Here is a 95,451-nt window from a genome sequence, read left to right on the forward strand (position 1 = left end):
CCGTGGTGTACACCGCTTCGGTGTCGGCCCCGGTCACCGGCAGCCCGCTGGTGGTCACGCTGGCCAACGGTCAGAGCATCACCATCGGTGTCGGTGAGTCGTCCGGTTCGGTCAACTTCACCGCGCCGAACAACGTCTACAACACCAACACTCCGCTGACCAACAGCATCAGCAAGGTTGAAGGCGGTAACTACGAGCAGCTCGACACTGCAGGTAATCCGACTACTAGCGTGACCGACGGTCCTGACACCCAGGCCACCACCAACCTGGTGCTGAGTGCCACCGGCGATGTCGCTGAAGGCGGGCAGATCGTCTACACCGCGACCCTGAGCAACCCAGCCGGCACGGCAATGACCGTGACCTTGAGCAACGGCGCGACCATCAACATCGCGGCCGGCCAGACCGCAGGCCAGGTAACGGTCGCCGCACCGGCGGATGACGTCTACAAAGACGCCGGCCAGGTCAAAGTGAGTGTCACCGGCACCACTGGCGGTGACTTCGAGAAGCTCGCGGTCAACCCGGCTGAAGCCGTCACCAACGTGAGCGATACCATCGACACGTCGACCGTGACCCTGACCGCCACTCCAAGCGTGGTCGAGGGCGGTACCGTGGTGTACACCGCTTCCGTCAGCGCCCCGGTCACCGGCAGCCCGCTGGTGGTAACCCTGGCCAACGGCCAGAGCATCACCATCGGCGTCGGCGAGTCGTCCGGTTCGGTCAACTTCACCGCACCGAACAACGTCTACAACACCAACGCCCCGCTGACCAACAGCATCACCAAGGTCGATGGCGGCAACTACGAGCAGCTCGAAACTGCGGGCAACCCGACCACTACCGTCACCGACAGCCCGGACACCCAGGCCACCACCAACCTGGTGCTGAGCGCTACCGGCGATGTCGCCGAAGGCGGGCAGATCGTCTACACCGCCACGCTGAGCAACCCAGCGGGTACGGCGATGACCGTGACCCTGAGCAACGGTTCGACCATCAACATCGCCGCCGGCCAGACCACTGGCCAGGTGACGGTCGCCGCACCGGCCGATGACGTTTACAAAGACGCCGGTCAAGTCAAAGCCACCATTACTGGCACCACTGGCGGTGACTTCGAGAATCTGGCGGTTAATCCAGCCGAAGCTGTGACCAACGTCAGCGATACCATCGATACCAGCACGGTCACGTTGACCGCCAATGCTTCGGTCGTTGAAGGTGGCGTGGTCACCTACACCGCTTCCGTCAGCGCACCGGTCACCGGCAGCCCGCTGGTAGTCACCCTGGCCAACGGCCAGAGCATCACCATCGGCGTCGGCGAGTCGTCCGGCTCGGTCAACTTCACCGCGCCGAACAACGTTTACAACACCAACGCTCCGCTGACCAACAGCATCAGCAAGGTCGAAGGCGGCAATTACGAGCAGCTCGAAACCGCAGGTAACCCGACCACCACCGTCACCGATAGCCCGGACACCCAGGCCACCACTGACCTGGTGCTGAGCGCCACCGGCGATGTCGCCGAAGGCGGGCAGATCGTCTACACCGCCACGCTGAGCAACCCAGCCGGTACGGCGATGACCGTGACCCTGAGCAACGGCTCGACCATCAACATCGCGGCCGGCCAGACCGCAGGCCAGGTAACGGTCGCCGCACCGGCCGATGACGTCTACAAAGACGCCGGTCAGGTCAAAGTAAGTGTCACCGGCACTACCGGCGGCGACTTCGAGAAGCTGGCGGTCAACCCGGCCGAAGCCGTGACCAATGTCAGCGACACCATCGACACGTCGACCGTCACCCTGACCGCCACTCCAAGCGTGGTCGAGGGCGGTACCGTGGTGTACACCGCTTCGGTGTCGGCGCCGGTGACCGGTTCGCCACTGGTCGTGACCCTGGCCAACGGCCAGAGCATCACCATTGGCGTCGGTGAGTCGTCCGGTTCGGTCAACTTCACCGCGCCAAACAACGTCTACAACACCAATGCTCCGCTGACCAACAGCATCAGTGAAGTGTCGGGTGGTAACTACGAGAAGCTTGAAACCGCAGGTAACCCGACCACTACGGTCACCGACAGCCCGGACACCCAGGCCACCACCAACCTGGTGCTGAGCGCTACCGGCGATGTCGCTGAAGGCGGTCAGATCGTCTATACCGCCACGCTGAGCAACCCAGCCGGCACGGCAATGACCGTGACCCTGAGCAACGGCGCGACCATCGCTATCGCTGCCGGCCAGACCACTGGCCAGGTGACCGTCGCGGCGCCAGCCGATGACGTCTACAAAGATGCCGGCCAGGTCAAAGTAAGTGTCACCGGCACCACCGGTGGCGACTTCGAGAAGCTCGCGGTCAACCCGGCTGAAGCTGTCACCAACGTCAGTGACACCATCGACACGTCGACCGTCACCCTGACCGCCACTCCAAGCGTGGTCGAGGGCGGTACCGTGGTGTACACCGCTTCCGTCAGCGCCCCGGTCACCGGCAGCCCGCTGGTGGTAACCCTGGCTAATGGCCAGAGCATCACCATCGGTGTCGGCGAGTCCTCCGGCTCGGTCAACTTCACCGCGCCGAACAACGTCTACAACACCAATGCCCCGCTGACCAACAGCATCAGCAAGGTCGAAGGCGGCAATTACGAGCAGCTCGAAACTGCGGGCACGCCTACCACCACGGTCACCGACAGCCCGGCCACCCAGGCCACCACTGACCTGGTGCTGAGCGCCACTGGCGATGTCGCTGAAGGCGGCCAGATCGTCTACACCGCCACCCTGAGCAACCCAGCCGGCACGGCAATGACCGTGACCTTGAGCAACGGCGCGACCATCAACATCGCCGCCGGTCAAACGAGTGGTCAGGTAACGGTCGCGGCGCCAGCCGATGACGTTTACAAAGACGCCGGTCAAGTCAAGGCCACCATTACTGGCACCACCGGCGGTGACTTCGAGAAGCTGGCCGTTAACCCAGCCGCAGCCGTCACCAATGTCAGCGACACTATCGACACGTCGACAGTAACCCTCACTGCCAATGCTTCGGTCGTGGAAGGTGGCGTGGTCACCTACACCGCCTCCGTCAGTGCCCCAGTCACCGGCAGCCCGCTGGTGGTCACGCTGGCCAACGGTCAGAGCATCACCATCGGCGTCGGCGAGTCGTCCGGCTCGGTCAACTTCGTTGCACCGAACAACGTCTACAACACCAACGCCCCGCTGACCAACAGCATCACCAAGGTCGATGGCGGCAACTACGAGAAGCTGGTTTCTGTTGGCAACACCACAACCAGCGTCACCGACAGCCCAGCGACCCAAGCCACCACCAACCTGGTGCTGAGCGCCACTGGCGATGTCGCCGAAGGCGGCCAGATCGTCTACACCGCCACCTTGAGCAATCCGGCGGGTACGGCAATGACCGTGACCCTGAGCAACGGCGCGACCATCAACATCGCCGCCGGTCAAACGAGTGGCCAGGTAACGGTCGCGGCGCCAGCCGATGACGTCTACAAAGATGCCGGCCAGGTCAAGGCCACCATTACTGGCACCACCGGCGGTGACTTCGAGAAGCTGGCCGTTAACCCAGCCGCAGCCGTCACCAATGTCAGCGACACCATCGACACGTCGACAGTGACCCTCACTGCCAATGCTTCAGTCGTTGAAGGTGGCGTGGTCACCTACACCGCTTCCGTCAGCGCGCCGGTCACCGGCAGCCCGCTGGTCGTGACCCTGGCTAATGGCCAGAGCATTACCATCGGCGTCGGCGAGTCGTCCGGCTCGGTCAACTTCACCGCGCCGAACAACGTCTACAACACCAATGCCCCGCTGACCAACAGCATTACCAAGGTCGATGGCGGCAACTACGAGAAGCTGGTTTCTGTTGGCAACACCACAACCAGCGTCACCGACAGCCCGGCCACTCAAGCCACCACCAATCTGGTGCTGAGCGCCACCGGCGATGTCGCCGAAGGCGGCCAGATCGTCTACACCGCCACGCTGAGCAACCCAGCCGGCACGGCAATGACTGTGACCCTGAGCAACGGTGCGACCATCAACATCGCCGCCGGTCAAACGAGTGGCCAGGTAACGGTCGCGGCGCCAGCCGATGACGTTTACAAGGATGCTGGTCAAGTCAAAGCCACCATCACTGGCACCACCGGCGGTGACTTCGAGAAGCTGGCGGTCAACCCGGCCGAAGCTGTGACCAATGTCAGTGACACCATCGACACCAGCACGGTCACGTTGACCGCCAATGCTTCGGTAGTGGAAGGTGGCGTGGTCACCTACACCGCTTCCGTCAGCGCACCAGTCACCGGCAGCCCGCTGGTGGTCACGCTGGCCAACGGCCAGAGCATCACCATCGGCGTCGGTGAATCGTCTGGTTCGGTCAACTTCACCGCGCCGAACAACGTCTACAACACCAATGCCCCGCTGACCAACAGCATTACCAAGGTCGATGGCGGCAACTACGAGAAGCTGGTTTCTGTTGGCAACACCACAACCAACGTCACCGACAGCCCGGCCACTCAAGCCACCACCAATCTGGTGCTGAGCGCCACCGGCGATGTCGCCGAGGGCGGGCAGATCGTCTATACCGCCACGCTGAGCAACCCAGCGGGCACGGCAATGACTGTGACCTTGAGCAACGGCGCGACCATCAACATCGCCGCCGGTCAAACGAGTGGCCAGGTAACGGTCGCGGCGCCAGCCGATGACGTTTACAAGGATGCTGGTCAAGTCAAAGCCACCATCACCGGCACCACCGGCGGCGACTTCGAGAAGCTGGCGGTCAATCCAGCCGAAGCTGTGACCAACGTCAGTGACACCATCGACACCAGCACGGTCACGTTGACCGCCAATGCTTCGGTCGTGGAAGGTGGCGTGGTCACCTACACCGCTTCCGTCAGCGCGCCGGTCACCGGCAGCCCGCTGGTGGTCACCCTGGCCAACGGCCAGAGCATCACCATTGGCGTGGGTGAGTCCTCCGGCTCGGTCAATTTCGTCGCGCCGAACAACGTCTACAACACCAATGCCCCGCTGACCAACAGCATCACCAAGGTCGATGGCGGCAACTACGAGAAGCTGGTTTCTGTTGGCAACACCACAACCAGCGTCACCGACAGCCCAGCGACCCAAGCCACCACCAATCTGGTGCTGAGCGCCACCGGCGATGTTGCCGAGGGCGGTCAGATTGTCTACACCGCCACCTTGAGCAATCCGGCGGGTACGGCAATGACCGTGACCCTGAGCAACGGCGCGACCATCAACATCGCTGCCGGCCAGTCCTCTGGCCAGGTAACGGTCGCGGCGCCGGCTGATGACGTCTACAAAGATGCCGGCCAGGTCAAAGCCACCATTACAGGCACCACCGGCGGTGACTTCGAGAAGCTGGCGGTCAACCCGGCCGAAGCCGTGACCAACGTCAGCGACACGATCGATACGTCGACAGTGACCCTCACTGCCAATGCTTCGGTCGTGGAAGGCGGCGTGGTCACCTACACCGCTTCCGTCAGTGCCCCAGTCACCGGCAGCCCGCTGGTGGTAACGCTGGCCAACGGCCAGAGCATCACCATCGGCGTCGGCGAGTCGTCCGGTTCGGTCAACTTCACCGCGCCGAACAACGTCTACAACACCAACGCCCCGCTGACCAACAGCATCACCAAGGTCGATGGCGGCAACTACGAGAAGCTTGTCACCACCGGCACCCCGTCAACCACCGTAACGGATGTAGCGGGCACCAAAGACGCCACAAGCCTGGTCCTCAGCGCCACGTCGACGGTCGCCGAAGGCGGCAAGATCACCTATACCGCTACCTTGTCCAACAAGGCCGGGTCGGACATGACCATCAAGTTGAGCAATGGCGAGACCATCTCCATTGCCAAAGGCCAGACTGAAGGCAGCATCACCTTGAACGCACCTGGCGATGATCCCTACATCGATGCAGGGTCGGTTCAGGTCAAGATCGACGGCAGCACTGGCGGCGATTTCGAATTGCTGGCAGTTGACGGCGCTTACGCTGTCACCAAGGTCACCGACACCATCGACACGACCAACTTGACGCTCAGCGCCACGCCGACAGTCGCCGAGGGTGGCCAGATCACCTATACCGCCACGTTGAGCAACCCGGCGGGTACGGCGATGACCGTGACCTTGAGCAATGGCCAGACCATCAACATTGCCGCAGGCAAGACGTCGGGCTCGGTGATCGTCGCCGCACCGGCGGACGATGTATACATCGATGCCGGTGATGTGTCGGCGAAGATCACCGGTACTACCGGCGGCAACTTTGAAAACCTCGCTGTCAGCAACTCGGCTGCCGTCACGACGGTGACCGACACCATCCAGACCACCACCCTGAGCATCGGTGGCACCACGGCCGTAGCCGAAGGCGGTAACGCCAGCTATACCGTGACCCTGAGCAACAATGCACAAACCGATGTAACGGTGAAGCTGACCTATACCGGCACCGCCACCAATGGCGTCGACTTCACGGGCGTTGCCACCGTCACGATCAAGGCCGGTAGCAACTCGGCCAACTTCACCATCCCGACGATCAAGGACAACGTCACCGAGGGCACCGAGCAGTTCACTGTCAAGATCGATTCCGCCACCGGCGGCAACTTCGAGAACCTGGCAATCAGTGGCAGCGCTGGCAGCGTTACCACGCAGATCTTCGAGCCGGCCCCGGTGCTGGACCTGGACGCCAACGACTCGAGCGGCAAGACCGGCGCCGACTACCAGACCACCTTCACCGAAAACCAGCCAGGCAGCGGCGTGTCGATCGGCGATATCGATGTCTCGATCACCGACTTCGACAGCTCGATGCTGACCGGCGCGACCGTGACCCTGACCAACCGTCAGCCAGGCGATGCCCTTAACCTGGGCAACAGCGTCAACGGCATCTCGATCAACGCCAACAGCACCGACGGTAAAGTGGTGCTGACCCTGAGCGGCACCGCTTCGCTGGCCGACTACATCCAGGCGATCAAGAACATCACCTTCATCAACACCAGTGAAGACCCGAGCACCACGCCGCGGGTCATCACGGTCACGGTGACTGATGGCGTCAACACCTCGAACACCGCGACCACCACGGTCAATGTCATCGCCGTCAACGACGCGCCAACCACCACGGGTGGTGCCGTCACCGGTACGGAGGACACCGACCTGGTGCTGGGTTGGAATGATTTCAACGTCAGCGACGTCGACTCGCCGATCAGCAGCCTGGGCGTCACCATCACCAAGCTGCCGGACGCTGGCACCCTGAAGCTGTTCAACGGCACCAGCTGGGTCGATGTGAAAGCCGGCGAGACCATCAGCCAAGCCGACATTACCGCAGGCAAGCTCAAGTTCGTGCCGGTGGCCAACCAGTCCGGTGTGGACGGCTATGGCGGCAACGGCGTGGGCAACAAGCAGGCTGACTATGCGCAGATCAAGTACAAGCCTACCGACGGCAAGGATGCAGGCAGCGAAGCCACGCTGAAGGTCGACATCACGCCGGTCGCCGACAAGCCGGACCTGAGCATTGGCAACAACAACGTCAACTCGCTCGGCCTGACCAAGGAAACCTGGACCAGCCTCAACGGCCTGGGCACGAACGGCAACGGCATCACTGGCGATGCCCTGAAGAATGTGTTCGCCAACTCCGGCAGCGCCAGCAAGAGCGAGCAGGTGACCACGGTCGACACCTCGGCCACCGTCACCCCGGGCACGGGCTCGAAGACGTCCGGCCTGATCTACCTGGAAGCCGGCAAGACCTACACCTTCAGCGGCACCGCCGACGACAGCCTGCAGATCGTCATCGGCGGCAAGAACGTCGCCGGCGCGACCTGGGGCTCGGCAAGCGGCAGCATCTCGGGCAGCTTCACGCCGACCACCAGCGGCTACTACACGCTGGAGATCTACAACGCCAACCAGGCCGGCCCTGGCAGCCTCGATGTCAACATCAAAGTGGGCAACGGTGCGGTCACCGACCTGAACAGCGCCAACATCCCGATGTACCCGAACCTCTCTGCGCTGGCCGGCGCCGGGGTGACGGTGTCCGACCTGCACGGCAGCAATGGCCAGGGTTACTACGACGGCTACAAGCTCAACGAAGGTGGCGAGAACGGCGCACCGGTCAAGCTGGTGAGCATCAGCACCGCACTGACCGACACGGACGGCTCGGAGAGCCTGAGCGTCAAGCTCAGTGGCATCCCGGCAGGCTCGGTGCTGGCTGACAACGCAGGCCATACCTTCACCGTCGGCTCCAGCGCGGTGGATGTCACTGGCTGGAACCTGGGCAGCCTGACCATCAAGCCGCCGGCCTACTACGCCGGCCAGTTCGACGTGAAGGTCACCTCCACCTCCACCGAGAGCGTTGGCGGCAGCACCGCGACCAACGAAGGCAGCATCAAGGTCACGGTCTACCCGCAGAGCTACACCACCAGCAACCTGTCGTCTGACAACGACACGGTCGCGGGCACCGATGGCAACGATATTGTCGTTGCCGATGTCAGCGGTCTGCATGTGGTGCCGGGGCAGGATTACAACATCGCCTTCATTGTCGACACCTCTGGCAGCATGGGCTCGTCGGGCGTGAGTGCGGCGAAGTCTTCGCTGGAGTCGGTGTTCAAGACCCTGGCGGCGAGCGTCAAGGGCTCGCAGTCGGGTACGGTGAACATCCTGCTGGTCGACTTCGCGACCCAGGTAAAGAGCAGCGTATCGGTGACCCTCAACGACGCCGGCCTGCAGACGCTGCTCAATGCGCTGAACGGCCTGAAGTCCAATGGCGGCACCAACTACGAAGATGCCTTCAAGACCACCGCAAACTGGTTCCAGAGCCTCAAGGATGCTGGCAGCACGGGCGGTAACCAGACGTACTTCATTACCGACGGCCAGCCGACCTACTACCAGACTGGCGAGCAGACCAACCCGAAACTGGGCTACAGCAACGTCACGCTGGATACCTACCTGTCGTCGATCAACTACAAGATGGGCGATGTGGTCTACCGTGGCAGTGTGGACAGCAGTACCCGGGTGAACATCGACGCCGATGGCTCCATGGCGGTCCAGTACAAGTACGGAAACAGCTGGTACAACTACAGTTCGTACTCCATCCATGCCCAGGGCGATGGCACCTACGAGCTGTCATCGCTGGCGGGCACCGGCAGCAGCACCAACAACGCGACCTACAACAACTCGGTCGACAGCTTCAAACTGTTGTCGGGCCTGTCCAACGTCGAGGCCATCGGCCTCAACAACGACGTCAACACCAGCGACCTGAAGCCGTTCGACTCCGATGGCAAGCCGCAGACCAACATCGACCCAAGCAAGCTGGCAGACGCGATTCTCGGCCATACCGAGGTCACCAAGCCGGGTGACGACACGGTCAACGGTGGTGACGGCAACGACATCATCTTTGGCGACCTGCTGACCTTCCCATCGGTGGCCGGCACGGGTGTCGAGGCGATCCAGGGCTACGTCGCCAACAAGCTGGGCGTGGAGGCCGGTGATGTGGATGCCCGCGCGATGCACAAGTACATCAGCGAGCACTACACCGAGTTCGATGTTTCGGGCAGCAACGACGGCGCCGACGCGCTGATGGGGGGTGCAGGCAATGACATCATCTTCGGCCAGGGTGGCAACGACACCCTCGACGGCGGCAAAGGCAATGACATCCTGCTGGGCGGCAGTGGCAACGACACGCTGATTGGCGGCCAGGGCAATGACATCCTGATCGGCGGCAGCGGTGCCGATACCTTTGTGTGGAAGGCCGGCGACATCGGCAATGACGTGATCAAGGACTTCAAAGTCAGCGAGGGTGACCGCCTCGACCTGCGCGACCTGCTGCAGGGCGAGAAGGCCAGCACCATCGACAACTTCCTGAAGATCACCACCGTCGATGGCTCCTCGACCTTGCAGGTGAGCACTGAAGGCAAGCTCAATGCCGCCGGTGGCCTGGCCAATGCCGACGTTTCGATCAAGCTGGAAGGGGTCAACTGGTCGAACACCACGATCAACTCGTTGATCAGCGGTGCCGACCCAACCATCAAGGTCGACAACAACTGACCCCTACCCGCGGTGGCCGTAGCAGGCCACCGCGGGGCGGTCTTTTCTCCTACCCTCGCGCAGCGCATACTCACGCGCCGGGCTGTCACGCCTGGTGAACTTTGCCTATGCTGCTGTCTACCAACAAGGAATCATCGTGACGAGGGACGACGCCATGTTCTACGTGCAACGCGACGCCGAGGGCCGTTTGCTGCGGGTAGAACCTGCAGCCTTTGCAGAACACACCGAAATCATTCCGGCCGACAGTGCCGAAATCCAGGAATGGTTTGCCGACGATGTGGTCGAGAACAGCCTCAAGCAGCTCAAGCAGAGCGACCTGGACATGATCCGGGTGCTCGAGGACCTGATCGAGGTCCTCACTGCCAAGGGCGTGTTCAGCATTACCGACCTTCCACCTGGCGCCCAGGCCAAGCTGCTCAACCGCTCCACGGCGCGCAAGGCGCTCGGTAGCTTGAACAACCTGATCGAAGACGAAGAGGAGGGCGGGTTGATCTGAAACCCGCTGCGCGGCCTGGCCAGCACGAAAACAGCGCAATCGCCCCTTCATATCGTTATTCGTTAACGGTATTTAAACTATTTTTCTTATGACTTTATAGTCACCCCCACTGCGTACCCGTCGACCAATCGATGCGCCGCACGACTTGAACCCACACGGGAAAACCCCGTGCGTTTCTGATCGTTGCGCGCCCTGAAGTCGCGCACTGCGTGGGAGTGAAAAATGTCCGCCGCCTCGAACGCCTTGTCGTCCATCGACAGCGCCCAGCCGCAAACCTTCGAAATCCGCCCGTTCTCTGGTGCCGTCGGCGCCGAGATCACCGGCCTGGACCTGGCCAAACCAGTCAACGCCGAGGATTTCCAGCGTATTCATCGCGCTCACCTCGACCACCATGTGCTGGTGTTCCGCGACCAGCGCATCAGCCCTGAACAACAGATCAGCTTCAGCCGCCGCTTTGGCGAACTGCAGATCCATGTGCTCAAGCAGTTCCTGCTCGCCGGCCACCCCGAGATCCTGATCGTTTCCAACATCATCGAGAACGGCCAGAACGTCGGCCTGGGCGATGCTGGCAAGTTCTGGCATTCGGACCTGTCGTACAAGCCGCTCCCCAGCCTCGGTTCCATGCTGCACGCCCAGGAACTGCCCAGCGAAGGCGGCGACACCCTGTTCGCCGACATGCACAAAGCCTGGGACGCGGTACCCGATGCGCTGCGTAAAGTGGTCGAGGGCCGCAATGCCGCGCATTCCTACACCGCCCGTTACGCCGAGACCAAATTTGAAGGTAGCTGGCGCCCGACCCTGACCGCCGAACAGCTGGCGCAGGTGCAGGAAGTCATCCATCCAGTGGTACGCACCCACCCGGAGAATGGCCGCAAGGCGCTGTTTGTCAGCGAAGGTTTCACCACCCGCATCGTCGGCCTGCCAGACGATGAAAGCCGCGACGTGCTGCAGCAGCTGTATGCCCTGAGCGTGCTCGACCAGAACATCTACCGCCACCAATGGCAGCCCCACGACCTTGTGTTCTGGGACAACCGTTCGTTGATCCACCTGGCCACGGGCTGCCCTGCGCACCTGCGGCGCAAACTGTTCCGCACCACCATCCAGGGCGATGCCCCGTTCTGACGACTGAGGAAACCATCATGCGCAAATCCATCAGCCGCCTGGCGGCGAGTATCGGCCTGGGCGCAAGCCTGGTCGTTGGTAGCCTCGCGGCGCCGACCGTGGCCCACGCCGAAGGCGAAATCCGCATCGCCGAGCAGTTCGGCATCGTTTACCTGCTGCTCAACGTGGTGCGGGATCAGCACCTGATCGAGAAGCACGGCAAGGAGCAGGGCATCGACATCAAGGTCGACTGGGCCCAGCTGTCTGGCGGCGCGGCAATCAACGATGCGCTGTTGTCTGGCTCGGTGGACATCGCCGGTGCCGGGGTCGGCCCGCTGCTGACCGTGTGGGACCGTACCAAAGGTCGGCAGAACGTCAAGGCCGTGGCCTCGCTGGGCAACTTCCCGTACTACCTGGTCAGCAGCAACCCCAACGTGAAGACCATCGCCGACATCTCCAACAAGGACCGGATTGCCGTGCCGGCCGTGGGCGTTTCGGTGCAGTCGCGCTTCCTGCAGTACGCCGCGGCCCAGCAGTGGGGCGACAAGGAATTCAACCGCCTCGACAAGTACACCCTGGCCGTGCCACACCCGGATGCCACCGCAGCCTTGCTGGCGGGCGGCACGGAGCTCAACGGGCACTTCTCCAACCCGCCATTCCAGGACCAGGCGCTGGCCAACAAGGACGTGCACGTGGTGCTCAACAGCTATGACCTGCTGGGCCCCAACTCGCCGACCCTGTTGTTCGCCACCGAGAAATTCCGTAACGACAACCCCAAGACCTACAAGGCCTTCGTCGATGCGCTGGCAGAAGCCGCAGACTTTGCCCAGAAGGACAAGGCGGCCGCCGCCGACACCTACATTCGCGTGACCAAGGCCAAGATCGACCGCGACGCGCTGATCAAGCTGATCGACAACCCGCAGTACGAGTTCACCGTCACGCCGAAGAACACCTACAAGCTGGCCGACTTCCTGTACCGGGTAGGCGCCATCAAGCACAAGCCGGAATCGTGGAAGGATTACTTCTTCCAGGATGAACGCCCGTTGCAGGGGAGCTGACCGACCATGACCGCCCCATTGCCAGGCCACACGGCCAGCAACCTGAGCCGTGTCGCAACACCGGCGTTGCTCAAGGTGGACAACCTGAGCCTCGAATACCGCACCGCGCAGCGCGTAGTGCGGGCCACCCACCAGGTCAGCTTCGAAGTCGACCGTGCCGACCGTTTTGTACTGCTGGGCCCCTCGGGCTGTGGCAAATCCACCCTGCTCAAGGCCGTGGCCGGTTTTATCGAGCCACGCGAAGGGCAGATTCTGCTCGAGGGCCAGCCGGTGCGCGGCCCGGGGCCTGACCGCATCGTGGTGTTTCAGGAGTTCGACCAGCTGCCGCCGTGGAAGACGGTGAAGCAGAACGTGATGTTCCCGCTGCTGGTCTCGGGCCAGCTCAAGCGCGCTGAGGCCGAGGAGCGCGCCCTGCACTACCTCGAGAAGGTCGGCCTGGCCGCCTTCGCCGACGCCTACCCGCACACGCTGTCGGGCGGCATGAAGGCCCGCGTGGCCATCGCCCGAGCTTTGGCCACCCAGCCGAAGATCCTGCTGATGGACGAGCCGTTCGCCGCACTCGACGCCCTGACCCGGCGCAAGATGCAGGAAGAACTTCTGCAGTTGTGGGAGGAAGTGCGCTTTACCCTGCTGTTCGTCACCCATTCCATCGAAGAAGCGCTGGTGGTGGGCAACCGCATCCTGCTGCTGTCGCCCCACCCAGGCCGGGTGCGCGCCGAAGTGCATAGCCACCAGTATGACCTCGGCAGCCTCGGCGCCAGTGACTTCCAGGCCAGCGCTCGGCGCATCCATCGCCTGCTGTTCGATGAAGCCGAGGCACCGGAGCAAACCGCTGACCTGGGTTTCAACGATATCCGCATCGCCTACTGACAGGAGCTTGAGCATGACGACGACACCTGCGCGCCAGGAATACGAAGTGCAGCTGCAGCCCCTGCCCGGGGTGCCGCTGGAGCGCGAACTGCCGCTGGCACAGCGGCTGTGGCAACAAGGCTGGCTGCGCAAGGCGCTGATTCTGGTGCTGCTGGCGATCCTCTGGGAGGTGGCCGCGCGGGTTACTGACAACGACCTGCTGCTGCCAAGCTTCCTGCAAACCGCCGTGGCGTTCTGGGACGGCATGATCACGGGCGAGCTGCCGGCCAAGGTCGGGGTTTCGCTGGTGGTGCTGCTCAAGGGCTATGTGCTGGGCATCGTGCTGGCGTTCGGGCTGACCAGCCTGGCCGTCTCGACCCAATTTGGCCGCGACCTGCTCGGCACCCTCACCTCGATGTTCAACCCGTTGCCGGCCATCGCCTTGTTGCCGCTGGCGCTGCTGTGGTTCGGGCTGGGCGACAACAGCCTGATCTTCGTGCTGGTGCATTCGGTGCTGTGGGCGCTGGCGCTGAATACCTACCAAGGGTTCCAGGGCGTGTCCGAAACCCTGCGCATGGCCGGGCGCAACTATGGCCTGCGTGGCCTGCGCCTGGTGCTGCACGTGCTGGTGCCGGCGGCCCTGCCGTCGATCCTGTCGGGGTTGAAGATCGGCTGGGCGTTTGCCTGGCGCACGCTGATCGCTGCCGAGCTGGTGTTCGGCGCCAGCAGCGGCAAGGGCGGGCTGGGCTGGTACATCTTCCAGAACCGCAACGAGCTGTATACCGACAAGGTATTTGCCGGGTTGGCGGTGGTGATCCTGATCGGGCTGCTGGTCGAGGGGTTGGTGTTCAATACCCTGGAGCGGTTGACGGTACGGCGTTGGGGCATGCAGCGGTAAATCCGCAGTGATGGCCTCATCGCCGGCAAGCCGGCCCCCACCTCAACCGTATCGGCTTCAAGCCCTGCGCGGTATCTGTGGGAGCCGGCTTGCCGGCGATAGGGCCGGAACAGGCAACTAATTCTGGTACTGGGCAGCCGCACTGCTCAGGGTCTTGGCGATTTCATCCCGCAGGCCAACCGGCTGCTCCACCTTCACCCCATCCCCCTGGCTCAACACCCACAACCGCAACCCCCAACCATCCTCGACCGTGGCCCGCAGCCGATGGCCGTGCTCCAGCGCGGTCAGCTGCATGTCCACGCTCAAGGGTGTATCGCGCAACTGCTTCGCCACTGGGTCACTGACCCAGGCCTGCAGCTCCAGCCCATCACCTTGCGCCGGCTGTAGCGTGTCACCGCGCAAATACCCCAGCAGATCGAAATTCCCCCGCAAATCCCCCGCACCATTCGCCGACCAATGCCAGCCAAACGGGATGCTCTTGTCATTGCGCTCCAGCGGAAATATCAGCGACAACTCGTTGAGGTCGCGTTCCACCGTGCGTTTGCTGACATTGAAGCCCACATCACGCAGCCGCCACACCAGCTCGGCACTGGTAATGCCTGGCGAGCGGCTAGGTAGCTGGCGCAGTAGTGCCCACTGGCGGCTGAGGGTGGCGCGGGTGGTGGCGAACGGCAAAAGGTAACGTCCTTGTCTAGGCTTGCCGCATCAGGATGGCGGCATGAGCAGGTCATGGCAATTAGCCACGACCCCCTCAGATCAAGGTTCCGCCATTTGGTTGCCTTGCGCCGAATCGTTCGCGACAGGTTTTGACGTGACGTCGCGCAGAATCACGCCTCATCACAGCCGCGGTCGGGGCTGTGGGCCGTTCAATGAGGATGAACATGTCTGCTGTCAGCAATATCCACTCGCTGCTCGCCCGTCTTCTGCCAGAGCAGGTCATCGCCGCGCCGACGCCAGCCGGGAGGCGCCAGCGGCTGTTCGCCGGGGTGGGCCTGCCGAGCCAGCGGTCGCTGCTGGTCAGCCGCCTGGACGAAGCACCGGACCTGCAGGCGGTGTACGTCGACCTGCGGCAGCAGGCGCTGGCCGGCAATGTGGCAGCGCTCAACGACCTCGGCTGGATCTGGCTCAATGGCAAGTACTGGCGCGCCGACACCGTGCTCGCCGGGCATCTGCTGCGCATGGCCGCTTTGCAGGGCAATGCCGCTGCCTGGTTCAACCTGGGGCAGCAGCATTACTTCGGCAAGGGTATCGATACCTCCTACGTGCAGGCTGCGGAATGTTACCGGCAGGCCTTTGACCGCGGCATGCTGCACGCCGCTGCTGCGCTCGGTGATCTGTTCGAGGAAGAAGTCTGCGATGCCGAACTGGGCTGGCAGGTAGACCTGATTCAGGCGTACCAGTGGTTTCGTCGTGGCGCCGAACGGGGCGAGGCGCGGTGCCGGTTCGAGGTGGGTTACCGGCTGTTGCATGGCCTGCATGTGGAGGCGGACACCAAGGCGGCGCTCTACTGGCTGGAACTCGCGGCAGCGACCGGGGTGATGCAGGCAGCCGAGGAACTGGCGGTGCATTTCAGCAGGCGTGATGGCGCACGCTACCTGGACTGGCGCGACCGCGCGGTGCAGATGGGCAGCACCCTGGCGTTGGCAATGAAGCTCGAAGACCAGGTCCAGCCCTGAACTGGCTGTGCCTGAGCCACCCCTATCGCCGGCAAGCCGGCTCACACAGTTACGCCTTACCCTGTGGGAGCCGGCTTGCCGGCGATAGGGCCGGTGCAGACAGCCTCACTCCCATCAAGATGAACAACAATTCATCCACGCTCTCCGTCGCCTCGGGTTGACGACAGGGGGAGGGCGAGGCGTATATTGATAGTTAGCAAACTATGAATATCCTTGGTTCTCTTAGATGACGCTTGATTCCTTGCGCCTGCAAGTCAGCACCGGCATGGTCGTTGCTGCCCGCCACTGGCGGCGTATCTGCCATAGCGCTTTGACCAGCTACGGTATCTCCGAGGCGTGCGCCGCACCCTTGCTGATGATCGTGCGCCTGGGCGATGGCGTGCACCAGGTTGCCGTGGCCCAGGCTGCAGGCCTGGAAAGCCCCTCGCTGGTGCGCCTGCTCGACCAGTTGTGCAAGGCCGGGCTGGTGTGCCGCAGCGAAGACCCACTGGACCGCCGCGCCAAGGCCCTGAGCCTGACCGCCGAAGGCCGCGCCCTGGCCGAAGCCATCGAAGCCGAACTGGTGCGCGTGCGCCACGACGTGCTGCAGGGCATCGACGAGGCCGACCTGCAAGCCGCCTTGCGGGTGCTGCGTGCCTTCGAGGCCGCCGGCCTGGGCACCGCTGGCGGGGTGGCATGAACGGTTTCTTCAGCTCGGTACCGCCTGCCCGCGACTGGTTCTATGGCGTGCGCACCTTTGCCGCGTCGATGATCGCCCTGTACATCGCCCTGCTGATGCAGCTGCCGCGCCCTTACTGGGCGATGGCGACCGTCTACATCGTCTCCAGCCCCTTCGTCGGGCCAACCAGCTCCAAGGCCCTGTATCGAGCCGTGGGCACGCTGCTCGGTGCCGGCGGTGCCATCTTCCTGGTGCCGCCGCTGGTGCAGTCGCCGTTGTTGCTGACGGTGGCCATCGCCTTGTGGACCGGCACCTTGCTGTACCTGTCGCTGAACCTGCGTACGGCCAACAACTACGTGCTGATGCTGGCCGGCTACACGCTGCCGATGATCGCCCTGGCTGTGGTCGACAACCCCTTGGCGGTGTTCGATGTGGCCTCTTCCCGGGCTCAGGAAATCTGTTTAGGGATTGTCTGCGCAGCGGTGGTCGGCGCGATTTTCTGGCCACGCCGCCTCGCGCCTGTGGTGGTCGGCGCCACCGGCAGCTGGTTTACCGAGGCGATCCGCTACAGCGATACCTACCTGGCCCGCGATATTGCGGCCGATAAAGTAGGAGGCATGCGTGGCGCCATGGTTGCCACCTTCAACTCGCTCGAATTGATGATTGGCCAGCTCGGCCATGAGGGCGCAGGCCCGCATACCCTGAAGAACGCTCGCGAACTGCGTGGGCGGATGATCCACCTGTTGCCGGTGATCGACGCCCTGGATGACGCCCTGGTGGCGCTCGAAGGCCGCGCGCCTGCACAATTCAACCAGTTGCAGCCGGTGCTGGCGGCGGCCCGAGAGTGGCTCAAGGGCACTGCTGAAAGCGCCTCGGTAGCACGCTGGGCCGCCCTGCACGAGCAGATCGACCGCCTGCAGCCCGGTGCCGCCGCCCTTGACCAGCGCGCCGAACTGCTGCTGTCCAATGCGCTTTACCGCCTGAGCGAATGGGCCGACCTCTGGCAGGATTGCTGCACCCTGCAGCATGCCTTGCGCGCGGATGACCCCAAGCCGTGGCGCGCGGTGTACCGGCACTGGCGACTGGGCCGCCTGACGCCGTTCTTCGACCGAGGGTTGATGCTGTACTCGGTGTTGTCCACGGTGCTGGCGATCATCGTCGCCTGCGGCCTGTGGATCGGCCTGGGCTGGAACGACGGCGCCAGCGCCGTGATCCTTGCCGCGGTATCGTGCAGCTTCTTCGCGGCCATGGACGACCCGGCGCCGCAGATCTACCGGTTCTTCTTCTGGACGTTGATGTCGGTGATCTTCTCCAGCCTGTACCTGTTCCTGGTGCTGCCCAACCTTCACGACTTCCCGATGCTGGTGCTGGCGTTCGCTGTGCCGTTCATCTGCGTCGGCACCCTTACCGTGCAGCCGCGTTTTTACCTGGGCACCTTGCTGACCATCGTCAACACCTCGACCTTCATCAGCATCCAGGGCGCCTACGACGCCGACTTTTTCAGCTTCCTGAATGCCAACCTCGCGGGCCCGGTGGGTTTGCTGTTTGCCTTCATCTGGACCCTGGTAATGCGCCCGTTCGGTGTGGAGCTGGCAGCCAAGCGCATGACCCGCTTCGCCTGGCGCGACATCGTCGAGATGACCGAGCCGGCCACCCTGGCCGAACATCGCCAGGTCGGCGTGCAGATGCTCGACCGCCTGATGCAGCACTTGCCGCGGCTGTCGCAAACCGGCCAGGACAGCGGCGTGGCCTTGCGCGACCTGCGCGTGGGCCTGAACCTGCTCGACCTGCTGGCCTACCTGCCGCGTGCTGGCAGCCAGGCCCGCGAGCGCCTGCAAACAGTGATCGATGAAGTCGGCGGCCATTACGCGGCCTGCCTGCGCGCCGGCGAACGCCTGCATGCCCCTGCGGCGCTGCTGCGCAACATGGAGCGCGCACGCCTGGCGCTGAACCTCGACGAACTGTACGAACGCGGCGATGCCCGCACCCACCTGCTGCATGCCCTGAGCGGCCTGCGCCTGGCGCTGCTGCCGGGTGTCGAGGTGATGCTCGAGCCAGCCGAACAACCGCAACTGCCCCCCGGCCTGGACGGAGCGCCCCTGTGATCGGTGAACTGGATATCAGCGGGGTGTTCCTGCCCACGCTGCTGGTGATGATGTTTGGCACCTACCTGCTGTTCCTTGGGGTGCACGCCGTGTTGGTGCGTGTGCATTTCTATCGCCTGGTCTGGCACCGGGCGCTGTTCAATGTTGCTTTGTATGCCGTGCTGCTTGGCGCGGTGGACCACTTTTGCCGAAGCCTGATGCTGCCATGAAAAAACCTTTGCTGACCTTGGGCCGTGTGGTCCTGACCTTGCTGGTAGTGACCTTCGCCGCCGTGCTCGTGTGGCAGATGGTGGTGTACTACATGTTCGCCCCCTGGACCCGCGACGGCCATATCCGCGCCGACGTGATACAGATCGCCCCGGATGTGTCCGGGTTGATCCAGAAGGTCGAGGTGCGCGACAACCAGACCATCAAACGCGGCGATGTGCTGTTCACCATCGACCAGGACCGCTTCACCCTGGCGCTGCGCCAGGCCAAGGCGACCCTCGGCGAGCGCCAGGAAACCCTGGCCCAGGCTTCGCGCGAAGCACAGCGCAACCGCAAGCTGGGCAACCTGGTGGCGGCCGAGCAGCTGGAAGAAAGCCAGTCCCGCGAGGCGCGCGCCCGTTCGGCGGTCAGCGAGGCCCAGGTGGCCGTCGACAGCGCCCAGCTCAACCTTGACCGCTCGGTGGTGCGCAGCCCGGTAGACGGCTACCTCAACGACCGCGCCCCGCGTAACCACGAATTCGTTACCGCCGGCCGCCCCGTGCTGTCGGTGGTGGACAGCGCTTCGTACCACGTCGATGGTTACTTCGAAGAGACCAAGCTGGGCGGCATCCACATCGGCGATGCCGTGGACATCCGCGTGATGGGCGACAACACCCGCCTGCGTGGCCATGTGCAAAGCTTTGCCGCCGGTATCGAAGACCGCGACCGCAGCAGCGGTGCCAACCTGCTGCCCAACGTCAACCCGGCGTTCAGCTGGGTACGCCTGGCCCAGCGCATCCCGGTGCGCATCGCCTTCGATGAAGTACCGCAAGACTTCCGCATGATTGCCGGGCGTACCGCCACGGTGTCGATCATCGAGGGTCAGCAGCCATGAAACAGCTGATCCTGGCTGGCTTCTGCCTGTCTTTGGGTGCCTGCATGATGGTCGGCCCGGACTACGAAGTGCCAAAGGACGCCGCGGTGCAGCGCAGCGACCTCAATGGCTCGCTACGCCAGGATGCCGATAGCGTGGTGTCGGCGCCGGTGCCCGAGGACTGGTGGCAGCTGTATCAGGATCAGCGCTTGAACGAACTGGTGCGCCAGGCGCTGAGCGCCAACACCGAACTGCGCGTGGCCGCGGCGAACATCGCCAAGGCCCGTGCGCAGGTCGAAGTGGCCGAGTCGCAGGGCGGCTTCAACGGTGGTATCAAAGCCGGGGCGCAACGCCTGCAAGAGTCGGGTGAAGCCTTCCTGCAGCCGGAGAAGGTACCTGTGGCCAACATCGGCGAGGCAATCATCAGTGCGTCGTACCAATTCGACCTGTGGGGTACTTTCAAGCGCGGTACCGAGGCCGCCAAGGCCAATGCCGATGCCGTGCAGGCGGCTGCCGACACCGCGCGCATCACCCTGGTGGCCGATGTGGTCAAGGCCTACACCCAGGTGTGCTCGGCCAATGAAGAATTCCACATCGCACGCGAGTCGCTCGACCTGCAGCAGCAGAGCGTGCAGCTCAACCAGCGCCTGCGCGATGCTGGCCGGGGCGATGAGACCCAGGTCACCCGCTCGCAGACCCAATTCAAATCGTTGCGCGCCGAGTTGCCGCGTTTCAAGGCCGAGCGCGAAACAGGCCTGTACACCCTGGCCGCGCTGCTGGCCAAGCCGGTGGACAAACTGCCTGCCGGCACCGCCGATTGCGCCGAGCTTCCGCACCTGAACCAGTTGGTTCCGGTCGGTGACGGCGCAGCATTGCTCAAGCGCCGCCCCGACGTGCGCCAGGCCGAGCGCCAGTTAGCGGCGTCTACAGCAACCATCGGTGTGGCCACGGGTGCGCTGTACCCGGACATCAGCATCGGCGCCCAGGTGGGCACCATCGGTATCCTCGAAAACCTCGGCGAGCCTTCGACCAACCGCTGGGGCTTTGGCCCGCAGATCAGCTGGAGCATCCCCACCAACGGCACCCGTGCGCGCATCCGTATGGCCGAGGCTTCTACCCAGGCCGCGCTGGCGCATTTTGATGGGGTGGTGCTGAACGCCATTCGCGAAACCCAGACGCGACTTGCGCAATACAGCGCTTTGCTGGACCGACGCGACGCGCTGGCCGAGGCGGAAAAATCGGCCAAGGAAGCGGCGGATCAAACGCATCGCTATTACCAGGCAGGGCGTGAGTCGTTCCTGGCAGACCTGCAGGCGACCCGCACTTACACCGACATGCGCGCGCAGTTGGCGGCGGCCAACAGCCAGGTGGCGATGGGGCAGATTGGGGTGTTCCTGGCGCTGGGTGGTGGCTGGAAAGATACCGCCAACCCTTGAGGCCCAATCGCCGGCAAGCCGGCTCCCACAGGTTCAGCGGTGCTCTCAGGCTGCAGCTTGGAACTGGCCAACTTTTGGGGGCAGCCCACTCATTGGGGCAGTCCAGGTATCGCAACAAGCCTGAGCCCTGCGCCGAACCGGTGGGAGCTGGCTTGCCGGCGATCGAGGGCAGAGCCCTCGCTTAAGTTCTAGAGCTGTAAGACATTTCCGAACCTGAAACCAAATGCTTCGGTTCTGAATCCCTATGGAATTATCCTACGATCGCTGTCGGACGGCGCTGACTTGGCTGGAATGTGCTCCGGGAATAACGTCCTCAGGTCGCCTTGCAAGGCGATCGGGCGTGAGACACCCGGCTGGTACAGGATGCATCGCTTATGGCGGTCGTGCACGGGCAGACTTTGGTCTGGCCGGGTCTCCTGTACCCCGGGTCTCACCCCGTGTAACGACTGCCACCCAAATTCGTGAGACAAGGCGGAGGGCAGAATTCTTCCATGTACAGGAGTTCGGCCATGAAAAAACTCGTTCCCGATCCGCCCCCATCCGTTCTGCTTCTGCTCGATCCACCCACCATCTCGCTCCCGGACCCACCCACCGCCAGAGAGTGCAGTGCGCTAATCCATGCACTGACCCAGGCCGTGCAGCAGACCACCAGCGTCCTGCTCGACAGCCCGCAAGGGCCGCAGCGGGACGCCATGGGCATGAACATCCGCCTGCTATGCCGGATGATCAATGCGTTGAACGAGCATGTAGGTGCTCAAGGAGCCAGACCGTGAGCAAGCGCCCAAGCGATGCCTCGACGGCAGGCATTGAAACCTTCGACCTGTTCAGCCTGAAACCTGATGTGCCGTTCGACCATGCTTTCTCGCAACTCTCGGTGCTACTCGGCTGCATCCGTCACCTCACCACCGAAGCTGAGATGGAAAACGATCGTGTCGCTGGCAGTGCAGCGCGGATTCTCAGTGAGATGGCCAAGGCATTGATTGATGATCTGGAGCGGGGGATGAGCAAGGCTCTTCAGTGAGCTTGTCTATGGGGCCGCTCCGAGGCCCTATGGCCGGCAACCGGCGTCCGCAGTTACAGCGGCGAGCTCAAGTGGTGCGCTGTACGTGTGGGAGCCGGCTTGCCGGCGATGGGCTGCGAAGCAGACCCAAGCTGTTTTGTAGCAAGATTTTTCATGAAATCCGCCCACAAACCTTGAGGTAAGAAGAGTGGAAGTGAACAATGTTCTCTTTCGCATTCCCTTCGAGACTGGCCATGAAAACCCGTTCCCGTCTGCTCGCCTGGCTTCCAGCATTACTGCTAGGCCCGGTGCTGGCGCTGTGCAGCAGCTTGGCCCACGCCGAAGCCCCCGCCGAGGCCACCAAGGCCTTGCACCTGCTGGACTACATCGGCGCCGACTACCCGCCGACCGTGCGCGAGGGCAAAGTGATCGATAGCGGGGAGTACCGCGAGCAACAGGAATTCAGCGCCGTACTGGCCGACTTGGTCAAAGGCCTGCCGGAAAATGCCGAGCAAGCTGCACTGGAGCAAGGGGTGCAAGCCCTGCGCCAGGCCATCGAGCAACGTCAGGAGGGCACAGCAGTCGCCAAGCAGGCCCGTCAGCTAGGGGCTCGCCTGGCGGTGGCCTACGAGGTCAGCCAGGCGCCGGTGATTACACCTGATCCGGCCCGGGGCGCGTCGCTGTACGCACAGAACTGCTCGATCTGCCACGGTGACACTGGCGCAGGCGACGGCCCGGCTGGCGTCGGCCTGGAGCCGGCACCGGCGAACTTGCGTGATGTCGCACGCCTAGACCAGTTGAGCCTGTTCGACCTCTACAACACCCTGGCGCTTGGCATCGACGGCACCGAAATGCCGTCCTTCGCCGACCAACTCGATGACCGCCAGCGCTGGGACGTCGCCGCCTATATCGCCAGCTTCACCGCCGACCCGCAGGCTGCCAAGGGTGACAAGACCTGGAACCTGGCCGACCTGGCCCGCCAGACCCCGGCGGAAGTGGCCGCTAACGAAGGCGCCGCGTTCGTGGAAGCTTTCCGCGCCCAGCGTGCCCAGCCGCCGCAGGTCAAGCGTGGCCCGGCGCAGTTGCTCGAATATACCGCCAGTACCCTGGACAAGAGCCTGGCAGCCTACCGCGCAGGCGATCACGATCAGGCCTACGACCTGTCGGTAGCGGCCTACCTGGAGGGCTTCGAACTGGTGGAAAGCTCGCTGGACAACATCGACACCCAGGCGCGAAAGGACACCGAAAAAACCCTGATGGCCTACCGGCAGGCGCTGCAGGACGGCCTGCCGGTGGCCCAGGCAGAACAGCGGCTGGCTGAGGCCAAGGCCAAGCTCGATCAAGCGTCCAGGTTGCTGGGCAGTGATGGCCTGAGTTGGTCGCTGAGCTACATTTCCGGCCTGCTGATTCTGCTGCGTGAGGGCCTTGAAGCCATTCTGGTGCTGGCTGCGATCCTGGCCTTCCTGCGCAACACTGGCCAGCAGTCGGCAGTGCGCAGCGTCAATATCGGCTGGGGCCTGGCGCTGATCGCCGGTTTTGCAACCTGGGCCTTGGCAGCTTATGTGATCAACGTCGGCGGCGCCCAGCGTGAACTGCTCGAAGGGTGCACCGCGCTGTTCGCGGCGGTGATGGTGCTGTGGCTTGGCGTGTGGATGCACGACCGCCGCCATGCCGCGGCTTGGCAGGACTACATCAAGAGCAGCCTGGTCAGCGGCGGCGGGCGTTTCGGCTTTGCCGTGCTGGCGTTTTTCTCGGTGTACCGCGAGCTGTTCGAAGTGATCCTGTTTTACGAAACCCTGTGGCTGCAGGCTGGGCCTGCAGGGCACCAAGCTGTACTGGCCGGTGGCGCAACGGCGCTGGTGCTGCTGGTTGGCCTGGCCTGGGTGATCCTGCGCGGTTCGGCCAAACTGCCGCTGTCGCTGTTCTTCAGCATCAACGCCGGGCTGCTGTGTGCGCTGTCGGTGGTGTTTGCCGGGCACGGCGTGAAGGCGTTGCAAGAGGCAGGCGTGCTGGGTACGCGGCCGGTGGCGTTCTTCGAGTTCGATTGGCTGGGGGTTCATGCCGATGCGTACTCGCTGGCGGCACAGGCGCTGGCGTTGCTGGCGATTGTGGTGCTTTATGGGCGCAGTCGCCTGGCCGAGAAGCGCCGGGCTGCGGTTTAGGTATTGATGCTGCTGGCCTCTTCGCGGGCAAGCCCGCTCCTACAGGTACAGCGCAAGCTTTGAGGCGGCGCGAACCTGTAGGAGCGGGCTTGCCCGCGAAGAGGCCGGTACAGCTCTGAAGAGAGAATTGCTACATGCGCATATGGATCGACGCCGACGCCTGCCCCAAGGCAGCCAAGGACCTGATCGTCAAATTCGCCCTCAAGCGCAAGCTCGAGGTCATCATGGTGGCCGGCCAGGCCGTGGCCAAGCCAGCGTTCGCCGTGGTGCGGCTGATCGTCGTGCCGAGCGGCATGGACGCCGCTGATGATTACCTGGTCGAACACGCCGCACCCGGGGAGCTGGTGATCTGCAGCGATGTGCCATTGGCCGACCGCCTGATCAAGAAGGGTGTCGCGGCGTTAGACCCGCGCGGCCGTGAGTTCGACGAGCGCAACATGGGTGATCGGCTGGCAGTGCGCAACCTGTTCACCGAACTGCGTGAGCAGGGCCAAGTCGGGGGCGGGCAGGCGCCTTATGGCGAACGCGAGAAGCAGGCGTTCGCCAATGCGCTGGACCGTATCCTCACGCGCCTGATCAAGGGCTGATCAGTCACCCTCGTGGGTCAGCTCCAGCACGCGATCCACCAGCTTGTAGATCCCGCCAGCCGCCTCGCTGATCGACGTAGCGACCATGTACGCAGGGGTGGTCACCAGCTTGCGCTGGGTGTCTTCGACGATGTCATGCACATCGCATTCTTCATGCGTACCGCCCATCTTGACCACTGCCGCAGCGGTATCTGCGTCCTTACCGATGGTGCAGACCACGCCTGGGCCGTAGATCTTCGCCGCCAGTGCCGGCGAGATGCAGATCAGCCCAACTGGCTTGCAGGCTTCGGCAAAGGCCTCGGCCAAAGCCAGGAGCTCCGGCTGCACCGTGCACTCGGTGCCTTCCACGGCAAAATTGGACAGGTTCTTCGCTGCGCCGAAACCGCCCGGCACGATCAGCGCGTCGAAGTCTTCAACGTTGGCTTCACGGATATCTTTCACCTCGCCCCGGGCAATGCGCGCGGATTCCACCAGCACGTTGCGCGACTCGGGCATCTCCTCACCGGTCAGGTGGTTGATCACGTGCATCTGCGCGATGTTCGGCGCAAAGCACTGCACCTGTGCGCCGCGCTGGTCGAGGCGCAGCAGGGTGATCACGCTTTCATGGATTTCGGCGCCGTCGTAGACGCCACAGCCGGAAAGAATCACCGCTACTTTTTTCGTCATGCTCATTACTCCCGTGTCGAGGCGCTAAATGTCCTCTAGTTTGGCAGATGTGGCCATAGGGATTCCCATGGGTGCATCCTAATCTCTGTGGACACCCTTCGAGGCTGCTGTCCATGGACCTGATATTGCTGGCCGTGCCGTTCTTCTTCGTGTTGATTGCGGTTGAGCTGGTTGCCGACCGTGTCCGCGGCCAGCGCAATTTCACCCTGGCCGACTCGATCAACAGCCTGAGCACCGGCGTGCTGTCCACCAGCACCGGGTTGCTGACCAAAGGGGTAGGGCTGCTGACCTATGCGCTGGCCTGGGAGCACCTGGCGCTGCTGCGTTTGCCACAGGGTGCCTGGTGGGTCTGGCTGCTGGCCTTCGTGCTGTACGACTTCTGCTACTACTGGCTGCACCGCCTGGGCCACGAGCGCAACGTGTTGTGGGCAGCCCATTCGGTGCACCACCAGAGCGAGGAATACAACCTCACCACAGCACTGCGCCAGACCAGCAGCGGCTTCATCTTTTCGTGGGTCTTCTACCTGCCGCTGGCGCTGATCGGCGTGCCGCCACTGGTGTTCATCACCGTGGCATCGCTGAACCTGTTGTACCAGTTCTGGGTGCATACCCGGCACGTTCCCAAGTTGGGCTGGCTCGAATGGGTGCTGATCACGCCGTCCAACCATCGCGTCCACCATGCGCAAAATCCTGTTTACTTGGATCGTAACTACGGCGGTGTGTTCATTTTCTGGGACCGCCTGTTCGGCACCTTCAAGGAAGAAGACCCGGCCGAACCCGTGGTGTTTGGCGTGACCACGCCGCTGGCCAGCTGGAACCCGCTGTGGGCCAACCTGCAGTTTTACGCCCAGCTTTGGGACGACGCCCGGCGCGCCGAGCGCTTCTGGGACAAGCTGCGTATCTGGTTCATGCCCACCGGATGGCGCCCGGCCGATGTGGCCGCGCGTTATCCACAGGCCCAGCAGAACCTGGCCCTGTTCCGCAAATTCGAGATTGCTCTGGGGCGGGCGCAGCAGGTGTATGTGCTGCTGCAATTCGCCGTTTATGTGGCGCTGGGCAGTTACCTGATGGATGCCGCCGAGCGAGTGCCGGCAGCGGCCTTGGTGCTGGGCTGGTCGGTGATGGCGTTTGGGCTGTTCACGCTGGGGGCGGCACTGGAGGACAGGCCGTGGGCAGGGCGCCTGGAACTGGCACGCCTGCTGTCGAATGCGCCGGCCCTGTATCTGGCTGGCGCTTTGGGCTTATGGGCGGTTACGCCGCTGGCCTGGTTCCTGCTCGTGTTTTACAGCGTGCTCAGCCTCTGTGGCCTTGCTCTCTGCCGCCGCCTTGCGCTCCGCGCGCAACGTGCGAAAGCGCCTGCGCAGCCAGAGCAGGGCGCCCAGCAGCAGCAGGCCACCGAGCACCCATAGCTCGTACTTCTTCACGTTGCCCAGCATGCCTTCGAGAATGGCACCGAAGTGGTACGCAGCAGCGCCCAGTGCCAAGGCCCAGACGGCCGCGCCGATGCCATTGAGCAGCAAGTAGCGGCGTGGTGGGTAGCCAGACAGGCCGATGGCCACGGGCATGACCGTGCGCAGGCCGTAGACGAAGCGGAAGCTCAGCACCCAGATATCGGGGTGGCGGCGAATATGCTCCAGCGCGCGATCGCCCATGGCCTGCCAGCGCGGCTTGCGTGCCAAAATCTTGCGCCCGTGGCGGCGGCCCATGAAGTACCACAGCTGGTCGCCGGCATAGCTGCCGAAGAACGCCACGATCACCACCAGGCTGATGTCCATGTACCCGCGGAACGCAAGAAATCCTGCAAGCACCAGGATGGTCTCGCCTTCGAAGAAGGTGCCTAGAAAAAGGGCAAAATAGCCGAAATCCTGCAGGAATTGTTGAAGCATTTTCTGAGGTGCTGGCGAAATGAACGCGCAGCCTACCCCTTCGCGGGCATTCGTGAAAGTGTCCAAATGTGTCTCGACGTGAACAATTCCTACAAGGACAATGGCTTTGCCCTCAAGCTGCGGCTTGCGTCAGTCTGTAACACAGGCGTCATAATGGCTGCTTATCGTCCCGCTCAATTGATGATAGGGCGTTAACGTCCTCCAGGAACGTCCAGATGAATAATGAAGTGCTAACACCTGTCGTGATCAAGGATGCCGAGGCAGTCCCTGAAGAAATGGTGCAGACCCCACCAGACCTGCCAGAGCTCCCGGAACCTGTAGTCGAGGCCGCCGTCGCGCCTGCCCCTGTGCATGCGCCCACGCCCGCCATCGCCACCCCGAGCCTGGACGACAGCAGCCTGTACATTCATCGCGAACTGTCGCAGTTGCAGTTCAACATTCGCGTGCTGGAGCAGGCACTGGATGAGTCCTACCCGCTGCTCGAGCGGCTGAAATTTCTGCTGATTTTCTCCAGCAACCTCGACGAGTTCTTCGAGATCCGCGTGGCGGGCCTGAAGAAGCAGATCAACTTCGCCCGCGAGCAGGCAGGTGCCGACGGCCTGCAGCCGCATCAGGCGCTGGCGCGCATCAGCGAGCTGGTGCACTTCGAAGTGGAGCGTCAGTACGCGATCCTCAACGATGTGTTGCTGCCGGAGCTCGAGAAGCACGCCATCCGCTTCATCCGCCGCCGTTACTGGACGCCCAAACTCAAGACCTGGGTGCGCCGCTACTTCCGCGACGAGATCGCGCCGATCATCACCCCGATCGGCCTCGACCCGACGCACCCGTTCCCGTTGCTGGTAAACAAGAGCCTCAACTTCATCGTCGAACTCGAAGGTGTCGATGCCTTTGGCCGCGACTCGGGCCTGGCGATCATCCCGGCGCCGCGCCTGCTGCCGCGGGTCATCCGTGTGCCTGAAGAGGTCGGCGGTGCTGGCGACAACTACGTGTTCCTGTCATCGATGATCCACGCCCACGCCGACGACCTGTTCCAGGGCATGAAGGTGAAGGGTTGCTATCAGTTCCGACTGACCCGTAACGCCGACCTGGCGCTGGATTCGGAAGAGGTCGACGACCTCGCCCGCGCCCTGCGCGGCGAGCTGTTCTCGCGCCGTTATGGCGATGCGGTGCGCCTGGAGGTGGCCGATACCTGCCCGAAACACCTGTCCGATTACCTGCTCAAGCAGTTCAGCCTGAGCGAGAGCGAGCTGTATCAGGTCAACGGCCCGGTCAACCTGACCCGCCTGTTCAGCATCACCAGCCTGGACAGCCACCCGGAGCTGCAGTACACGCCGTTCACCCCGGCGATCCCCAAGCTGCTGGTGAATGCCGACAACATCTTCAGTGTGATCAGCAAGCAGGACATCCTGCTGATGCACCCGTTCGAGTCCTTCACCCCGGTGGTCGACCTGCTGCGCCAGGCCGCCAAGGACCCGCACGTGCTCGCCGTACGCCAGACCCTGTACCGCTCCGGCGCCAACTCGGAGATCGTCGACGCCTTGGTCGATGCCGCGCGTAACGGCAAGGAAGTCACTGCGGTGATCGAGTTGCGTGCGCGTTTCGACGAAGAGTCCAACCTGCAGATGGCCAGCCGCCTGCAGGCCGCGGGCGCGGTGGTGATCTACGGTGTGGTCGGCTTCAAGACCCACGCCAAGATGATGCTGATTCTGCGCCGTGAGCAGGGCGAGATCGTGCGCTATGCGCACCTGGGTACCGGTAACTACCATGCCGGTAACGCCCGCCTGTACACCGACTACAGCCTGCTGACTTCTGACGACGCGCTCACCGAGGACGTCGGCAAACTATTCAGCCAGCTGATCGGCATGGGCAAGACGCTGCGCATGAAAAAGCTGCTGCACGCGCCGTTCACCCTGAAGAAGGGCATGCTCGACATGATTGCCCGGGAAACGCAGTTCGCCCTCGAGGGCAAACCCGCGCACATCATCGCCAAGTTCAACTCGTTGACCGATGCCAAGGTCATCAAGGCGCTGTACAAGGCCAGCCAGTCGGGTGTGAAGATCGACCTGGTGGTGCGTGGCATGTGCTGCCTGCGCCCAGGCATTCCGGGGGTGTCGCACAACATCCAGGTGCGGTCGATCATTGGTCGCTTCCTCGAGCACACCCGGGTGTTCTACTTCCTCAATGGCGGCGAAGAGCAGATCTACCTGTCCAGCGCCGACTGGATGGAGCGCAACCTCGACAAGCGTGTCGAGACCTGCTTCCCGGTGGAGGGCAAGAAGCTGCTGCTGCGGGTGAAGAAGGAGCTGGAAGGCTACCTGACCGACAACACCCACGCCTGGACGCTGCAGCCTGACGGGCGTTACGTGCGCAGCACGCCGACCGGTAACCAGAACCCGCGCAGTGCCCAGGCGACCCTGCTGGAGCGCCTGAGCAACCCGGTTCTTAACGTACGCTGAGGACGAAATTGACCCGGGCCAGCCACTCCGCCTCGTTGGCGAAGTCGGCCTGGGTCAGTTGGTTCTCTTCCAGCCAGCCCTTCGGGAAGACCACGTTCAGGCTGTTATCGGCAGCCTCGAGCTGCACCTTCGGCATCTGCTGGGTGCCGCGGATGTGGTGGAACAGGATGGCGAAACGCAGCAGCACGCACAGGCGCAGCAGCTTTACGCCTTCATCGCCCAACTCGGCGAACTTGTCCTTGGGAATGTTGCGGCGGTGGCCGCGCACCAGCAGGGCCATCATCTGCTGATCTTCACGGGAGAAGCCCGACAGGTCGGAGTGCTCGATCAGGTAGGCACCGTGCTTGTGGTAGTGGTAATGGGCGATATCCAGCCCGATTTCGTGAATTTTAGCAGCCCAGCCCAGTAGATCGCGCCAGTTTCCATCCTCCAGGTCCCACGCCTTGGCCACTTGGTCAAAGGCATGCAGTGCCTTGCGCTCGACCCGTGCAGCCTGGCCCTGGTCAACGTGGTAGCGCTCCATCAGCGAGTTCAAGGTGCGTTCGCGCACGTCTTCGTGATGGTGGCGGCCCAGCAGGTCGAACAGCACGCCTTCACGCAGGGCGCCATCGCAGTGGTCCATGCGCTGCAGTTCCAGTGCATCGAAGATCGCTTCGAGAATCGCCATGCCAGCCGGGAAGATGGCGCGGCGGTCGGGCTTGACCCCGTCGAAATCGATCTTGTCGGCCTCACCCAGCTTGAACATCTTGCGCTTGACCCAGGCCAGGCCTTCGGCGTTGACCTCGCCACTGCCCAGGCCGCCGGCCTTGATCGCGGCGCCAATGGCACGGATGGTCCCGGACGAGCCGATGGCTTCATCCCAGGTCAGGCGGTGCAGGGCATTCTCGATGCTCATCAGCTCCAGGCGCGCAGCGGTGTAAGCCTGGGCGTAGCGGGCCGGGGTGATCTTGCCGTCGCGGAAATAGCGCTGGGTGAAGCTTACGCAGCCCATTTGCAGGCTTTCACGCAGCAGCGGCTCGAAACGTTGGCCAATGATGAACTCGGTGCTGCCACCGCCGATGTCGGCCACCAGGCGCTTGCCAGGGGTGTCGGCCAGGGTGTGGGACACGCCCAGGTAGATCAGGCGCGCTTCTTCACGGCCGGAAATCACTTCGACAGGGTGCCCGAGAATGGCCTCGGCACGCTGGATGAATTCGTTGCGGTTACGCGCTTCGCGCAGGGCGTTGGTGCCAACGATACGTACGGCGCCAGCGGGCATGCCGTTTATCAGCTGGGCAAAGCGCTTGAGGCATTCAAGGCCCCGTTCCATGGCTTCTTCGCTGAGCTTGCGCGCTTCGTCGATGCCGGCGGCCAGCTGAACCTTTTCGCCGAGACGCTCGAGAATGCGGATCTCGGTGTGGTGAGCCTTGGCCACGACCATGTGAAAACTGTTGGAGCCTAGGTCGATGGCGGCGATCAGAGACAGGTTCTTCGCGGAGGTATGCGGCATGATCTGAGGGTTCTCGGTCGTTAACCTGGCAATCGTGCCACGATACTTGGCTGTCGCCAACGCGCGGCACGCCAAGGGTTGATGCAAGGCAATGTGCCATTCGATGCTATGACACTTATGTGACAGTTTCGATTCGTGGCGTCTTGCACAACTATAGTGACACTCAATCGTCCGCGACTTCCTGTAGGGCGTGGGTGCGGCTATGATGGGCCACGTTTTTTGCTTACGACCCTGGAGATATCCATGAGCAGCGATCTGATCAAACACGTCACCGACGCCACCTTCGAGGCCGAAGTCCTGCAAGCCCAAGGCCCGGTGCTGGTCGACTACTGGGCTGAATGGTGTGGCCCATGCAAGATGATCGCTCCAGTCCTGGACGACATCGCTTCCACCTACGAGGGCAAACTGACCGTCGCCAAGCTGAACATCGACGACAACCAGGAAACCCCGGCCAAGCACGGCGTGCGTGGCATCCCGACGCTGATGCTGTTCAAGAACGGCAACGTCGAGGCCACCAAGGTGGGCGCACTGTCCAAATCCCAGCTGGCCGCGTTCCTCGACGCCCACCTGTGATGCGAAAAGCCCCGGAAACCCCGGGGCTTTTCTTTTCCAACCCACTAGACGTCGAAAAAAGCAAGTGTTACATTCGGCCTCGCACTGCTTCTCCAGTGCCCCCTGCACGCCGTCGCCGACGCACTCCTAATTAGAATCTGTGCGCGATCCTATCGCCTTCTAGCGGCGCGGCTTCATTAAGCCAGAAGCTTAATCCTCCCTTCATACATGATTACGTCACTCCCCTTATGAACCTGACTGAACTCAAGCAAAAGCCGATTACCGATCTGCTGGAAATGGCCGAACAGATGGGCATCGAAAACATGGCCCGTTCGCGCAAACAGGACGTGATTTTCGCCCTGCTGAAAAAGCACGCGAAAAGCGGCGAAGAGATCTCGGGTGACGGCGTGCTGGAGATTCTCCAGGATGGTTTCGGTTTCCTGCGTTCGGCTGATGCGTCCTACCTGGCCGGCCCTGACGACATCTACGTCTCGCCTAGCCAGATCCGCCGTTTCAACCTGCGTACCGGCGACACCATCGTCGGCAAGATCCGCCCGCCAAAGGAAGGGGAGCGTTACTTCGCCCTGCTGAAGGTCGACACGATCAACTTCGATCGCCCTGAAAACGCGAAGAACAAGATCCTGTTCGAAAACCTGACGCCGCTGTTCCCCAACAAGCGCCTGAAGATGGAAGCCGGCAACGGCTCCACCGAAGACCTGACCGGCCGCGTCATCGACCTGTGCGCCCCGATCGGCAAAGGCCAGCGTGGCCTGATCGTTGCTCCGCCGAAAGCGGGCAAGACGATCATGCTGCAGAACATCGCGGCGAACATCACCCGTAACAACCCCGAGTGCCACCTGATCGTTCTGCTGATCGACGAGCGCCCGGAAGAAGTGACCGAAATGCAGCGCACCGTGCGCGGCGAAGTGGTTGCCTCGACCTTCGACGAGCCGCCGACCCGTCACGTACAGGTTGCCGAGATGGTGATCGAGAAGGCCAAGCGCCTGGTCGAGCACAAAAAGGATGTGGTCATCCTGCTCGATTCCATCACCCGCCTGGCGCGTGCTTACAACACCGTGATCCCAAGCTCCGGCAAGGTGCTGACCGGTGGTGTCGACGCCCATGCCCTGGAGAAGCCGAAGCGCTTCTTCGGTGCCGCACGTAACATCGAGGAAGGCGGTTCGCTGACCATCATCGCCACCGCGCTGGTAGAAACCGGCTCGAAGATGGACGAAGTGATCTACGAAGAGTTCAAGGGTACCGGCAACATGGAGCTGCCCCTGGACCGCCGCATCGCCGAGAAACGCGTGTTCCCGGCCATCAACATCAACCGCTCCGGCACCCGCCGCGAAGAGCTGCTGACTGCCGATGACGAACTGCAGCGCATGTGGATCCTGCGCAAGCTGCTGCACCCGATGGACGAGATCGCCGCCATCGAGTTCCTGGTCGACAAGCTCAAGCAGACCAAGACCAACGACGAGTTCTTCCTGTCGATGAAGCGCAAGTAAGCGGTTAGATCGGTCAAGTAATGATTGGGGCTGCTTCGCAGCCCATCGCCGGCAAGCCGGCTCCCACAGGTCCTCTGCGAGCCTTGTGGGGGCTGGCTTGACGGCGATGGGAGGCGAAGCGGCCCCAAGTCATTTTTGGCCATTGCACGCCGTTCGGCGCTACACTCTGCACCCCGACCGATACGGCCAACACGAGGCTCATGCATGCAGTATCGCGATTTGCGCGACTTCATCCGTGGCCTGGAGCAGCGCGGCGAACTCAAGCGCATCCAGGTTCCTATCTCCCCTGTCCTGGAAATGACCGAGGTGTGCGACCGCACCCTGCGTGCCAAGGGCCCGGCCTTGCTGTTCGAAAAGCCCACAGGCTTCGATATGCCAGTGCTCGGCAACCTGTTCGGCACCCCGCAGCGGGTGGCCATGGGCATGGGCGCCGAATCGGTCGATGAGCTTCGCGAGATCGGCAAGCTGCTGGCCTTCCTCAAGGAGCCGGAGCCGCCGAAGGGCCTGAAAGATGCCTGGTCGAAGCTGCCGATTTTCAAGAAGGTCGTGTCGATGGCGCCGAAAGTGGTCAAGGATGCGGTGTGTCAGGAAGTCGTGGTCGAGGGCGATGATGTCGACCTCGGCCAGTTGCCGATCCAGCACTGCTGGCCAGGTGACGTGGCACCGCTGATCACCTGGGGCCTGACCGTGACCCGCGGCCCCAACAAGGACCGCCAGAACCTGGGCATCTATCGCCAGCAGGTCATCGGCCGCAACAAGGTCATCATGCGCTGGTTGAGTCACCGTGGCGGCGCGCTGGACTATCGCGAGTGGTGCGAAAAGAACCCTGGCCAGCCGTTCCCGGTTGCCGTGGCCCTGGGCGCGGACCCTGCGACCATTCTCGGTGCAGTGACGCCGGTGCCCGATACCCTGTCCGAATACGCCTTCGCCGGCCTGTTGCGCGGCAACCGTACCGAACTGGTGAAGTGCCGTGGCAGCAACCTGCAGGTGCCGGCAACTGCCGAGATCATCCTCGAAGGCGTGATCCACCCGGGCGAAATGGCGCCAGAAGGCCCTTACGGCGATCACACCGGCTACTACAACGAAGTGGACAGCTTCCCGGTGTTCACTGTCGAGCGCATCACCCATCGGCAAAAACCGATCTACCACAGCACCTACACCGGGCGGCCGCCTGATGAGCCGGCGATCCTCGGTGTGGCGTTGAACGAAGTGTTCGTGCCGATCCTGCAAAAGCAGTTCCCGGAGATCATCGACTTCTACCTGCCACCGGAAGGCTGCTCGTACCGAATGGCGGTGGTGACCATCAAGAAGCAGTACCCAGGCCACGCCAAGCGCGTGATGCTGGGTGTGTGGTCGTTCCTGCGACAGTTCATGTACACCAAATTCGTTATCGTCACAGACGACGATATCAATGCCCGTGACTGGAATGACGTGATCTGGGCCATCACCACGCGCATGGACCCCAAGCGTGATACGGTGATGATCGACAACACGCCGATCGACTACCTCGACTTCGCGTCGCCGGTATCGGGCCTGGGGTCGAAGATGGGCCTGGATGCCACGCACAAGTGGCCGGGCGAGACGACACGCGAATGGGGCCGGGTCATCGTCAAGGACGAGGCCGTCACCCGCCGCATCGATGAGCTGTGGGATCAGTTGGGAATAGATTGATGCAGGTAACGTTGCAGCCGTCCGGGGCAGTGCTGGCGCTTGAACCCGGGGAACGGATCCTGGATGGAGCGCGGCGGCTGGGCTATGACTGCCCGAACAGCTGCCGCAATGGCAATTGCCATGTCTGCGCCGCATTGTTGGTCGAAGGTCGCGTTCTACAGAACGGTGAAGAACGCGACCATGGCGAGCTGTTCACATGCATCGCCGAACCGCTGGAGGACTGTGTTTTGCTCTGGGATGGTGTGCTGGCCCTGGGCGAGCTGCCAGTGCGAAAGCTGGCATGCAGCGTCACTGAATGCGTTGATGTCGGCGGCGACGTCTGGCGCGTGCGCTTGCGCGCGCCGGCTGGCAAGCCGCTGCGCTATCACGCCGGGCAGTACCTGATGATCGAGCGCGAAGGTGGCAAGCAGGCGGCGTTTTCGCTGGCTTCGGCACCCCATAGCGGGCGTGATCTGGAGCTGCACGTGCTGGCGCGTGAAGCCAGCGCCTTGCAGTTGCTCGAGCAATTGCAGCGCAACGGCCTGGCACGCATAGAGATGCCTTTCGGTGACACTCATCTGGCCGAGCTACCCGATGGGCCGCTGGTGCTGATCGCCGCCGGTACCGGCATGGGGCAGATGCACAGCCTGGTCGAGCACTGCCGCGCCCAGGGTTTCAAGCACCCGGTGCACCTCTACTGGGGTGTGCGCCGCCCCGAAGACTTCTACTCCATCGAACACTGGGACGAATGGGAGCGCTTGCCCAACCTGTTCCTGCACAAAGTGGTGAGTGATCTTTGCGGTTGGGAAGGCCGCTGCGGCATGCTGCACGAAGCGGTGTGTGAAGACGTTCAGGACCTCAACACGGTCCACGTCTACGCCAGCGGTTCACCTAACATGGTCTATGCCACCCTCGATGCCCTGGTCGAAGCCGGTATGGATGCCCACCGCATGCGTGCCGATGTGTTTGCCTACGCGCCGCGTGGTTAATAACCAAAGTTTCAGGTAGTGGGTATAAGGCGGTAATTATTACCGCCTTGGCTAATAACTTTCACTATACTCGGAACAATGCTCTCCAATCGTCGGAAGTTCGCGTAAAACTTAGGTCTCGGGACTTGAGTGTTGGCGTGTTTCTATCCTAAGGTGAAGGCAAGCACCCTAGGTGTGGGGCTCTGGCCCCGTCTCGCAGCGACTTTCGCTACATCGGTAGTTCACAGGGAATAATGGCGGCAGCTTATGTCGGCAATTGAAAGTTTGTCCTGGAAAAGTGCTTATCCTCCGGCGCTCGACTTCGGCCAGCAATTGACCCGCGAGCAATTGATCAACTCCATGCAGATGACCATGTCACGCCATGAAGGTGGCCCGGTGTGGCTGTTTGCCTATGGTTCGTTGATCTGGCGCCCGGAATGCAGTTCGGTTGAACGCCAGCGCGCGCGCGTGCATGGCTATCACCGTGGGCTGTATTTGTGGTCGCACGAGCACCGTGGCACCCCGGAAACCCCGGGCCTGGTGTTCGGCCTGGACCGCGGCGGTTCGTGCAGTGGTTTTGCCTATCGCCTGGATGAGAGCAACCTCGATGACTCGCTGATGGCCCTGTGGCAAAGGGAGATGCCGTTCCCCGCCTATCGTCCGCATTGGCTCAGTTGCCGGTTGGGTGATGGCAGCAAGGTTCAGGCACTTGGTTTTGTGCTGGAACGGCACCTGCCGTGCTACGCCGGTAACCTGCCGGACACCTTGCTCAGCCAGATCCTGGCAAGCGCCAAGGGGCGTTATGGCACCACGCGCGAGTATGTCGAGCAGACGTTGAATGCACTGCGCAATCACCAGATGCCGGATCGCAACCTGGAGGCGCGCTTCAGGCGCTGCCATAACCTGCGCGAGGTTTGATCCAGCCTGTTGCGGCCCTATCGCCGGCGAGTCGCTTAGGATTACGCCGGCACCTGTAGGCGCCGGCTTGCCGGCGATAGGGCCGGTGGAGGCACAATTGATCAGGACGCTTACCTGGCCAGCACCACCAACTTACCCACAGCCTTCCTTTGCCCCAATTGCTCGATCGCAGCACCCGCCTCGGCCAGTGGGTAAGTCTGAGAAACCAGCGGTTTCAGCTTGCCCTCGGCATGCCAGGCAAACAGCTGCCGGAAGTTGCCGGCATTATCCTCTGGCTGGCGCTGGGCGAACGAACCCCAGAACACCCCGAGCACCGCTGCGCCCTTGAGCAGCACCAGGTTAGCCGCCATCTGCGGGATCGTCCCGCTGGCAAAGCCCACCACAAGCAGCCGGCCATTCCACGCCAGCCCACGTACGGCCTGCTCGAACAGCTCACCCCCAACCGGGTCATAGATCACATCCACGCCTTGGCCACCGGTCAGGCGCTTGATTTCTTCCTTGAGGCTGGCCTGGGTGTAATCGATCAGCTCATCCGCCCCGGCCGCCTTGGCGACGGCCAGCTTCTCGGCGCTGCTGGCCGCAGCGATCACCTTGGCGCCCATGGCCTTGCCGATTTCCACTGCCGCCAGGCCGACACCACCGGATGCACCCAGCACCAGCAGGGTTTCCCCAGATTGCAGCTGACCGCGTTGCTTGAGCGCATGCATCGAGGTGCCGTAGGTCATGCCAAAGGCGGCGGCGGTGGTGAAGTCCATGCTTTCGGGAATGGGCATCACGTTGTAGAACGGCACGGCCACCTGTTCGGCAAATGCACCCCAACCGGTCAGGGCCATCACCCTGTCGCCCACCTTGAACGCCCCAGCGCGCTCACCCACCGCGGCAACCACACCGGCAGCTTCGCCACCCGGCGAGAACGGCAGGGGCGGCTGAAACTGGTATTTGCCTTCGATGATCAAGGTGTCGGGGAAGTTGACCCCGGCTGCATGCACATCCAGCAGGATCTCGTTTTTTTTCGGCGCCGGGCTGGCCACCTCTTCCAGCACCAGGTCGCGTGCCGGGCCCAGGGTTTTGCACAACACAGCTTTCATCGGGGCTATTCCTTTGCGTGTAGTGGCCGATAAGTGTAAGAGGGCCGCCCGCCGGGTCAACGAGCATGGCCCGCCCTGATGGGCTGGCATAAGCCGGGGCTTGGGTTTGAGCGGTGTGCTGGGTAAGCTGGCGCCAATTGTTTTGAGGAGCGAATGAGTGAACGCGTGGATCTTGATGGTGCTGGCCCTGATGCTGCCAGCGGCGGCCATGGCCGAAGAAGCCAAGGAAGGAGCCCCCAAGGTTTCCTACATCAGCCTGAGCCCACCCTTCGTCGGCAACTACGCCCTCGACGGTGGCCCCAAGCTGCGTGTGTACAAGGCCGACGTCGCCCTGCGCGTGACCGGTGACGAAGCTGCCAAGGCGGTGAAGCACCACGAACCGCTGATTCGCAACCAGCTGGTGGCGCTGTTCACCCAACAGGGTGTGGATAACATGAGCAACGTCGAAGCCAAGGAGGCGCTGCGCCAGCAAGCGCTGAAGCAGGTGCAGCAGGTGATGGAAGCGGAAGAGGGCAAGCCGATTGTCGAGGACCTGCTGTTCAATAATCTGATTGTGCAGTGATCTGAGCAAACCGGGTTTGCGCGGTCCCTGGGCGGGCACTGCCCATGCGATAAGTGAAGGGGCCGCCGCTCACCGCGCCAGTGCGACAATAGCCGCCCACTGCTCCTCGGTAACTGGCATCACCGACAACCTCGTCCCTTTCTGCACCAGCGGCAACTCCGCCAGTGCGCTCTGCTGCTTGAGCAGCCCCAGCCCCAATACCTGCCTGAATGTCTTCACATGCGCCACATCCACTGCGCTCCACGGATTCTTATCGGGAGTGGCCTTGGCGTCGTGGTAGTGGCTTTGCGGGTCGAGCGCGGTCGGGTCCGGGTAGGCCGCCGCGATGATGCGGCCGATCCCGGCAATGCCCGGTTGCGGGCAGCTGGAGTGGTAAAAGAAGAACTCATCGCCTACGCTCATGGCCCGCAGGAAGTTGCGGGCCTGGTAGTTGCGTACGCCATCCCAGCGCGCCTCGCCCAAATGGCCCAGCCCTTCGATCGAGAGCTCGTCGGGCTCGGATTTCATCAGCCAGTAGGCCATGGATGCTGCTCCTGAAAAGGTTTGAAATAACCTGTTGCACGAAACCGACAGCCGGTTGGCGTCAACGTTTGCGTGTGGGCTCAGGTTGTCGGAAAATGCGCCGATTTTAACGCTAGCTGCTCCGGCGACACCAAAAAAGTCGTCGAGCCAGAACAGTATGCCGGGGGGGCATTCTTCGATGAATCAACGTAAACCGGACCTCCTTTGGGTCCTGGTCTTCATCTTTGGTCTGGGTGTGGTCACCACCGGTTATGCTCAGGGTATCTGGGAGCGCAAGCTCGATACCGCCTACCAAACCCCGGTCGACGCCGGCCAGCCGCAGCGCTGATCCCCTGCTGGCGCCGCTCAGTTCGGTGCCAGGTACCAGCCACGGTCCGAGACCGTGCCCTGCAGTTGTACATCCCAACTGGCTTGCGCCAGCCGCTCGACCTTCTGGCATTCATGCGCCAGCCCCAGCAGCAGCGGTTTTTTCCACGTTTTGCGGCGTGCCTGGTAAGCCAGGCTGCGGTCGTAGAAACCGCCGCCCATGCCGAGCCGCCCGCCGACCTCATCAAAGCCCACCAGCGGTAGCAGGATCAGGTCCAGCGCCCAGACAGGGCGTTGACGCCTGCGGTCGGTCAATGGCTCTGGAATACGGAAGCGGTTGGGCTTGAGTTTTTCACCCTTTTCAAAACGCTGGAACACCATGCGTGTGCGCGGCCAGGCGTGCAATACCGGCAGGTAGAGGCGTTTACCGCGGCGCTGGGCCTCGCGCAGCAGCAGCTGCGGGTCGATTTCACCGTCGTTGGGCAAGTACAGGGCAATGTGCCGGGCGCGCCGGAACAGTGGGTTCTGCGCCAATTGGCGATACAGGCCCAGGGAGGCTTGCTGTTGCTGTGCGGGGGTGAGTGCGCGGCGGGCATTGCGCAGCAGGCGACGAAGCTGGGGGCGGGTGAGCGGCGCGGTGTCGGTCATGGCACAGGCGTCCCAGTTGTCGCCACTGGTGTGGAATCTGCCTGCGGCAGGGCAGGCAAAGAAGAATGAGGCTCCCCGATAAGACCGCTATCGGTGTAGCCCTTGAACCCGAAAGTTCAAGGTGGAGATTGCAGGGGGCGTTAAGGCTTTCCGTCGGGCGGACATGCACACCGGCCCCAGCGTGCAACCCCCGTGGTTGTGCGTATCGGCTCAGGGACATAACCGACTGGCGCATCCCCCAGGGAGTGGCGCCAGTATACCAATCTCAGCCGATTTTGGTATCCGCATCGTCGGACAACGCCTTATCGACGCGATCGAGCAAGTCACGAACCTGCTCGCGGGTGGCGTTGCCAGCGGGGGCGTCGGTGCGATCTTCCTGGCGGTGCAGCATCTCGTGGGTGATGTTCAATGCGGCCATCACAGCGATGCGGTCGGCACCGATCACCTTGCCGCTGCTACGGATCTCACGCATCTTGCCGTCCAGGTAGCGTGCGGCGCTGACCAGGTTGTTGCGTTCTTCCGGCGGGCAGATGATCGAGTACTCCTTGTCCAGAATCTGCACGGTGACGCTATTGCTTGAACTCATGAGTCTTGCTCCAGGGCCTTGAGGCGTAAGATCATCGACTCGACCTTGCGCTTGGCGATCTCGTTCTTTTCGATGAGGTGGGCGCGCTCTTCGCGCCAGGATTTTTCCTGAGCTACTAGGAGTGCATTCTGCCGTTTTAGTTGCTCGACGCGTTCGATCAGCGACTCAAACCGGCTCATCAATGCTTGCAGGTCGTTCTCTTGCGTGGGTTGCACTCGATTCGCTCCGTCATTGAATCACCCGTCGATGATGCCTCTCCCTGAGCGGTGACGGCCAGTGCCGATGGTCTTGGCGCGCCTGCCGGTGCTAGGATACAAGGCCTTCATTCTAGTCAAATGCGCCGCCTGGCGCCTAGCCGACCATGCCTAATACCCAATCGCCTTACGTTGCCTTCGCCATGCTGCTTTCGAGCAATGGCCATCCTGTCACTCCTGCCGAGCTGCATGGCTTGCTGGTCGGGCGCAGTTGCGCCGGTGCCGGCTTCGATGCCGATGCCTGGCTGGCCGACGCCGCCCAACTGCTTGAAATCGAGCCCGGTGACACTGTCCGCAACGCCCTGATCGGCCTGCAAGAGATGGTCAAGGGCGAGCTGACCAGCGATGACATGGCCATCGTCCTGTTGCTGCCGACCGATGACGCTGCGCTGGCCGACCGTGCTGCCGCATTGGGCCAGTGGTGCCAAGGTTTCATCACCGGTTTCGGCCTGAACTCCGGTGGCAAGGACCTTTCCACCGAAGCCAAGGACGTCCTGCAGGACCTGGTTGCGATTTCCCAGGTTCAGGAAGCCCTCGAAGAGTCCGAAGACGGCGAGAGCGACTACATGGAAGTCATGGAATACCTGCGCGTGGCGCCTCTGCTGCTGTTCTCCGAGCTTGCAAAGCCGGCGGCACCCGCGTCCAAGCCATCGCTGCACTGATCAACCGGGGGTAGTTCTGCCCATGAGCCATATACCCAAGGCCGAGTATGCCCGTCGGCGCAAGGCGCTGATGGCGCAGATGGTCCCCAACAGCATCGCCATCCTGCCGGCGGCCGCAGTTGCCATCCGTAACCGCGATGTCGAGCATGTGTACCGCCAGGACAGCGATTTCCAGTACCTCAGCGGCTTTCCCGAGCCCGAGGCGGTTATCGCCTTGATCCCGGGGCGCGAGCATGGCGAGTACGTGCTGTTCTGCCGCGAGCGCAACCCTGAGCGCGAGCAATGGGACGGCCTGCGTGCCGGCCAGGAAGGTGCAGTCCGCGACTTTGGCGCGGATGATGCCTTTCCGATCACCGACATCGACGAGATCCTGCCGGGCCTGATCGAAGGCCGCGAGCGGGTGTACAGCGCCATGGGCAGCAACCCCGAGTTCGACCGCCGGCTGATGGACTGGATCAACGTGATCCGCTCCAAGGCCCGCCTCGGCGCGCAGCCACCGAACGAGTTCGTTGCGCTGGATCACCTGCTGCATGACATGCGTCTGTATAAATCGGCGGCAGAGGTGAAGGTGATGCGCGCCGCGGCGGACATTTCTGCGCGCGCCCATGTGCGGGCGATGCAGGCCTGCCGTGCGGGCCTGCACGAGTACAGCCTCGAAGCCGAACTGGACTACGAATTCCGTAAAGGCGGGGCGAAGATGCCCGCGTATGGTTCGATCGTCGCCGCTGGCCGTAACGGCTGCATCCTGCACTATCAGCAGAACGATGCGCCACTCAAGGACGGCGACCTGGTGCTGATCGACGCTGGCTGCGAAATCGACTGTTATGCCAGCGACATCACCCGCACCTTCCCGGTCAGCGGGCGTTTTTCGCCCGAGCAGAAGGCCATTTACGAGCTGGTGCTAAAGGCCCAGGCCGCAGCTTTCGCCGAAATTGCCCCGGGTAAGCACTGGAACCACGCGCATGAAGCGACCGTGCGGGTCATCACCGAAGGCCTGGTGGAACTGGGCCTGCTCAAGGGCGAGGTGCAGGCGCTGATCGACAGCGAAGCCCATCGCGCGTTCTACATGCACCGCGCCGGGCACTGGCTGGGCATGGATGTGCACGATGTAGGCGAATACAAGGTGGGTGGCCAGTGGCGGGTGCTTGAGCCAGGCATGGCATTGACCGTCGAACCGGGCATCTACATTGCCGCCGACAACCAGACTGTCGCGAAAAAATGGCGCGGCATCGGCGTAAGGATCGAGGACGACGTGGTGGTGACCAAGCATGGTTGTGAAATTCTGACCTCGGGCGTGCCCAGGACGGTCGCCGAGATCGAGGCGCTGATGCAGGCGGCACGTAAGGACGCGGCATGAACCGAGTCAACCTGGCGATCATCGGCGGCGGCCTGGTCGGCGCCAGCCTGGCCCTGGCCCTGCAGGCCGGCGCAAAGGCGCGTGGCTGGAAAATCCTGCTGATCGAGCCTTTCGCCCCTGGCGACAGCTTCCAGCCCAGCTACGACGCGCGCTCCTCGGCATTGTCGTTCGGTACCCAGCAGATCTATCAGCAACTGGGCCTGTGGCAGGCCATCAGCCCGCGTGCCGAGCCGATTCGGCAGATTCAGGTTTCCGACCGCGGCCGCTTCGGCTCCACCCGCCTTGATGCAATGGAAGAAGGGGTGCCGGCGCTGGGCTACGTGGTCGAGAACGCCTGGCTTGGCCAATGCCTGTGGCAAGGCCTGGACAGTGAGGTGGTGAGCTGGCGTTGCCCGGCCGAAGTGAAGGCGATGCAGGCGATTGCCGGTGGTTATCGCTTGCAACTGGACGACGACACCAGCCTGGAATGCGACCTGGCGGTGCTGGCTGACGGTGGCCGGTCCGGGTTACGCGAGCAACTGGGCATTCATGTGCGCCGAACGCCCTACGAGCAGAGTGCGCTGATCGCCAATATCACCCCGGGCGAAGCCCACGGTGGCCAAGCCTTCGAACGCTTCACCGAGCAAGGCCCCATGGCCCTGCTGCCGCTACCTGATAACCGCTGCGCACTGGTATGGACCCGGCAAGGGATGGACGCCAAACGCCTGGCCGAGGTCGACGAACGCAGCTTCCTGCGTGAGCTGCAAAACGCCTTTGGCTATCGCCTTGGCGCTCTGCGCCAAGTCGGTGTGCGGCACCTCTACCCGCTGGCGCTGGTCGAGGCCGATGAACAAGTGCGCCCGCACCTGGTGGTGCTGGGTAATGCCGCGCATAGCCTGCACCCTATCGCCGGGCAGGGGTTCAACCTGTCGTTGCGCGATGTGCAGTCGCTGGCCGACGCGTTGCTCAAGGGCCCGCAGCAGCCAGGCGACCTTGCGACCCTGCAGGCGTACCACCAGCGTCAGCGGCTTGATCAGGCCCTGACCATCGGCTTTTCCGACCAGGTCACGCGGCTGTTCGGCAGCAACCAACCGCTGCTGGCTGCTGGCCGCAACATCGGCTTGCTCGGGCTCGACCTGCTGCCACCGGCCAAAAGCTGGTTCGCCCGCCAGGCCATGGGCCTGGGCACTCGCCCAGATCCGCGAGGCCAGGCATGAGCAGCCCGCGCCGGCTGGCGCGTCGGGCGCGCATGTTGCGTTGGCTGCTGAATTTCTACCCGCCGTACCTCGGCGCTGGCATTCGCATCCAGCACATCAGCCCGGACATGCGCAGCGTCAAGGTACGCATGAAACTCACCCGCTGGAACCGCAATTACGTCGGTACCCAGTTCGGTGGCAGCCTGTACTCCATGGTCGATCCGTTCTACATGCTGCTGCTGATCGAACAGCTGGGGCGTGAGTACATCGTCTGGGACAAGGCCGCCAGTATCGACTTCATCAGCCCGGGCAAGGGGCCGGTGTACGCCGAATTCCACGTCGATGACGCACTGCTGGAAGAAATTCGCCTGCAGACGGCCAGCGGCAAGAAGTACCTGCCACGTTTGCAGGTCGATATCCGCGACGGCGCCGGCGAACTGGTGGCGCGGGTCGATAAAACTTTATACGTGCGGCTCAAGCCGCAAGCGAGGCAGGCGTAAGGCATGGAAATGCGCGCAGATCTGTTGATTGTCGGTGCCGGTATGGTCGGCAGCGCCCTGGCCTTGGCATTGCGCCACAGCGGCCTGGAAATTCTCCTGCTCGACGGTGGCCCGCTGTCGGTGAAGCCGTTCGACGACGCTGCACCGTTCGAGCCGCGGGTCAGTGCCCTGTCGGCGGCCAGCCAGCGCATTCTCGAGCGCCTGGGCGCCTGGGATGGCATCGCCAGGCGCCGCGTTTCACCGTATTCGGACATGCATGTGTGGGACGGCAGCGGCACCGGCCAGATCCACTTTTCGGCGGCCAGCGTGCATGCGCAGGTGCTCGGCCATATCGTCGAGAACCGGGTAGTCCAGGATGGCCTGCTGGAACGCCTGCACGACAGCGATATCGGCTTGCTGCCCAACGCCCGCCTGGAGCAGATGCGCCGTTCTGGCGATGAGTGGCTGCTGACCTTGGCCGATGGCCGCCGCCTGCGCGCCCCGCTGGTGGTGGCTGCCGACGGTGCCAACTCGGCGGTGCGGCGCCTGGCCGGTTGCGAAACACGCGAGTGGGACTACTTGCACCACGCCATCGTCACCAGCGTACGCTGCAGCGCGGCCCACCAGGCCACGGCCTGGCAACGCTTCACCGATGAAGGGCCGCTGGCCTTCCTGCCGCTGGCGCGTGACGGCCGGCAGGACTGGTGCTCGATTGTCTGGTCGACCACGCCCGAGCACGCCGAGCAGCTCATGGCGTTGGATGATCAAGCCTTCCTCAAGGCGCTGGAACGCGCCTTTGAGGGGCGATTGGGCGATGTGCTGCAGGCGGACCCGCGAGTGTGCGTGCCGCTGCGCCAGCGCCACGCCAAGCGCTATGTGGACGAAGGGCTGGCGCTGATCGGCGATGCCGCACACACCATTCACCCGCTGGCCGGGCAGGGCGTCAACCTGGGCTTCCTCGATGCCGCGGTGCTGGCCGAGGTGCTGGTCAATGCCTGTGACCGCGCAGAGCGGTTGGCGGATGTGAAAGTGCTCAGCCGTTATGAGCGCCGGCGCATGCCGCACAACCTGGCGTTGATGGCGGCAATGGAGGGCTTTGAGCGGCTGTTCCAGGCCAACCCGCTGCCGCTGCGCTGGTTGCGCAACAGTGGCTTGAAAATGGTCGAAAAGCTGCCGGAGGCCAAGGCGTTGTTCGTGCGGCAGGCGTTGGGCCTGACAGGGGATCTGCCAGAACTGGCCAAGCCTTGAAGGTCATCTGCAACATCCGGTAACTGCTCGGTGGATGAGTCGTAAAATGGGATTCACTACCATTTGCGCCTCTCATACGATCCGAGGAGTGCTTTCCATGTTGCCACGCAAGCCCCTACTGGCCGCCCTGGCCCTGACCCTGTTCGGCGGTACAGCCCAGGCGGCGGACGAAGTGGTGGTGTACTCCTCGCGCATCGACGAGCTGATCAAGCCGGTGTTCGACGCCTACACCGCCAAGACCGGCGTCAAGATCAAGTTCATCACCGACAAGGAAGCCCCGCTGATGCAGCGCATCAAGGCCGAGGGCGAAAACGGCGTGGCCGACCTGCTGTTGACCGTTGACGCCGGTAACCTTTGGCAGGCGGAGCAGATGGGCATCCTGCAGCCGATCAAGTCGGACGTCATCGACCAGAACATCCCGCCGCAGTACCGTGCTTCGTCCCACGACTGGACTGGCCTGAGCCTGCGCGCACGGACCATCATCTACTCCACCGAGCGGGTCAAACCGGCAGAGTTGAGCACCTATGAAGCCCTCGCCGACCAGCACTGGGAAGGCCGCCTGTGCCTGCGCACGGCCAAGAAGGTCTACAACCAGTCGCTGACCGCCACCCTGATCGAAAACCACGGCGAAGCCAAGACCGAACAGATCGTCAAAGGCTGGGTGAACAACCTCTCTACCGATGTGTTCTCCGATGACAACGCGGTAATCCAGGCCATCGAGGCCGGCCAGTGCGACGTGGGTGTGGTCAATACCTACTACTACGGCCGCTTGCACAAGCAGAACCCAAGCCTGCCGGTGAAGATCTTCTGGCCTAATCAGGGCGACCGTGGCGTGCACGTCAACCTGTCGGGTATCGGCCTGACCAAACATGCCCCGCACCCGGAGGCCGCCAAGAAGCTGGTGGAATGGATGACCGGCGAAGAGGCGCAGAAGCTGTTTGCCGACATCAACCAGGAGTTCCCGGCCAACCCGAAGGTCAAGCCATCGGATGAAGTTGCGGCATGGGGCAGCTTCAAGGCTGACAGCATTCCGGTGGAAATCGCTGGCAAGCGCCAGGCAGAGGCGATTCGTCTGATGGATCGGGCTGGCTGGAACTAAGCGCCAGGGCTTATCCTTCCGGGGCCTGCAAAGGCCCTATCGCGGGCAAGCCCGCTCCTACAGGCCAGCGCCTATCCCTGTAGGAGCGGGCTTGCCCGCGAACGACCGCGCAGCGGTCGCAAACCGCCACCGAGACATTCGCCTTGCCCCACACCCCCCAACGCCGCTGGTACCTCCCGGTCACCCTGACCGCCGCCCTGGTGCTCCTGCCCATAAGCGTCCTGCTGCTGTCCTGGCAGTCGATAGACCTGCAAATCTGGTCGCACCTGCTTGACACCCAGATGAGCCGCCTGCTCGGCAACACCCTCACATTGGTGCTGGGTGTCGGCGTAGGCGTCACCGTGCTCGGCGTAAGCCTGGCCTGGCTCACCAGCCTCTGTGAATTCCCCGGCAGGCGCTGGCTGGACTGGGCACTGATGCTACCGTTTGCGATCCCGGCCTACGTGCTGGCATTCGTCTTTGTCGGCTTGCTGGACTTTGCCGGCCCTGTGCAAAGCGCCTTGCGCGAAGTGTTCGGCCCGATGCGCCTGCCGCGGGTGCGTTCCACCGGTGGGGTGATCATCGTTCTGGTGTTGGTGTTCTACCCCTACGTCTACCTGCTGGCGCGTACTGCCTTCCTGGCCCAGGGCAAGGGCCTGATGGAAGCGGCGCGGGTGTTGGGCCTGTCGCCACTGCAAGCCTTCTGGCGGGTTGCCCTGCCCATGGCCCGGCCGGCCATTGGCGCCGGCATCGCGCTGGCGCTGATGGAGACGCTGGCAGATTTCGGTGCCGTCGCGGTGTTCAACTTCGATACTTTCACCACGGCCATCTACAAGACCTGGTACGGGTTCTTCAGCCTGTCCAGCGCGGCGCAGCTGGCCAGCCTGCTGTTGCTGGCGGTGATGCTGGTGCTGTACGGCGAACGGCGTGCCCGCGGCGCGACGCGCAGCAGTAACGAACGCCCACGCGGGCAGGCGCTGTACCACCTGCGTGGCATCAAGGCACTGCTGGCCAGCGGCTGGTGCCTGCTGGTGTTCGCCTGTGCCTTCGTCATCCCGCTGCTGCAGTTGCTCGCGTGGTTCTGGCAGCGTGGGCGGCATGACCTGGACGAGCGCTACATCGGGTTGGTACTGCACACCCTGTACCTGGGGGGCATGGCGGCCTTGATCACGGTCTGCGTGGCATTGCTGCTGGCATTTGCCCGGCGTCAGGCGCCAACCGGGGGTATCCGTGCCGGCGTTGGCCTGGCCAATCTGGGTTATGCATTGCCCGGTTCGGTGCTGGCAGTGTCGATCATGCTGGCCTTCAGTTACCTCGACAATCACTTGGTGATTCCGCTTTCCACTTGGCTCGGCGGAGCTGGCAAGCCACTGCTGCTGGGCAGCCTGGCGGCCTTGCTGCTGGCCTACCTGGTACGCTTCATCGCTGTGGCCTACGGGCCGCTGGAAGGCAGCCTGGAGCGTATCCGCCCGTCGTTGCCGGAGGCTTCGCGCAGCTTGGGCGTCGGTGGTGCGAGATTGTTTTTCAAGGTGTATCTGCCGCTACTGGTCCCCGGCGCGCTCAGCGCCGCGCTGCTGGTTTTTGTCGATGTGCTCAAGGAGATGCCCGCCACCCTGCTGATGCGCCCGTTCGGCTGGGACACCCTCGCCGTCCGCGTGTTCGAAATGACCAGTGAAGGCGAGTGGGCGCGCGCCTCGCTGCCCGCGTTGACCTTGGTGCTGGTGGGCCTGCTGCCAGTCATCGGCCTGATCCGCCGTTCAGCCAAACGCCCCGGTCACAGTCACTGAGGGTGCCAGCCTGCGCCCATGCGGCTACAATGCGCGGCATTCGCGCGACGGGTCCTACAAGAAGAGCTGACGACCAAACGTCATCGACCGCCGCCGCTTCGCCACGCCCGGAAGGAGAAACCCATGGGACAGCGCACGCTTTTATACGACCTGCACCTGGCGCTTGGCGCCAAGACAGTCGATTTCGGTGGCTGGGACATGCCCCTGCACTATGGCTCGCAGGTCGAGGAGCACCATCAGGTGCGCAGTGACTGTGGGGTCTTCGATGTTTCCCACATGACCGTGATCGACGTCGATGGCAGCGACGCCACCGTTTGGCTACAGCGCCTGCTGGCCAACGACGTTGCCCGCCTCGACAGTGTCGGCAAAGCACTCTACAGCCCGCTGCTCAACGAAGCGGGCGGGGTGATTGACGACCTGATCGTCTACCGTACGGAAAATGGCTACCGCCTGGTCACCAACGCCGCCACCCGCGCCAAGGTACTGGCTTGGCTGGAAAGTCAGAGTGCCGATTTTTCGGTCGGTATCGAGGTCCGTCCCGACCTGGCCATTCTCGCCATCCAGGGCCCCCAGGCCCGCGACAAGGTTGCAGCCTTGCTCAGCGCCTCGCGCGCCGCGCTGATTCGGGAGCTACGCCCGTTTGAAGGGCTGGTCGAGGGGGACTGGTTCATTGCCCGTACCGGCTACACCGGTGAAGACGGGCTGGAGATCATTTTCCCGGGGAATGAGGCCGTGGCGTTCTACAACGACCTGGTTGGCGCCGGTATCGCCCCCAGCGGCCTGGGCGCCCGCGACACGCTGCGCCTGGAGGCCGGCATGAACCTCTACGGCCAGGACATCGACGAAAGCCACACCCCGCTGACGTCCAACCTGGGCTGGAGCATCGCCTGGGAGCCGGCTGAGCGCGACTTCATCGGCCGCGCTGGCTTACTGGCGGAAATCGAGCAAGGCGTGCAGGACAAGCTCGTCGGCCTGGTACTGGAAGAGCGCGGTGTTTTGCGTGCCCACCAGGTGGTTCGTGTGGCCGGGATTGGCGAAGGGGAGATCACCAGTGGTAGTTTCTCCCCTACGCTGAGCAAATCCATTGCCCTGGCGCGTGTACCCATGGCCACCGGCGACCGTGCCGAGGTCGAAATTCGCGGCAAGTGGTACCCGGTGCGGGTGGTCAAGCCGACCTTCGTGCGCCACGGCAAGATTCTGATCTGAAACTTTAACGGCGGGCCGACCGCTGACCCAATCGAGGAATACAAGACATGAGCAATATCCCCGCCGATCTGCGTTTTGCCGAAAGCCATGAATGGGCCCGCCTGGAAAGTGACGGCACAGTGACCGTTGGCATCAGCGACCACGCTCAGCAAGCCCTGGGTGATGTGGTGTTCGTTGAACTGGCAGAAGTTGGCAAGGTGTTCGCCGCTGGCGATGCGGCGGGCGTGGTCGAGTCGGTAAAGGCGGCTTCGGACATCTACGCCCCGGTGGGTGGTGAAGTGATCGCCGTCAACGAAGAGCTCGCCGACAGCCCGGAGCAGCTCAACGATGAACCTTACTCCGCGTGGATCTTCAAGCTCAAGCCAAGCAACCCGGCTGAGCTGGACAAGCTGCTGGATGCTGCCGGTTACAAAGCCGCTATCGGCGAGTGATAGCGCGCTGGCTTCATCGCGGGCAAGCCCGCTCCTGCAGGTTCAGCTCCGGCCTATAGGAGCGGGCTTGCCCGCGAAAGGGCCGGTACTGCCAAAGCAAGTTTTCCCGCAGTATCGGCAATCCTTCCTAGACTTATAAGTCTCCATGAGACCTGGTCTAGGAAGAGAGCGTCGTCATGTCCCAGTCGCCATCCCTGCATCAACTGCAAGAGCTCAACCCTTTCCTGCGCCGCCACCTGGGGCCCGATGCCTCGGAGCAGCAGGCCATGCTCAGCGCCCTTGGCCTCGCCAGCCGCAGCGAGCTGATCGAGCAGACCGTCCCGCCGGGCATCCGCTTCAACCGCGCACTCGACCTGCCGCCGGCACTGGACGAACAGGCCGCGCTGGCCAAGCTCGCCGGCTACGCCGAGCAGAACCAGGTGTGGACCAGCCTGATCGGCATGGGCTACCACGGCACCGTCACGCCCACCGTCATCCTGCGCAACGTGCTGGAAAATCCTGGCTGGTACACCGCCTATACCCCTTATCAGCCGGAAATCGCCCAAGGCCGGCTGGAAGCCCTGCTCAACTTCCAGCAGATGGTCATCGACTTGACCGGCCTGGCCCTGGCCAATGCCTCGCTGCTCGATGAAGCCACTGCAGCTGCCGAAGCCATGGCCCTGGCCAAGCGCGTGGCGCGCAACAAGAGCAATGCGTTCTTCGCAGACGAGCACTGCCACCCGCAGACGCTTTCGGTACTGAAAACCCGTGCCGAGGGGTTTGGCTTCGAGTTGATCGTCGACTCTGTGGATAACCTGGGCAAGCATGCGGTCTTCGGCGCCTTGCTGCAGTACCCGGACACCCACGGCGAGGTGCGCGACCTGCGCCCGCTGATCGAGCAGTTGCACAACCAGCAGGCGCTGGCCTGCGTGGCGGCTGATCTGCTCAGCCTGGTGGTGCTGACCCCGCCTGGCGAGCTCGGTGCCGATGTAGTGTTGGGCTCGACCCAGCGCTTTGGCGTGCCCATGGGCTACGGTGGCCCGCATGCCGCCTATTTTGCCTGCCGCGACGACTACAAGCGGGCGATGCCGGGCCGCATCATCGGTGTCTCGCGCGATGCGCGTGGCAACACGGCTCTGCGCATGGCCCTGCAGACCCGCGAACAGCATATTCGCCGCGAGAAGGCCAACTCCAACATCTGCACGGCGCAGGTGCTGCTGGCCAATATCGCTGGGTTCTACGCGGTGTACCACGGCCCTGAAGGCTTGCAGCGCATCGCCCAGCGTGTGCACCGGCTTACCTTCGTGCTGGCTGCCGGCCTCGAAGCCAAGGGCATCAAACGCCTCAACCAGCACTTCTTCGACACCCTTACCCTGGATGTCGGCGGCGCGCAGGCGGCAATTATCGAAAGCGCGGAAGCGGCGAGGATCAACCTGCGCATTCTTGGACGGGGCCATTTGGGCGTGAGCCTGGATGAAACCTGCAATGAGGCCACCGTGTTGCGGCTGTTCGACATTTTCCTCGGCGTGGACCACGGCCTGGACATCACCGCACTCGATCAGCAGGCCCTGCCGGAGGGCATCCCCGCCGCGCTGGTGCGGCGCACGCCGTTTCTCGCCCACCCGGTATTCAATTTGCACCACAGCGAAACCGAGATGCTGCGCTACCTCAAGCAGCTGGAGAACAAGGACCTGGCGCTGAACCAGTCGATGATCCCGCTGGGCTCCTGCACCATGAAACTCAATGCCACCAGCGAGATGATCCCCATCACCTGGCCAGCGTTCGCCAACCTTCATCCCTTCGCCCCAGCCGCGCAGGCTACGGGTTACAAGGCAATGATCGACGAGCTGGAAAGCTGGTTGTGTGCCATCACCGGGTTCGACGCCATTTGCATGCAGCCCAACTCCGGCGCCCAGGGTGAATACGCCGGGCTCATGGCGATCACGCGCTATCACCGCAGCCGTCATCAGCCCCAGCGCACCCTGTGCCTGATCCCGTCGTCGGCCCACGGCACCAACCCGGCCTCGGCGCAGATGGCTGGCATGGAGGTAGTGATCGTCGACTGTGACGATGCCGGCAACGTCGACCTCCAAGACCTCAAGGCCAAGGCCCATGCCGCGGGCGACAAGCTGTCATGCCTGATGGTCACCTACCCTTCTACCCATGGCGTCTACGAAGAAGGCATTCGTGAAATCTGCGAAGTCGTGCATCAGCACGGCGGCCAGGTGTACATGGACGGCGCCAACCTCAACGCCCAGGTCGGCCTGGCGCGGCCGGCGGACATCGGTGCCGACGTGTCGCACATGAACCTGCACAAGACCTTTTGCATCCCCCATGGTGGTGGCGGCCCTGGCATGGGGCCGATTGGCATTCGCGCCCACCTCACACCCTTCGTCGCCAGCCACCCGGTGGTGCCGGTACCGGGCCTGGACCCGAACAACACTGCGGTCAGCGCCGCCCCCTGGGGCAGCGCCAGCATTCTGCCGATCAGCTGGATGTACATCGCCATGATGGGCCCGCAACTGGCGGATGCCAGCGAAGTGGCGATTCTCTCGGCCAACTACCTGGCCAGCCAGCTGGGCGGTGCCTTCCCGGTGTTGTACCGGGGCCGCAACCAACGGGTGGCGCATGAGTGCATTCTTGACCTGCGGCCGCTCAAGGCACAGACCGGGATCAGCGAGGAGGATGTCGCCAAGCGCTTGATGGACTATGGCTTCCATGCCCCGACCATGTCATTCCCGGTACCGGGCACCCTGATGGTCGAGCCGACCGAGAGCGAGTCGAAGGCTGAGCTGGACAGGTTCGTCGAAGCGATGCTGGCGATCCGCGCGGAGATAGGCCAGGTGCAGGACGGCAACTGGCCGGCGGAGGACAACCCGCTGAAGCATGCCCCCCATACCCTGGCTGATGTGCTGGCACCGTGGAACCGGCCGTACAGCCTGGAGCAGGCCGTCGCCCCCAGCGCTCACGTACGCAAACACAAGTATTGGCCAGCGGTGAACCGGGTCGACAATGTGTATGGGGACAGGAACCTGTTTTGCGCGTGTGTGCCGGTGGAGGCGTATCGCTGATATCGGTGTTGGCGTCATCGCCGGCAAGCCGGCACCCACAGGTTCTGCACTGGATTTGAAGCGGCGGGGTTCTGTGGGAACGGGCTTGCGCGCGAAAAGGGCCGCGCAGTTATTCGGCTAACGAATTCTTGGCCAGAATGGCATTGGCCAGCTCCATGTCGCTGGCTTGCAGCCCTGGGTTCTCGGCCCGTACCTGGCGCATCGCTGCCTCAAGGTAGGGCCCGCGAATAGCGCCTTCGCTGGCCACGAAGCTGCCGGCGTCATCCTGCGCCGCGATGACCAGCTTGTGGTCCCTGGAGGTCAGGTAGGTCGATCCCGTGGTCGCGCCGGAAGAAATCACGTTGCGCCAGAAGGTGTCGGCAAAGGCGGAGCCAATGGGCAGCGAAAGCAGGGCAGCGGCTGCGATGGCGGTTTTGAGACGCATGATGAAACACCTCGAAGGGTGAGGGCTGATGTTGCCCGCTTTGATCGTGCCGGACGGGCGCAAGTTCCTTGTGCACAAGGGTTTTTCGCTCACGCGCAAACCCGCAACACCTCCTCGTAAAGGGTCAGCCCCCGAGCCACTTTGGCCTCGCCACAGCGGCGCAGATCCACTAAGCCTTCAGCCACGGCCTGTTGCCGCAAACTGGCCAGATCGACCCCGGCGCCGATTCGGGCACGCAGGTTTTCACTCGGCACCAGCAACTCGAACAGGCCTGTGCGGCCATGAAAGCCGGTACCCCGGCATAGCTGGCAGGGTTGGCTGCTGGCCGACGATGCGCTTCCCTGGCACTCACGGCACAGCAAGCGCACCAGGCGCTGGGCCATTACCCCGCCCAGGGTGGCCTTGATCAGGTAATCGGCCACGCCCAGTTCCAGCAGGCGGGTGATGGCGCCACAGGTATCGTTGGTGTGCAGGGTCGACAGCACCAGGTGCCCAGTGAGGGCCGCCTGCACCGCCACCAGGGCGGTTTCGCGATCGCGGATTTCGCCGATCATGATGATGTCAGGGTCCTGGCGCAGCAGGGCGCGCACGCCGTTGGCAAAGCCAAGGTCCAGCGCCGGTTGCACCTGCAGCTGGTTGAACGCCGGTTCAAGGCGCTCGATCGGGTCTTCGATGGTGCACAGGTTCACCTCGGGCGTGGCCAGCAGCTTGAGGCTGGCGTAGAGCGTGCTGGTCTTGCCCGAGCCGGTGGGGCCGGTGACCAGCAGGATGCCCTGGCGGCGCTGCAACAATGCTTGCCATTGCGCCAGTTGCTCACCTTCAAGGCCCAGGCGGTCAAAGTCTTCCTGCAGCTGCCGCGGATCGAACAGGCGCAGCACGATTTTTTCGCCGAAGGGAGTGGGCAGGGTCGACAGGCGCAGTTCTACTTGATTGCCACCTGGCAAGCCGGTGTTCACGCGGCCGTCCTGCGGGCGGCGTTTTTCCGCTACATCCATCCGCCCCAGGTGTTTCAAGCGGCTTACGACAGACAGCGTCACACTCGCCGGGAAGGCATAAACCGTGTGTAACAGCCCGTCTATGCGGTAGCGCAACCGGCCCTGCTCGCGGCGTGGCTCAAGGTGGATATCGCTGGCGCGCTGTTCGATAGCGTACTGCAGCAGCCAATCGACGATGTGCACGATATGCGCATCGTCGGCTGTCGCATCGCCCTGGCGTCTGCCGAGCTCCAGCAACTGCTCGAGCTCACCCAGGCTGGCCGACTGTTGATGCTGTGCGCCCTGCACTGAATAGGCCAGGCGGAACAGCGACTGGCCCAGCTGGCGCAGCTGCAGCGGGCTGGCCAGCACGCGTCGAATCGGTTTGCCCAGGCTGCGGGTCAGGTCGGTTTGCCAGTCGCACTGGTAGGGCTGGGCGCTGGCTACGGTGATGCCATCACTGTCGCTGGCCAGGATCAGAATGCCGTGGCGCTGAGCGAAGGCTGGCGATATCAGCCCGTTGATCTGGGACAGGTCGAGCTGCAGGGGGTCGATGCGTTGAAAGGGTTGGCCCACTTTGCTCGCAAGCCACTGGCACAGGGTGTCCAGATGCAGCCGTTGGCCGGTGCGCCGGCGGTCTTCGAGGTCAAGGGCAGCGATGGTTTCGAGGGGATGGCGGCCAGGGTGGGTGGTAGCCAGCTCCAGTACCTTGCCTGCGTCGCGGGCGCTCAGGTGCTGGTCGGCCTGCAGGGCATCCAGCAGGCGGTTGAGATCAAGGGATCGATCGTCGCAATTATGCATGGCGGCATCCGTGCCAGGTGATGAGTTCCTGGTGAAGGCTAGCCGGGGCAGCGTAAGCGCGCGCTGGTAAAGCGTTTCGGGATCTTGCCGAATGATGCTCAGGCGATTGCCAGTTCCACACGTGCCTGGTTCTCCAGGCTGACCTCTACGACGCACACCAGATTGCGCAATTTTTGCGCAATTACCTCGGCCCGATGCCAGCTCAACCCGCCGATACCGATTTCGACATCGAGCAGGTCTTCTTGTTGGCTCACTTGCACGCTGTGCGGTGTAAGAAACTGCAGGGCGAACAGGTTGAGTACGCGGCACAGGGTGTCTGGCTCGGCTTCGGCCTGCAGGTGATAACGCACGTTGCTGTGGCTGGCGTTGGCGGCCCAGACATCGGATCGGGGCAGGGGGCGTTCGAGTGCATTCATGCTGGTCTCCGCAATGGTGGGAGAAATTCTTGCACGTCCTTTCGGGCATTTTTTCGCTATGATTCAATCAATTTGCTTAGTACGCAGATTGATTGATTCGGTTAAGTGCGTTCAGAGGAATAAATAATGCAGGGCGAACTGGATGCTTACGATCGGCGCATTCTTGAACTGCTGCAAGAGGACGCTTCACTGTCCAGCGCACAGATTGCCGAGCGCGTGGGCTTGTCGCAGTCGCCCTGTTGGCGGCGGATTCAGCGGCTGAAGGAGGAGGGTGTGATCCGTGGCCAGGTCACCTTGCTCGACCGCAAGAAGGTCGGCCTGAACACGCAGATTTTTGCCGAGGTGAAACTCAACGCTCACGGCCGCTCCAACTTCACCGAATTCACCGAGGCGATCCGTGGCTTTCCGGAGGTACTGGAATGTTATGTGCTGATGGGTGCGGTCGACTTCCTGCTGCGTATCGTCACGCAGGATATTGAAGCCTATGAGCGGTTCTTCTTCGAAAAGCTGTCGAATGTGCCCGGGATTCAGGAGGTTAATTCGATAGTGGCGCTGTCGGAGATCAAATCCACCACCAGCCTGCCGCTGGGGCGCTGAAACTGGATGGAAGCAGCCTTGCCGGTCCGGGGGCCCGGCAAGGCTGCTCCTGCAGAGGCGGTCAAGCCTTCAACAAATGCTTCCAGCCACGGCTCTGATCAATCGCACGCGCCTGCTCGATACGGGCCTCCAGCAATTCGCCAGGCTCTTCGCCCAGTGGCAGCTCAGCCAGCTCATGCAGCTTTTTCAGGTCGCCATACAGGCGGTCCATCTGCGGCGCTTCAAGCACCTGGCGTGCATGGTGCAGCCAGGCGAGCAACTGCTCGATACGCGGCAGCTGTTCAGCCAGGTCTTCCGGGCGCTGGGTATACAGCGGCAACTTCAGTGCGCGCCCTTCTTCACCCAGCAGGTGTGCCAGCCAGCTGGCCAATTGTGCCTTGCCCTGGCGTTCGCCACGGCCCTTGCGCTCTGCGGTCCAGGCACGGGCCAGCAGCCAGCGCGAGGTTTCCAGCGAGAACTGGCCCCAGCGCACATCTTCGAGCTCTTCGAGGAATTGTTCGGGTGCTGCGCGACGGATGTCTTCATCGTCATTGCCGGCCTGCACCAATGGGCGCCAGTCTTCCAGCAGCGCGTCGAGGCTCGCGCGCAGGTCACGGGTGGTGGCGCGCGGCGCGGCCTGGCCGAGGCTGGCGACCAGGGCACGCAGTTCGGCCAGGGCCTGTACCCAATCCTGCAGCAGGCGCCAGTGGCCATTGTGGCGGTATTGCTCAGCCAGGCGCTGGCTGCTGCCGAGCAACTGCCAGGCGAGGGCGGTGAAGGCATCGTCCAGGGCCATTTCGGCGTCCAGTTCGGTGCTTGGCAGGCCCAGCTCGTAGCTGTCCGGCTGCAACAGGCGGTAGCCACGCTCGGCCTTGCTGATGTCGCACGGCATCAGCGGCAGGCTGGCAGCCAGCTCGGCAGCCAGTTCCAGCAGGGCTTCAGGGGCCCCTTCGCGCAGTTCCAGCTCCAGCTCGCAGATCTCTTCCTTGCGTTTACCAGCGATCACGAAGCCCTGGTCCAGCGCGGCCTCGATCACCACTTTGGATTTGCCACGGCCCCAGGCGATTTCAGCGAATTCGCGGGTGAAATCAGTGGTGAACAGCGGCTTGATGGTTTTCTTGTCCAGCTCACCCAGCTGCTCGGGCCAGCAGGTGGCGTCGAGCTTTTTCAGGTCGAGCTTGACCTTGTCCAGGTTCCACTCGAATTCGTTGCGCTCGGACAGCCCCGCGACGCTCTGACCGCGGCATTTCAAGGTCTGGATGATTGCCTCGCCATCGCGGCGCAGGCGCAGCGCGACACGGGCGGCAGCAAGGTCGCGCTCCGGGGTGTCGAAGTACTGGTTGAGCAGTTCGCGGGTCTGCCAGCCGGACTTGTTGCGCTTTTTCAGCAGAGGGTGCTCGCGCAGTGCGGCCAGGGTGTCGCGGCTGGCGCGAAGCTTGAGTTCAGTTTCTTTGTGCATCGCAGGCTCGAAGGGAAGGCGTGATTGCCGTGCAGTCTACAGGACTGGGCCGGCTACGGTTTATTCCTTACGGCGGATGGCCCTATGATGGGCAACGCTTTCGAGGAGTACGCGCATGCCGTTGCCAACGCTGAAAGACCAGTTTGCCGCTTTGATTGCCGCGCCCTCGGTCAGTTGCACCCAGCCCGCCCTGGACCAGTCCAACCGCCAGGTCATCGACCTGCTGGCCGGCTGGCTGGGTGACCTGGGGTTCAGCTGCGACATACAGCAGGTCAGCCCTGGCAAGTTCAACCTGTTGGCCAGCCGTGGCACTGGCCCGGGTGGGCTGGTGCTGGCCGGCCATAGCGACACGGTGCCGTATGACGAGCAGCTGTGGGCCAGCGACCCGCTCAAGCTGACCGAGGTCGACGGCCGCTGGGTGGGCCTGGGCAGCTGCGATATGAAAGGCTTTTTTGCGCTGGTTATCGAGGCGGTGATTCCACTGCTTGAGCATGATTTCAAGCAACCCTTGCTGATCCTTGCCACCTGCGATGAAGAAAGTTCGATGTCCGGCGCCCGCGCCCTGGCAGAGGCCGGCCAGCCGCTGGGCCGCGCCGCGGTGATCGGCGAGCCGACGGGCCTGCGGCCGATCCGCATGCACAAGGGCATTCTGATGGACCGCATCGATATCCTCGGGCGCAGTGGCCATTCGTCCGACCCCAGCCTGGGCCGCAGCGCGATGGAGGCCATGCATGAGGTGATGGGCGAGCTGATGGGCCTGCGCCGGCAGTGGCAGGAAACCTACCGCAACCCGCAGTTCACCGTGCCCACGCCGACCATGAACTTCGGCTGCATCCACGGCGGCGACAACCCCAACCGCATCTGCGGCCAGTGCGCCCTGGAATTCGACCTGCGCCCGCTACCGGGCATGGACGCCGAGCAACTGCGTGCTGCAATCCGTGAAAAATTGCGGCCGGTTGCCGAGCGCCATGAGGTGCGCATCGACTACGCGCCGCTGTTCCCCGAGGTGCCGCCGTTCGAGCAGGCGGCCGATGCCGAGCTGGTGCAAGTGGCCGAGCGCCTCACCGGCCATCGCGCCGAAGCGGTGGCGTTCGGCACCGAAGCGCCTTATCTTCAGCAGCTGGGTTGCCAGACCATCGTGCTTGGCCCAGGCGACATCGCCTGCGCCCACCAACCCGGCGAATACCTTGAAATGTCACGAATCGAGCCTACCGTGCGTCTATTGCGTGACTTGATCCGGCACTATTGCCTGAATTAAACGTCCACCTTGCTTATTCGTTCTTGCCTAGAGGAGACCGCGCGTGACCGCAAGCCTGTTCCGACGATGATCCTGAACGCCGTGTGATCCAACGTTCTCCGTCCACTTTATCCACAGGCCCTGTCATGCCCGATTACGTCAACTGGCTGCGTCATGCCTCCCCGTACATCAATGCCCATCGCGACTGCACTTTTGTGGTCATGCTCCCCGGCGATGGGGTAGAACACCCGAATTTCGGCAATATCGTCCATGACCTGGTGTTGCTGCACAGCCTCGGCGTACGCCTGGTGCTGGTGCATGGTTCGCGCCCGCAGATCGAGAGCCGCCTGACGGCCCGTGGCCTGACCCCGCACTATCACCGCGGCCTGCGCATCACCGATGCGGCCACCCTGGACTGCGTGATCGACGCCGTGGGTGCCTTGCGCCTGGCCATCGAGGCTCGCCTGTCGATGGACATCGCGGCCTCACCGATGCAGGGTTCGCGCCTGCGTGTGGCCTGCGGCAACCTGGTGACGGCCCGCCCCATCGGCGTGCTCGAAGGGGTTGATTACCACCACACAGGCGAAGTCCGTCGCATCGACCGCAAGGGCATCAGCCGGCTGCTCGACGAGCGTTCCATCGTCTTGCTGTCGCCACTGGGCTACTCGCCAACCGGCGAGATCTTCAACCTGGCCTGCGAAGACGTGGCCACCCGTGCAGCCATCGAGCTGGGTGCCGACAAACTGCTGCTGTTCGGCGCCGAGCCCGGTTTGCTGGACGAGCAGGGCAAGCTGGTACGCGAGCTGCGTCCGCAGCACATCGCACCGCACCTGGCACGGCTGGGCAGCGATTATCAGGCTGAGCTGCTGGATGCCGCAGCCGAGGCCTGCAAGGGCGGCGTTGCCCGTAGCCACATCGTCAGCTACGCCGAAGACGGCGCGCTGCTCACCGAGCTGTTTACCCGCGGCGGTGGCGGCACGTTGGTGTCGCAGGAGCAGTTCGAGGTAGTGCGCGAGGCGACCATCGAAGATGTGGGCGGTTTGCTGGAGCTGATCAGCCCATTGGAAGAGCAGGGCATCCTGGTGCGGCGCTCGCGTGAGGTGCTGGAGCGGGAGATCGAACAGTTCAGTGTGGTCGAGCGCGAGGGCATGATCATCGCCTGCGCGGCGCTGTACCCGATTGCCGATTCGCAGGCCGGTGAACTGGCTTGTCTGGCGGTGAACCCGGAGTACCGCCATGGCGGGCGCGGTGACGAACTGCTGGAGCGGATCGAGAGTCGGGCGCGGCAGATGGGCCTGAATACGCTGTTCGTGCTCACCACGCGGACCGCGCACTGGTTCCGCGAGCGTGGTTTTGCGCCGAGTGGGGTGGAGCGGCTGCCGGCGGCGCGGGCTTCGCTGTACAACTACCAGCGTAATTCGAAGATCTTCGAGAAGACCCTGTAGGCGCGTGCCGGCCTATTCGCGGGCGACACCCATCCCAAGTAAAAACGCCGCCCCAGAGGGCGGCGTTTTCAGTTACACAGTATGCAGATACCAGTTGTACTCGAGGTCGGAGATCGAGTGCTCGAACTCTTCCAGCTCGCTCTCCTTGCACGCGACAAAGATGTCGATGTACTTCGGATCGATGTACTTGTTCAGGATCTCGCTGTCGTCCAGCTCGCGCAGGGCATCACGCAGGTTGTTCGGCAGGCTCTGCTCAAGCTGCTCATACGAGTTGCCTTCGATCGGCGCACCCGGCTCGACTTTGTTGGTCAGGCCATGGTGAACACCGGCCAGCACGGCCGCCATCATCAGGTACGGGTTGGCGTCGGCGCCGGCCACGCGGTGCTCCAGGCGTACGGCGTCTGCCGAACCTGTCGGCACGCGCAGGGCCACGGTGCGGTTGTCCAGGCCCCAGCTCGGCGCATTCGGCACATAGAACTGTGCGCCAAAGCGGCGGTACGAGTTGACGTTCGGGCAGAGGAACGCCATGGACGCTGGCAGGGTCTCGAGCACACCGCCGACAGCGTGACGTAGCGCGGCGTTCTGCTCGGGATCCTCGCTGGTGAAGATGTTGTTGCCATCCTTGTCCAGCACGGAAATGTGTACATGCAGGCCGTTGCCTGCCTGGCCCGGGTAGGGCTTGGCCATGAAGGTGGTGTCCATTTCATGGTCGTAGGCGATGTTCTTGATCAGCCGCTTGAGCAGCACTGCGTAGTCACAGGCCTTGAGCGGGTCGGCAACGTGGTGCAGGTTGACTTCGAACTGCGCCGGGGCGCTTTCCTTGACGATGGCATCGGCCGGAATGCCTTGCTCCTTGGCACCTTCGAGGATGTCCTGGAGGCAGTCGGCGTATTCGTCGAGGTCGTCGATCAGGTACACCTGGGTCGACTGCGGGCGCTTGCCCGAGATCGGCGAGCGGGGTGGCTGCGGGCGGCCATTCACGTTCTCCTGGTCGATCAGGTAGAACTCCAGCTCGAAGGCAGCGCAGATGGTCAGGCCCAGGTCGTCGAACTTGCTCACCACCTGACGCAGCACTTCACGCGGGTCGGCGAAGAACGGCTCGCCTTCGAGCTCGTGCATGGTCATCAGCAGCTGGGCGGTGGGGCGTTTCTGCCACGGCTCATTGCAGAGCGTGTCAGGGATCGGATAGCAGATGCGGTCAGCATCGCCGATGTCCAGGCCGAGCCCAGTGCTTTCGACGGTGGAACCGTTGATGTCCAGGGCGAAGAGGGAGGCCGGCAGGTTGATGCCTTTCTCGTAAACCTTGTGGAGGCTGGTGCGCTCAATGCGCTTGCCACGCACCACACCATTCATATCTGCAATCAGAAGGTCAACGTAGAGAACCTCAGGATGTTCCTTAAGGAACGCGTTCGCTTCGTTAAGCTGAACGGCACGCGGGGGTACCGACATGATGCAACACCTTTGTTGTTAAAAATATCAATCAAGGGGGGCTTGCAGGACCAGTCAATCGAAAAGCCCTACTGATGTCAAGCCAACCACATGATGCCCTGAAATGGCACATCTACGGCAGATTTGCTGCATATCGGGGCGTGCCATTATCCGCTATTTCCCTGTGAAAGGGCTATCTCCGACATGCCGTGTTTTATTTTTTACGGAGTGGTTGTGTAAAAAAATGAACAAGGCTAAGCTCGGTCACAACCCAAAACACAATAATACGAGGGTCACATGGTCCGCTTGTCGCGACCTGAAAGCACTGCCTTTGCAGTGTGCTCGGGCATCCCTGTCGTTCCTGCAAGCAGCAATCGCGCTGTGGCCGCCGTGGCCGCAATAATTGACGTTTTGCGCGCCTTGCCTACCCCTCGTAGCGCCGTTTCGCTTCCTTCGTTGTCTTGCTGCCCTCCAAACTCATTTCGGACACGCTTGTTTTCAGTGTATCCACTGCGCTCCTGCGTGGGGGTTTTTGCTTTAGCAACTCACTCCATCCAGAATCAATGCGCGGACCACATTACCTCCTGAGGTATCTATGAGTAACAACCTCGACCAGCTCACCGATTGGTTGAAAGAGCACAAGATCACCGAAGTCGAATGCCTGATCAGCGACCTGACCGGCATCACCCGCGGCAAGATCTCACCGACCAACAAGTTCATCGCCGAAAAAGGCATGCGCCTGCCCGAGAGCGTGTTGCTGCAGACCGTGACCGGCGATTACGTCGATGACGACATCTATTACGAACTGCTCGACCCGGCCGACATCGACATGATCTGCCGCCCCGACGAGAACGCCGTGTTCCTCGTGCCGTGGGCCATCGAGCCGACCGCGCAGGTTATCCACGACACCTACGACAAGAAGGGCAACCCCGTCGAGCTGTCGCCGCGCAACGTCCTCAAGAAAGTCCTCCAGCTCTATAGCGAGAAGGGTTGGCAGCCGATCGTAGCGCCAGAGATGGAGTTCTACCTGACCAAGCGCAGCGAAGACCCTGACTTCCCGCTGCAACCGCCGGTTGGCCGTTCTGGCCGCCCGGAAACCGGCCGCCAGTCGTTTTCGATCGAGGCCGCCAACGAATTCGACCCGCTGTTCGAGGACGTCTACGACTGGTGCGAATTGCAGCAGCTGGACCTCGACACCCTGATTCACGAAGATGGCACGGCGCAGATGGAAATCAACTTCCGTCACGGTAACGCCCTGCACCTGGCCGACCAGATCCTGGTATTCAAGCGCACCATGCGCGAGGCGGCGCTCAAGCACAATGTGGCCGCGACATTCATGGCCAAGCCGATGACCGGCGAGCCAGGCAGCGCCATGCACCTGCACCAGAGCGTGGTGGACGCGGTCACCGGCAAGAACATCTTCAGCAATGAAGACGGCAGCATGAGCGAGCTGTTCCTCAACCACATCGGTGGCCTGCAGAAGTTCATCCCCGAGGCGCTGCCGCTGTTCGCGCCCAACGTCAACTCGTTCCGCCGCTTCCTGCCCGACACCTCGGCGCCGGTGAACGTCGAATGGGGCGAGGAGAACCGCACCGTCGGCCTGCGCGTACCGGATGCCGGCCCGCAGAACCGCCGCGTTGAAAACCGCCTGCCCGGCGCCGATGCCAACCCCTACCTGGCCATCGCCGCCAGCCTGCTGTGCGGCTACATCGGCATGGTCGAAGGTATTGCTGCCAGCGCGCCGGTGCAGGGGCGTGGCTACGAGCGGCGCAACCTGCGCCTGCCGCTGACCATCGAAGATGCTCTGGAGCGCATGGAAGTCAGCCGCGCGCTGACCCAGTACCTGGGCAAGAAATTCATCACCGGCTACGTCGCCACCAAACGCGCCGAGCACGAGAACTTCAAGCGAGTCATCAGCTCCTGGGAGCGTGAGTTCCTGCTGTTTGCTGTGTGATCAACCCCTGAGGCCGCCCACCGGCGGCCTGTGGAACATGGAGAAGCACATGAGCGTCAAAAACCCGCAAACCCGTGAATGGCAAACCCTGAGCGGCGAGCACCACCTTGCACCTTTCAGTGACTACAAGCAGCTGAAGAAGAAGGGGCCGCGCATCATCACCAAGGCGCAGGGCGTGCATTTGTGGGACAGCGAGGGGAACGAGATCCTCGACGGCATGGCCGGCCTGTGGTGCGTGGCGGTCGGTTATGGCCGTGAAGAGCTGGTGCAGGCTGCCGAGAAGCAGATGCGCGAGCTGCCGTACTACAACCTGTTCTTCCAGACTGCCCACCCGCCCGCGCTGGAGCTGGCCAAGGCCATCACCGACGTGGCGCCCGAGGGCATGACCCATGTGTTCTTCACCGGCTCCGGCTCTGAAGGCAACGACACCGTGCTGCGCATGGTCCGCCATTACTGGGCACTCAAGGGTAAACCCCACAAGCAGACCATCATTGGCCGCATCAACGGCTACCACGGCTCCACCTTCGCGGGTGCCTGCCTGGGCGGCATGAGCGGCATGCACGAACAGGGCGGCCTGCCGATCCCGGGCATCGTGCACATCCCGCAGCCGTACTGGTTCGGTGAAGGCGGCGACATGAGCCCCGACGAATTTGGCGTATGGGCTGCCGAGCAGCTTGAGAAAAAGATTCTGGAAGTCGGCGAAGACAATGTTGCCGCCTTCATCGCCGAGCCGATCCAGGGCGCCGGCGGCGTGATCATCCCGCCTGAGACCTACTGGCCGAAGGTGAAAGAGATTCTCGCGAAATACGACATCCTGTTCGTCGCCGACGAAGTGATCTGTGGTTTCGGCCGCACCGGCGAGTGGTTCGGCTCCGACTACTACGACCTCAAGCCCGACCTCATGACCATCGCCAAGGGCCTTACCTCCGGTTACATCCCGATGGGCGGTGTGATCGTGCGTGACAAGGTGGCCAAGGTGATCAGCGAAGGTGGCGACTTCAACCACGGCTTCACCTATTCAGGCCACCCGGTGGCGGCCGCAGTGGGCCTGGAAAACCTGCGCATCCTGCGCGACGAGAAGATCGTCGAGAAGGCCCGCACGGAAGTGGCACCCTACTTGCAAAAACGTCTGCGTGAGCTGCAGGACCACCCGCTGGTGGGCGAGGTACGCGGCCTGGGCCTGCTCGGCGCGATCGAGCTGGTCAAGGACAAAGCCACCCGCAGCCGTTACGAAGGCAAAGGCGTGGGCATGGTCTGCCGCAACTTCTGTTTCGACAACGGCCTGATCATGCGCGCGGTGGGCGACACCATGATCATCGCACCGCCTTTGGTGATCACCCATGCAGAGGTGGATGAGCTGGTGGAAAAGGCGCGCAAGTGCCTGGACCTGACCCTCGAAGCGATCCGGTGAGCCTTTGCTAGGCTAGCGTTGTGACATTAGTTGGTTACAAGGGGCTGCTTTCCTTGAAACAGCGCCTTGTAACTTGCCAGACTAGCGGCTGTTCCAGTCGCCCGGCGCTCTGCACCGTAGGTCCTGGCTGCTGAACAGATAGCTAAATAAAAATTCTGGAGCATGACGCATGAAGAAAATGGGCAAGACGTTGCTGGCCGCCGCCCTGATGGGTGCCATGGCCACCGCTGTACAGGCTGAAGACAAGGTGCTGAACGTCTACAACTGGTCGGACTACATCGCTCCGGACACCATCGCGAAGTTCGAAAAGCAGACCGGCATCAAGGTCAAGTACGACGTCTTCGACAGCAACGAAACCCTGGAAGCCAAGCTGCTGGCAGGCAAGTCGGGTTATGACGTGGTCGTACCGTCCAACAACTTCCTGGCCAAGCAGATCAAGGCTGGCGTCTACGAAGAGCTCGACCGCTCCAAGTTGCCGAACTGGAAAAACCTCGATGCAGACCTGCTCAAGGCCGTCGGTGACGCCAGTGACCAGGGCAACAAGCACGCCTTCCCGTACATGTGGGGTTCGATCGGCATCGGCTACAACCCCGAGAAGGTCAAGGCCGCACTGGGCGTGGACAAGATCGACTCGTGGGACGTGGTGTTCAAGCCTGAGAACATCGCCAAGCTCAAAAGCTGCGGCGTAAGCTTCCTGGATGCACCGACCGAGATGATCCCGGCCGCGCTGCACTACCTGGGCAAGCCGACCAACAGCACCACCAAAGAGGACCTGAAGGCCGCCGAGGACCTGTTCCTCAAGATCCGTCCTTCGATCACCTACTTCCACTCGTCCAAGTACATCGGCGACATGGCCAACGGCAACATCTGCGTAGCCGTCGGTTACTCGGGTGACCTGGAGCAGTCCAAGGCCCGTGCCCATGAAGCTGGCGACAAGGTCAAAGTGGACTACGTCATTCCGAAAGAAGGTGCAGGTACCTTCTACGACATGGTCGCCATCCCGAAAGATGCCGAGCACAAGGATGCCGCCTACCAGTTCATGAATTTCCTGCTGCAGCCGGAAATCATGGCTGAAATCACCAACGCCGTGCGCTTCCCGAATGGCAACGAGGCTGCTACCCCGTTGGTCGACAAGGCCATCACCAGCGACCCGAGCATCTATCCGCCGGCTGACGTGAAAAAACAGCTGTACGCGATCGCCGCTCCCGAAGCTGCCGCCCAGCGTTTGATCACCCGCAGCTGGACCAAGATCAAGTCGGGCAAGTAAGCCTGATGCACAACCTCTGGGCCGGGGTTTTCCGGCCCAGAGCCAGTGAATGGCAATTGATGATTGCGGCATCGAGGCTGCGAAGGTAAGTTGCGCGCCGGTTTTGCCTGCGCCGCAGCGCTGCGCCGTTACCAAGGCACTGATTGTGAGGACACCCACTTGTCTATTTCTGTATTACGCAAAGCCTTGATGGCTGGAGCGGGCCTGACGCTGGCATGCAGCGTCCAAGCGGCGCCTACGGTGCATGTGTACAACTGGTCCGATTACATCGGCCCGACCACGTTGGCGGACTTCGAGAAGGCCACGGGGATCAAACCCGTGCAGGACGTTTTCGACTCCAACGAAACCCTGGAAGGCAAACTGTTGGCCGGCAACACCGGCTATGACGTGGTGGTGCCGTCCAACCATTTCCTCGGCAAGCAGATCAAGGCGGGCGCGTTCCAGAAGCTCGACAAGAACCTGCTGCCCAATTATTCCAACCTCGACCCGGCGTTGATGAAGCGCCTGGAAAAGAACGACCCGGGTAACCAGTACGCCGTACCTTACCTGTGGGGCACCAATGGCATCGGCTACAACGTCGACAAGGTGAAGGCCGCGCTGGGCGTGGACACCATCGACTCCTGGGCCGTGCTGTTCGAACCCGAGAACATGAAGAAGCTCTCCAAATGCGGCGTGGCCTTCCTCGACTCGGCGGACGAAATGCTGCCAGCGGTGCTCAACTACATGGGCCTCGACCCCAACAGCACCGACCCCAAGGATTATGCAAAGGCCGAGAAGAAGCTGCTGGCAGTGCGCCCGTACGTGACCTACTTCCACTCGTCCAAGTACATCACCGACCTGGCCAACGGCGATATCTGCGTCGCGGCAGGCTTCTCCGGTGATGTGTTCCAGGCCAAGGCCCGCGCTGAAGAAGCGAAGAAGGGCGTGAACCTGGCCTACGCCATTCCCAAGGAAGGCGGCAACCTCTGGTTCGACGTGCTGGCGATTCCCAAGGACGCCAAGAACGTCAAAGAGGCCCATGCCTTCATCAACTATTTGCTGAAACCTGAGGTTATCGCCCAGGTCAGTGATTACGTCGGTTACGCCAACCCGAACCCCAAGGCTGGCGACCTGATGGACCAGGCCGTGAGGACTGACGCCGCGGTTTACCCACCGCAGGAAGTGCTGGACAAGATGTTCGTCAACAGTGAGTTGCCGCCCAAGGTGCAACGTTTGATGACCCGCAGCTGGACCAAGGTCAAGTCGGGCAAGTAACAATCCAGGCCCGCCGCCAAAGCGGGGGCGGGCACACAAATCTTGTTGGGAGTTTCACTCATGGCAGTTGCCTCCGGTGCCTATAAGAAAGCCCTCGAGGGTGGCCAGCAACCCAAGCAGGTGCTGGTCAAGATCGACCGGGTCACGAAGAAGTTCGACGAAACCATCGCCGTAGACGATGTGTCGCTGGAAATCCGTAAAGGCGAGATCTTCGCCCTGCTGGGTGGCTCCGGTTCCGGCAAATCGACCTTGCTGCGCATGCTCGCCGGTTTCGAGCGGCCTACCGAAGGGCGCATCCTGCTCGACGGCGTCGACATCACCGACATGCCGCCTTACGAGCGGCCGATCAACATGATGTTCCAGTCCTACGCGCTGTTCCCGCACATGACCGTGGCGCAGAACATTGCCTTTGGCCTGCAGCAGGACAAACTGCCCAAAGCTGACATCGACGCCCGCGTGGCCGAAATGCTCAAGCTGGTGCACATGACCCAGTACGCCAAGCGCAAGCCGCACCAGTTGTCCGGTGGCCAGCGTCAGCGTGTGGCCCTGGCCCGTTCGCTGGCCAAACGCCCCAAGCTGCTGCTGCTCGACGAGCCGATGGGCGCGCTGGACAAGAAGCTGCGTTCGCAGATGCAGCTGGAGCTGGTCGAAATCATCGAACGCGTAGGCGTGACCTGCGTGATGGTGACCCACGACCAGGAAGAGGCCATGACCATGGCCCAGCGCATCGCCATCATGCACCTGGGCTGGATCGCCCAGATCGGCTCGCCTGTGGATATCTACGAGACGCCAACCAGCCGCCTGGTGTGCGAATTCATCGGCAACGTCAACCTGTTCGAGGGTGACGTGGTCGACGACGCCGAAGGCCACGCGATCATTGCCAGCCCGGAACTGGAGCGCAAGATCTACGTCGGCCACGGCATCACCACCTCGGTGGAAGACAAGCACATCACTTATGCGCTGCGCCCGGAAAAGCTGCTGGTAACCACCAAGCAGCCCGAGTTCGAGCACAACTGGTCGCGCGGCAAGGTCCACGACATCGCCTACCTGGGCGGCCACTCGGTGTTCTACGTCGAGCTGCCGAGCGGCAAGGTGGTGCAGTCGTTCGTCGCCAACGCCGAGCGCCAGGGCGCGCGCCCGACCTGGGGCGATGAAGTGTACGTGTGGTGGGAAGATGACAGCGGCGTGGTACTGCGGTCATGAAACTGCGCAAGCTCAAGCGAGCCTTCCAGCGGTTGACCCCGGAGGGGCGGCACCTGGTGATCGGCGTGCCGTTCATCTGGCTGTTCCTGTTCTTCATGCTGCCGTTCTTCATCGTGTTGAAGATCAGCTTTGCCGAAGCCGACGTGGCGATCCCGCCGTATACCGAGATCTACAGCTACGTCGAAGACAAGATCCAGCTGGTGCTCAACCTGGCCAACTACGGCCTGTTGACCGAGGATGAGCTGTACATCTCGGCCTACCTGGGCTCGTTGAAGATGGCCTTCTTCAGCACCTTGCTGTGCCTGCTGATCGGCTACCCGATGGCCTACTCGATCGCCAACGCCAAGAAGGAGACCCAGACGGTTCTGCTGCTGCTGATCATGATGCCGACCTGGACCGCGATCCTGATCCGCGTCTATGCCTGGATGGGCATCCTCAGCAATAACGGGCTGCTCAACGGTTTCCTGATGTGGACCGGGCTGATCGACCAGCCGCTGCAGATCCTCAACACCAACTTGGCGGTGTATATCGGCGTGGTCTATTCGTACCTGCCGTTCATGATCCTGCCGCTGTTCGCCAACCTGGTGAAGCATGACCAGAGCCTGCTCGAAGCAGCATCGGACCTGGGCTCGAGCACCTTCAACAGCTTCTGGAAAATCACCGTGCCGCTGTCGAAAAACGGCATCATCGCCGGCTGCATGCTGGTGTTCATCCCGGTGGTGGGCGAGTTCGTGATCCCGGAACTGCTGGGCGGCCCGGAAACCCTGATGATCGGTAAAGTGCTGTGGCAGGAGTTCTTCAACAACCGCGACTGGCCGGTGGCATCCGCCCTGGCGGTGGTGATGCTGGCGATCCTGATCGTGCCGATCCTGCTGTTCAACCGCAGCCAGGCCAAAGAAATGGAGGGCCGCGCATGAAACGCTTCAGTTTCTCCAAGCTGATGCTGGTGCTCGGCTTGCTGTTCATCTACCTGCCGATGCTGATCCTGGTGATCTACTCGTTCAACGCCTCCAAGCTGGTGACGGTGTGGGGTGGCTGGTCGATCAAGTGGTACGTCGGCCTGCTCGACAACACTCAGCTGATGGGTTCGGTGATGCGTTCGCTGGAAATCGCCTGCTATACGGCGGTGGCAGCGGTGGCGCTGGGTACCCTGGCGGCCTTCGTGCTGACCCGGGTCACCCGCTTCAAGGGCCGCACGCTGTTCGGTGGCCTGGTCACCGCGCCGCTGGTGATGCCCGAGGTGATCACCGGTCTGTCGCTGTTGCTGCTGTTCGTGGCGATGGCGCAAATGATCGGCTGGCCGCAGGAGCGCGGTATCGTCACCATCTGGATCGCCCACACCACGTTCTGCGCGGCCTATGTGGCGGTGGTGGTGTCGGCGCGGCTGCGTGAGCTGGACCTGTCGATCGAAGAAGCTGCCATGGACCTGGGTGCCAAGCCGTGGAAGGTGTTCTTCCTGATCACCATCCCGATGATCGCGCCGTCGCTGGCGGCGGGTGGCATGATGTCGTTCGCCCTGTCGCTGGATGACCTGGTACTGGCCAGCTTCGTGTCCGGCCCTGGCTCGACCACCTTGCCGATGGAAGTGTTCTCGGCGGTGCGCCTGGGCGTCAAACCGGAAATCAACGCCGTGGCCAGCCTGATCCTGCTGTCGGTGTCGTTGGTGACCTTCTTCGTCTGGTTCTTCAGCCGCCGGGCCGAAGAACGTCGCCGCAAGGCGATCCAGCAGGCGATCGAAGAAGGTGCGGCGGCGAACGCCTCGCAGCCGCAGGTCAAGCGCCCGAGCCAGCTCACGGTTTCAGCGTGAGATAAAGCCTGTTCGCGGCCAGCCAGTGCCGCGAACAGGCCCGTGCAAGCTCCGAAATTGCCTGGCTCATACCCTCCAGTAAGTTTAGCGTCGTCGGCATAGCATTATTGTCGACGCACATTCGGCACACTGGTGCTGAGCCAGCGTTGTCTGACGGTGTTACTAGTAGAGTTGGTAAAGGGTGAATTCAAAGCTCGGGCAGCGTCTACATAAGTGGGTGGGGGGACATCTAAAATTGGCGCTGGCTGAGCGCCATTAGACACAGAGCTATAAGGTGGAGGCATCTCATTGAGCCCGTACGCCGACCCTTCTGTATTCGAGAAACCCCAGCGATTAGTGACGTTATTGGACAGGCGTGGTTGGAGTTCCATAGATTGAGTGGGCCGAAGTCCGGCTGATTGACGTCGGAATGGTGAAAAATTGAATCTTCTTGCTGCAATGGCACCTCCCGTTAGAGCTAAACCGACGCCAGTTAAAACATAAGCTGCTATGGCCAAGTCCTTACGTGCTGTATCGGACTTTACAACATTCGCTGCAATTTCCAGTGCGGTTGCCGTTGCAAACGTGACCATTGATGCAGCGAATAAGAGCGTGTGGAAGGCAAAATGCCCCGAGGGATCAACGCGATTGACCGGATCCCCCGAGCAGTATCCATAAGCGTTCAGCCCGCCTTTATCGAACGGGCTAAGGTTATCAGCGTTGCAGAATCGCTTGAGCGTGGGGTTGAACAGGCGATAACCATTCCCCAACAAATAACCACCTGTTGCTGAGTCTAGTGGCTCGCCGTTGAATGCCAAGGGGTTATTCGCTTCGCTCTGGGGTGGGCGTCTGCCATAAGGGGTGTACGGGAACTGCGCCTTACCGGCAAGCCCCAACTCGGTGATGACCGTATTGGCGCTGTTCACCGCCATGATGGTATGCGTTGCCTCAGCACCTGATGTGGATTGTGCCAAGAGGCCATTTTTATGCTGGAAAACGGAGCGTGTTTCCGCGCCGCTGAGCTCGGTGGCTAAACGACCGTTTTGGTAAAAGCGGGAGGCTTTTTTAATGGTGGCCACGGGACTTTTCTCTCAGTCAAGGTCTGGCGAAAGAGCGCTTATCCAACGGTGCATTTGTCGAAGCGATCAGGTTGAGTAAATTGTGGAATGGCGGGCGACACCCGACTACTGGCAGAAATACTAGTTTTTCAATGACCTGACCTTGTTGGCGCTGCCTTGTGCCGGATGCACTGGCACCCCTCACCTCACGCACCCTCGCTCGTGATCTTTAGCGAACCCTGAACTACGCTGACTGTCGCATCTCACAAATCATTTGTGCGCAAGCTAGGAGCCTGCATGAGGGTGACGCGTCCACTGGTGCTGGCAGGCCTGAGTGTGCTGTACATGCTCACCGGCTGTGGCAAGCAAGAAACCCCCGAGACGCTGCCGCGGGTCGGCGTGCTGCAAGTACAACCTACTGACTTCGCGGCCAGGGTCACCCTGACCGGCGACGTACAGGCGCGGGTACAAACCGACTTGTCGTTCCGTGTCGGCGGCAAGATCATCTCGCGAAGCGTCGATGTGGGCGATCACGTCAAGGCCAACCAGGTGCTGGCGCGGCTCGACCCGAAAGACCTGCAGAACAATGTCGACTCGGCCAAGGCCGAGGTGTTTGCCGCCCAGGCACGTGTGACGCAGACCGCCGCCGCGTTTGTGCGCCAGCAAAAACTGCTGCCCAAGGGCTATACCAGCCAGAGCGAGTACGACGCCGCCGAGGCCGCGCTGCGCAGTAACCAGAGCGCGCTCAAGGCTGCCCAGGCGCAACTGGCCAACGCCAAGGAACAACTGAGCTATACCGCCTTGGTGTCCGAAGCCGATGGGGTGATTACCGAGCGCCAGGCCGAGGTCGGCCAAGTGGTGCAGGCCACCCAGCCGATCTTCGGCCTGGCCCGCGATGGCGACCGCGATGCGGTGTTCAACGTCTACGAATCGCTGCTGGTGGCACCGCCCAGCGACGCTGGCGTGATCGTCAGCCTGCTCGACGACCCCAAAGTGCAGGCCCAGGGCTTTGTCCGCGAAGTTACCCCGACGGTATCCGCGCAGAGCGGCACGGTGCAGGTCAAGGTGGCGCTGCGCAATGTGCCGCCAGCCATGCAGCTGGGCTCGCCGGTGACGGCCACGGCCAACGCCCAGGGGCGGCCTAGCATCGAACTGCCCTGGTCGGCCCTGACCAAGGAAGTGCACGCGCCGGCGGTATGGGTGGTGGGTGAGGGTGACAAGGTGGAATTGCGCAAGGTCCAGGTTACCCGCTACCTGACCGGCAAGATCGTCATCGCCCAGGGCTTGAAAGGGGGCGAGACCGTTGTGGTCAGTGGTGGCCAGCTGTTGCATCCGGGCATGCAGGTTGAAAAAGTCGATGCCAAGGATGGAGGCTCCGCGCCATGAAACGACTATTGCTGATGTGCGCGGCCGGCTTGCTGTTGACCGGCTGTGGCAGCGAAGAAGAGCAACCCGAAGCCGTGCGCCCGGTGCTGTCGACCTTGGTCGAGGCCCAGGCGCAGTCACAACTGGGCCGCTTCGCCGGCACCATTCAGGCGCGTTTCGAAAGCACCTTGGGTTTTCGCGTATCCGGGCGCATCGCCCGGCGTTGGCTGGATGTCGGCGCCCAGGTGAAGCCCGGTGATACCCTGGCCACCCTTGACCCGACCGACCAGCAGAACCAGCTGCGCGCCGCCGAGGGCGACCTGGCCAGGGTTCAGGCGCAGTGGATCAACGCCCAGGCCAACGCCCGCCGCCAGCAGCAGCTGTATGACCGCGGCGTCGGCGCCCAGGCCCAGCTGGACATCGCCCAGACCGACCTGAAAACCACCGGTGCCAGCCTGGAGCAGGCCCGCTCGGCGGTCAGCCAGGCGCGCGATCAGCTCGATTACAGCACCTTGCGCAGTGACCATGCGGCGGTGATCACCGCCTGGCAGGCCGAAGCCGGGCAGACCGTCACGGCCGGGGAGGCCGTGGTCACCTTGGCCCGTCCAGACGTCAAGGAAGCGGTCATCGACCTGCCGATCAGCATCGCCGAAGCGTTGACCAAGGACCTTACCTTCACCGTTGCCTCGCAGCTGGATAGCAGCATCAACACCACGGCTACCCTGCGCGAGCTGGAACCCCAGGCCGACGCCGCCACGCGCACCCGCCGTGCCCGGCTGACCCTGGCCAGCACCCCGGCTGCGTTCCACCTGGGCACGGCGATCAGCGTAACCCTGACCTCGGCGATCACCCCGCGCAGCGAACTGCCCCTGAGCGCGCTGCTCGAACGTGATGGCAAAACCCAGGTCTGGGTGATCGACCCACAACAGAAAACAGTCGCCACCCGTGACGTTACGCTTACCGAGCGCACTGGCGACAGCGTCCTGGTGAGCGCCGGCCTGCAACCCGGCGAGCGGGTGGTGACCGCCGGCGTGAACAGCCTCAAGCCCGGCCAGAAAGTTACATTCGACGAGGACGCGCAATGAAAGGAAGCTTCAACCTGTCCGAATGGGCGTTGCGCCACCAGTCCTTCGTCTGGTACCTGATGTTCGTCGGTTTGCTGATGGGGATTTTTTCCTATTTCAACCTGGGCCGTGAGGAAGACCCGTCGTTCACCATCAAGACCATGGTGATCCAGACCCGCTGGCCGGGTGCGACCCAGGACGAGACCCTCTACCAGGTCACCGACCGCATCGAGAAGAAGCTCGAAGAGCTCGACTCCCTCGACTACACCAAAAGCTACACCCGCCCCGGCGAGTCCACCGTCTACGTCTACCTGCGCGACACCACCAAGGCCGGCGACATCCCGGACATCTGGTACCAGGTGCGCAAGAAGATCCAGGACATTCGCGGCGAATTCCCCCAAGGCATCCAGGGGCCTGGCTTCAACGATGAATTCGGCGACGTGTTCGGTTCCATCTACGCCTTTACCGCCGACGGCCTGACTATGCGCCAGCTGCGCGACTACGTGGAGCAGGCCCGGGCCGAGGTGCGCGAAGTCCCCAATATCGGCAAGATCGAGCTGGTCGGCACCCAGGACGAGGTGTTGTACCTGAAGTTCTCCACCCGCAAGCTGGCGGCCCTGGGCATCGACCAGCGCCAAGTCATGCAGGCGCTGCAGCAACAGAACACGGTAACCCCAGCCGGGGTGATCGAAGCCGGGCCAGAGCGCATTTCTGTTCGTACAACCGGGCAGTTCGCCTCCGAGAAAGACCTGCAAACCGTCAACCTGCGGATCAACGACCGCTTCTTCCGCCTGGCCGATATCGCCGATATCGAGCGCGGCTACGTCGACCCGCCTTCGCCGATGTTCCGCTACAACGGCCAGTCTGCGATTGGCCTGGCGATCGGCATGAAGGCCGGTGGCAACATTCAGGTCTTTGGTGCCGCGCTGAAGCAGAAGATGGACAGCATCGTCAGCGAGCTGCCAGTGGGCGTAGGCGTGCACACCGTGTCCGACCAGGCGGTAGTGGTAAAGGACGCGGTGGGCGGCTTTACCAGCGCCCTGTTCGAGGCGGTGGTGATCGTGCTGGCGGTAAGCTTCGTCAGCCTGGGCGTGCGCGCCGGGCTGGTGGTGGCCTGCTCGATCCCGCTGGTGCTGGCCATGGTCTTCGTGTTCATGGAATACAGCGGCATTACCATGCAGCGGATTTCGCTGGGGGCGCTGATCATTGCGCTTGGCCTGTTGGTGGACGATGCGATGATTACCGTCGAGGTGATGGTCACACGGCTGGAAATGGGCGAGAGCAAGGAGCAGGCGGCGACCTTTGCCTACACCTCTACGGCATTCCCCATGCTCACAGGCACCCTGGTGACCGTGGCCGGCTTCGTGCCGATCGGCCTCAATGCCAGTTCCGCCGGCGAGTACACCTATACCCTGTTCGCGGTGATCGCCGTGGCGTTGATCGTATCGTGGGTGGTGGCGGTTTTCTTCGCGCCGGTGCTCGGGGTGCATATTCTCAAGGCCGACAAGCTCAAGGCCCACGAGGCGGAGCCCGGCCGTGTCGGGCGGGCGTTCGAAGGCGGTTTGCTGTGGTGCATGCGCAACCGCTGGCTGACCATCATCGGCACCATCGTGCTGTTCGTCCTGGCGTTGTTCTGCATGCGCTTCGTGCAGAACCAGTTTTTCCCGTCTTCCGACCGCCCGGAAATCCTCGTCGACCTCAACCTGCCGCAAAACGCCTCGATCGAAGAGACGCGCAAAGTGGTCGACCGCCTGGAAGCCAGAATCAAGGACGACCCGGACATGGTGCGCTGGAGTACCTACATAGGCCAGGGCGCGATCCGCTTCTACCTGCCTCTGGACCAGCAACTGCAGAACCCGTACTACGCCCAGCTGGTCATCGTCAGCAAAGGCTTCGAGGAGCGCGCGGGCATGATGGCGCGCCTGCAGAAGTTGCTGCATGAAGAGTTCGTCGGCATCGGCAGCAATGTGCAGTCGCTGGAAATGGGCCCGCCGGTAGGCCGGCCGATCCAGTATCGCGTCAGCGGCAAGGACATCGACCAGGTGCGCAAGCACGCGATCGAGCTGGCCACATTGCTCGATGCCAACCAGCACATCGGCGAGATGATCTACGACTGGAACGAGCCCGGTAAGGTGCTGCGCATCGAAATCGCCCAGGACAAGGCGCGCCAGCTTGGGCTGTCGTCCGAAGACGTGGCCAACGTGATGAACAGCATTGTCAGCGGCGCACCGGTGACCGAGGTCAACGACAATATCTACCTGGTAGATGTGGTCGCCCGCGCGGTGGACAGCGAGCGGGGCTCGCCGGACACGCTGCAGAACCTGCAGATCGTCACCCCAAGCGGCACCTCGATACCGCTACTGGCCTTCGCCACCGTACGCTACGAACTGGAGCAGCCGTTGGTATGGCGCCGTGACCGCAAGCCGACCATCACGCTCAAGGCGTCGGTAAACGGGGACATCCAGCCCACCGACCTGGTGGCCCAGTTGAAGCCGAAGATCGATGAGTTCGCCAGCCAGTTGCCGGTCGGCTACGAAGTGGCCACGGGCGGTACGGTGGAGGAGAGCAGCAAGGCCCAGGGCCCGATCGCCAAGGTCATTCCGCTGATGCTGTTCCTCATGGCGACCTTCCTGATGGTCCAGCTGCACAGCGTGCAGAAGCTGTTCCTGGTGGTCAGCGTGGCGCCGCTGGGGCTGATCGGTGTGGTGCTGGCGCTGGTGCCGACCGGCACGCCGATGGGCTTTGTGGCGATTCTCGGGATTCTCGCCCTGGCCGGCATCATCATTCGTAACTCGGTGATCCTGGTGACCCAGATCGACGAGTTCGAAGCCCAGGGCTATTCACCGTGGGATGCGGTGGTGGAAGCCACCAACCACCGCCGCCGGCCAATTCTGCTGACAGCCGCGGCAGCCAGCCTGGGCATGATCCCGATTGCCCGCGAAGTGTTCTGGGGCCCGATGGCCTACGCCATGATTGGCGGCATCATCAGTGCAACGCTGCTGACGCTGCTGTTCCTGCCGGCGCTGTATGTGGCCTGGTACAAAATCCGCGAGCCGCAGAAGCAAAACTGAGGCTTCGCTGGCCCTATCGCCGGCAATCCTGCCCCCGCAGGTACACCCCACAGGTTGATATTCATGGGGTCCCTGTGGGAGCCGGCTTGCCGGCGATAGGGCCCGCCAGCGCAAAGATTAAATTAGTTATATAAACATTCTTAAACAGTATTTTTAAGAATATCCGCGCCTCACTACTATTGCCCTCAAGCCAGGCGCAAACCCCTTCAAACCTCTGCCCGGCACCCTCACTCCAAGGAGAACGAGCATGAGTGCATCTCTGCGTAGCATCGACGGTCAGGACGAAGCCACCATTCTGCGTGAGATCCAGAGCGCCCTGCGCGATCTGCGTTTCGGTGCGGTGGAGATTACCGTGCATAACGCTCAGGTCGTGCAGATCGAGCGCAAGGAGAAGTTCCGCCTGCAACAGCCCGGTAACAAGCCCGGCTGATACCGCACCACACTCAAAACTAGAAAAATGCCAATCGGGAGCTTCACCATGTCCATCCGCCGTTATGCGCTCGCCGCCCTGGCCAGTGCCGTTTTTGCCGGTTCCGCCATCGCCAAGGACTACGAACTGTTGAACGTGTCCTATGACCCGACGCGCGAGCTGTATCAGCAGTACAACGCCGAATTCATCAAGCACTGGCAGCAAGCGCACCCGGACGACAAGGTGAAGATCCAGCAGTCCCACGGCGGCTCGGGCAAACAGGGCCGGGCGGTAATCGACGGCCTGCGCGCCGACGTGGTGACCCTGGCCCTGGCCGGCGACATCGACGAAATCGCCAAGCTCGGCAAGACCCTGCCGGAGAACTGGCAGACCCGCCTGCCGGACGCCAGCACCCCGTACACTTCGACCATCGTGTTCCTGGTACGCAAGGGCAACCCGAAAGGCATCAAGGATTGGGGCGACCTGATCAAGAAGGACGTCTCGGTCATTACTCCGAACCCTAAAACCTCCGGCGGCGCCCGCTGGAACTTCCTTGCAGCCTGGGCCTATGGCCTGAAGCAAGGTGGCGAAGCCAAAGCCACCGAATACGTGAAGGAGCTGTTCAAGCACGTGCCTGTACTGGATACCGGCGCCCGTGGTTCGACCATCACCTTCGTCAACAACGGCCAGGGCGATGTGCTGCTGGCCTGGGAAAACGAAGCGTTCCTGGCGCTGAAGGAAGACGGCGGCGCCGACAAGTTCGAAATCGTCGTGCCTTCGCTGTCGATCCTTGCCGAACCGCCAGTGGCTGTGGTCGACAAGAACGCGCAGAAAAAGGGTAACGAACAGATCGCCGAGGAATACCTCAAGCACCTGTACAGCCCGGCCGGCCAGAAAATTGCTGCTGAAAACTTCTACCGCCCACGTGACGCGAAAGTCGCTGCCGAATTCGGCAAGCAGTTCCCGAAACTGGATTTGGTAACCATCGACAAGGACTTCGGTGGCTGGAAGACTGCACAACCCAAGTTCTTCAACGACGGTGGTGTGTTCGACCAGATCTATCAGGCCCAGTAACTGGCCGAGGAAAAGCGGGGCCGCTTGGCGGCCCATCGCCGGCAAGCCAGCTCCTACAGGAATCGCGCAGCGCTCAGGCCTGTGGTAATCCTTTGGAAGCTGGCGTGCCGGCGAAGGGCTGCGCAGCTGCCCCGGGATTCAGAAGCTTGCACCAGCCCGGAATTTTTTCCGGGCTTCGTGCGTTCAACCAGGGATATTTATGTCACGTCGCATTTCCCCCGTCATACCCGGCTTCGGGCTGACACTGGGCTACACCTTGGTGTACCTCAGCCTGATCGTGCTGATACCGCTCGCGGCCATGTTCATTCATGCCTCGCAGCTCACCTGGGAGCAGTTCTGGAACATCATCAGCGCGCCACGGGTCATCGCCGCGCTCAAGCTGAGTTTCGGCACCGCCCTGTTCGCCGCCATCATCAATGGCGTCATCGGTACCCTGCTGGCCTGGGTGCTGGTGCGCTATACCTTCCCTGGGCGCAAGATCATCGATGCGATGATCGACCTGCCGTTTGCCCTGCCCACCGCCGTAGCCGGTATCGCCCTGACCGCCTTGTACGCCCCTGCTGGCTGGGTGGGCCAGTTCGCCACCGACCTGGGCTTCAAGATCGCCTACACACCGTTGGGCATTACCCTGGCACTGACCTTCGTCACCCTGCCGTTCGTGGTGCGTACGGTGCAGCCGGTGCTGGCAGACATCCCGCGTGAAGTCGAAGAGGCTGCGGCCTGCTTGGGCGCAAAACCCCTGCAGGTGTTCCGCCACATCCTGGCGCCGGCTCTGTTGCCCGCCTGGCTCACCGGCTTTGCCCTGGCTTTTGCCCGAGGCGTCGGCGAGTACGGTTCGGTGATCTTCATTGCCGGCAACATGCCGATGAAAACCGAAATCCTGCCGCTGCTGATCATGGTCAAGCTCGACCAGTACGACTACACCGGCGCGACCGCCATCGGCGTGCTCATGCTGGTGGTTTCCTTCATCCTGCTGCTGCTGATCAACCTGCTGCAGCGCCGCATCGAAACCCCTTGAAGGAGGCCCGGCTATGTCCAGTTCATCCCTGAGCGCTACCGCCGCCGCCAACGCCGCACGGCGTGGCAGTGCCACCTCGCGGCGCATCCTGATCGGCCTTGGCTGGCTGGTGTTCGCGCTGTTCCTGTTGCTGCCGCTGGTGATTGTGGTGTCGCAGGCCTTGAAGAACGGCTTTGGTACGTTCTTCGAGGCGATCTTCGAGCCTGACGCGCTGTCTGCGCTCAAGTTGACCTTGCTCGCAGTGGTCATTTCCGTGCCGCTGAACCTGGTGTTCGGCGTAAGCGCTGCATGGTGCGTGAGCAAGTACACCTTCCGTGGCAAGAGCGTGCTGGTGACCCTGATCGACCTGCCGTTCTCGGTGTCGCCGGTCATTGCCGGCTTGGTCTACGTGCTGATGTTCGGCGCCCAGGGGCTGTTTGGGCCTTGGCTGCAGGACCACGATATCCAGATCGTCTTTGCCCTGCCGGGCATCGTGCTGGCGACCATCTTCGTCACTGTGCCATTCGTTGCCCGTGAACTGATCCCGCTGATGCAGGAGCAGGGCACCCAGGAGGAAGAAGCCGCACGCCTGCTGGGTGCCAACGGCTGGCAGATGTTCTGGCACGTGACCTTGCCGAACATCAAGTGGGGCCTGATCTATGGCGTGGTGCTGTGTACTGCGCGAGCCATGGGCGAGTTCGGCGCGGTGTCCGTGGTGTCGGGGCATATCCGCGGCGTCACCAACACCTTGCCGCTGCACGTGGAAATCCTCTACAACGAGTACAACCACGTCGCGGCCTTCAGCGTGGCCAGCCTGTTGCTGATCCTGGCGCTCTTCATCCTGCTGCTCAAGCAGTGGAGCGAGAACCGTATTAACCGCCTGCGCCATAGCGCCGCGGAGGAATGATTCATGTCGATCGAAGTTCGTAACGTCAGCAAGCGCTTCAACAGCTTCCAGGCCCTGGACAACATCAACCTGGATATCCACAGCGGCGAGCTGGTGGCCCTGCTGGGCCCGTCTGGCTGCGGCAAGACCACCCTGCTGCGTATCATCGCTGGCCTGGAAACGCCGGATGACGGCAGCATCGTGTTCCACGGCGAGGATGTGTCCGGCCACGATGTGCGTGATCGCAACGTCGGTTTCGTGTTCCAGCACTACGCGCTGTTCCGCCACATGAGCGTGTTCGACAACGTCGCGTTCGGCCTGCGCATGAAGCCCAAGGGCGAGCGCCCGAGCGAGAGCAAGATCGCCGAGAAGGTGCATGAGCTGCTGAACATGGTGCAGCTGGATTGGTTGTCCGACCGCTACCCCGAGCAGCTCTCCGGGGGCCAGCGCCAGCGTATCGCCCTGGCCCGTGCCCTGGCGGTGGAGCCCAAGGTGCTGCTGCTCGACGAGCCGTTCGGCGCCCTCGATGCCAAAGTGCGCAAGGAGCTGCGCCGCTGGCTGGCACGGCTGCATGAAGACATCAACCTGACTTCGGTATTCGTGACCCACGACCAGGAAGAAGCCATGGAAGTGGCGGACCGCATCGTGGTGATGAACAAGGGCGTGATCGAGCAGATCGGCTCGCCGGGCGAAGTGTACGAGAAGCCGGCCAACGACTTCGTCTACCACTTCCTCGGCGACTCCAATCGCCTGGCGCTCAGCGAAGGCAACCACGTGCTGTTCCGCCCGCACGAGGTGTCGTTGTCCCGCCATGAGACTGAAGGGCACCATGCCGCCGAGGTTCGTGATATTCGGCCGCTGGGGGCGACTACCCGGGTGACGTTGAAGGTGGAAGGGCAAAGCGAGTTGATCGAGGCCGAGGTGGTCAAGGACCACGACAGCCTGACTGGGCTGGCGCGGGGCGAGACGCTGTTCTTCAGGCCGAAGGTCTGGCAGAAGGTGGCGGATATCTGATCCCTCGGATCATCGAAAAGCCCGGGCATGGTCCCGGGCTTTTTTATTGCCCGTGTACGAATCGCCGCCGCCCCCCTGTAGGAGCGGGTTTGCCCGCGATCGAGGGCGCAGCCCTCGCGGCAAGCCGATGCCTTACAAGAATATTTTCCATGCCTGCAATGCATCGGTTTTGCGCTGCTCTAACGAAACCCGCGAATCACGTGGCTTCCAAGCAACCACCCAAAACCAATATGCCTAAATGATCTAACTTTAATTTTAAACATTACTTTAAGAGATAAGCCTCTGGCCCCGATGATTCAGCCACACACCTGAATCAAGAACCCCAGGAGTTTGATCAATGGGTAATGTCCAGACGGCCGTCAGGGCCTACGACCAGCCATGGCGCCCGGCCCCGGGTGACCTGGTCGAGCTTGGACGGACACTTCGCCTGCCGCTGGGCCAGCTGCGGCTGCAACGCACGCCGGTCAGCGGCCTCAAGCGCCGCGACAAGCTGGCGTTGGGCTTGCTGGTGCTGGCCTTGCACGGCGCCGCCGCCTACTGGGTAAGCCAAGCCCCGACGCCTGAGCTGCCGGTAGTGCCGCCGCAGATTCCACCCATGACCATCGAGTTCGCCGCACCTGCGCCGCCCGTGGTCGAGCCGCCACCACCGGCCCCGGCACCGCCGGTGGTGGAGCCACCGCCACCGGTCGTTGACGAGCTGGCCGCCAAGCCTAAACCCAAGCCAAAGCCGCTGCCCAAGCCCGTGGTCAAGCAGGCGCCCAAGCCGCCGCCCAAACCCGTCGAGGCACCACCCCCTGCGCCTGCGCCGGTGGCGGCCCCCGCACCGCCTGCGCCACCCGCGCCGGCGCCGGTAACGCCCGCTTCGGCCAACGCCGCGTACCTGAAGAACCCGGCGCCGGAGTACCCGCAGATGGCCCAGCGCCGCGGCTGGGAAGGCACCGTGCTGCTGCGAGTCGAGGTCTTGCCCAGCGGCAAGCCGGGGCAGATCCAGCTGCAGAAAAGCAGCGGTCGCGATGCCCTCGACGCCGCCGCCCTGGCTGCGGTCAAGCGTTGGAGTTTCGTGCCCGCCAAGCAGGGCGATGTGGCCCAGGCCGGCTGGGTCAGTGTGCCGATCGATTTCAAGCTTCGTTGATTTTTCGCCAGACCATTATTTGCAGAACATAGGAAAACACTCTCATGAGCCTGTTGGCATCCCCCCTCGAGTCCGTTGAAAGCGCAGTCATCTGGCTGCTGGTAGGTTTTTCTGTCGCTACCTGGGGCTTGGCCCTGGTCAAGGTCGTGCAGTTCGTGCGGCTGAAGAATCAGGACAAACGCTTCCACCAGCAATTCTGGGCAGCCTCGAGCCTGGATGCGGCGGCGCAAATCAGCCATGAGCTGCCTGGCCCGGCGGCCCGCGTTGCTCAGTCCGGTTATGCCGCGATTGCTGTCGGCGAGGCCCAGGCCAACGACCTGAGTCACGCGATCAACCACCAGGACCGCCTGGAACGTGCCCTGCGCCAGCAGATCGTGCGTGAGCGCCGCTCGCTGGAAACCGGCCTGGCCGTGGTGGCCAGTATCGGTAGTACCTCGCCGTTCATCGGCCTGTTCGGCACGGTTTGGGGCATCATGGAAGCCCTCAAGGGCATCAGCGCGGCAGGCTCGGCCAGCCTGGAAACCGTGGCGGGCCCCATCGGCGCGGCATTGGTCGCCACGGGTGTGGGTATCGCTGTCGCGGTGCCGGCGGTGCTGGTCTACAACTACTTCCTGCGCCGCCTCAAGCTGACCGCCGCCGACCTGGATGATTTCGCCCACGACTTCTATAGCCTGGCGCAGAAGAGTGCTTTCCGCGTGCTGGTGCACCCCGCCGTGCAAAAGGCGCAAACCGGTTTCACCCAGCCGGTGAAGGAGGCGTCCTGATATGGCCTTTTCGACCCAGGACAACGACGAAGTCCTCAGTGAAATCAACGTCACGCCCCTGGTAGACGTCATGCTGGTGCTGCTGGTGGTGTTTATCGTCACTGCACCACTGCTGACCAACGCCATCCCCATCAACCTGCCCAAGACCGAGGCCGTGGCGCCGGTGGAGCAGAAGGACCCGCTGGTGGTGAGCATCGATGGCAGCGGCAAGCTGTTCATCAACAAGGACGAGATCCAGCCGGACCTGCTGGAAACCAGCCTCAAGGCGGCCAAGGCCAAGGACGAACAAGTGCGTGTGCAGCTGCAGGCTGACGACGGCGTGAATTACGGCGAGGTGGCGCGAGCCATGGCCGCGATCGAACGTGCAGGCATCAGCAAACTGGCGGTGATCACCGCGCGCTGATCGGCAAACCCTCTTCAGGCAAGTGCTTATGGGCCTTATCTCTTGGCAGGGGTAGGCCCTTTTTTTATGGCAAATGATTTTCCCAGAAATGCCTTATGGTTATTAATAAATAGCTTCTTATTCCTTTACGAATATAAACACCTCCCTATACTTGTCTCCAAGCACGCAAACTTACTGGAGGCGTCCCCATGCGCAATGAGTCGATTCGCTACCTGATTGTGCCGGGCTGGCAAGGATCGCCAGACAACCATTGGCAGAGTCACTGGCAGCGCACCTTGCCCAACAGCGCCCGGGTCGAGCAGCAGGACTGGCTGACTCCGCAGCGCCAGGACTGGGTGCAGGCGTTGGAGCAGGCGATCGCCGCTGAACGCTCGCCGGTGATTCTCATCGCCCACAGCCTGGGCTGCATCACGGTCGCCCACTGGGCCGAGCAGGCCAGCCCGGCCTTGCTGCGCCGAGTGCGTGGCGCGCTGTTGGTGGCACCGGCTGACGTCGAGCGGCCGACCTGCTCGCCCGCCTTGCGCAACTTCGCGCCGATCCCGCTGCAGGCGTTGCCATTCCCAAGCCAGGTGGTCAGCTCCGATAACGACCCGGCGGTGAACGTTCCGCGCGCGCTTTTCCTGGCCCAGGCCTGGGGGGCTGAAGCAGGGTTGTTGAGCAACGCCGGGCACATCAATGTGAAGTCTGGGCATGAACGCTGGGAGCAGGGCTTCGCCTACCTGTATCGCCTGCAAAGCCGGGTTGAGCAGCGCGCACTGCGCCGCGCCTGATCGGCCCTACTGTTTATCGTTAGCCTGACGCCCGGCCGCTGGAGGCATGGGGCGGGAGTTCGTCATGACCTTTCAAAACCCGTTCGGCCAGCCGCTGCTGACCTTCCCTGAACTGGACAAGAGCCCACTGAGCATCCGTGCCAAGGCACTGGTGTTCATCGACCCGCGCTCGCAGCAGTTGCGCAAGGCCCTCGAGCGGTTGGCGCCGCAACCGCTGCCGGTGCTGATCCGCGGCGAGACCGGCACCGGCAAGGAGCTGCTGGCCCGGCAGATCCATCGCGCCAGCGACCGCGGCGGGCTGTTTGTTTCGGTCAACTGCGCGGCCATCAGCCACACCTACGCCGACGCCGAGCTGTTCGGCTACAGCGCCGGTGCTCACGGGGGAACTGCCAGCAGCCGTGCAGGTTGGTTCGGCTCGGCCAACGGCGGCACGCTGTACCTGGATGAGATCGCCGACTTGCCGTTGGCTATCCAGGGCAAGCTGCTGGCCGCACTGGAGAACCGCGAAGTCACCCGTGTCGGTGCGCAACAGCCGCAGCCGGTAGATGTGCGCCTGGTGGCGGCGACCAGTATCGACCTGGCGCGGGTGGTGAAGGCCGGCAGGTTCAACGAACGCCTGTACCAGTACCTGCGCGAGGGTGCTCTGGAGCTGCCGCCGCTGCGTGAGCGCCGCGGCGATATCCTGCCGTTGGCTGAGTACTTCGTGGGTATCTACACCGCACGCCTGCAACGCCCGGTGCCACTGATCAGCGAAGCGGCCCAGCAGGTGCTGGAAGCCCACGCCTGGCCCGGCAACACTCGCGAGCTGGAGAACATCATCCACTTCGCCCTGCTGGTCAATGACAGTGACGAGATCCAGCCAGAGGACCTCGACCTGCCCAACCCCGCAGGCTAGACCTCGCTCATAAGCAAAGTCGGTAATGGCAGTTTGTTTTTGGAATAAGTAGCTAATTAAAAGGTATTGTTGCGGAATAAAAAATCTCGGTATCTTCCGCCTCACGCCCGCTGATGAAACGGTTGGGCACCGACTTCGCCATCGCCGATGGCCAGAAACAGAACAAGGACCACCATGAAGAAGACCCTGCTGACCACGGCCCTGGCCGCCGCCCTGTCGTTCTCCGGCCTGGCTGCTGCCGCCGAGAAACTGGTGGTTGCCGCCACCCCGGTACCCCACGCTGAAATCCTCGAGCTGATCAAACCGACCCTGGCCAAAGAGGGCGTGGACCTGGAAATCAAGGTCTTCACCGATTACGTGCAGCCAAACGTGCAAGTGGACCAGAAGCGCCTGGACGCCAACTACTTCCAGACCCTGCCGTACCTGAAGAGCTTCAACGAAGGTAAAGGCACCCACCTGGAAACCGTGATCGGCGTGCACGTGGAGCCATTCGGTGGCTACTCGAAGAAGATCAAGAACCTGTCCGAGCTGAAGGACGGCGCAACCGTTGCCATCCCTAACGAAGGCAGCAACAGCGGCCGTGCCCTGATCCTGCTGCAGAAGGCTGGCCTGATCACCTTGAAAGACCCGAAAAACGCCCTGGCCACCCCGAAGGACATTGCAGAGAACCCGAAGAAGCTGAAGTTCAAGGAGCTTGAATCGGCCATGCTGGCGCGGGTACTGGACCAGGTCGACCTGGACATGATCAACACCAACTACGCGCTGGAAGCTGGCCTGAACCCGGCCAAGGACGCGCTGGTAATCGAGGGTAGCGACTCGCCGTACGTGAACTTCCTGGTTGCCCGCCCGGACAACAAGGACAGCGAGGCTATCCAGAAGCTGGCCAAGGCCCTGACCAGCCCAGAGGTGAAGGAATTCATCGCCAAGAAGTACAGCGGTGCGGTGCTGCCGGCGTTCTGATTCGGCCCTGCATGAAAAACGCCGGCGCATTGCGTCGGCGTTTTTTTTTGGTGCTGGCAGTGGTTGAGGGGTGGATTTAGCGGCCCTTCGCGGGCAAGCCCGCTCCTACAGGCACCGCTTTGAGCGTACTCTGCGCCGGAATAACCCCCATCTGTGCCCGCTGGTACCGCCCCTCGATGTACCCCTCGGCCTGGTCCGCATAGTGCCTGTCGAACGGCACCCCACTTTGCCCGATCGGGTTACTGGTCAGCGCCTGCCCGGCATCGGCAAAATCGATCAGCCGCCGCGTCGAAGGTCCATACGTCACTGGCCAGGGTGCCGGCCCGATCTTCGCCGACAGGTTATTGGGCACTTCATGGGTGCCGGGCGCCGCGAACGGCCCTACGTTGAACAGCAGGTTCAGCGGCTTCTTCACCCCCAGCGGATGGTTGTGCGTCAGCGTATGCGCCTTGCCCCATTGCCAGCTGGCCGGGTCTTTGCCGATGGTTTCACGCAGGTGCTTGAGCGTCTGCTGCCAGGCGCCACGCACGACGGCGGTGCGGTCGGTTGGTTGAGTGGCCCCGCGGGTGTTCCACCACGGCGATTCGGCATCGGCGGCCAGGCGTGGCAGGGCGGCGTCGATGGCGCGGGTGCTGATCAGCACCGGGAACCAGGTATCGCCGAGCTCGTCGTGCAGCGCGCCATACGCCAGCTGGTACAGGAACTGGTTGAACAGCGTGGCGCTGGTCGAGTCCAGCGGGTAGTCACCGCGCCAGGCTGCCAGTTGCTCGACCAGCTCCTTTTCCTCATCGCCCTGGGCGATGCCGCGCAGGGTCGCCAGTAACGGCGCCAGCGTGCGAGGGCCGTAGTCGTTGGCGGTGTCCAGTTGCAGCGCCTGGCTGTTTTCGGTGTCCCATTGCACATCCGGGTTGGCCAGCTGGCGGTCCAGCTGTCGGCCCCGGTCCGCAAGGTTGTAGTAGCCCGGTACCGGCACCACCGCTGGCGGCTGGTAGTTGGCCGAAACGATGTAGCCACTGGCCGGGTTTTCCTGCTGCGGGTTGACGCTGAAGGGGTAGAATCCCAGCTTGTCGCCCTGTGGGCTGGCACCCTCGAGGATGAAGGTCGGGTTGACGCCCTCCGGGCGGATCGGCAGTTGCGCCGCTGCCCACCAGCCGATATCGCCACGCGCGTTGGCCCAGACGAAGTTCAGCCCTGGCGCGTGTACCTTGGCGGCCGCTTCGCGCATCTTGGCCAAGGTGTCGGCGCGGTTGAGTTGGTAAAAACCTTCGAGGATCGGGTTGTCGGTCTCAAGGAATGCCCACCACATGGCGATGGGTGTGGCGCCGGCGGTTGCCCCCAGCACCTCGTTGACGATCGGCCCGTGAGGGGAGCGGCGCAGCTCGACGGTGACGGGCGGCTGGCCTTTGACGGCGATCTTCTGCTCGGTCTTTTCCAGGGTTCGCCATTGGCCATCGACCATGACCTGGTCGTTGTTGGCCGGGTTGACCTTTTCGGCAATCAGGTCGACATCGTCGTTCTGGAACATGGTCAGGCTCCAGCCGAAGTCACGGTTGTGCCCGAGCAGCGCGAACGGGTTCAGCGCCTGGAAATAGCCATACAGGTTGAAGCCAGGCGCCGACAGCTCCGCCTCGTACCACACGGCCGGCACCGCGAAGCTGATGTGCGGGTCACCGGCCAGCAATGGCTTGCCGCTGCGAGTACGGCTACCTGCAATGGCCCAGGCGTTGCTGCCCTCGAACTGCGGGATACCGGCATCGCCAAGGGCCTCGTGGCTGAGCCGCGCCAGGGCTTCCAGGCTTTGCCAGTCTGCGGCGGCCAGTGGCGTGCGGATCGCACCGTCAGGGTGCCAGTCGAGGTCAAAGATTTTCAGGTACTGCGGGCCGAGCTGATCGCGGATGTAGGTGAGTGCAGGCTCGGTGCGGAACGCGGCAGCGAAGCTGTAGGCCAGGTAGCCGGCGATGCTCAAGGTGTCTTCGGCGGTGAACGGCCTGGGCGTGATGCCGATCAGGTCGAACTCCATGGGCTTGGGGTGGCTGGCCTGCCAAGCGTTGATGCCGTCAAGATAGGCTTGCAGGGCTTGCCATGCCGGTGACTGGCGGTCCAGCCGCTGCACCATCAAGGCAGCCTGGTCGCGGATGCGCAGGCTGCGAAACAGGGTGTCGGTGGGCAGCAGCTTGTCGCCCAGCACTTCGGCCAACTCGCCACGCGCCAGGCGGCGCATGATTTCCATCTGGAACAGCCGGTCCTGGGCATGCACGTAACCGAAGGCGCGGTACAGGTCCGCTTCGTTCTGCGCCTGCAGGTGCGGCACGCCGCGGGTGTCATAGCGCACGCTGACCGGGGCCTGCAGGCCGGCGATCGCCACCTCGCCGTCACGCTGCGGCAGCTTGCCATGCACGTACCAGTAACCAGCGCCGGCGGCCACGGCTACGACCACGGCCAACAGGGTCAGGCTGCGCTTCATCGAGACTCCTTGTGCATTCGAGCGGAAAATGTGGTCCGATCTTCGACGTATTCGCGAACAGAGCATAGCCCCCGACAGGAGATTCCAATGTTCCTCAGCGAAAAACAGAAAATGCTCAGCGGCCAGCCCTACCATGCCAGTTGCCCCGAGCTGCAGGCCGAGCAAATTGCCAGCAAGCACTGGATGCACCGTTACAACAGCAGCTTCGAGTTGCTCAATGAAGCCCGCAACGGCTTGCTCGCCGAGCACTTCGGCCATGTGGGCGAGGGCACCGTGATTCGCCCGCCGTTCTTCTGTGACTATGGCTACAACATCAGTGTCGGCCGCAATACCTTCATGAACTTCAACTGCGTGATTCTCGACGTGCTGCCGGTGCGCATCGGCGATGACTGCCAGATCGGCCCGGCGGTGCAGATCTACACCGCCGACCACCCGCTTGACCCCGAGCAGCGCCGCAGCGGGCTGGAAAGCGGGCGGCCGGTGACCATCGGCGACAACGTGTGGATTGGCGGTGCGGCGATCATCCTGCCCGGGGTGACCATCGGCGACAACGCGGTGGTCGGCGCGGGCAGTGTGGTCACCCGCGATGTGCCGGCGGGCGCGGTGGTGGTGGGTAACCCGGCGCGGGTGCGTCAGCCGCCCCAAGGGCAGTAACAGCCAACTGCAAGCGTATTGGATGCGCTGACCTGGCGATCATCGAGCAGCGCTTTGAGGATCGGCTCGATGAAGCTGTTGCTGGCGTTGCACACCGCGCCTTCGCTGTAGGGGCCGAAATAGGCAAGGTTGCCCTGACGGTCCCAGATCGCTACGGCGGGGGAGGCGGGCAGCTGCTCGCTACCAGGCAGGTTGGCGATGGGTTGCAAGCGTGTGAGGTTGGCCGGCAACTGGCCGTGGCTACCGGGTTTTTGCACGAAGTGGAACGTGACATCAGCGCCTGCAAAGTGGCTGACCAGGTCGGCCAGATGCTGCTGGTTGCCGACATTGCAGGGGCAGGCCGGGTCCCAGAAATGCACCACGCGGATCGGGCCAGGGCCTGCGAGTGCCGCGGGCAGGCGCAACTGGCTGCCGTCGAACAGGGTGGCCTGGTTGTCGAAGGGGCGCAGGTAGCGGGACTGGAAATTGTCGTAGGCCCACCAGAGCACAGCGGCGCCGAGCAGCACCGCGGTGGCCATGATTACCCGTTTGATTGGCGTCTGCATGAAGAATTCGCTGTTGTTTTTGCTGGCCTCATCGCCGGCAAGCCGGCTCCCACAGGTACAGCGGCGGCTGTGGAGAACATGCGGTTCTTGTAGGAGCCGGCTTGCCGGCGATGAGGCCAGTTCAGGCAATAAAAGTGCCCAAGCTTGCCACGATGGAGCCAAGAGCTGAATATCCCAGATCAATACTCGCTTCGCTTTGGATGTACTTGATGCCTGTTGCTTTTCAGCCCGACCGCCTGCGCCCCACCCTCGAGCCCTTGAGCGCTCGCCAGCCCCTGTCTGCGCTGGCCCAGGACTACCAGCGTTTCTATGGCCTGAACCTGTCGGCGCAGAGCTGGCTGGGTGGCTTCCAGGCAGCGGGCTTCGAGCTGGTCGGGCAAGCCTGGCTGCCGCCGCAGCCTGTTGCGACGCTGTTTCTGCTGCATGGCTATTACGACCACATGGGCCTGTACCGGCATGTGATCGAATGGGCGTTGAAGCAGGGCTACGCGGTCATCAGTTGCGACCTGCCTGGGCACGGGTTGTCCAGCGGCGAGCGCGCCAGCATCACTGATTTCGCGCTGTACCAGCAGGTGCTGGACGCTTTGTTCGAGCAGGCGCGGAGCCTTGACCTGCCGCGACCGTGGCACATGTGCGGGCAAAGCACGGGCGGGGCGATTGCCGTGGACCACCTGCTGCACCAGGGCGCAAAAAGCCCGATCGATGGCCAGGTGATCCTGCTGGCGCCGCTGGTGCGCCCACGTGCCTGGCTGTGGTCGAAAGTCAGTTATCGGGTGCTGCGCCATTTCGTCAATGGCATCGAGCGGCGCTTCAGCGAAAACACCAACGACCCGGCGTTCCTGCCGTTTCTGCAGGCCGACCCGCTGCAACCGCGTCGCTTGCCGACCGCTTGGGTCGGCGCGCTGATGGCTTGGGTCAAGCGTATCGAAGCCGCACCGTGCAGTAAGCGGCAGCCTTTGATCGTTCAGGGGGAGGCGGATGGCACCGTGGACTGGCCCTATAACCTCAAGGTGCTCAAGGCCAAGTTCAGCGAACCGCAAATCCTCATGCTGCCCGAGGCTCGCCACCACCTGGCCAACGAGCTGCCGGGCATTCGCCAGCGCTACTTCGACTTCATCGATCAGCGCCTGGGCTGATTACTTGAGGTTGGCGCCGTTCTGGCCGACCGCCAGCCCTGCGCGCACGGCAGCCACGGCAGCCTGGTAATACGCCTTGCCTTCCGGCGATTCGGCAAAGGTGGCGAACTGCTCGAGTTCGGCGTCGGACAAGTCTCGGTAGACGTACAGCAAGGTGTTGTTGAGGTCCTCGCCAATCTGGCTCATCAGCCGCTGGCGCTGGCCGTCGAGCAGGCCCTGGGCCTGGCCGCCACCAAACAGGCCGGGGATCATCGAGCTCAAGCTGTCGGCAGCCACCCCGGCGATCGCCAGGCTGACCTCGGCACCCGCTTCGCGGGCCGGGAGTGCCTGGGCCAGGTGGCCGATGATCAGCAGGCGGTTGTCACTGGCCTGGATCTTCGGCAGGCCTTTGGCGTTCTTGGCCAACTGGTCCTTGCGCGTGGCCAGCAATTCGGCGGCGACGATCTTGCGCCCCAGCGGCGACTGGAAGAAGGCCAGCGCCGGCGCAGGGTTGGGCAAGGCGCTGCGCAGCTGCGCCAGGGCACGGCGATCCATACCCTCGGCCTGGAAGCGCTGGTTGCTGTTGTTGACCAGCGCCTGGTAAACGGCAGGCGGCAGGCTGTTGCGGTAGCGCTGCTGGGCGGCGCTCACGGCATCATTGAAATGGGCGCGCTGGTCGGGCCAGCCGGCGGCCTTGTACAGTTGATCGAGGCTGTCTGCCCAGACAGGCATGGTGCAGATCATCAGCAGAAGCAGGGAAAACAGACGGCGCATTCAGGACTCCTGTCGGCAGATGGCTATTGTCCTTGGCTCGGCGTCGGTTTGTCGAGATACGCGCGTGATTCTCAGCCAAGTGGCGCTGTGCGAGTGCAGGGCTAATGGATATGATGCGCGCCATGCACATATCCCCTGAACACCCGATGCTTGCGGCCGTCGTCGACGATCTGGCCACCCATGGCTGGTCGCAGCAGGCCCTTTTTCTGCCTGGTGAACTGGTGCGTGCGCTAGCGGCCGAATGTCGGCGCCGTGATGCAGAAGGCCAGCTCAACCCTGCCGGGGTTGGGCGCGGCGTTTCCCAGGAGGTGCGCGAGGCGATCCGTGGCGACCAGATCGAGTGGATCGACCCCGGCCAGGCCGAGGCGTGTGACCAATACCTGGCGGCCATGGACCACGTGCGCCTGGCCATCAATCAGGGCTTGTTCCTCGGCCTTGAAGACTTTGAGTGCCATTTCGCCCTGTACCCACCGGGGGCGTTTTATCGCCGGCACCTGGACCGTTTTCGCGATGACGACCGGCGCATGGTCTCGGCGGTGCTCTACCTCAATGAGGACTGGCAGCCAGAGGATGGCGGCCAGTTGCGCATGTTCCTGGCTGACGATGTGGTGCACGACGTGCAGCCGGTGGCCGGCAGCCTGGTGATTTTCCTGTCGGGCGAGGTGCCGCACGAAGTCTTGCCGGCCGGACGCGAAAGGCTATCGCTGACGGGCTGGTTCCGGCGCCGTGGCAATGACCCGTTCTGACTTGCCCAGGGTGCTGGTCAGCTCCTGCCTGCTAGGGCAGCCGGTGCGTTATGACGGCCGAGCCAGCGGCCATCCTGATCTGTTGCAGCGCTGGCAGGCCGAAGGGCGTGTGGTGCCGTTGTGCCCGGAAGTGGCCGGCGGTTTGCCGACTCCGCGCCCGGCGGCGGAAATCCCGGGTGGGCAGGGTGGCGCTGTGCTCGATGGTGGCGCGCAGGTAATCACGGTGAGTGGCGAGGATGTCAGTGCTGCGTTCCTGGCCGGTGCGCAGCAGGCGCTGGCGCTGGTGCGTCTGCATGGTATCCGGGTGGCGGTGCTCAAGGCTGGCAGCCCCTCGTGTGGCAACCGGTTGACCTACGATGGCACGTTTGCCGGGGTGAAGGTGCCGGGTGAAGGGGTGACTACGGCGCTGTTGCGGCGCGACGGCGTGCTGGTGTTCAGCGAATTGGAGCTGGAAGAAGCGGAGCGAGCGTTGGCTGGGCGTTCAGCTTGATCCTGCTCCGCCCTCTTCGCGGGGCAAGCCCGCACCTACAAATACCGCGCAATTCTGGCGAACTGTGACATACCTGTGGGAGCGGGCTTGCCGCGCGAAGAGGCCGGTACAGGCGACAAATCAGTTATTGCCCGGCAGCAGTCTCCTGCACACCCTTGAACCACTTCTGCTCTAGCTCTGCAGTACGGCCACTGTCCTTGAGCCGCTGCAGCGCGTTGTTCACTGCGCCCTCGAACGCGGGGTTGCCTTTCTGGAACGGGATCACCAGTTTCTTCTCGCCGAATGGCTGGCTGACATCGAACGGGGTGTCGGCCTTGGGTGCGCTGTCTGCCGGGGTCAGGGTGATGTCGTAGGTTCCACTTTGCACCCCTGGCAACGCTTCGGCGGCAGGGGTTTCGATGAATTCGGCGCGCAGGTCCAGCTCCTTTGCCAGCTCCTGGCCAAATTCGATGTCGAAGCCGGTCAGGTGGTCGTTTTCCTTGAAGGCATAAGGCGAGTTGTCGGCCTGCACGGCAATGCGCAGTTCGCCCCGGTCGGCTATTTCGTCTATCAGCTCGGCTTGAGCCAATGGCGTGATGAGTACTGCCAGCAGTACGCCTATGGTCGAACGCATGTAAAGCCCCTTTCTTTGGCAAATGAATAACTTTCGCCACGACTTTCTTCCTCGTCGTGGTCGAGCGCAGCCTATGACCTTGAAGCCTTGGCGAGGTTTAACCCTAACTGAAATATTTCTCTTTGTGGGCTATGGTGAACGACCGCTGCCGTAGGAATTTTCTGGCGGCGGCTTTCAAGTGAATCACAGGAGAAGTGAATGAACAGCCTATTTTCGCGTGCTGCCGTTGCCGGCCTGCTGATGGGGGCCTCGCTATTGGCCACCGCTGCGGATGCGCTGAAGAGCCAGGAGCCGCCCAAGGATGCCAAGGTCTTCATCGTTTCCCCCGCCGATGGTGCAACGGTCGACAAGACCTTCACCGTCAAGTTCGGCATCGAAGGCATGGGGCTCAAGCCTGCGGGCGACCAGACGCCTCACACCGGCCACCACCACCTGCTGGTGGATGTCGACAAAGAACCGTTGGCTGACCAGCCACTGCCCACCAGCCTGATGCCCGAGAGCGGTGTTGCGCTGCCGGCGGGCCCACAGGTGCTGCACTTCGGCAAGGCACAGACCGAGGCCACCATTACCTTGACGCCGGGCAAGCACACCTTGCAGCTGGTGCTGGGCGACCAGTATCACGTGCCGTTCAAGCCAAGCGTCGAGTCGAAGAAGATCACCGTCGAGGTGAAGTAACCATCGCGAGCCTGTCTTCTGTAGGCGCGGCATTGCGTCGCGAAAGGCCTGCGAAGCGGGCCCAGGGCACAGATGAACGAAAAAGGGAGGCCACCTGGGCCTCCCTTTTTTATGCAGCATGTCCCGTCCTGAATAAGGTTTACACCTCCCATCCCGAATTTCCGGAGAGTCAGATGGAGCAAGGTGTAAAGCGCACACAGCGAGATTACTCACTGTCTTTTAAATTGGCGGTGGTTGATCAGAT

General features: G+C 62.8%; 82 protein-coding genes, 1 other RNA gene and 1 pseudogene. 64 read left to right on the plus strand and 20 right to left on the minus strand.

The window, feature by feature from the left end; all coding sequences use genetic code 11:
• Positions 1-5 precede the first annotated feature (5 nt).
• The 6 genes from ABEH27_RS20005 to ABEH27_RS20030 all read left to right on the plus strand — a co-directional run bounded on the left by ABEH27_RS20005 (position 6) and on the right by ABEH27_RS20030 (position 14,418).
• Complete coding sequence (locus ABEH27_RS20005) at positions 6-10,016, plus strand: immunoglobulin-like domain-containing protein (protein WP_346615295.1); 10,011 nt, start codon at positions 6-8, stop codon at positions 10,014-10,016.
• Between the two features lie 154 nt (positions 10,017-10,170).
• Entirely contained in the window at positions 10,171-10,512 is a 342-nt protein-coding gene (locus ABEH27_RS20010; RefSeq protein WP_346615296.1) for a tryptophan synthase subunit beta, read from the plus strand.
• Positions 10,513-10,734: 222 nt separating this feature from the next.
• Positions 10,735-11,634, plus strand: a complete 900-nt coding sequence (locus ABEH27_RS20015; protein WP_346615224.1) for a TauD/TfdA family dioxygenase — start codon at positions 10,735-10,737, stop codon at positions 11,632-11,634.
• A 17-nt stretch (positions 11,635-11,651) separates the two neighbouring features.
• Positions 11,652-12,671 carry an ABC transporter substrate-binding protein gene (locus ABEH27_RS20020; protein ID WP_346615225.1) on the plus strand — a complete coding sequence of 340 codons (1,020 nt, stop codon included), beginning with the start codon at positions 11,652-11,654 and terminating at the stop codon, positions 12,669-12,671.
• Positions 12,672-12,677: 6 nt separating this feature from the next.
• A complete protein-coding gene (locus ABEH27_RS20025; RefSeq protein WP_346615226.1) occupies positions 12,678-13,541 on the plus strand; it encodes an ABC transporter ATP-binding protein in 864 nt (287 codons plus the stop codon).
• Positions 13,542-13,554: 13 nt separating this feature from the next.
• Positions 13,555-14,418 carry an ABC transporter permease gene (locus ABEH27_RS20030; RefSeq protein WP_346615227.1) on the plus strand — a complete coding sequence of 288 codons (864 nt, stop codon included), beginning with the start codon at positions 13,555-13,557 and terminating at the stop codon, positions 14,416-14,418.
• A 117-nt stretch (positions 14,419-14,535) separates the two neighbouring features.
• On the opposite strand, the gene ABEH27_RS20035 is transcribed toward ABEH27_RS20030, so the two are convergent.
• Positions 14,536-15,093, minus strand: a complete 558-nt coding sequence (locus ABEH27_RS20035; RefSeq protein ID WP_346615228.1) for a WYL domain-containing protein — start codon at positions 15,091-15,093, stop codon at positions 14,536-14,538.
• A gap of 206 nt (positions 15,094-15,299) precedes the next feature.
• Here ABEH27_RS20035 and ABEH27_RS20040 point away from each other — a divergent pair, with 206 nt between their 5' ends.
• The 10 genes from ABEH27_RS20040 to ABEH27_RS20085 all read left to right on the plus strand — a co-directional run bounded on the left by ABEH27_RS20040 (position 15,300) and on the right by ABEH27_RS20085 (position 25,102).
• Positions 15,300-16,094 carry a tetratricopeptide repeat protein gene (locus ABEH27_RS20040; RefSeq protein WP_346615229.1) on the plus strand — a complete coding sequence of 265 codons (795 nt, stop codon included), beginning with the start codon at positions 15,300-15,302 and terminating at the stop codon, positions 16,092-16,094.
• 226 nt (positions 16,095-16,320) lie between these two features.
• Positions 16,321-16,773 carry a MarR family transcriptional regulator gene (locus tag ABEH27_RS20045; RefSeq protein ID WP_346615230.1) on the plus strand — a complete coding sequence of 151 codons (453 nt, stop codon included), beginning with the start codon at positions 16,321-16,323 and terminating at the stop codon, positions 16,771-16,773.
• Positions 16,770-18,857 (plus strand): FUSC family protein, encoded by a 2,088-nt coding sequence (locus ABEH27_RS20050; protein WP_346615231.1) that lies wholly within the window; start codon positions 16,770-16,772, stop codon positions 18,855-18,857. The genes ABEH27_RS20045 and ABEH27_RS20050 overlap by 4 nt, the downstream gene beginning before the upstream one ends.
• Positions 18,854-19,066, plus strand: a complete 213-nt coding sequence (locus tag ABEH27_RS20055; RefSeq protein WP_274908143.1) for a DUF1656 domain-containing protein — start codon at positions 18,854-18,856, stop codon at positions 19,064-19,066. The genes ABEH27_RS20050 and ABEH27_RS20055 overlap by 4 nt, the downstream gene beginning before the upstream one ends.
• Complete coding sequence (locus ABEH27_RS20060; protein WP_346615232.1) at positions 19,063-19,938, plus strand: HlyD family secretion protein; 876 nt, start codon at positions 19,063-19,065, stop codon at positions 19,936-19,938. Before ABEH27_RS20055 ends, ABEH27_RS20060 begins: the two co-directional genes overlap by 4 nt.
• Positions 19,935-21,353 carry a TolC family protein gene (locus tag ABEH27_RS20065; protein WP_346615233.1) on the plus strand — a complete coding sequence of 473 codons (1,419 nt, stop codon included), beginning with the start codon at positions 19,935-19,937 and terminating at the stop codon, positions 21,351-21,353. The genes ABEH27_RS20060 and ABEH27_RS20065 overlap by 4 nt, the downstream gene beginning before the upstream one ends.
• Positions 21,354-21,862: 509 nt before the next feature.
• A complete protein-coding gene (locus ABEH27_RS20070) occupies positions 21,863-22,126 on the plus strand; it encodes a hypothetical protein (RefSeq protein ID WP_346615234.1) in 264 nt (87 codons plus the stop codon).
• A 32-nt stretch (positions 22,127-22,158) separates the two neighbouring features.
• On the plus strand, positions 22,159-22,374 hold the full coding sequence (locus ABEH27_RS20075; RefSeq protein WP_346615297.1) for a DUF3077 domain-containing protein: 216 nt from the start codon (positions 22,159-22,161) through the stop codon (positions 22,372-22,374).
• 200 nt (positions 22,375-22,574) lie between these two features.
• On the plus strand, positions 22,575-24,515 hold the full coding sequence (locus ABEH27_RS20080; protein WP_346615235.1) for an FTR1 family protein: 1,941 nt from the start codon (positions 22,575-22,577) through the stop codon (positions 24,513-24,515).
• A gap of 134 nt (positions 24,516-24,649) precedes the next feature.
• Positions 24,650-25,102 carry a YaiI/YqxD family protein gene (locus ABEH27_RS20085; RefSeq protein WP_346615236.1) on the plus strand — a complete coding sequence of 151 codons (453 nt, stop codon included), beginning with the start codon at positions 24,650-24,652 and terminating at the stop codon, positions 25,100-25,102.
• On the opposite strand, the gene elbB is transcribed toward ABEH27_RS20085, so the two are convergent.
• Positions 25,103-25,768 (minus strand): isoprenoid biosynthesis glyoxalase ElbB, encoded by a 666-nt coding sequence (gene elbB, locus ABEH27_RS20090; protein WP_346615237.1) that lies wholly within the window; start codon positions 25,766-25,768, stop codon positions 25,103-25,105.
• Between the two features lie 113 nt (positions 25,769-25,881).
• Between elbB and ABEH27_RS20095 the strand changes: the two are divergent.
• Positions 25,882-26,508 (plus strand): annotated as a pseudogene (locus ABEH27_RS20095) (sterol desaturase family protein); the annotation flags it as partial.
• A gap of 501 nt (positions 26,509-27,009) precedes the next feature.
• Here ABEH27_RS20095 and ABEH27_RS20100 read toward each other — a convergent pair.
• Complete coding sequence (locus ABEH27_RS20100) at positions 27,010-27,654, minus strand: DedA family protein (protein WP_346615238.1); 645 nt, start codon at positions 27,652-27,654, stop codon at positions 27,010-27,012.
• 215 nt (positions 27,655-27,869) lie between these two features.
• Between ABEH27_RS20100 and ppk1 the strand changes: the two genes are divergently transcribed.
• Positions 27,870-30,110, plus strand: coding sequence for a polyphosphate kinase 1 (gene ppk1 / locus ABEH27_RS20105; RefSeq protein ID WP_346615239.1), 2,241 nt, complete (start codon positions 27,870-27,872; stop codon positions 30,108-30,110).
• Here ppk1 and ppx read toward each other — a convergent pair.
• Positions 30,097-31,599 (minus strand): exopolyphosphatase, encoded by a 1,503-nt coding sequence (ppx, locus tag ABEH27_RS20110; RefSeq protein ID WP_346615240.1) that lies wholly within the window; start codon positions 31,597-31,599, stop codon positions 30,097-30,099. The genes ppk1 and ppx overlap by 14 nt on opposite strands.
• A gap of 243 nt (positions 31,600-31,842) precedes the next feature.
• Here ppx and trxA point away from each other — a divergent pair, with 243 nt between their 5' ends.
• The 5 genes from trxA to ABEH27_RS20135 all read left to right on the plus strand — a co-directional run bounded on the left by trxA (position 31,843) and on the right by ABEH27_RS20135 (position 37,195).
• Positions 31,843-32,172 carry a thioredoxin TrxA gene (gene trxA / locus ABEH27_RS20115; protein WP_009684153.1) on the plus strand — a complete coding sequence of 110 codons (330 nt, stop codon included), beginning with the start codon at positions 31,843-31,845 and terminating at the stop codon, positions 32,170-32,172.
• Between the two features lie 227 nt (positions 32,173-32,399).
• Complete coding sequence (gene rho, locus ABEH27_RS20120) at positions 32,400-33,659, plus strand: transcription termination factor Rho (RefSeq protein WP_003253661.1); 1,260 nt, start codon at positions 32,400-32,402, stop codon at positions 33,657-33,659.
• 204 nt (positions 33,660-33,863) lie between these two features.
• Positions 33,864-35,330, plus strand: a complete 1,467-nt coding sequence (gene ubiD / locus ABEH27_RS20125; protein ID WP_346615241.1) for a 4-hydroxy-3-polyprenylbenzoate decarboxylase — start codon at positions 33,864-33,866, stop codon at positions 35,328-35,330.
• Entirely contained in the window at positions 35,330-36,298 is a 969-nt protein-coding gene (locus tag ABEH27_RS20130) for a CDP-6-deoxy-delta-3,4-glucoseen reductase (RefSeq protein WP_346615242.1), read from the plus strand. Before ubiD ends, ABEH27_RS20130 begins: the two co-directional genes overlap by 1 nt.
• 246 nt (positions 36,299-36,544) lie before the next feature.
• Positions 36,545-37,195 (plus strand): gamma-glutamylcyclotransferase, encoded by a 651-nt coding sequence (locus ABEH27_RS20135; RefSeq protein ID WP_346615243.1) that lies wholly within the window; start codon positions 36,545-36,547, stop codon positions 37,193-37,195.
• A 110-nt stretch (positions 37,196-37,305) separates the two neighbouring features.
• Here the strand turns inward: ABEH27_RS20135 and ABEH27_RS20140 are convergent, their stop codons facing one another.
• Positions 37,306-38,283 (minus strand): NADPH:quinone oxidoreductase family protein, encoded by a 978-nt coding sequence (locus tag ABEH27_RS20140; RefSeq protein WP_346615244.1) that lies wholly within the window; start codon positions 38,281-38,283, stop codon positions 37,306-37,308.
• Between the two features lie 157 nt (positions 38,284-38,440).
• Here ABEH27_RS20140 and ABEH27_RS20145 point away from each other — a divergent pair, with 157 nt between their 5' ends.
• Complete coding sequence (locus tag ABEH27_RS20145; RefSeq protein ID WP_346615245.1) at positions 38,441-38,845, plus strand: flagellar basal body-associated protein FliL; 405 nt, start codon at positions 38,441-38,443, stop codon at positions 38,843-38,845.
• Between the two features lie 69 nt (positions 38,846-38,914).
• On the opposite strand, the gene ABEH27_RS20150 is transcribed toward ABEH27_RS20145, so the two are convergent.
• Positions 38,915-39,367: an EVE domain-containing protein gene (locus tag ABEH27_RS20150; RefSeq protein ID WP_346615246.1), complete on the minus strand. Its 453-nt coding sequence runs from the start codon at positions 39,365-39,367 to the stop codon at positions 38,915-38,917.
• A gap of 178 nt (positions 39,368-39,545) precedes the next feature.
• Here ABEH27_RS20150 and ABEH27_RS20155 point away from each other — a divergent pair, with 178 nt between their 5' ends.
• Positions 39,546-39,695: a hypothetical protein gene (locus tag ABEH27_RS20155; protein ID WP_346615247.1), complete on the plus strand. Its 150-nt coding sequence runs from the start codon at positions 39,546-39,548 to the stop codon at positions 39,693-39,695.
• A gap of 17 nt (positions 39,696-39,712) precedes the next feature.
• Here the strand turns inward: ABEH27_RS20155 and ABEH27_RS20160 are convergent, their stop codons facing one another.
• From ABEH27_RS20160 to ABEH27_RS20175, 4 genes are all read right to left on the minus strand, one after another.
• On the minus strand, positions 39,713-40,321 hold the full coding sequence (locus ABEH27_RS20160) for a 5-formyltetrahydrofolate cyclo-ligase (RefSeq protein ID WP_346615248.1): 609 nt from the start codon (positions 40,319-40,321) through the stop codon (positions 39,713-39,715).
• A gap of 68 nt (positions 40,322-40,389) precedes the next feature.
• Positions 40,390-40,569, minus strand: a non-coding RNA gene (gene ssrS, locus ABEH27_RS20165) — 6S RNA.
• A gap of 17 nt (positions 40,570-40,586) precedes the next feature.
• Positions 40,587-40,907 (minus strand): cell division protein ZapA, encoded by a 321-nt coding sequence (locus ABEH27_RS20170; RefSeq protein ID WP_346615249.1) that lies wholly within the window; start codon positions 40,905-40,907, stop codon positions 40,587-40,589.
• Complete coding sequence (locus ABEH27_RS20175; protein WP_042112137.1) at positions 40,904-41,086, minus strand: TIGR02449 family protein; 183 nt, start codon at positions 41,084-41,086, stop codon at positions 40,904-40,906. The genes ABEH27_RS20170 and ABEH27_RS20175 overlap by 4 nt, the downstream gene beginning before the upstream one ends.
• A 182-nt stretch (positions 41,087-41,268) precedes the next feature.
• Here ABEH27_RS20175 and ABEH27_RS20180 point away from each other — a divergent pair, with 182 nt between their 5' ends.
• The 10 genes from ABEH27_RS20180 (at position 41,269) to gcvP (ending at position 53,634) form a co-directional block, all read left to right on the plus strand.
• The gene (locus ABEH27_RS20180; protein ID WP_346615250.1) at positions 41,269-41,823 is read left to right on the plus strand and encodes a YecA family protein; all 555 of its coding nucleotides are present in this window, start codon (positions 41,269-41,271) and stop codon (positions 41,821-41,823) included.
• A gap of 22 nt (positions 41,824-41,845) precedes the next feature.
• Positions 41,846-43,180 carry a Xaa-Pro aminopeptidase gene (gene pepP / locus ABEH27_RS20185; protein ID WP_346615251.1) on the plus strand — a complete coding sequence of 445 codons (1,335 nt, stop codon included), beginning with the start codon at positions 41,846-41,848 and terminating at the stop codon, positions 43,178-43,180.
• Positions 43,177-44,376: a 2-octaprenyl-6-methoxyphenyl hydroxylase gene (gene ubiH, locus ABEH27_RS20190; protein WP_346615252.1), complete on the plus strand. Its 1,200-nt coding sequence runs from the start codon at positions 43,177-43,179 to the stop codon at positions 44,374-44,376. The genes pepP and ubiH overlap by 4 nt, the downstream gene beginning before the upstream one ends.
• On the plus strand, positions 44,373-44,855 hold the full coding sequence (locus ABEH27_RS20195; RefSeq protein WP_346615253.1) for a DUF4442 domain-containing protein: 483 nt from the start codon (positions 44,373-44,375) through the stop codon (positions 44,853-44,855). The genes ubiH and ABEH27_RS20195 overlap by 4 nt, the downstream gene beginning before the upstream one ends.
• Before the next feature lie 9 nt (positions 44,856-44,864).
• Positions 44,865-46,082, plus strand: coding sequence for a 2-octaprenyl-3-methyl-6-methoxy-1,4-benzoquinol hydroxylase (locus ABEH27_RS20200; protein ID WP_346615298.1), 1,218 nt, complete (start codon positions 44,865-44,867; stop codon positions 46,080-46,082).
• A 97-nt stretch (positions 46,083-46,179) separates the two neighbouring features.
• A complete protein-coding gene (locus tag ABEH27_RS20205; RefSeq protein WP_346615254.1) occupies positions 46,180-47,181 on the plus strand; it encodes an extracellular solute-binding protein in 1,002 nt (333 codons plus the stop codon).
• 143 nt (positions 47,182-47,324) lie between these two features.
• Complete coding sequence (locus tag ABEH27_RS20210) at positions 47,325-48,947, plus strand: iron ABC transporter permease (RefSeq protein WP_346615255.1); 1,623 nt, start codon at positions 47,325-47,327, stop codon at positions 48,945-48,947.
• A gap of 123 nt (positions 48,948-49,070) precedes the next feature.
• Positions 49,071-50,153: a glycine cleavage system aminomethyltransferase GcvT gene (gene gcvT / locus ABEH27_RS20215; RefSeq protein ID WP_346615256.1), complete on the plus strand. Its 1,083-nt coding sequence runs from the start codon at positions 49,071-49,073 to the stop codon at positions 50,151-50,153.
• A 47-nt stretch (positions 50,154-50,200) separates the two neighbouring features.
• A complete protein-coding gene (gene gcvH / locus ABEH27_RS20220; RefSeq protein WP_346615257.1) occupies positions 50,201-50,584 on the plus strand; it encodes a glycine cleavage system protein GcvH in 384 nt (127 codons plus the stop codon).
• A 176-nt stretch (positions 50,585-50,760) separates the two neighbouring features.
• Entirely contained in the window at positions 50,761-53,634 is a 2,874-nt protein-coding gene (gcvP, locus tag ABEH27_RS20225) for an aminomethyl-transferring glycine dehydrogenase (protein WP_346615258.1), read from the plus strand.
• 109 nt (positions 53,635-53,743) lie between these two features.
• Here the strand turns inward: gcvP and ABEH27_RS20230 are convergent, their stop codons facing one another.
• From ABEH27_RS20230 to ABEH27_RS20240, 3 genes are all read right to left on the minus strand, one after another.
• Positions 53,744-54,058, minus strand: a complete 315-nt coding sequence (locus ABEH27_RS20230; RefSeq protein ID WP_346615259.1) for a DUF2388 domain-containing protein — start codon at positions 54,056-54,058, stop codon at positions 53,744-53,746.
• Between the two features lie 89 nt (positions 54,059-54,147).
• Entirely contained in the window at positions 54,148-55,833 is a 1,686-nt protein-coding gene (locus ABEH27_RS20235; RefSeq protein ID WP_346615260.1) for an ATPase, T2SS/T4P/T4SS family, read from the minus strand.
• Positions 55,834-55,931: 98 nt separating this feature from the next.
• Positions 55,932-56,249, minus strand: coding sequence for a hypothetical protein (locus ABEH27_RS20240; RefSeq protein ID WP_346615261.1), 318 nt, complete (start codon positions 56,247-56,249; stop codon positions 55,932-55,934).
• 126 nt (positions 56,250-56,375) lie between these two features.
• Between ABEH27_RS20240 and ABEH27_RS20245 the strand changes: the two genes are divergently transcribed.
• Positions 56,376-56,846, plus strand: coding sequence for an Lrp/AsnC family transcriptional regulator (locus ABEH27_RS20245; RefSeq protein WP_346615262.1), 471 nt, complete (start codon positions 56,376-56,378; stop codon positions 56,844-56,846).
• A gap of 61 nt (positions 56,847-56,907) precedes the next feature.
• Here the strand turns inward: ABEH27_RS20245 and ABEH27_RS20250 are convergent, their stop codons facing one another.
• Positions 56,908-58,284, minus strand: coding sequence for a CYTH domain-containing protein (locus ABEH27_RS20250; RefSeq protein ID WP_346615263.1), 1,377 nt, complete (start codon positions 58,282-58,284; stop codon positions 56,908-56,910).
• 115 nt (positions 58,285-58,399) lie between these two features.
• On the opposite strand from ABEH27_RS20250, the gene argE reads away from it, so the two are divergent.
• Both argE and argA read left to right on the plus strand, forming a co-directional pair.
• A complete protein-coding gene (argE, locus tag ABEH27_RS20255; RefSeq protein ID WP_346615264.1) occupies positions 58,400-59,542 on the plus strand; it encodes an acetylornithine deacetylase in 1,143 nt (380 codons plus the stop codon).
• Between the two features lie 125 nt (positions 59,543-59,667).
• Entirely contained in the window at positions 59,668-60,966 is a 1,299-nt protein-coding gene (argA, locus tag ABEH27_RS20260; protein ID WP_346615265.1) for an amino-acid N-acetyltransferase, read from the plus strand.
• 72 nt (positions 60,967-61,038) lie between these two features.
• Here the strand turns inward: argA and ABEH27_RS20265 are convergent, their stop codons facing one another.
• Positions 61,039-62,415 (minus strand): glutamine synthetase family protein, encoded by a 1,377-nt coding sequence (locus ABEH27_RS20265; protein ID WP_346615266.1) that lies wholly within the window; start codon positions 62,413-62,415, stop codon positions 61,039-61,041.
• 574 nt (positions 62,416-62,989) lie between these two features.
• On the opposite strand from ABEH27_RS20265, the gene ABEH27_RS20270 reads away from it, so the two are divergent.
• The 7 genes from ABEH27_RS20270 to ABEH27_RS20300 all read left to right on the plus strand — a co-directional run bounded on the left by ABEH27_RS20270 (position 62,990) and on the right by ABEH27_RS20300 (position 71,290).
• Positions 62,990-64,348, plus strand: coding sequence for a glutamine synthetase family protein (locus tag ABEH27_RS20270; RefSeq protein WP_346615267.1), 1,359 nt, complete (start codon positions 62,990-62,992; stop codon positions 64,346-64,348).
• Between the two features lie 49 nt (positions 64,349-64,397).
• Positions 64,398-65,759: an aspartate aminotransferase family protein gene (locus ABEH27_RS20275; RefSeq protein ID WP_346615268.1), complete on the plus strand. Its 1,362-nt coding sequence runs from the start codon at positions 64,398-64,400 to the stop codon at positions 65,757-65,759.
• 169 nt (positions 65,760-65,928) lie between these two features.
• Positions 65,929-67,026 (plus strand): polyamine ABC transporter substrate-binding protein, encoded by a 1,098-nt coding sequence (locus tag ABEH27_RS20280; protein ID WP_346615269.1) that lies wholly within the window; start codon positions 65,929-65,931, stop codon positions 67,024-67,026.
• A 159-nt stretch (positions 67,027-67,185) separates the two neighbouring features.
• The gene (locus ABEH27_RS20285; protein WP_346615270.1) at positions 67,186-68,280 is read left to right on the plus strand and encodes a polyamine ABC transporter substrate-binding protein; all 1,095 of its coding nucleotides are present in this window, start codon (positions 67,186-67,188) and stop codon (positions 68,278-68,280) included.
• A gap of 60 nt (positions 68,281-68,340) precedes the next feature.
• Entirely contained in the window at positions 68,341-69,483 is a 1,143-nt protein-coding gene (potA, locus tag ABEH27_RS20290; protein WP_346615271.1) for a polyamine ABC transporter ATP-binding protein, read from the plus strand.
• A complete protein-coding gene (locus ABEH27_RS20295) occupies positions 69,480-70,400 on the plus strand; it encodes an ABC transporter permease subunit (RefSeq protein WP_346615272.1) in 921 nt (306 codons plus the stop codon). The genes potA and ABEH27_RS20295 overlap by 4 nt, the downstream gene beginning before the upstream one ends.
• Positions 70,397-71,290, plus strand: a complete 894-nt coding sequence (locus ABEH27_RS20300; RefSeq protein WP_346615273.1) for an ABC transporter permease subunit — start codon at positions 70,397-70,399, stop codon at positions 71,288-71,290. Before ABEH27_RS20295 ends, ABEH27_RS20300 begins: the two co-directional genes overlap by 4 nt.
• 104 nt (positions 71,291-71,394) lie before the next feature.
• Here ABEH27_RS20300 and ABEH27_RS20305 read toward each other — a convergent pair whose 3' ends face one another.
• Positions 71,395-72,348, minus strand: a complete 954-nt coding sequence (locus tag ABEH27_RS20305) for an RHS repeat-associated core domain-containing protein (protein ID WP_346615274.1) — start codon at positions 72,346-72,348, stop codon at positions 71,395-71,397.
• Positions 72,349-72,624: 276 nt separating this feature from the next.
• Here ABEH27_RS20305 and ABEH27_RS20310 point away from each other — a divergent pair, with 276 nt between their 5' ends.
• From ABEH27_RS20310 to ABEH27_RS20375, 14 genes are all read left to right on the plus strand, one after another.
• Positions 72,625-73,713, plus strand: a complete 1,089-nt coding sequence (locus tag ABEH27_RS20310) for an efflux RND transporter periplasmic adaptor subunit (protein ID WP_346615275.1) — start codon at positions 72,625-72,627, stop codon at positions 73,711-73,713.
• Positions 73,710-74,777, plus strand: coding sequence for an efflux RND transporter periplasmic adaptor subunit (locus ABEH27_RS20315; protein WP_346615276.1), 1,068 nt, complete (start codon positions 73,710-73,712; stop codon positions 74,775-74,777). Before ABEH27_RS20310 ends, ABEH27_RS20315 begins: the two co-directional genes overlap by 4 nt.
• Positions 74,774-77,827: an efflux RND transporter permease subunit gene (locus ABEH27_RS20320; RefSeq protein WP_346615277.1), complete on the plus strand. Its 3,054-nt coding sequence runs from the start codon at positions 74,774-74,776 to the stop codon at positions 77,825-77,827. Before ABEH27_RS20315 ends, ABEH27_RS20320 begins: the two co-directional genes overlap by 4 nt.
• 247 nt (positions 77,828-78,074) lie before the next feature.
• Positions 78,075-78,257: a sulfur starvation response protein OscA gene (gene oscA, locus ABEH27_RS20325; protein ID WP_003248957.1), complete on the plus strand. Its 183-nt coding sequence runs from the start codon at positions 78,075-78,077 to the stop codon at positions 78,255-78,257.
• 48 nt (positions 78,258-78,305) lie between these two features.
• Positions 78,306-79,310, plus strand: coding sequence for a sulfate ABC transporter substrate-binding protein (locus ABEH27_RS20330; RefSeq protein WP_346615278.1), 1,005 nt, complete (start codon positions 78,306-78,308; stop codon positions 79,308-79,310).
• 199 nt (positions 79,311-79,509) lie between these two features.
• Positions 79,510-80,328, plus strand: coding sequence for a sulfate ABC transporter permease subunit CysT (gene cysT, locus ABEH27_RS20335; RefSeq protein WP_012274724.1), 819 nt, complete (start codon positions 79,510-79,512; stop codon positions 80,326-80,328).
• 13 nt (positions 80,329-80,341) lie between these two features.
• A complete protein-coding gene (cysW, locus tag ABEH27_RS20340; RefSeq protein ID WP_346615279.1) occupies positions 80,342-81,214 on the plus strand; it encodes a sulfate ABC transporter permease subunit CysW in 873 nt (290 codons plus the stop codon).
• Positions 81,215-81,217: 3 nt separating this feature from the next.
• Complete coding sequence (locus ABEH27_RS20345; protein ID WP_346615280.1) at positions 81,218-82,207, plus strand: sulfate ABC transporter ATP-binding protein; 990 nt, start codon at positions 81,218-81,220, stop codon at positions 82,205-82,207.
• A 337-nt stretch (positions 82,208-82,544) separates the two neighbouring features.
• Positions 82,545-83,339, plus strand: a complete 795-nt coding sequence (locus tag ABEH27_RS20350) for an energy transducer TonB (RefSeq protein ID WP_346615281.1) — start codon at positions 82,545-82,547, stop codon at positions 83,337-83,339.
• Positions 83,340-83,383: 44 nt separating this feature from the next.
• Complete coding sequence (locus tag ABEH27_RS20355; protein ID WP_346615282.1) at positions 83,384-84,103, plus strand: MotA/TolQ/ExbB proton channel family protein; 720 nt, start codon at positions 83,384-83,386, stop codon at positions 84,101-84,103.
• A gap of 1 nt (position 84,104) precedes the next feature.
• A complete protein-coding gene (locus ABEH27_RS20360) occupies positions 84,105-84,506 on the plus strand; it encodes a biopolymer transporter ExbD (RefSeq protein WP_346615283.1) in 402 nt (133 codons plus the stop codon).
• A gap of 188 nt (positions 84,507-84,694) precedes the next feature.
• The gene (locus ABEH27_RS20365; RefSeq protein WP_346615284.1) at positions 84,695-85,276 is read left to right on the plus strand and encodes an alpha/beta hydrolase; all 582 of its coding nucleotides are present in this window, start codon (positions 84,695-84,697) and stop codon (positions 85,274-85,276) included.
• A 64-nt stretch (positions 85,277-85,340) separates the two neighbouring features.
• Positions 85,341-86,171 carry a sigma 54-interacting transcriptional regulator gene (locus ABEH27_RS20370; RefSeq protein ID WP_346615285.1) on the plus strand — a complete coding sequence of 277 codons (831 nt, stop codon included), beginning with the start codon at positions 85,341-85,343 and terminating at the stop codon, positions 86,169-86,171.
• Positions 86,172-86,345: 174 nt separating this feature from the next.
• Positions 86,346-87,131 carry a MetQ/NlpA family ABC transporter substrate-binding protein gene (locus ABEH27_RS20375; protein ID WP_346615286.1) on the plus strand — a complete coding sequence of 262 codons (786 nt, stop codon included), beginning with the start codon at positions 86,346-86,348 and terminating at the stop codon, positions 87,129-87,131.
• A gap of 76 nt (positions 87,132-87,207) precedes the next feature.
• Here the strand turns inward: ABEH27_RS20375 and ABEH27_RS20380 are convergent, their stop codons facing one another.
• Entirely contained in the window at positions 87,208-89,595 is a 2,388-nt protein-coding gene (locus ABEH27_RS20380) for a penicillin acylase family protein (RefSeq protein ID WP_346615287.1), read from the minus strand.
• Positions 89,596-89,682: 87 nt separating this feature from the next.
• Between ABEH27_RS20380 and ABEH27_RS20385 the strand changes: the two genes are divergently transcribed.
• Positions 89,683-90,249: a sugar O-acetyltransferase gene (locus tag ABEH27_RS20385; RefSeq protein WP_346615288.1), complete on the plus strand. Its 567-nt coding sequence runs from the start codon at positions 89,683-89,685 to the stop codon at positions 90,247-90,249.
• On the opposite strand, the gene ABEH27_RS20390 is transcribed toward ABEH27_RS20385, so the two are convergent.
• Positions 90,228-90,794, minus strand: a complete 567-nt coding sequence (locus tag ABEH27_RS20390; RefSeq protein ID WP_346615289.1) for a DUF6436 domain-containing protein — start codon at positions 90,792-90,794, stop codon at positions 90,228-90,230. The two genes, ABEH27_RS20385 and ABEH27_RS20390, sit on opposite strands and share 22 nt — an antisense overlap.
• A 209-nt stretch (positions 90,795-91,003) precedes the next feature.
• On the opposite strand from ABEH27_RS20390, the gene ABEH27_RS20395 reads away from it, so the two are divergent.
• The gene (locus ABEH27_RS20395; protein ID WP_346615290.1) at positions 91,004-91,930 is read left to right on the plus strand and encodes an alpha/beta hydrolase; all 927 of its coding nucleotides are present in this window, start codon (positions 91,004-91,006) and stop codon (positions 91,928-91,930) included.
• On the opposite strand, the gene ABEH27_RS20400 is transcribed toward ABEH27_RS20395, so the two are convergent.
• Entirely contained in the window at positions 91,931-92,683 is a 753-nt protein-coding gene (locus ABEH27_RS20400) for a DUF2059 domain-containing protein (RefSeq protein WP_346615291.1), read from the minus strand.
• Positions 92,684-92,793: 110 nt separating this feature from the next.
• Here ABEH27_RS20400 and ABEH27_RS20405 point away from each other — a divergent pair, with 110 nt between their 5' ends.
• Both ABEH27_RS20405 and ABEH27_RS20410 read left to right on the plus strand, forming a co-directional pair.
• Positions 92,794-93,429, plus strand: coding sequence for a 2OG-Fe(II) oxygenase (locus tag ABEH27_RS20405; protein ID WP_346615299.1), 636 nt, complete (start codon positions 92,794-92,796; stop codon positions 93,427-93,429).
• Positions 93,416-93,919, plus strand: a complete 504-nt coding sequence (locus ABEH27_RS20410) for a DUF523 domain-containing protein (RefSeq protein WP_346615292.1) — start codon at positions 93,416-93,418, stop codon at positions 93,917-93,919. Before ABEH27_RS20405 ends, ABEH27_RS20410 begins: the two co-directional genes overlap by 14 nt.
• Positions 93,920-94,043: 124 nt before the next feature.
• Here ABEH27_RS20410 and ABEH27_RS20415 read toward each other — a convergent pair whose 3' ends face one another.
• The gene (locus tag ABEH27_RS20415; protein WP_346615293.1) at positions 94,044-94,532 is read right to left on the minus strand and encodes a transporter substrate-binding domain-containing protein; all 489 of its coding nucleotides are present in this window, start codon (positions 94,530-94,532) and stop codon (positions 94,044-94,046) included.
• Between the two features lie 198 nt (positions 94,533-94,730).
• Here ABEH27_RS20415 and ABEH27_RS20420 point away from each other — a divergent pair, with 198 nt between their 5' ends.
• Entirely contained in the window at positions 94,731-95,207 is a 477-nt protein-coding gene (locus ABEH27_RS20420) for a DUF4399 domain-containing protein (protein ID WP_346615294.1), read from the plus strand.
• Positions 95,208-95,451 lie beyond the last annotated feature (244 nt).

This window comes from Pseudomonas sp. P39-UII1 (genome assembly GCF_039672635.1).
In the GTDB taxonomy this organism is placed as follows: Bacteria; Pseudomonadota; Gammaproteobacteria; order Pseudomonadales; family Pseudomonadaceae; genus Aquipseudomonas.

Bases quoted from the DNA above. Each gene is read 5' to 3' on its own strand.
- ABEH27_RS20010 (WP_346615296.1), top strand. From the start codon at position 10,171: ATGTTCTACGTGCAACGCGACGCCGAGGGCCGTTTGCTGCGGGTAGAA.
- ABEH27_RS20015 (WP_346615224.1), top strand. From the start codon at position 10,735: ATGTCCGCCGCCTCGAACGCCTTGTCGTCCATCGACAGCGCCCAGCCG.
- ABEH27_RS20020 (WP_346615225.1), top strand. From the start codon at position 11,652: ATGCGCAAATCCATCAGCCGCCTGGCGGCGAGTATCGGCCTGGGCGCA.
- ABEH27_RS20025 (WP_346615226.1), top strand. From the start codon at position 12,678: ATGACCGCCCCATTGCCAGGCCACACGGCCAGCAACCTGAGCCGTGTC.
- ABEH27_RS20030 (WP_346615227.1), top strand. From the start codon at position 13,555: ATGACGACGACACCTGCGCGCCAGGAATACGAAGTGCAGCTGCAGCCC.
- ABEH27_RS20040 (WP_346615229.1), top strand. From the start codon at position 15,300: ATGTCTGCTGTCAGCAATATCCACTCGCTGCTCGCCCGTCTTCTGCCA.
- ABEH27_RS20045 (WP_346615230.1), top strand. From the start codon at position 16,321: ATGACGCTTGATTCCTTGCGCCTGCAAGTCAGCACCGGCATGGTCGTT.
- ABEH27_RS20050 (WP_346615231.1), top strand. From the start codon at position 16,770: ATGAACGGTTTCTTCAGCTCGGTACCGCCTGCCCGCGACTGGTTCTAT.
- ABEH27_RS20060 (WP_346615232.1), top strand. From the start codon at position 19,063: ATGAAAAAACCTTTGCTGACCTTGGGCCGTGTGGTCCTGACCTTGCTG.
- ABEH27_RS20065 (WP_346615233.1), top strand. From the start codon at position 19,935: ATGAAACAGCTGATCCTGGCTGGCTTCTGCCTGTCTTTGGGTGCCTGC.
- ABEH27_RS20070 (WP_346615234.1), top strand. From the start codon at position 21,863: ATGAAAAAACTCGTTCCCGATCCGCCCCCATCCGTTCTGCTTCTGCTC.
- ABEH27_RS20080 (WP_346615235.1), top strand. From the start codon at position 22,575: ATGTTCTCTTTCGCATTCCCTTCGAGACTGGCCATGAAAACCCGTTCC.
- ABEH27_RS20085 (WP_346615236.1), top strand. From the start codon at position 24,650: ATGCGCATATGGATCGACGCCGACGCCTGCCCCAAGGCAGCCAAGGAC.
- elbB (WP_346615237.1), bottom strand. From the start codon at position 25,768: ATGACGAAAAAAGTAGCGGTGATTCTTTCCGGCTGTGGCGTCTACGAC.
- ABEH27_RS20100 (WP_346615238.1), bottom strand. From the start codon at position 27,654: ATGCTTCAACAATTCCTGCAGGATTTCGGCTATTTTGCCCTTTTTCTA.
- ppk1 (WP_346615239.1), top strand. From the start codon at position 27,870: ATGAATAATGAAGTGCTAACACCTGTCGTGATCAAGGATGCCGAGGCA.
- ppx (WP_346615240.1), bottom strand. From the start codon at position 31,599: ATGCCGCATACCTCCGCGAAGAACCTGTCTCTGATCGCCGCCATCGAC.
- trxA (WP_009684153.1), top strand. From the start codon at position 31,843: ATGAGCAGCGATCTGATCAAACACGTCACCGACGCCACCTTCGAGGCC.
- rho (WP_003253661.1), top strand. From the start codon at position 32,400: ATGAACCTGACTGAACTCAAGCAAAAGCCGATTACCGATCTGCTGGAA.
- ubiD (WP_346615241.1), top strand. From the start codon at position 33,864: ATGCAGTATCGCGATTTGCGCGACTTCATCCGTGGCCTGGAGCAGCGC.
- ABEH27_RS20130 (WP_346615242.1), top strand. From the start codon at position 35,330: ATGCAGGTAACGTTGCAGCCGTCCGGGGCAGTGCTGGCGCTTGAACCC.
- ABEH27_RS20135 (WP_346615243.1), top strand. From the start codon at position 36,545: ATGTCGGCAATTGAAAGTTTGTCCTGGAAAAGTGCTTATCCTCCGGCG.
- ABEH27_RS20140 (WP_346615244.1), bottom strand. From the start codon at position 38,283: ATGAAAGCTGTGTTGTGCAAAACCCTGGGCCCGGCACGCGACCTGGTG.
- ABEH27_RS20150 (WP_346615246.1), bottom strand. From the start codon at position 39,367: ATGGCCTACTGGCTGATGAAATCCGAGCCCGACGAGCTCTCGATCGAA.
- ABEH27_RS20155 (WP_346615247.1), top strand. From the start codon at position 39,546: ATGAATCAACGTAAACCGGACCTCCTTTGGGTCCTGGTCTTCATCTTT.
- ABEH27_RS20160 (WP_346615248.1), bottom strand. From the start codon at position 40,321: ATGACCGACACCGCGCCGCTCACCCGCCCCCAGCTTCGTCGCCTGCTG.
- ABEH27_RS20170 (WP_346615249.1), bottom strand. From the start codon at position 40,907: ATGAGTTCAAGCAATAGCGTCACCGTGCAGATTCTGGACAAGGAGTAC.
- ABEH27_RS20175 (WP_042112137.1), bottom strand. From the start codon at position 41,086: ATGAGCCGGTTTGAGTCGCTGATCGAACGCGTCGAGCAACTAAAACGG.
- ABEH27_RS20180 (WP_346615250.1), top strand. From the start codon at position 41,269: ATGCCTAATACCCAATCGCCTTACGTTGCCTTCGCCATGCTGCTTTCG.
- pepP (WP_346615251.1), top strand. From the start codon at position 41,846: ATGAGCCATATACCCAAGGCCGAGTATGCCCGTCGGCGCAAGGCGCTG.
- ubiH (WP_346615252.1), top strand. From the start codon at position 43,177: ATGAACCGAGTCAACCTGGCGATCATCGGCGGCGGCCTGGTCGGCGCC.
- ABEH27_RS20195 (WP_346615253.1), top strand. From the start codon at position 44,373: ATGAGCAGCCCGCGCCGGCTGGCGCGTCGGGCGCGCATGTTGCGTTGG.
- ABEH27_RS20200 (WP_346615298.1), top strand. From the start codon at position 44,865: ATGCGCGCAGATCTGTTGATTGTCGGTGCCGGTATGGTCGGCAGCGCC.
- ABEH27_RS20205 (WP_346615254.1), top strand. From the start codon at position 46,180: ATGTTGCCACGCAAGCCCCTACTGGCCGCCCTGGCCCTGACCCTGTTC.
- gcvT (WP_346615256.1), top strand. From the start codon at position 49,071: ATGGGACAGCGCACGCTTTTATACGACCTGCACCTGGCGCTTGGCGCC.
- gcvH (WP_346615257.1), top strand. From the start codon at position 50,201: ATGAGCAATATCCCCGCCGATCTGCGTTTTGCCGAAAGCCATGAATGG.
- gcvP (WP_346615258.1), top strand. From the start codon at position 50,761: ATGTCCCAGTCGCCATCCCTGCATCAACTGCAAGAGCTCAACCCTTTC.
- ABEH27_RS20230 (WP_346615259.1), bottom strand. From the start codon at position 54,058: ATGCGTCTCAAAACCGCCATCGCAGCCGCTGCCCTGCTTTCGCTGCCC.
- ABEH27_RS20235 (WP_346615260.1), bottom strand. From the start codon at position 55,833: ATGCATAATTGCGACGATCGATCCCTTGATCTCAACCGCCTGCTGGAT.
- ABEH27_RS20240 (WP_346615261.1), bottom strand. From the start codon at position 56,249: ATGAATGCACTCGAACGCCCCCTGCCCCGATCCGATGTCTGGGCCGCC.
- ABEH27_RS20245 (WP_346615262.1), top strand. From the start codon at position 56,376: ATGCAGGGCGAACTGGATGCTTACGATCGGCGCATTCTTGAACTGCTG.
- ABEH27_RS20250 (WP_346615263.1), bottom strand. From the start codon at position 58,284: ATGCACAAAGAAACTGAACTCAAGCTTCGCGCCAGCCGCGACACCCTG.
- argE (WP_346615264.1), top strand. From the start codon at position 58,400: ATGCCGTTGCCAACGCTGAAAGACCAGTTTGCCGCTTTGATTGCCGCG.
- argA (WP_346615265.1), top strand. From the start codon at position 59,668: ATGCCCGATTACGTCAACTGGCTGCGTCATGCCTCCCCGTACATCAAT.
- ABEH27_RS20265 (WP_346615266.1), bottom strand. From the start codon at position 62,415: ATGTCGGTACCCCCGCGTGCCGTTCAGCTTAACGAAGCGAACGCGTTC.
- ABEH27_RS20270 (WP_346615267.1), top strand. From the start codon at position 62,990: ATGAGTAACAACCTCGACCAGCTCACCGATTGGTTGAAAGAGCACAAG.
- ABEH27_RS20275 (WP_346615268.1), top strand. From the start codon at position 64,398: ATGAGCGTCAAAAACCCGCAAACCCGTGAATGGCAAACCCTGAGCGGC.
- ABEH27_RS20280 (WP_346615269.1), top strand. From the start codon at position 65,929: ATGAAGAAAATGGGCAAGACGTTGCTGGCCGCCGCCCTGATGGGTGCC.
- potA (WP_346615271.1), top strand. From the start codon at position 68,341: ATGGCAGTTGCCTCCGGTGCCTATAAGAAAGCCCTCGAGGGTGGCCAG.
- ABEH27_RS20295 (WP_346615272.1), top strand. From the start codon at position 69,480: ATGAAACTGCGCAAGCTCAAGCGAGCCTTCCAGCGGTTGACCCCGGAG.
- ABEH27_RS20300 (WP_346615273.1), top strand. From the start codon at position 70,397: ATGAAACGCTTCAGTTTCTCCAAGCTGATGCTGGTGCTCGGCTTGCTG.
- ABEH27_RS20310 (WP_346615275.1), top strand. From the start codon at position 72,625: ATGAGGGTGACGCGTCCACTGGTGCTGGCAGGCCTGAGTGTGCTGTAC.
- ABEH27_RS20315 (WP_346615276.1), top strand. From the start codon at position 73,710: ATGAAACGACTATTGCTGATGTGCGCGGCCGGCTTGCTGTTGACCGGC.
- ABEH27_RS20320 (WP_346615277.1), top strand. From the start codon at position 74,774: ATGAAAGGAAGCTTCAACCTGTCCGAATGGGCGTTGCGCCACCAGTCC.
- oscA (WP_003248957.1), top strand. From the start codon at position 78,075: ATGAGTGCATCTCTGCGTAGCATCGACGGTCAGGACGAAGCCACCATT.
- ABEH27_RS20330 (WP_346615278.1), top strand. From the start codon at position 78,306: ATGTCCATCCGCCGTTATGCGCTCGCCGCCCTGGCCAGTGCCGTTTTT.
- cysT (WP_012274724.1), top strand. From the start codon at position 79,510: ATGTCACGTCGCATTTCCCCCGTCATACCCGGCTTCGGGCTGACACTG.
- cysW (WP_346615279.1), top strand. From the start codon at position 80,342: ATGTCCAGTTCATCCCTGAGCGCTACCGCCGCCGCCAACGCCGCACGG.
- ABEH27_RS20345 (WP_346615280.1), top strand. From the start codon at position 81,218: ATGTCGATCGAAGTTCGTAACGTCAGCAAGCGCTTCAACAGCTTCCAG.
- ABEH27_RS20350 (WP_346615281.1), top strand. From the start codon at position 82,545: ATGGGTAATGTCCAGACGGCCGTCAGGGCCTACGACCAGCCATGGCGC.
- ABEH27_RS20355 (WP_346615282.1), top strand. From the start codon at position 83,384: ATGAGCCTGTTGGCATCCCCCCTCGAGTCCGTTGAAAGCGCAGTCATC.
- ABEH27_RS20360 (WP_346615283.1), top strand. From the start codon at position 84,105: ATGGCCTTTTCGACCCAGGACAACGACGAAGTCCTCAGTGAAATCAAC.
- ABEH27_RS20365 (WP_346615284.1), top strand. From the start codon at position 84,695: ATGCGCAATGAGTCGATTCGCTACCTGATTGTGCCGGGCTGGCAAGGA.
- ABEH27_RS20370 (WP_346615285.1), top strand. From the start codon at position 85,341: ATGACCTTTCAAAACCCGTTCGGCCAGCCGCTGCTGACCTTCCCTGAA.
- ABEH27_RS20375 (WP_346615286.1), top strand. From the start codon at position 86,346: ATGAAGAAGACCCTGCTGACCACGGCCCTGGCCGCCGCCCTGTCGTTC.
- ABEH27_RS20380 (WP_346615287.1), bottom strand. From the start codon at position 89,595: ATGAAGCGCAGCCTGACCCTGTTGGCCGTGGTCGTAGCCGTGGCCGCC.
- ABEH27_RS20385 (WP_346615288.1), top strand. From the start codon at position 89,683: ATGTTCCTCAGCGAAAAACAGAAAATGCTCAGCGGCCAGCCCTACCAT.
- ABEH27_RS20390 (WP_346615289.1), bottom strand. From the start codon at position 90,794: ATGCAGACGCCAATCAAACGGGTAATCATGGCCACCGCGGTGCTGCTC.
- ABEH27_RS20395 (WP_346615290.1), top strand. From the start codon at position 91,004: ATGCCTGTTGCTTTTCAGCCCGACCGCCTGCGCCCCACCCTCGAGCCC.
- ABEH27_RS20400 (WP_346615291.1), bottom strand. From the start codon at position 92,683: ATGCGCCGTCTGTTTTCCCTGCTTCTGCTGATGATCTGCACCATGCCT.
- ABEH27_RS20405 (WP_346615299.1), top strand. From the start codon at position 92,794: ATGATGCGCGCCATGCACATATCCCCTGAACACCCGATGCTTGCGGCC.
- ABEH27_RS20410 (WP_346615292.1), top strand. From the start codon at position 93,416: ATGACCCGTTCTGACTTGCCCAGGGTGCTGGTCAGCTCCTGCCTGCTA.
- ABEH27_RS20415 (WP_346615293.1), bottom strand. From the start codon at position 94,532: ATGCGTTCGACCATAGGCGTACTGCTGGCAGTACTCATCACGCCATTG.
- ABEH27_RS20420 (WP_346615294.1), top strand. From the start codon at position 94,731: ATGAACAGCCTATTTTCGCGTGCTGCCGTTGCCGGCCTGCTGATGGGG.